Origin of the sequence: Pigmentiphaga sp. (assembly GCF_033795525.1) — a bacterium.
In the GTDB taxonomy this organism is placed as follows: domain Bacteria; phylum Pseudomonadota; class Gammaproteobacteria; order Burkholderiales; family Burkholderiaceae_B; genus Pigmentiphaga.
The window spans coordinates 1-110,952 of sequence record NZ_JARYGM010000005.1 but is presented as its reverse complement, the minus strand read 5'-3'; the positions used below and the strand labels follow the sequence as shown (position 1 = coordinate 110,952).

The window sequence follows — 110,952 nt, the reverse complement described above, 5'->3', positions numbered from 1 at the left end:
TAGACGGCGGCGCCATCGAATTGCTCGGCTTCCCGGTACCTGCGCAGGCGCGGCAGGCCCGGGGGCGCATAGGCGTGGTGCCGCAGATCGACAATCTGGATCCGGATTTCACCGTGGAAGAGAATCTGCTGGTGTTCGGCCGCTACTTCGGCCTGGCCGATGCCGAGATCCGGCGCCGCATCCCGGGCCTGCTGGAGTTCGCGTCGCTCGCGTCGAAACGCACCGCTCGCATCAACGAGCTGTCGGGCGGCATGAAGCGGCGCCTGACGCTGGCGCGGGCGTTGGTCAACGACCCGGACCTCATCGTGATGGACGAGCCCACGACCGGCCTGGATCCGCAGGCCAGGCACTTGATCTGGGAGCGCCTGAAGGCGCTGTTGGGCCGGGGCAAGACTATCCTGCTGACGACGCATTTCATGGACGAGGCCGAGCGCCTCTGCGACCGCCTCGGCCTGGTCGACCAGGGCCGGATGATCGCCGAGGGCGCGCCCCAGGACCTCATTGCGCGGCACGTGGAACCCGAGGTGGTGGAGGTCTTCGGCGAGGGGGCGTTCGCCTGGCTCGAACGGCATCGCGCGGGCATGCCGGGCCGTATCGAAGTCAGCGGCGAAACCGTTTATTGCTATACCGCCGAGCCGGGGCGCGTGCTGGATCTGCTGCGGGACGGCCGCGCGTTGCGCTATCTGCACCGTCCCGCGAACCTGGAAGACTTGTTCCTGCGCATCGCCGGCCGCGACCTGCGCGAAGGAGCCTGACATGGGCGAGCAAGCGTCCGTCATTGCCAAGCCCGGGGTCTGGGGGCCGCCTCGGCCCGGGTGGGGATGCATCCCGGTTCTTCGGCGCAACTTCCTGGTGTGGCGCAAGACGGCGCTGACCACGATCCTGGGCGACGTCATGGATCCTATGGTGGCCTTGCTGGCGCTGGGCTATGGCTTGGGCAGCCTGCTGCCCGGCGTCGGCGGCGTGCCGTACGTCACCTTCCTGGCGGCGGGTTCCATTTGCATGGGTGCGTTGTACGCCGCGACGTTCGAGGCGACCTACAGCGCGTTTTCGCGCCTGCATATCCAGCGTTCCTGGGACGCGATGCTCAATACGCCGCTGTCGCTCGACGACGTCGTCTTCGCCGAGATCCTCTGGGCCGCGGCCAAGAGCATGAAAAGCGGGCTGGCCATCCTGCTGGTGGTCGCGGTGCTGGACATCTCTCGGGCGCCCACGCTGCTGTGGATCCCGTGCGTGATCGCACTCATGGGCGTGACTTTTGCGGCGCTGGCCCTGGTCATGTCGGCCTTGGCCAAAGGCTTCGATTTCTTCATGTACTACTTCACCCTGGGCGTGACGCCCATGGTGTTCCTGTCGGGCGTATTCTTTCCCGTGTCGCAGTTGCCCGAGGCACTGGTGCACGCGGCCCGGCTGCTGCCGCTGGCGCCGGCGATCGAGCTGGTGCGGCCGCTGGTCCTGGGCCGGGTGCCCGACGACCCTTGGCCCCTGGTGCTGCAGATTGCCGCGACCGCTATCGTCGCGGTCTGGCTGGCTACCGCCCTGATGCGTCGCCGGCTGTTGGGTTGAGGAACGCAAAAGGAGGCATCCATGTCGCCATTGCAGAAAAATGAGGCTACGGACTTGGTATTGCTGCTGAGCAATGCCCCGGACGTCGAGACCGCCCGCCGTATCGGCCGCCACCTGGTGGACGCCGGATTGGCGGCGTGCGTGAACGTCGGCGCGCCGGTATGGTCCATCTACCGGTGGCAAGGCAAGGTGGATACCGCCGACGAGATTCCCTTGCTCATCAAGACCACGGTATCCCGGACGCGGGCCGTGCGGGAAGCTATAGTCGCGTTGCATCCCTACGAGGTGCCCGAAGTGGTCGCCGTGCCCATAACCGATGGATTGCCCGCCTATCTCGATTGGGTGCGGCAGGAAACACAAAACTGATGTTCACGCTTCGTCTGCCTCTGCCGTACGGTCCTCGCATTGTTCTCGGCATTCTGGCCTCGGTGTTGTGGCTGTTCGCCGCCTGGCTGCCATCCTCGGCCGCCGCGGAGGATTTCCTGCCGCCCGAGCAGGCCTTCCGCTTTTCCGCGCGGGCGGTGGCGCCCGATGCGGTGGAGTTCTCCTGGCAGATCGCGCCGGGGTACTACATGTACCGCGAGCAGTTCCGCTTCGTTGCCGAACCGGCCGAGGTGGAGCTGGGCGAGCCTCAGCTGCCCCCTGGCAGGATCAAATTCGACCAGACCTTCAACAAGGACGTGGAGACCTACCGCGACCGGGTGACGGCGCGCGTGACCATACCGAGCGGGACGGCTTTCGGCCTGACCGTGACGAGCCAGGGCTGTGCCGATGCCGGTTTGTGCTATCCCCCCATCGAGGACAAGGTCAGGATCGTGCCCGCTTCCGCGCCCGGCGGGCTGCCGCAGATAGACGGCGCGGCGGGCCGGGGCGGCCTGCGCTGGTCGGCATTAGCGGGCGCCGACGACGTCGGGCTGGCCGACATGCTGGCCGGCAGTGGCCTGCTCCAGACGGTGCTGGTGTTCTTCGGTTTGGGCGTGCTGCTGTCATTGACGCCCTGCGTGCTGCCCATGGTGCCCATCCTGTCGGCCATCGTGGTGGGCGATGCCGCGGAGAGCCGCCGGCCGCGGCTGCGGGGGTTGGGCCTGGCCACCGCCTACGTGCTGGGCATGTCGGTGGTCTATACGGCGGCCGGCCTGCTGGCGGCGCTTAGCGGAGTCAGCGTGGCGGCCAGCTTGCAGACGCCGTGGGTGCTGGCGATTTTTGCCGTGCTGCTGGCCGTGCTGGCACTGGCCATGTTCGACGTGTTCACGCTGCAGTTGCCGTCGCGCTGGCAGACCGCCTTGTCCGCGCGCATGGCCCGGCTTCCGGGTGGGCGCGCTACCGGCGCGCTTGCCATGGGCGCCGTTTCCGCCCTGATCGTCGGTCCTTGTGTCGCGGCGCCCTTGGCCGGCGCGCTGCTCTATGTCTCGCAAAGCGGGGACGTCTGGCTGGGCGGCCTGGCCTTGTTCGCGCTGGCGTGGGGCATGGGTGTGCCGCTGCTGGCCGCCGGCGCTTCCGCCGGCGCGCTGCTGCCCAAGGCCGGACCGTGGATGGATGGCGTGAAGCGGTTTTTCGGCATGCTGCTGCTGGCGGTCGCCTGGTGGATGCTGTGGCCCGTCTTGCCGGGCGGCGTGCAAATGGTGGGCTGGGCCGTGCTGGCTATCCTGACGGCAGCGTTGCTGCACGCGTTCGATGGGCTGCCGGCCGAAGCGGGCGCCGGCCGCCGCATGGTGAAGGGCGTGGGCATTCTGTTCGCGCTGGCCGGTGTGTTGCAGGCTGTGGGCGTGGCCAGCGGCGGGCGCGATCCCTGGCAGCCGCTTGCGCACCTGGCGTCGAATGCCCCGCAGGTGCCGGCCGCCGGCCCGTCGCCCGCGTCGGACGCCGGCGGCGATACGTTATGGACCCCGCCGGGCAGCGGGATTTCGCGGCCTCCTGCCGCCGGCGCCACCTTCGAACGGGTGCGCTCGGTCCAGGAGCTCGACGCGTTGCTGGCCGCGTCCGACCGCCCGGTCATGCTCGATTTCTATGCCGATTGGTGCGTGTCCTGCAAAGAAATGGAGGCCTTGACCTTTCCCCACCCCGAGGTCGCGCAGCGGCTGGCCCGGCTACGCGTGGTCCAGGCCGACGTGACCGCCAACAATGCGGACGACAAGGCGCTGCTCAAGCGCTTCAAGCTCTTCGGGCCGCCGGGTATCGTGTTTTTCGCGCCGGGCGGGCAGCAATTGCCGCGGCGTGTGATCGGCTTCCAGGGCGCGGAGCGCTTTGCGCGCACGCTCGACTCCGTGCTCGCCGCCGGAGGATAAGGCCACCTACATCAGCGTGTCGTCGGTGGACCGGCCGGCGCGCAGGCCGGCCTTGCGCGCCAGCGCCTCGGCTACGCGATAGGGGCGCGTTTCCAGGAAGCGTCGCGCGGAAAACCATATCCATAGCAGCAGGGCCAGCACGACCATGCCGACGATGATCCACCAGAACGCGCCGCGTTCGTGGACCATAGGCAGATCGTCGACGTTCATGCCGAAGATGCCGGTAATGAGCGTGAGCGGCATGAAGATCACCGTCACGACCGTCAGGATCCGCATGATTTCATTGGTGCGGTGGGCCGTGGCCGAGAAATGGAGCTGTACCGCGTTCTCCACCGACGATTCCATGCGCCGCGCATGGCTCAATACGCGGTTAACGTGCTCCATGACGTCGTTGATGCGCACCAGCAGCGCGTCGCGCCGGTGGTCGAAGGCGCCCGAACCCCAGGCATCATCGCTGCGGTCCATGGCTGCGTCGCGCAGTTCGGACAGCGCGTCGTATTGTTCTTCGCTGATGTTCTCCAGCCGGCGCAGCACGATGCGGGCGTCGAGCAGCGCCAGCCAGTTGCGGAACCTGCCATTGGGATTGAGCAGTTCGCGCTGCCAGCGATCGAGCTGGAGGGTCAGGGGCTGGCGCAGCGCGAGGTATTTATCGACCATGCCGTTGAGCAGGCGCAGCATCAATTCGGCCGGGCCGGACGGCGGCCGGCCCAGCGGGCCGATGCTGCTGAGAGAGCGTTCGCGCCGTTCCACCGGAGCGATCTCGCCCCGTTGTTCGGCCAGGCGGCGTTTCATTTCCTCGCAGGTGGTGCTGTGCCCGTGGCGGACCGAAATCAAGGCGTGTTTGAGGACGAAGAAAGAAACCGGCTGGGTGCGCAAGCTGGCCAGAAGCGGAATGCCGGTCTTGCCGTTGCCGGGGATACGGGTCTCGGACGTTGGTACGTCGGTTACGATGCGGCGGAACACCACCATCTCGTAGGTGGCGGTGTTGTCGAAGTAGGAAGGGTGGACCGGATTGATGGCGTCCTGCAGATGCAGGTCGTGCAGGTGCTCGCCGGTCAGCCGCTCGATTTCCTCGCGCCAGGCTTCGGGGTCCGGCGTGACGTCGTCCGCGTCTGCATCTATCCACAGGAAGCCCTTGCTGGCGGCCAGCGCGGCCGCATTGTCTGGACGGGGCCCTCCGTTTTCCGCGATCCAGAGGACGTCCATGGTTTCAGCTCCTCAGTTTGCGGGCCGCGTCGAGCGCGAAGTAGGTCAGGATGCCGTCGGCGCCGGCGCGCTTGAAGGCCAGCAGGGACTCCATCACGACCTTGTCTTCGTCCAGCCAGCCATTGGCGCTGGCCGCCTTGATCATCGCGTATTCTCCGCTGACCTGGTAGGCGAAGGTGGGCACGCGGAACGTGTCCTTGACCCGGCGCAGTACGTCCAGGTAGGGCATGCCGGGCTTGACCATGACCATGTCCGCGCCTTCGCGCAGGTCCAGCGCGACTTCGCGCAGGGCCTCGTCGATGTTGCCCGGGTCCATCTGGTAGGCAGCCTTGTCGGACTTGCCCAGGTTGCTGGCCGAGCCGACCGCGTCGCGGAACGGCCCGTAGAACGCACTGGCGTACTTGGCCGAGTAGGCCATGATCCGGGTATGGATGTGTCCCGCCGATTCCAGGCTGTTGCGGATGGCGCCGATACGGCCATCCATCATGTCGCTGGGCGCGACGATATCCACGCCGGCCTCGGCCTGGACCAGCGCCTGCCTGACCAGGATCTCGACGGTGGGCTCGTTCAGGACGTAGCCGGTTTCGTCGATGAGTCCGTCCTGGCCGTGGCTGGTATAGGGATCGAGCGCCACGTCGGTCAGCACGCCGAGTTCGGGCAGGCGTTTCTTGAGCTCGGCGACGACGCGCGGGACCAGTCCGTCGGGCCGGGTGGCCTCGATGCCGTCGGGCGCCTTGAGTTCCGGCGCGATCACGGGGAACAAGGCCAGCACCGGGATGCCCAGTTCGACGCATTGCTCGGCCACCGGCAGCAAGGTATCCAGGCTGTAGCGCACGACGCCCGGCAGAGACGGCACGGCTTGCCTGACCCCCTTGCCCTCGGTGACGAAGACGGGGTAGATGAAGTCGTCCGGCGACAGCCGATGCTCACGCACCAGGCGGCGGGTGAAATCGTCGCGCCGAAGCCGGCGGGGCCGTCCAGCGGGAAAGTCGGCAAATACTTCGTGTTGGCTCATTGCGGTTTCCGTCCAGTCATTGCAGCGAGGCCGAAGCACGGCTCCCGGCCCTCGCAAAATACCATCGCCCGGCCGTGGCCGTCACGGCGCGACCTGCGGCAGCAGCCAGCCCTCGATGTGTGATGCCGCTTCTTCCAGCCCGATGCGGTGGGTCGAGGAAAACGGCACGGTATACAGCGCGCCCACCGCCGCGAGCTCTTTCTTCACGGCGAACTGGGCCTTGACGCGCTGGCCGTAGGGCAGCTTGTCGGCCTTGGTCAGCAAGGCCAGCACCGGCTTGCCGGCGGGGGCGATCCAGTCGATGAGGTTGCGGTCCAGGTCGGTGACGCCCCGGCGGATGTCCACCAGCATCACCACCCCGGCCAGCGACGCGCGGTTGCGCAGGTAGCCGCCCAGCACCTGCGCCCATTGGGACCGGTCTTCCCTGGCGACCGAGGCATAGCCGTAGCCCGGCAGGTCGACCAGGTAGCCCAGGTCCCGTTCCGGTTCGAGCGGGTCCGGGATGCCGAACATGTTGATCAGCCGTGTGCGGCCAGGCGTCTTGCTGGAGAACGCCAGGCGCCTTTGCTGGGTCAGTACGTTGATGGCCGACGACTTGCCCGCGTTGGAGCGGCCGACGAAGCAGACCTCCGGCGCGCCGGGCGGGGGCAACTGGTCGAGCCGGGCGGCGGACGTCGTGAAATGGGCGCGATGAAGAATGGACACGGGGCGTCGCTGCGCGGCAAGAGTCAGGAATCCGCCATTGTAAGCCCGCGCCCTTGTCAGCCCCGGCCTTTCCGGCCGCGCTGCGTCCGCCCAGGGGCTTGCCCCGATCAGCCTATCTTCTTGAGTTCCCGCTTGAACAGCTGCTGGCGCTGCACATAGCTCTCCACGCCGGCACGGATGCGGGCCACGTCTTCGTCGGTGAGCTGCCGCACCACTTTGGCGGGCGCGCCCAGTATCAGCGACCGGTCGGGGAAGACCTTGCCTTCGGTGACGATGGCGCCGGCTCCCACCAGGCATTCCCGGCCTATGACGGCGCGGTTCAGCACGACGGCCTGGATGCCGATGAGGGAACCGTCCCCTATGGTGCAGCCGTGCAGCATGGCCTGGTGGCCCACGGTGACGTAGTCCCCCACGACGAGCTTGAGCCCTGGGTCGGTATGAAGTACCGCGCCCTCCTGGACATTGCTCGAATTGCCCACGAAGATCTCGTCGTTGTCGGCACGGATGACCGCGCCGGGCCAGACGCTGGCGTACTCGCCCAGCCGGGCCTGGCCGATCACGGTGGCTTGCTCGGCCACGTAGGCGGATGCTGGTATGCGGGGCGCCTCGGCGCCGAGCTGGTAGACAGCCATGCGAAGTCCTTCCCGAATAGTTTTCGATCGGCTACGTTGTAGTTGCTATAATAAGAGGTTTGTTAGCGCCGGAAAGTGTAAGCCTTGCACGGTGCGCTTTCCACGCAGTCGCTTTGCATAGTTGCAGTACCAAGAACTCGCAGTAGAAGAATGTTCCTCCGGCGCGAGCCGGGTCGAATGAATACAACGGGGTAGGTGGGCCCCGCGGAGACGCCTGCAGGAGAACCTCTTGCCGTATCCCGCCTCGGGGCGGAGCGGTTGGACGGCCCGATTCAAGCAGGACTGGCAGGAGGCCGGGGCATCCGTGAGTCGCGTATCCGTAGCCTGATTTTTAGGAATTTAGGTCGAGGTTTTCATGAAGCATGTGCTGTCCCTGATGCTGGTTGCGAGCGGTGCGATGTTGGGTGCGACGGTGGCCGTGCCGTCCTTGGCCGCCGACGCGCCACCCCGGCCCAAGGTCGATGCGGCCAAGGGCGAACAACTGTTCACCAATGGCGACGCGGCTCGCAACATCATCGCCTGTGCCAGCTGCCACGGACCTGGCGGCAACAGCCCCGGCGCCGCCAATCCGAAACTGGCCGGACAGCACGCTGAATACACCTACAAGCAGCTCGTCAACTTCAAGGTCAAGGAAGGCGCCAAGACCCCCGAGCGCGTCAACCCGGTCATGAACGCCAACGTCGCGGGCCTGACCGACGAGGACATGCGCAACATCGCGGCCTATCTCGGCACGCAGGCGCTCAAGCCGGCCGTCGCCCGGAACAAGGACACGGTCGAGCTCGGGCAGCGCATCTTCCGGGCCGGCATCGCTGGCAAAGGCGTGCCCGCCTGCGCCTCGTGCCACGGCCCCACGGGCACCGGCATTCCTTCGCAGTATCCGCGCGTGAGCGGCCAGTTCGCCGAATACACCGAGGCCCAGTTGGTGGCGTTCCGCAACGGCACGCGGCACAACAACGTCCCGATGGCGGAGATCGCAGGCAAGATGTCCGACGCCGAGATCAAGGCCGTGGCCGACTACATCGCCGGCTTGCGCTGATCGGCGTCCGGAACCACTGCCGACGCATGCGGTCTCTCAAGGGGCGGAGCTTCCGCCCCTTTTGCATTCCGTGGCGAGGCCGGCCGGCTTTCCGCCCAACGAGCAAGGCTCGCATTCGATCATGACGACCGTATCACCTCCCTTGTCCCGGCCGGCCTCGCGGCGCCTGGGCGCCGACCTGTTCGAACTGCTGACCTCCATGCGGTTCGCCGTGAGCCTGCTGGTTTTCATCTGCCTCGCGAGCATCGTCGGCACGGTGCTGGTACAGAACCAGCCCTCGAACAACTATGTCAACCAGTTCGGTCCGTTCTGGTATGAAGTGTTCGAGATCTTCTCGCTCTACCATGTCTACAACGCATGGTGGTTCCTGCTGATCATGGCGTTTCTGGTGGTGTCCACCAGCCTTTGCGTGATCCGCACGTCGCCCAAGATGATCCGCGACATGCGCTCGTTCCGCCAGAACGTGCGCGAGAACAGTCTCCGGGCGTTTCACCACCATGCCGAATTCGCTTCGCTGGCGGCGCCGCAGCAGGTGTCCGGCGCCGTGGCCGGTTTGCTGCGCGCGCGCGGCTACGCCGTCCGGACCAAGGCCGACGGCAGCGCCACGCTGGTCGCGGCCAAGACCGGCAGCGGCAACCGGCTGGGGTACATCCTGGCCCACAGCGCCATCGTCATCGTCTGCATCGGCGGGCTGCTCGACAGCGAACTGCCCATACGCCTGCAAATCTGGCTCGGCGGCAAGCAGCCGTTGTTCGAAAACATGGCAATCGCCGACGTGCCGCCCTCCGGGCGCCTGGGCGCCGGCAATCCCAGTTTCCGGGCCAATGTGCTGGTCCCGGAAGGCGGGCAGGCGCGCAATGCCATCGTCATGGTGGACGACGGGGCGCTGGTACAGCCGCTGCCGTTCACGCTCGAGCTCAAGAAATTCATCGTCGAATACTATTCCACCGGCATGCCGCGGCTGTTCGCGAGCGAGGTCGAAGTCACCGACTCCGCGACCGGTGAACGGTTTCCGGCCACCATCAAGGTCAACGAGCCCCTGCGCTACAAGGGGGTCACGGTCTACCAGTCGAGCTTCGACGACGGCGGCAGCACGCTGGAGCTGACCGGCTATGCGCTGCGCGGCGGGCAGACCTATACCTTCCCGGTCGAGGGCAAGGTCGGCGGCACGGCGCGGTTGGTGGCCGAGGGAGCGCCCGGCAGCGATGCGCTCAAAGACCTGAGCGTCGAGTTCAGCGGCTTCCGGCCCATCAATGTCGAGAATTTCGCGGCGGGCCGCGTAGGCGCCGCCGAGCCCAAGGCCCTGCGCGAGCATGTGGCCTCAGTATCGGGAAGTGCCGCGCGGGTGGGCCAGAACGAGGACTTCCGCAACGTCGGCCCCAGCGTGCAGTACAAACTGCGCGACGCCAGCGGGCAGGCGCACGAGTTCCACAACTACATGCTGCCGGTGGAGGTCGATGGCGTGCCGGTATTCCTCTCCGGGGTGCGCACCAATCCCGACGAGGAATTCCGCTACGTGCGCATGCCGGCCGATGCCCATCAATCGCTCCAGGAATTCATGAACCTGCGCGCCACGCTGCAGGATCCGCAAGCCCGTGCCCTGGCGGCGCGCCGCTTCGCGCAGGCCAACCGGCAGGCCGGCGGGGCGGGCGACGAGCTGACCCGTCAACTGCAGGAATCGGCCCAACGGGCGCTCGATACCTTCGCGGCCGGCGGCCTGCAGGCCATTGCGCGCTTTCTCGAAACCAACGTCGCGGCGGCCGAACAGCAGCGCGCGGCGGACGTGGTCGTCAAGCTGCTCGGCGGCGCCATGGCCGAGCTCCGGTTGGTGGCGCGCGAGCGGGCCGGCCTGCCGGCGCTTCCGACCGGCGGCGAGGAGGCGGCCCAGGCTGCCGCGTGGACCCAGGCAGCGGTTGCCGGACTGTCGGACCTGTTCCTGTATCCCGCACCGGTCGTGCTCGGTTTGAAGGATTTTCACCATGTTCAGGCCAGCGTCTTTCAATTGAGCCGGACCCCCGGTAAAAATGCGGTATACCTGGGTTGCATACTGTTGATCCTCGGCGTGTTCTCCATGTTCTACATCCGGGAACGCCGCATTTGGCTCTGGATCAAGCCGGGTCCGGGCGGCCAGGGCGCAACGACCGTGATGGCCATGACTTCCCAGCGGCGCACGCTGGACTTCAACCAGGAATTCGAGCGGCTCAAGGCGGACATCGCCGCGTTGCCGCCGCATCAGAAAGGGTAGCGACATGGAACTGACTTCATCCGCCCGCGACGGCGCCGGCCAGTCCGCCCGCCGGGGCTTCGACGGCCCGCGCCGGGTCGATTGGACCGATTTCGCGTTTGCCGTGCTGCTGGCCGGCGGGGCCGCCTTCGCGTTCCACTGGGCGGGCGGGATCATGAATTACTACGACAAGGCCATCCTGGTGGGGGCCGTGCCGGTCTTGGCCTGGCTGGGATGGCTCTGGCGGCCGCTGCGCGGCTTGATGCTCGCCGTCGCGGTCAGCGGTGGCCTCGCGCTCGCGCTTTACCAGGGCGACCTGGCCCGCGCCGAGCAAGTCTTCCTGCTCAAATACCTGCTGTCGTCGCAATCGGCCATCCTGTGGATGTGCGCGCTCTTCGTGCTGGCCACGGCGTGCTACTGGATAGGCCTGGTCGGCCGCAGCGGCACCGCGGCCTGGCTGGGGACGGCCCTGACCTGGGGAGCGGTCTTCGCCGGCCTGACGGGGCTGCTCGTCCGCTGGCACGAGAGCTACTTGCTCAGCCCCGACATCGGCTACATCCCGGTCAGCAACCTCTACGAAGTCTTCATCCTTTTCTCGCTGGTCACCGCGCTCTTCTACCTGTACTACGAACGCCGATACGACACCCGCAGCCTGGGCGGCTTCGTGCTGCTGGTCATTGCCTCGGCGGTGGCCTTCCTGCTGTGGTACACGTTCGACCGGGGTGCCCAGCAAATCCAGCCGCTGGTCCCGGCGCTGCAAAGCTGGTGGATGAAGCTGCACGTGCCGGCCAACTTCATCGGTTACGGCACGTTCTCGCTGGCGGCCATGGTGGCCTTCGCCTATCTGGTCAAGGCGCATGGCAAGACCGCGTCGTGGGTGCGGCTGGCGCCGCTGTTCGTGCTGGGCGTGCTGCTGGCGGTCGAGCCCATGGTGTTCCGCCAGAGCGGCATGCCCGCCTACTGGATGGCCTATGCCGGCATCGCGGCGCTGGTCGTGGGCGCCATCCTGCTGGGACGGCGCAGGCTGGCCGAGCGCCTGCCCTCGCTCGAAGTGCTCGATGACATCATGTATAAGGCCATCGCGGTCGGCTTCGCGTTCTTTACCGTGGCCACCGTGCTCGGGGCGCTGTGGGCGGCCGATGCCTGGGGCGCCTATTGGCAGTGGGACCCCAAGGAAACCTGGGCCCTGATCGTCTGGCTCAACTATGCCGCCTGGCTGCACATGCGGCTGATCAAGGGGCTGCGCGGCAACATGGCTGCCTACTGGGCGCTGGTCGGCCTGCTGGTCACCGGCTTTGCGTTCCTGGGTGTGAACATGTTCCTGTCGGGACTGCATTCTTACGGCGAGCTGTAAGCCGCCCCAGCCGGCGCGGCGACGCAGGCCGGGGCGGAATTTTTGGTGCCCATCCGTGTCTATTGTGGACGTGCCGCGACGGTGCAAGCGCCGTCGCCCTGATCCGGCCCAACCTGGAGACCGCCATGCTGATTCGCAGGGCTTCCGACATCGCTCCTTCCGAAATTACCCCCCAGGAAATCTATCGCGACCGGCGCCGGCTCGTGCTGCAGGCGGGATTGGCGGCCTCGGCCGCGGGATTGGCCGGGTGGTCTGGGCGCCAGGCGTTTGCGCAGACCACGGGCGTCAAGCTGCCGGCCCAGCGCAATCCGGGCTTCGTGGTGATGGACAAGCCCACATCGCAGAAGGACATCACCACCTATAACAACTTCTACGAGTTCGGCACCGACAAGGGTGATCCGTCCGACCATGCCGGGCGCTTCCGCACGTCGCCCTGGACGGTCGCGATCGAAGGCGAGGTGCGCAAGCCGCAGACCTTGTCGCTCGACGACCTGCGCAAGTTGGCGCCGCTGGAAGAGAGAATCTACCGGCTACGCTGCGTCGAAGGATGGTCCATGGTGATTCCATGGATAGGCTATTCCCTGGCGGCGCTGATCAACAAGGTCGAGCCCACCGGCAACGCCAAGTTCGTTGAGTTCGTGACGGCCGTGCAGCCCGACACCATGCCCGGCCTGCGCACCCGCGTGCTGGACTGGCCGTATGTAGAGGGGCTGCGCATGGACGAGGCCATGCATCCGCTGACCCTGCTGACCTTCGGCGTCTATGGCGAGACCCTGCCCAATCAGAACGGCGCGCCCGTAAGAGTGATCGTGCCCTGGAAGTATGGTTTCAAGTCGGGCAAGTCGCTGGTGAAGATCCGCTTCGTCGAGAAGCAGCCCGTGACGAGTTGGGTGAAGTCGGCACCGCAGGAGTACGGCTTCTATGCGAACGTGAACCCCAATGTGCCGCATCCGCGCTGGAGCCAGGCCACCGAGCGGCGCATCGGCGAAGACGGCTTGTTCTCGCCCAAGCGCAAGACCTTGATGTTCAATGGCTATGCCGACCAGGTCGCGGGCCTGTACTCGGGCATGGACCTGGCGCGCTACTACTGAACGTGGGCACCACGGCACCATTGTCCCGCCCTCCGCGCGGTACGGTTCCGCTGGCGGAACCGCGCGTGTTCGGGCTGCGCATCGCACGCTTCAAGCTCCTGCTTTTCGTGGTGGGATTGCTGCCGCTGGCGCGTTGGGTATGGCTGGGCGCCACGGGCGGGCTGACCGCCAACCCGGTCGAGTTCCTGACGCGCTCGTCAGGTACCTGGACCCTGGTTGCGCTATGGGTGACCCTGTCCATCAGCCCCTTGCGCGCCTGGCTGCGGCAGCCTGCGTTGCTGCGGGTGCGGCGCATGTGCGGCCTCTTCGCCTTTTTCTATGCCTGTCTGCACTTGACCACCTATATCTGGTGGGACCAGTGGTTCGACGTCGCCTCCATCGCCCGGGACGTGGTCCGGCGGCCCTTCATTACCGTGGGGTTTGCGGGCTTTCTTGGACTGCTTGCGCTGGCCATCACCTCCACGCGCGGTTGGATGCGCAGGCTGGGGCCGCGCTGGCAGGCGCTGCACCGGCTCGTTTATCTCGTCGGCGTGCTGGTTTTGTTGCACTATTGGTGGCAGAAAGCGGGCAAGAATGATTTTTCCGCGGTGTTTATCTACACTGTGATATTCGCGGGGTTGATGGGGTGGCGCCTGCTGCGCAGGCCGGGACCGGGGCGCCGAGGCGCCGGACCTGCCCGGCCGTAGTGCCTGGCTGGCGGTTCGCTTCAGACACCCCTTCACGACAACAACAAGAGGTGTGTCATGAACGAAGTCCAGGTCGATTCGGCCAAGCTGCAATCCGCCAAGAATCTGACCATGGTGATCTACGCTTTGTATGCGCTGTCGATCGTCATCGGCATCAGCAGCATCGTGGCCATCATCATCAACTACATCAAGAAGGGCGACGTGGCGGGCACGTGGCTGGACAGCCATTTCCGCTGGCAGATCCGTACCTTCTGGTTCGCCGTGCTGTGGGGCATCGTCGGGTGGCTCACCGTTTGGATTTTCATCGGCTGGATCGTCTGGGGCGTGGCCTTCATCTGGTTCATCTACCGCATCGTCAAGGGCTGGTTGAACCTCAACGACGGCAAATCGATGTACGTTGCCTGAGCACAAGCCGGCCGTCGGCGCCCGCGGGCGGCCGCGCGTCCCGGCCAGCTTCCCGCGGCGGTGCCTGGCGGACTGCCCGCGCCCGTCAGTCTTTCTTGGCGTTCGATGCGGCCAGGACCTGTTTCCCCACGCTCAGCACATGGCTGCGCATTTCGGCAAAGGCGCCGGCGGCATCGCCTTGCTGGATCCGCTCGAGCAGCGCATCGTGCTGGTGGCCCCGTTCTGCCGAGAACGGCAGGTTGTGATACGTGATGTGGCGGACGCGGTGGACGTGCCACATCAGGTGTTCATGGATCTCGATCAACCGTTCGTTGCCGGTTTCGAGAACCAGCAGGCGATGGAACTCGTCGTTCAGCGTGACCCAGCGCGTGGTCTGGTTCGACTCGACCGCCTTGTGCATGCGCTTGAGCAATTGCTTGAGTTTTTCCACCAGCTGGGGATTGCGGCTTTCGGCCGCTTTCTCGGCGGCCGAGGCTTCGAGCACGGCCAGAATGTCGAAGGTGCCGGCGATATCTGCCGCCTCGGGCTTGGTGACGACCGCGCCGACATGAGGAATGAGTTCGACCAGCCCTTCGCCTTCGAGAATGCGCAGTGCATCCCGCAGCGGCGTGCGCGATACGCCGAACTGTTCGCATAGCACCGGTTCGACCAAGCGTTCGCCCGGCTTCCACCGACCTTCGATCAGATCTTGTCGCAGGTGCGGGAGTATCTGCGAGGTCATTGACGCACGCGCAACACGTCGGGAAGAAGGGGATTTCATACGTCTCTTGCCAGGGGCTGCCGCCGGGAAAAGGAACTCGTCGCGGACGACACTCTAGCAAAAGTAGCCAGGGCGAGGGCGAGCATGGGCGGGATGAATGGTTCCCACGCGAAAAAATATCGTATACGATACACGAAACACGAAACCGGGAGACAACGCCAGCACGCCGTAATACGGCGGCATTCACCTTTACAGGAGTGAAAAAATGGGTTGCATCGCTAATACGAAGTCGGTTTCGCAAGTATCGAAGAGCCTGGCCGCGTTTTGCGCGGCGCTCGCCTGCCAGGGCGCTGTCGGCTCGGCATGGGCGCAGGATGCCGCCGCGGCCTATCCGGACAAGCCGGTCAAGCTCGTCGCGCCGTTCGCGGCCGGCGGGGCGCTCGACATGATCGCCCGCAGCATTGCGCAGTCCTGGTCCAAGCAGTTCGGCCAGACTTTCGTGGTCGACAATCGCGCCGGCGCCGCAGGCATCATCGGCAGTACGTATGTGGCCAATGCGGCGGCCGACGGCTACACCTTGCTGCTGGGCTCGACCACCACCCACGGCATCAATCCGTCGCTGTACAAGACCATCAGCTATAAGCCACAGGATTTCGCGCCGATTTCGCTGATCGCGACGATTCCCCATGTGCTGGTGGTCAATCCCAGCCTGGATGTGGACAATCTCCAGGACTTCCTCGCTTATGTGAAGGCGCATCCCGGCGCGACCTTCGGCTCGGCCGGCATCGGCTCGCCGCACCACCTGGTCGGGGAAATGCTCAAGACCGCCACCGGGCTCGAGATGACGCACGTTCCCTACAAAGGCTCGGCGCCGGCGCTATCCGACCTGCTGGGCGGCCAAATCTCCTTTGTTTCGGTGGAATACACCGCCGCCGCCCAATTCATCAGCTCGGGCAAGCTCAAGGCCATTGCCATCGCATCGAACGAGCGCGTGCCCGGCATCGACGTGGCCACTTACCGCGAACAAGGCCTGCCACTGGAGGTCACTGCCTGGTACGCGGTCTACGCACCGGCCAAGACGCCGCCGGCGATTGTCGAGAAACTCGCTCGCGGCGTAGCGGCGGCCGTCAAAGAGCCGGAATTCCGGAACCGGTTGGTAGCGCTCGGCGCACAGCCTGTGGGCAGCAGCTCCGCCGAGATGACCGCCTTCCAGAACAAAGAATTGGCGCTGTGGGCCAAGGCCATCAAAGACTCGGGCGCGACGGCCGAATGAGGCGCGCGCAGGCAGCAAACATAAGGAGCAAACAGATATGAGCGATCTCTCCACCCGGGGCGATGAGCGGCTCGTGTGGCCGCAAGAGGGCGTCAGCCGCGTGCCGTTCAGGATCTTCAACGATGAGAGCATCTATGCCGAAGAGCAGGACAAGGTGTTCAAAGGGCCGATCTGGAATTTCGTCGGCCTCGACATCGACGTGCCGAAGCCGGGTGACTACAAAACGACCTGGATAGGAGAGACGCCAGTCGTGCTCGTGCGCAGCGGCGATGACACCTTCACGGTATTCGTCAATCGTTGTGCGCACCGTGGCGCCACGCTGTGCATCAATGACCGCGGCAACGCCAGGCGATTCACCTGCGTCTACCACAACTGGTCCTACGATCTCGAGGGCAAGCTGCGCACCGTTGCCTTCCAGCGCGGCGTAAGGGACCAGGGCGGCATGCCGGCGGACTTCGACAAGAGCCAGCACAATCTTCGTACGCTGCGCGTCGAGGCCTTTTGCGGGCTGGTGTTTGCCACCTTCTCCGACGAGGCGCCCTCCGTGGAGGAGTTCCTCGGGCCCACCATGGCGGCGCACATGAGGCGGGTCTTCAACCGCAAGATCCGGGTGCTCGGGACCTACTCGCAGGTCATGCACAACAACTGGAAGCTGTACATGGAGAACGTCAAGGACTCCTATCACGCCAGCCTCTTGCACCTGTTCTTCACCACGTTCGGCCTGAACCGCCTGTCGATGCGCGGCGGCCTGGTCCTCGAAGCAAATGGCGGCCACCACATCAGCTTCTCGCAGATGGCGTCCGACCAGGTGGCCGGAACCGACTACGAGAGCGGCGGCATCCGCGCCCAGGACAAGGACTTCAGCCTGCACGATCCCTCGCTGCTCAAGAGCTGGCCCGAATTCGAAGACGGCATCACGCACGCGATCCAGGGCATCTTCCCCAACTTGATCGTCCAGCAGATCCAGAATTCGCTGGCCATTCGCCTGCTGGTGCCGCAGGGGCCGGAGCGCTGCGAACTGTTCTGGATACTGTTTGGCTACGAGGACGACACACCGGAGCAGGTCGAGATGCGCATCAACCAGTCCAACCTGGTGGGGCCGGCCGGACTCGTGTCGCTGGAGGACGGGGTAGTGGGAAGTTTCGTGCAGCGCACCCTGCATGGCGAACGCCAGGCCCGTGCCGTGCTGGAGATGGGCGGCCGGACCGTCGAGAACCAGGAATCGCGCGTAAGCGAAGCCTCCGTACGTGGCTTCTGGCAGTGCTATCGGCGCTACATGGATTTGTGAACCTGGAGAAGAAATTGGATCTGCAACAAGCCAAGGCCGCTATCCGAGACCTGATCGAGACGGCGGTGCATGTCATCGATGACGAGCGCTACGAGGACTGGCCAGAACTATTCGCCGAACAGTGCAGCTACCGTATCGTGACGCGCGAGGGCCTGGAGCGTGGCCACTTGATCGGTGTCATGGCATGCGGCAGCCGAGGGATGCTGCGGGATAGGGTCAACTCGCTGCGCAAGGCCAACATCTACGAGCCCCACCGCTATCGCCACCTGCTCGGGCCCACCCGCGTGCTCGATCCGCGCGACGAGGGGCCGTTGCGCGCGCGTACGGGCTTTGCCTTGGTGCGCATCATGCAGGACGGCAGAAGCGAGCTGTTTCTCTCCGGCGTCTATGAGGACAGTATCGAGCTCTCATCCGAAGGGTCGCGGTTCCTGGAGCGCCGGGTGGTGCTCGACTCGCCCAGAATCGACACCTTGATCGTCCTGCCTGTGTAAAGGCCAGGCCGCCCGCGCAGCCGGCCGCCCTGCGGGCACCGGCTGCGCATCAGCGGGCGAACAGCTCCCTGACCACGCTGCGCAGCCAGACGCGGCCCGGCTCGCGCGCGAAGCGCTCGTGCCAGAACTGGGAGACATCGTAGGGCGGCAGCCGCATGGGCGGCTCGTACATCTTGACGCCCCAGGCGTATTCGAACGTGGCGGCGAGGGTGCGCGGGATGGTGGCGATGTAGTCGGTCTGGGCGACGATCCTGCCGATCGACAGGAAATGCCCGACCCGCAAGGCTACCGCCGCGCCGACTTTCTTCGAAGCGAGGATGCCCTCCAGCACGTGGGCGTGCCCGGTGATCGACCCCGTGGAGACGACATGGCCCAGCTGCCGGAAGTTCGCCATGGTCAGCTTGCCGCGTATGGCCGGATGGTCCTGCCGGGCGATGCAGGCGTATCTGGCGGTGAAGAGGCGGTCCGACTGCAAGCCCTCCGGCTCCAGCCGCAAGTGGCCCATCGCGAGGTCCACGCCGCCATCGGCCATTGCCTCCCGCAGCGCCTTGCCCTGTAGCTGGCTGGTCCGCAGCTGCACGCCCGGGGCCAGCGCTGCCACCCGGTCCGCCAGGCCCGGCAGGAATACTTGTTCGCTGATGTCGGACATGGCGAGGGTGAAGACACGCTTTTCCGTCGCGGGCGAGAACATCGGTGTCTGCAGTGTCCCGCGGACGATGTCCAGCGCCTGGTGCACGGACTCGCTCAGGCGGTCGGCGAAAGGGGTGGGCAGCAGCCCGTGGGGCTGGCGGATGAACAGGCGGTCGCCGTAGGCGTGCCGCAAACGGGTCAGCGCGCGGCTCATCGCCGGTTGGCTCAGCCCCAGCTCCTTTCCCGCCGCGGTCAGGTTCCTGCTTCCGTAGATCGCCAGGAAGAGCTCCAGCAGGTTCAGGTCGACTTGATGCGAAAGGCGCTTGGGCATGGCAAGAGATATACCTCGTACGCATGTCAGATATCCGTTCATTTCATTTTACGGATTTCAGGCCGGTTCGTAAGATGGGCAGGTCAATGTCAGGAGACCTTATGTACCGCAGCGCCCACTACCTGCTTCAAGGCCTTGCCGACCTGGGCATCGACTACGTTTTTTCCAACCTCGGCACCGACCATGCCTCCATCATCGAGGAGCTGGCTCGCTGGCGGGACGAGGGCCGGCCCCATCCCCACTTCATGCTTTGCCCGCACGAGAACGTCGCCATCCACATGGCTGCCGGCTATGCGGCGATGACCGGCAAGGGGCAGGCGGTGATGGTGCACGTGGACGCCGGAACCGCTAACGCCGCGATGGGCATGCACAACATGTTCCGCTCCCGGCTGCCGGTCATGCTCATGGCCGGCCGCGCGCCGTACACCGTGCGCGGAGAATTGCCGGGCTCGCGCGACAACTACGTGCATTTCGTCCAGGACCCGTTCGACATCGGCAGCCTGGTGCGGCCCTACGTCAAATGGGAATACACGTTGTCGACCGGCATCAATGCGCGTGAAGTCGTCCGGCGCGGCCATTCTGTCATGCAAAGCGATCCTCCCGGCCCGGTCTACCTGACCCTGCCGCGCGAGGCCCTGGCGCAGCCCTGGGACGAAGGCGCCGTGCGGGCGTTCGGAGAAGACAAATACGGCCCCGTCGCCGCCGGGGGGACGGCCGCCGCGCGCGCTGGCCAGATCGCCGAGGCGCTGATGCGCGCCGAACGGCCGATGGCGGTGACGGCATATCTAGGCCGCAAGGCCGAGGCCGTGCAAGCGCTGGAAGAGCTAGCCTTGCTTTGCGGCATACGCGTCTACGAGTTCGCGCCCAGCTTCCTCGGCATCTCGCGCGATTCCCCGTGCTTCGGCGGTTTCGATCCCGGCAAGGCGCAGGCCGATGCCGACCTGGGGCTGCTGCTCGACGTGGACGTGCCCTGGCTGCCGAAGTACGCCGCCGAGCGGCCGGAAACACGCTGGATCCATATCGACGTCGATCCCATCAAAAAGGACTTCCCCATGTGGGGTTTCGCCACCGACGTGCGCGTGCAGGGCGATTGCGCCACCGTGTTGCGCCAGGTCACCGCCATCGTCAAGGCGCGCGCCGACCAGGCGTTCCACGACCGGGTGCGGCGGCGCCTGGACGAATACATGGCGCAAGCGCACCAGCGGAACGAGGCGCAGGCCCAGGCGGCGGCCCAAGGCGGGCAGTACGGGGCGATTGCGCCTGCCTATCTGTGCGCGCAATTGAGCGCGGCTCTTTCGCAGGAAGACGTGGTCATCAACGAGGCCATCCGCAATTCGCCGGCGGTACTGCAGCACATCCGCCGCACCCGACCCCTCACCCTGCTGGGGACGGCGGGCGGCGGGCTGGGCTACAGCGGCGGCATGGCGCTGGGCGCCAAGCTGGCCCGGCCCGGCGTACGCGTGATCCAGATCGTCGGCGATGGCGGTTTTCATTTCGGTACGCCGACGTCCGTCTACGACGTGGCCCAGCGATACCGGCTTCCGATTTTCACCATCGTGCTGGACAACGGCGGATGGCAGGCGGTGAAGGAAGCCGTGCTGCGGGTGCATCCGGACGGCGCGGCGGCGCAGGCCGGCGAGTTCCATGCGCGGCTGGAGGGCGAGTCGCGCCGTTTCGACATGATCGCGCAGGCATTCGGCGGCTACGGCGAGACCGTTGCCGACCCCGACGAGGTCCCGGCGGCGATCGCGCGCTGCCTGAAGGCGGTGGACGAAGGGCGCGCGGCCGTGCTGCACGCCCGGATCGGAAATCTATAGCAGCCGCCTGGCCCCGGAAGGCGCTTGCCTCCCGGGCTGCATGGGCGGTGCACAAGGAACGTTCGAGTCCTGTGGAGGAGACACCATGCAAGTGCGTCACACCTTGAAAATGGCGGCCTGGGCGCTGGTCCTGGCCCAAGCCGGGGCCATCGCTTCGGCGCCGGCGGCCGAGAGCCAGTATCCGGCCCGTCCCATTACCATCATCGTCGGCTATGCGGCCGGCGGCGGCAACGACGTCCTGGCCCGGATCGTTGCCGAGGAGATGTCCAAAGGGCTCAAGCAGCCGGTCATCGTCGAAAACCGGCCCGGCGTCGCCTCCATCGTCGGCGCCGCCTACGTGGCCAAGGCCAAGCCCGACGGCTACACCTTGTTCTGGGGCGCGAGCGGTCCGATATCGTTCAACCCTGCGCTCTATTCCAAGCTGCCCTACAAGGTCGAGGACTTCACGCCGGTGTCGCTGACGGCGAAGTTCCCCCTGGTGCTGGTGTCGGACGCCTCTCTGCCGATCAAGTCCGTGCCCGATCTGGTGGCCTATTCCAAGCAGCATCCGGACAAGGCCAACTACGGCTCCAGCGCCGCTTCGTTCCAGCTCGTGACCGAGCTCTTCAACGCCCGGACCGGCGCCCGTTTCTCGCACATTCCCTACAAGGGAAGCAACGAGTCCATACAGTCGGTCATGGCGGGCAACGTCACCATGGCCATCACCGATCCCGCGCCCGCCACGGTAGGGCTCCAGAGCAAGCGCATCCGGGCGCTGGCCGTCACGTCGGCGCAGCGCGCCGACTTTCTGCCCGAGGTGCCTACCATGCGCGAGTCCGGCATCGACCTCGAGGTCGAGCTGTGGGCCGGACTGCTGGCCCCGGCCGGCACGCCAGAGGCGGTGGTCGCGACGCTGCAGAAGGAAATCGAGCGCGTCGTGGCGCTGCCGCAGGTGCGAAGCAAGATGGCGGGCCTCGGCTGCGTGGCCGCGGCCACTTCGTCCAGCGATTTCCGCCGCCTCATCGAGGCCGAGGTGCCGTTCTGGACCAAGGTCGCCAAGGAAAACAACATCAAGATGGACTAGCCGGCGCGGCCGGGAGGTAAGCATGAAGATCACGCGTATCGCCGCCGTGCCGATCAAGCTGCCCGTCCAGGTCGACATTGCCGGCACCGGCAGTGTCGAACAAAGCATCCGCGCCTGCCTGGTGCGGGTCGAAACATCGACGGGGCTATGCGGCCACGGGCTGACGTCCATTACCGACGAGCAGGTGATTGCCACGGCCGTGAACGAGGTCGCAGGCCCGGCCTTGGTAGGCCAGGACGCGCTGAACCACGAGGCGCTGTGGGACCTGCTGTACTGGCGCATGTGCCCGCGCGGCCAGACAGGCTACGGCATGCATGCCGTCGCGGCACTCGATGTCGCGCTATGGGACATCAAGGGCAAGGCGCTGGGGCAGCCTGTCTGGCGGCTGCTGGGCGGTGCGCGCGCACGCGTGCCGGTCTACGCCACCTTCGGCTTCGACTTCCTGGACCGGGAGACGCTCGCCCAGGCGGCAAAGACACTCAGCGACGAGGGATACCGTCACCTCAAAATGGTCGTCGGACACCAGGCCCTGCAGCGGCGGGACCGCGGGGGACCTTCTCTGGACGAGGTCATTGCCGAAGACGAGCGGCGGGTGCGTGCCGTCCGGGACGCGGTGGGCGATAGCGCAGACCTCTACATCGATGCCAACTGCAGCCTCGATGCCTTCCATGCCGAGCGCCTGGCGACGAGGCTGTCCGATTGCCGCATCGCTTTTTTCGAAGAACCGGTTACCCAGAACGATATTCCCGCCATGGCGCGGCTGCGCCAGCGATGCGGCATCGCCGTGGCCGCCGGGCAGAACGAAGGGCTGGCCTTTCGCTTCCGCGACATGCTGCTGCGGGAAGCCGTGGATTTCCTGCAGCCCAATGTGGTGATAGGCGGCGGGTACACGCAATGCCTGCGCATTGCAGGCCTGGCCAGCGCGTTCAATGTCCCGATCACCAATGGCGGCGCCTTCCCGTTGCACAACATGCATCTGCATGCCGGCCTGGCGAACGGCGGAAAGGTCGAGTGGCACCTGCCCACGGTGGCGCTCATGCGCCGCTTGTTCGACGGCTTTCCCGAGCCGGCGGGGGGATGGCTCGCACTTCCCGAGGCACCGGGACTGGGTTTTGAACCCAGCAGCGAGACCCAGGCATTGCTGGGTGGCTGAGCGGCGCCGCCGCCACGCCGTATCCGTCCATACAAGGAGGAGACATGAGACTTGCCCATTCGATCGCGGCGGCAGCGCTATGCCTGGCCGCGGCGGCTTCCGCCATCGCGCAGGAAGCCTGGACCGAACAACCTATCCGCCTGGTCATACCGGCTTCTGCCGGCGGATCCATGGACCAGATGGCCCGCCCGCTCGCCGCCGTCATGAGCCGCCTGTCGGGGCAGACCTTCATCGTGGAGAACCGCAGCGGCGGCGCCGGCGTGCTGGCACGCGAATTCGTCGCCCATGGCCCGGCCGACGGCACCGTATTCCTGCTGGGCAGCGTGCACGAACTGACGCGCATGGCCTTGACGCCCAACCTGTCCTTCCCTCTGACCGGCCCGGATTTCGTGCCGGTGGCCAAGATCGCGACCGTGCCCAACCTGGTGGTGGTCAAGGCCGGGACCGGCGTGGACAACGTCGACGCGCTGGTGGCCAAGGCGCGGAGCTCCCCCAAGGGAATCAGCTACGGCGTCGGCAGCCTCGGCAACCTGCAGCACCTGGCGGGCATTACGTTCGCGCAAAGCATCGGCGCCCACATGGTGGCGATTCCGTACAAAGGCAGCGCACCGGCGCTCAAGGACTTGGCCGGTGGCCAGATAGACGTACTGTTCGACACGATGCCCGCTGCCTCGGCCTTCGTCCGTGAAGGCCGGCTGCGGGCATTGGCGGTGACCGCGGCCAATCGCTCGCCATTGTTTCCCGATGTGCCGACGCTCAAGGAACTGGGATTGGAGCGCATGGTCCTCGGAACCTGGTACGGCGCTTTCGCTCCAGCCAAGACGCCGGCCCGTACGATCGAAGCGGCCGCGGCACTGTTCAGCAAGGCGCTCATGGATCCGGAGATCCAGCGTATGTGGCAGGAATGGGGCAGCGAGAAACCCGTGCCGCAATCGCGGACGGCGTTCGCCGATTTCGTCCAGGCCGAGGCGCAGCGCTGGCAGGAGGCCGTGCGCCAGGCGGGCCTCAAGGTGGAGTAGGGCGGATTCCATGCTTGCACTCGCGGATTTCGAGCGCGCGGCCAGGCGCAGGCTGCCGCGCTGCATCTTCGGTTTCGCCGCGCACGGGGCGGAAGACGAACGATCGGTGCGCGCCAATGAAGAGGCGCTGGCCCGGCTGGCGCTGGTGCCGCGGGTGCTGGTCGACGTGGGTGCGCGATCGACGCGCTGCGAGCTATGGGGCCGCACCTATAGCGCGCCGTTCGGCATCGCCCCCATGGGCGGCGCCGCGCTGTTTGCCTATCGCGCCGATCAGGCCCTGGCCCAGGCCGCCGCCGACGAGAACGTTCCCTTCGTCCTGAGCGCGGCGTCGTCCGTGCCATTGGAAGACATCGCGCGCCTGGCCCCGGGGAGCTGGTACCAGGCCTACCTGGCCGGCGACCATGAACGGATAGAAGCCTTGCTGCACCGGCTCGAGCGGGCCGGCATAGGCGTCCTCGTCGTGACGGCGGACGTCCCCGTCGCGGCGAACCGCGAAAACGACCTAAGGCTAGGATTCGGGATCCCCGTGACGCCCGGCCCCAGGTTGATCGCCGACGCGCTGTCCCATCCCCGCTGGCTGGCCGGCGTCGTGCTGCGAACCTTGTTGCGCGAGGGCATGCCGCATTTCGAAAACTTCGGCGCGCGTCGGGGCGGACCCATCGTCGCCCCGCCCAGTCCCGAGTTCCGTGCCGGGCGGGACCGGTTCACCTGGGAGCACTTCCGGTTCATCCGCGACCGCTGGAAGGGCCGGCTGGTGCTCAAAGGCGTCCTGCACGAAGAAGACGCCCGGCGCGCATTGGACATGGGCGTGGACGGCCTCATGCTGTCGAACCATGGAGGCAGGCAGCTCGACGGCGCGGTATCGCCCCTGCGCATCCTGCCGCGCATGGCCAGCTTGCGCGGCCATGCCAAGCTCTTCGTGGACGGCGGATTCAGGCGCGGCACGGACGTCATCAAGGCTCTCGCCATGGGCGCCGACTTCGTCATGATCGGCCGCCCCTTCCTCTACGCCGCCGCCGTCGCCTCCCGCGCCGGCGTGCGCCAGGCAATCAGCCTGCTACGGCAAGAAACCGACCGCGACCTGGCCCTGCTGGGCCTGACGGCCCCCGACCAGATCGAGCCCTCCTGCGTCGCCTCCGATCTCCCCCACATCGCAGTTCGTTGTGGGGTGGGGGGCGCCGCAGTCTGGGGTTGGCCATAGCGTTCTGGGCTGCCGTGATTTTCGCTTTAGGCGGGGAGGCAAGGGCGCAGCTGTTCGAGCACGGCTCTCGGGATAGCCCAGTGGGCTATCCCGGTGCGAGTTCTGCGCCCGCCCCGCCTAAAGCGAAAATCACGGGTAGTCCCGGCGCAGCCGGGACCAGCCCGGTCGCTATGGCCAACCCCAGGCTGCGGCGTCCCACGCCCCGCAACGAACGTCCTTAAGAACCCAATTCCCCCCGCAATATCCGCCCACCCCCATAACTCCCCTGCACCGGCTCCAAGCCCCCCACCCGCACCCGTACCGCGCAATACTTGAACTCCGGAATCTTCCCAAACGGATCCAGCACCGGATTCGTCAGCTTATTGATCGCCGCCTCGTAATAACAGAACGGCACGAACACCGCCCCCCGCGGCGTTCCCTCATCCACGCGCGCATACAGCGACACCTCGCCCCGCCGCGACTCCAGCGTCACGATATCGCCAGGCTTCGCCCCGATATCCTCCAGGTCCAGCGGATGCACCAGCGCTACCGGATCCGGCTCCAGCGCATCCAGGACCGACGCGCGCCGCGTCATGCTGCCCGTGTGCCAGTGTTCCAGCTGCCGTCCGGTGATCAACACCATCGGATATTCGCCATCCGGCTTCTCGGCCGCCGGGATGATGTCCGCCGGCACGAAGCGCGCGCGTCCGGTCTCGGTCGGGAAACTGGCCGTGAACACGACCGGCTCGCCGGCGTCGCCCTCGGCCAGGCACGGATAGGTCACCGCGTGCTCGGCCTGCAGCCGGTCCCAGGTAATCCCGCCGATGCTGGGCATGGTGTGGCGCATCTCGTCGAACACCTCCGAGACGTCGCGGTAATGCCAGTCCAGCCCCATGCGCGCGGCCATCTGCTGGATGATCCAGAGATCCTGCCGCGCGTCTCCCGGCGGATCGAGCGCCTGCCGCCCCATCTGCACCAGGCGGTCGGTATTGGTGAAGGTGCCGGTCTTCTCCGGAAAGGCCGACGCCGGCAGGATGACGTCGGCCAGGTAGGCCGTCTCGGTCAGGAAAATGTCCTGCACCACCAGGTGGTCCAGCGCCGTCAGCGCTTCGCGCGCATGATTCGCATCGGGGTCCGACATGGCCGGGTTCTCGCCCATGATGTACATGCCGCGCACCGTGCCCGCCTTGATCGCATGCATGACCTCGACCACCGTCAAGCCGGGTTGCGGGTCCAGCGGCATACCCCAGAGCTGCTCGAACTTTTCGCGCGCCGCCGGGTTGTCCACGCGCTGGTAATCGGGATACATCATCGGGATCAGGCCGGCGTCGGAAGCGCCCTGGACGTTGTTCTGGCCGCGCAGCGGATGCAGACCGGTCCCGGGGCGGCCGATCTGCCCGGTCATCAGCGCCAGCGCGATCAGGCAACGCGCGTTGTCGGTGCCGTGCACGTGTTGCGACACGCCCATGCCCCACAGGATCATCGATGCCTTGGAGGTCGCGTACAGGCGGGCCACTTCGCGTATGGTGCCGGCATCGATGCCGCAGATCGGCGCCATGCGTTCCGGGCTGTAGCCTTCCACGTTCTTGCGCAGCTCGTCGTAGCCGATGGTGCGGCTGGCGATGAAGTCCTCGTCCACCAGTCCTTCGTGCACGATCACGTGCATCATCGCGTTGAGCAGTGCGACGTCGGTATCCGCGGTGAACTGCAGGAAGCGGTAGGCCAGCCGCGCAAGGTCCGAGCGGCGCGGGTCGGCGACGATGAGCTTGGTGCCGTTCTTCACGGCATTCTTGATCCAGCTTGCCGCCACCGGATGGTTGACGGTGGGATTGGCGCCGATCACGATCACGACCTCCGCCTTGCCCACGTCCATGACGGGATTGGACACGGCCCCCGAACCTATGCCTTCGAGCAGCGCCGCTACGGACGAAGCGTGGCACAGCCGGGTGCAGTGGTCGACGTTGTTGCTGCCGAAGCCCGTGCGCACCAGTTTCTGGAATAGATACGCTTCCTCGTTGCTGCCCTTGGCCGAGCCGAAGCCGGCCAGTGCCCGTTTCCCGTAGGTATCGCGTATGGCCCGCAGCCTGGAGCCGGCCAGGTCCAGTGCCTCTTCCCAGGTCGCTTCGCGGAAGACGTCCATGACCCGGTCTGGATCCATGACGGCGTCGCCGCGCTTGGGCGCGTCGGAACGGCGGATCAGCGGGCGGGTCAGGCGTTGGGGATGGTGCGCATAGTCGAAACCGTAGCGGCCCTTGACGCACAGGCGCTTGTGGTTGGCAGGCCCGTCGCGGCCCTCGACGTACAGAATGCGGTTGTCCTTGACGTTGTACGTGAGCTGGCAGCCCACGCCGCAATAGGGGCAGACCGAATCGACCTTCTTGTCGGGCACGGCCAGGGCGGCGTCGCGGGCGGGCATCAGCGCTCCGGTGGGGCAGGCCTGCACGCATTCGCCGCAGGCCACGCAGGTGGATGCGCCCATGGCGTCGTCCAGGTCGAACACGATCTTGGCCTGGTCCCCGCGGTAGGCCAGCCCGATGACGTCGTTGACCTGTTCGTCGCGGCAGGCGCGCAGACAGCGTGTGCACTGGATGCAGGCGTCGAGGTTGACCGCGATCGCCGGGTGGGACGAGTCGGCCGACACCGGTGTCCGGGGGGCGAAACGCGGCTTGCCCACTTCGAGCTTGCGGGCCCATAGATCAACTTCGTTATGGCGCGTATACGAGGCCTCGGGCATGTCCGACTGCAGCAGCTCGACCACCATCTTCTGCGCTTTGAGCGCGCGTTCGCTATGGGTCGTGACCTCCATTCCGTTGCGCGGCGTACGGCAGCAGGAGGGCGCCAGGACCCGCTCGCCGGCGATCTCCACCACGCATGCGCGGCAGTTGCCGGCGGGCTCGAGACCGTCGGCATAGCACAGGTGCGGGATCTCGATCCCGGCGCGCGCGGCAATCTCGAGCAGCGTCTGGTTCTCGGGCGCGCTCACCTCGCTGCCGTTGAGCTTGAAGGTGACGATGGCCGGCTCGAGGCCGAGTTCGCGGCGGTTGATGGCATTCATGTCAGGCCTCTGCTTGCTGCTGCAGCTCGTGCGGGAAATACTTGATGACGCAGTCGACCGGGTTGGGCGCGGCCTGGCCCAGTCCGCAAATGGACGCATCCCGCATGACGGCGGACAATTCCTGCAGCAGGCCGATATCCCATCGCGGTTGCTGGATGAGTTCCAGGGCCTTGGCCGTGCCCGCGCGGCAGGGCGTGCACTGGCCACAGGACTCGTCCTTGAAGAAGCGCATCATGTTGCGTGCGGCGCCGATGGCGCTGTCCTGCGTGGACAGCACCATGACGGCCGCCGAGCCGATGAAGCATCCATAGGGCTGGAGTGTGTCGAAGTCCAGCGGGATATCGTTCATCGAGGCGGGCAGGATGCCGCCCGATGCGCCGCCCGGCAGATAGGCATAGAACGCATGGCCTTCCTGCATGCCGCCGCAGTATTCGTCGATCAGCTCCTGGATCGTGATGCCTGCCGGGGCGAGATAGACACCAGGCTTGCGGACGCGCCCCGATACCGAGAACGAACGCAAGCCCTTGCGGCCGCGCCGGCCGTGCGAGGCAAACCATGCCCCGCCCAGGTCCAGGATGTCCCGTATCCAATGCAGCGTTTCGAAGTTGTGTTCCAGCGTGGGCCGGCCGAACAGGCCGACTTGCGCCACGTAGGGCGGCCGCAGCCTCGGCATGCCGCGCTTGCCCTCGATGGATTCGATCATGGCCGATTCCTCGCCGCAGATATAGGCGCCCGCGCCGCGGCGCAGCTCGATCACCGGCATGCCGGGCGCCGGCGGGTCGGCGCGGAGCTTGGCCAGCTCGGCCTCCAGCATTGCGCGGCAGCCGTGATACTCGTCGCGCAGGTAGATATAGACGGCTTGGGCTTGCACCGCCCACGCGGCGATCAGCATGCCTTCCAGGTGCCGGTGCGGGTCGCGCTCCAGGTAGTACCGGTCCTTGAATGTTCCCGGCTCGCCTTCGTCGATGTTGACCGCCATCAGGCGGGGGGCCGGCTCGGCGCGTACGGCGCGCCATTTGCGTCCGGCGGGGAAGCCTGCTCCGCCTAGCCCGCGCAGATTCGAGTCCTCGAGCGTCTGGATGACGGACTCGACGTCGCGCTGGCCGGCGACGCATTCGCGCAGCAGCCGGTAGCCGCCGCGCAAGGTATAGGCGTCGTAGTCGATATACGGGGCCGGGATGTCGCGGGTTTCGCCGTTCGCCGCTGCGGCCTGGACGGTCTCGGCAGTGGCGTGGGCGACCGGGCGCTGTCCGACGACAGCCACCGGCGCCTGCTCGCAGCGGCCCACGCATGGCGCCGGCCGCACGCTTACGCTCGGGCCCAGCAGCTGGGCCAGGCGTTCGAGCAGGGGCTGTGCTCCGGCCATTTCACAGGACAGGCTGGTGCAGACGCGGACGACAAGGGGCGCCGTTTCCGGCTCAGCTTGGCCGTCGTCGCGGACCACGTCGAAATGATGGTAGAACGACGCGACTTCGTAGACCTCGGCCTGCGCCATGCGCAACTCCTGGGCCAGCGCCGCCAGATGCCGCGTGCCGAGCCGGCCGTAGCGATCGTTGATGCGGTGCAAGTGTTCGATCAGCAGGTCGCGGCGGCGTGGCGCATCGCCCAGCAAGGCGCGCACCTCGGCGAGGGCGGCCGGATCGACGCGCCGGCCCTTGGGTTGCTTGCGGCGGCGTTCGCGCGTGGGCGGGGCTGACGCGATGGGAATGACTTTTTGTTCCATGGATTCCAGGGCCGCGGGTCGCCGTGGGCGGAAGCCGCTAATATATGTAATTCAGAACATATTCTGATCGTTGTTCTCCCACTCTAGCAAAGAAAACCAAGCGGACAAATATGTCTGTAATTGCATAATGTTCAAGATCGCCATTCATCCCGGCTGGCAGGTTCAGGGAACCCGCGCCGACGCGCCGGCCGGCCTCGACACGGCGCTGCTGCTGCGCCTGCTGGCGCGCATCCGGACCTCAGGCTCGATTGCCGCCGCGGGCCGCCTCGAAGGGCTTTCCTATCGCCACGTCTGGGGATTGCTGCGCGACGCCGAGCGGCTTTTCGGTACGCCGCTGCTCGAGAAGCAGCCGGGCCGCGGTACCAGGCTGAGCCACCTGGGGGTGGTGCTGTTGCTGGCCGAAGACCGTATCCGGGCGCGCCTGTCGCCGACGCTGGACAGCCTCGCTTCCGAGCTGCAAGCAGAAATCCGCAAGGCGGTCACGCCCGACCGGGCCCCGCTGCGCCTGTATGCCAGCCATGGTTTCGCGGTCGCGGCATTGGTCGAGTGGATCAATGCGGCCAATATGCCGGTGGAGCTGCGCTATCGGAATAGCACCGAGGCCGTGGCGGCGCTGGCGCGGCGCGAATGCGACCTCGCGGGGTTCCATGTGCCCCTGGGCCAGTTCGAGGGCGAGGCGGTGCGCCAGTACCTGCAATGGCTGGACCCCCGCGAGCATGTGCTGGTGCAGCTTGCGCTGCGGGAGCAGGGCCTGTGCGTGGCACCGGGCAATCCCAAGCGCATCGGGGCGCTGGCCGACCTGGCCCGGCCCGGCGTGCGGTTCGTCAACCGCCAGGCGGGATCGGGGACGCGCATGCTGCTCGAACTGATGCTGGCGCGCGACGGAGTGCCGCAGCAGGCCATCATGGGCTTTGACAGCACCGAGTTCACCCACGCGGCGGTGGCGGCCTACATCGCCAGCGACATGGCGGATGTCGGATTCGGCATCGAGACCGCGGCACGGCGCTTTGGACTGGACTTCGTGCCGCTGGTGACCGAGCGGTATTTTTTCGCCGTGGAACGGGCGACGCTCGAGGCCCGGCGGCTGGACGCGGTGCTCGGCATCCTGAAGTCGCCGGCCTTCGTCCAGCGCCTCGATGCGCTGCCAGGGTACCGGCCGGTCAAGACCGGCGACGTGCTGACGCTGGCCCAGGCATTCGGTATCGAGCAGGAGGGCGGTCAGCCTTCCTGAACCGGGCTTTCCGTCTTGCGCGCGCGGCTGCGGGGAGCGGTCTTGCGGGCCGTTTTGCGGGCAGTCTTCTTGGGGGGCGCCTCGGCCGGCGGGGCAGCGGCTTCGGTTCCGCCGGCAACCTGGGGAGCCGGCGCGGCGGCAGGCTCTGCTGCGGGGGCCGCAGGCTCCTGGGCCGGTGTCCCGGCCAGCCGCTCCGGCGGCGGTTCGGCCGAGGCCGGCGTCACGGCTGGCGTGTCGGTGTTCCGCGCGCGGCGCGTCGCGCCCTTGCTTGCGGCGCGGGTGCTGCGCCGCTTCTGGGGCGAAGGCTCGGCCGCGGCGGGGGCGGGCAGCTCGGGGGCGGGCGGCGGAGCCGGACGGGATGCGGACACTTCGCCACCGTTGCCGCGATACACATAGGCGCCCGATTTGTCGTCGCGCCCGAACTCCAGCAACCCCCTGGCCTGCGCGGCTTCCAGCAGGTTGCCGAAGGCGCGGAAACCGTAGTAGGACTCGTTGAAATCGGGGCGGCGGCGCTTGATGGCCTCTTTGAGCACCGAGGCCCAGATCTTGCCGCTGTCGCCGCGCTCGGCCACGAGCGCATCGAACGTTTCCACCGCCAAGGCGATGCCTCGTTCGCGCCGTGCCTCGAGCTCGTCCCTGGGCAGCTTTTCGTCGTCCTGCGGCCGCCGGCCGGCCTGCTGGGCGCTGCGCGGGTCCCGCCGGGCCGCCTGGTGCGTTTCGCGGACCAGGTCATCGTAGAAGAAGAATTCGTCGCAATTGGCGATGAGCAGGTCGGACGTCGATTGCTTGACCCCGACGCCGATCACTTGCTTGGCGTTCTCGCGCAGCTTGGATACGAGCGGCGAGAAGTCCGAGTCCCCGCTGATGATGACGAAGGTATTGACGTGCGACTTGGTGTAGCAGAGGTCGAGCGCATCGACGACCAGCCGGATGTCGGCCGAATTCTTGCCGGACTGGCGTACATGCGGAATCTCGATCAGCTCGAAGTTCGCTTCGTGCATCGCGGACTTGAAGCCCTTGTAGCGTTCCCAGTCGCAATAGGCCTTCTTGACGACGATGCTTCCCTTGAGCAGCAACCGTTCCAGCACGAGCTTGATGTCGAAGCGTTCGTACTTGGCGTCGCGCACTCCCAGGGCCACGTTCTCGAAGTCGCAGAACAGCGCCATGCTGACGTTTTCCGGGGAGGTGTTCATGGAAATGGCTCCAGTGGGGCGGCGCGGCGTGCGCCGCCTGTAAAGAACGGATGATACCGTCCTCGAGGTGCCGACGCCGGCCGGCCTGGCAGGCGGCGGTCCGCGGCTTCTTCTTATACACTCGTCTGCGCTCCCGGGCCCGCGCTTCCGACCACTTTCCCCGGGGGCATTGCCATGCCATGCTGCCTGAGCCTACTTCGCCGCCCGGCGGGACGCCCGACATCGTCTCGATATCGGGCCTTGCCAAGACCTATGCCAACGGCTTCCATGCACTCAAGGGCCTGGACCTGACGATACGCAGGGGGGAAATCTTCGCCTTGCTCGGCCCCAACGGCGCGGGCAAGACGACGCTGATCAGCATCGTCTGCGGCCTGTCGCGGCCAAGCGCCGGTACCGTGCTGGTCGACGGCTACGATATCGTGCGGGATTACCGCGCGGCCCGGTCGCGCATCGGCCTGGTGCCCCAGGAACTGGCGACCGACGCTTTCGAGACGGTCTGGGCCACGGTGAGTTTCAGCCGGGGACTGTTCGGCCACTCGCCGAAGCCGGCCTACATAGAAAGCATCCTGCGCGACCTGTCCCTGTGGGACAAGCGCAAGGCCAAGATCATGACCTTGTCGGGCGGGATGAAGCGGCGCGTGCTGATTGCCAAGGCGCTGGCACACGAGCCCCGGATCCTGTTCCTGGACGAGCCGACCGCGGGCGTGGACGTCGAGCTGCGGCGCGACATGTGGAAGATGGTGCGCCGCCTGCGGGACGACGGCATGACCATCATCCTGACGACCCACTATATCGAGGAAGCCGAGGAGATGGCCGACCGCATCGGCGTCATCAACAAAGGCGAACTCGTCCTGGTGGAAGAAAAGCATGCGTTGATGCGCAAGCTCGGAAAGAAGCAACTGACGCTGCACCTGCAGGCGCCGCTCGCGGTCGTGCCGCCGGCGCTGGCGCACTACGGGCTGGAACTGGCGGACGGCGGCCATACGCTGGTTTACACCTTCGATACCCAGGGCGAGGCAACCGGCATCGCGCCGCTGATGCGGGCCTTGAACGAGCACGGCATCGACTTCAAGGATCTCAATTCCAGCGAAAGCTCCCTGGAGGATATTTTCGTGAGTCTGGTGCGGGAGCAATCATGATGAATTTCCATGCGATCCAGGCGATCTACCGGTTCGAGATGGCGCGCACGTTCCGGACGCTGACGCAGAGCATCGCCTCGCCGGTCTTGTCCACCTCGTTGTATTTCATCGTGTTCGGCACGGCCATCGGCGCCCGCATGGGCGACATCGGGGGCGTCAGCTACGGCGCGTTCATCATCCCCGGCCTGGTCATGATGTCGCTGCTCAACGAAAGCATCTCCAACGCCTCGTTCGGCATCTACCTGCCCAAGTGGACGGGCACCATCTACGAGCTCCTGTCCGCGCCGGTGTCCCCGGTGGAAGCCGTGATCGGCTATGTCGGCGCGGCGGCGACCAAGTCCATGATGCTGGGCGTGCTGATCCTGGTGACCGCGCGCATTTTCGTGCCGTACCACATCGAGCACCCGTTCTGGATGATCGGATTCCTGGTCCTGACGGCCGTGACGTTCAGCCTGTTCGGCTTCATCATCGGACTGTGGGCCGACGACTTCCAGAAGCTGCAGATCATTCCTCTGATGGTGGTGACTCCGCTGACCTTCCTCGGCGGGGCGTTCTACTCCATCAACATGCTGCCCCCCATCTGGCAGAAGATCACGCTCGCCAATCCCGTGGTCTATCTCATCAGCGGGTTCCGCTGGAGCTTCTACGGCCAGTCCGATGTCAACGTGGTCGTCAGCCTCGGCATGACGCTCGCCTTCCTGGTGGCCTGCGTCGGCATCGTGACCTGGATATTCCGTACCGGCTACAAGATGAAAACCTAGGGCCCCCGGCGCGCCATCTCGGTGCGTGCCCGGCGTCCATGGTGCGGTCCGGCGGCGCCCGCCATGTCCGCTTCCCTGGGAGCGCGGGCACGGCGGGCGCTGGCATTCTTTATGCTTGCCCGAACTGCGTGCCCCGAATTATTGAGTCGGCCAATTATTTATCGTTAATGGCCGGGATTGCCGTAAACCCTAATTCATCCACAAATTAATTATTTGTTTAATTAATCAGGGATGGACGGACGTTTGCGGCGCCCGGACAGGCCATGGGCGGTTGGCAGTTCTTAATCGAAACCTTTGCGAGAGGTCGCTATGCGAAAGTTGTCTTTTGCGGTGTTGCTGGTGGGGGCTGTCGGCGTGGCGGGGCCGGCGGCGCAGGCGCAGGACACCATCAAGATCGGCGTCATCCAGCCTTTGACCGGGTCGGTTGCCTATAACGGCCTGACGTATGTCAATGGTGCCAAGCTGGCGGTCGAACGCCGCAACGCCGCTGGCGGCGTGCTGGGAAAGAAGATCGAGCTCATCATCGAAGACGGCCAGTGCCGTCCGGCCAATTCGGTGAACGCGGCTGAAAAGCTGATCGTGCGCGACAAGGTCGTGGCGTTGGCCGGGGCGTTCTGCAGCTCGGCGACCGCTGCTGTCATGCCCGTGGCCGAAAAGTACAAGCTGCCCCTGCTGACGGGCGTGTCGTCCAAGGCGGACCTGACGGAAAAGGGCCTCCAGTATTTCTTCCGCTCGGCGGAAACCGACCGCTTGATGTCCAAGACGTTCAGCAAGATCCTGGCGCAGAAGCTGCAGCTGAAAACGGTCGCCTACATCGGCGTCAACGATGACTGGGGCCGCGGCAGCGTGGAGGATTTCTCCAAGGACCTGAGCGCGCTTGGCGTCAAGACCGCGATGAAGGAGTACTTCGACCATGGCGCCACCGACTTCTACACCTTGCTGACCCGCTTGCGTGCAGCCAAGCCGGATGGCGTATTCGTCGCGGCCGAGACCCAGGACGGCTCCATCCTCGTCAAGCAATTCAAGGAGTTCGGCATCCAGACCAAGATCTTCGGCGTCGGGTCGTGGGCCACGGCCGACTTCATCGGCCTGACGGGAGAGGCCTCCGAAGGCATCTATGCGGCCGTTCCCTATGCCTCGACCATGCCCGGCGAGCGCAACCAGGCCTTCGTCCAGTACTACAGCCAGGCCTACAAGGAAAAGCCGGGCAAGTACGGTGCCGCGGGCTACAACGCGCTGAACATCCTGATGGAAGCCATCGCGCGTGCGGGCAATACCCAGGCCGATGCCATCCGCGACGCGCTGCGCAAGACCGACTACGCCGCGCCCAATGGCCAGTTCAGGTTCACCGAGAAGGGTGAGGGCTATGGTTTTGACGTGGTGCTGGTGCAGATACAGAACCGCGAGCCCAAGGTGGTGGCGCAAGCTCCCACGGAAAAACCTTGATGCGCTAGGCGCTTGCCCGCCACAGGAGAAACGATGGACTTGCTGCCGCAGTTCCTGGCCAACGGCTTGGTGATCGGATCGTTCTATGCGCTGTCCGCGCTCGGGCTCACGCTCATTCTGGGGCTGATGCGCGTCGTCAATTTCGCCCATGGCGAGCTGTACATGCTGGGCGGCGTCATGGGCTGGTGGGTGACGAACTCGCTCGGGCTGGATTTCCTGACCGGGCTGGCGCTGGTGGCGCTGGTCATGGGCGTGTTCGGCTGGCTGGTGGACCGGGTGTTGATCGAGCGTATCCGCGGCCAGGGCGAGGAGCCCGGCATCCTGCTCACCATAGGCTTGTCCATCTTCCTGGCCAACACGGCGCTGCTGGTGGTGGGTACGGCGCCGCTCAAGATCGAGGGGCCGGTCTCGAGCGGGCCGGTATTCCTGGGTCCCATCGTCGTTACCAAGATCCGCCTGTTCGCCGTCGCGGTGTGCGCGGTCCTGATCGTGGCGGCTTACCTGCTGATCCAGAAAACGCGGCTGGGCCGCGCCATGCGGGCCACGTTCCAGGATCCCATGGCGGCGCAACTGGCCGGCATCAAGACGGCCAATGTCTATGCGTGCACGTTCGCGCTCGGGACGATCATCGCTTCGATGGCGGGAATGCTGCTCGGATCGATCTACTCGGCGCAGGTCTCCATCGGCGGCCTGGTCAGCATGAAGGCCTTCGTGGTCGTGATCCTGGGCGGCATGGGCAGTTTTGCCGGCGCGGTCGTGGGCGGCCTGCTGCTGGGCATTGCCGAGGCGCTCTGGGGCGGCTATGTCGCTACCGGATGGGTGGACATCATCGGATTCGCCATCGTCATACTCACATTGCTGTGCCGGCCTTACGGCCTGTTCGCCAGACGCGCCGAGAGGGCCTGACCATGCATTTCGAACGCAATGCGATCCTGGTGTCGATGCTGGCCGCGGCGGTGCTGCCCCTCGTCGTCCACGACCAGTACCTGCTGCACGTCGCCATCATGGTGCTGTTCTATGCGGTGCTCGCCACCAGCCTGAACCTCATCGTCGGCTACGTGGGCGAGTTCTCGCTGGGCCATACCGCCTTTCTCGGCACGGGAGCGTACGCCGCCGCGCTGCTGTCCACCAAGCTGGGCTGGCCGCTGTGGGCGACGATTCCCGCCGCAGGGACGCTGGCGGCGATCATGGGCCTGCTCATCGGCAGCATTACCCTGCGCCTGCAGGGGCCGTTCTTCGTCATCGTGACCTTGGCGTTCGCCGAGGTGCTGCGGCTGGTCGCCGACAACTGGATCGCGTTTACCAACGGCCCCATGGGCATCGCCGGCGTGCCGCAGCCGGCGTGGCTGGCCCAGGCGGGCAACCTGGCGACCAAGCAGTTCTATTTCTACCTGGCCTGGGGCGTGCTGGGGGTTGCGCTCTATCTGGCGTTCCGCTTCGTCTATTCCAATGCGGGCCGCGCGGCGATAACCCTGCGCGAGAACCGCTACGTGGCGCAGTCCATCGGCATCCGGCCGTTCCGCTATGCCATGCTGGCCTTCGTGCTGGGCGCCTTCCTGGCCGGCATGGCCGGAGGCTTCTATGCGCACTACATTTCCTTCGTGGGGCCGGAGGTCTTCCGCTTTGCCTTCATGGTGAGCATGATCATCATGGTGTTGATCGGCGGCAAGGGGACGCTGGTCGGGCCGCTGCTGGGCGCGTTGCTGGTGACTTTCCTCGAGGAATACCTGCGCGAGGCCAAGGAACTGCGGCTGTCGCTGTTCGGCCTGGCCGTCATGGCGATCGTGCTATTCCTGCCGCGTGGCCTGATGGGGTTCCTGACCAACCGCCGGGAGGTCAGGAATGCCCCGCACGCCCCGCCGCGAACGCCCCAGGGGGCGAACCCGCCGGACTGGCGGGGCCAGGTCCGCTGTGCCCTGGGTCGGGTGGGCGTCCTTTTATCCAGTGACAGTGGCGCGCGGCGCCTTGGAAAACTGAAATGACAACCGTGCATGCAATCGGCAATGCGCCCATGCTGGACGTGCGGGGCCTATGCAAGACCTTTGGCGGGATCAAGGCGGTCAAGGACATCAGCTTCCAGGTCCGGCCAGGCGAGATCGTGGGGTTGATCGGTCCGAACGGCGCGGGCAAGACCACCTGCTTCAATCTCATCACCGGCTTTTATACGCCCACCGCCGGTCAGGTCTACGTCAAGGGCGAAAACCTTACCGGCGCCAAGCCCTACGAGATGGCGCGCAAAGGTGTCGTGCGCAGTTTCCAGAAGACCAACATCCTCAAGTCGCTGTCGGTCTTCGAGAACGTCCTCGCAGGGCACTACCTGAGCGCCCGGCAAGGCTTGCTGCGGACTTTCTTTCCCGGGCGCGCGGTGCGCGAGGCCGAGCGGGCCGCGCGGGACGACGCGGAGCGGATCGTGCACCTCATGGGACTGGGCGGGCGCATGAATGCGCCGGCCTACCTGCTCTCGTGCGGCGAGCTGCGGCTGCTGGAGGTCGGGCTGGCGCTGGCCGCCAAGCCGGACATCCTGATGCTGGACGAACCCGCGGCGGGGCTCAACAGCCAGGAAGCCAAGGAGCTGGGAAACATCCTCAAGCGGCTGCGGGGCACCCAGGTGCAGTCCATCCTGCTGGTCGAGCACAACATGGGATTGGTCATGAGCGTGTCGGACCGCGTGGTGGTGATGCATTTCGGTGAAAAACTGGCGGAAGGGCTTCCGGCGGAAGTGCAGCGCAACGCCGGGGTCATCGAAGCCTATCTGGGAGGAGGGCGGGCGGCATGAGAACCGATGCCATCGAGGGTTCGCCGTTGCTGGAACTGGACAGCGTCCATGTCGGCTACGGCCGGACCGCGGCGTTGCATGGCGTGAGCCTGCACGTGCGGCCAGGCGAAACGGTGGCGCTGATCGGCGCCAACGGCGCGGGCAAGAGCACCACGCTGCGCGCCATCTCCGGCTTGCTGAAGCCGGGCCGCGGCAGCATCCGTTTCAAGGGGCGCGACATCGGCGGCATGGCGCCCGACCGCATCGTCGGGCTGGGCATTGCCCATTGCCCGGAAGAGCGCCATGTCTGGCCGGCCATGACCGTCTACGAAAACCTGGTGCTGGGTGCGTATCTGTGCCGCGCTGCGGCAACGGTGCAGCAACGCGTGGAGAAAGTGTACGAGCGCTTCCCGCGGCTCAAGGAACGCCACCAACAGCTGGCCGGCACGCTCAGCGGCGGCGAGCAGCAGATGCTGGCGATCGGGCGGGCGCTCATGTCCGAGCCGGTACTTCTGCTGCTGGACGAGCCGAGCCTGGGGCTCAGTCCCAAGATTGCCGCCGAAGTGTTCGACGTCGTGCGCGAGATCAACCGGCAAGGGGTGACGGTACTGCTGGTCGAGCAGAACGTGCACAACGCGCTGGGCGCGGCCTCCCGCGCTTACGTGTTCGAGACCGGCAAGGTAGTGGCGGAAAGAGATGCCGCCGGCTTGCTGGAGGATCCGGAATTGCTGACCGCGTATCTGGGCGGCTAGGCCAGGGAGGAAGTGGGTAGGGAAGTGTCCTGATTCAGTACCAATGCGGAAACATTATTAATTTATCGTTTAATTATTTGGCGTGGCGGGCGTGCCGCCGTTCGCCAGAAGGCAAGGAGAAACTGTATGAATCGTCCTCTACGCGTAGGTATCGTGGGCGGCGGGATTGGAGGCGTGGCCCTGTCGCGGGCCCTGTCGCTGCGCGGTATCGAAAACCACGTGTTCGAGCGCGCGCCGGCGTTCGGCGAGGTCGGAGCGGGCGTCCAGGTGACGCCGAACGCGGTGAAGGTGCTCAAGGCGCTCGGCCTGGCCGAAGACTTGAAACGAGTGGGCTTCCTGCCCAACGCCATGGTCGGACGCAACTGGCGCTCGGGCCGGGAGCTCTTCCGCACGCCGCTCAAGAATAGCTGCCCGCAGATCTATGGCGCCGAGTTCTACCACGTCCACCGCGCCGACCTGCATGCCATTCTTTCCCGCCATCTCGAGGACGGCAAAGGCGCGACGCTGGGGGTCAATTGCGTCGGCGTGCGCAATGAAGGCGCCACCGCGGTAGCCTCGTTCGGCGATGGCAGCGAGTACGAAGCCGACGTGATCGTCGGCGCGGACGGGGTGCGCTCGGTCGTGCGGGACGCATTGTTCGGCGCGGAATCGGCGCATTTCACGGGCCACATGTGCTGGCGGGCCCTGGTGCCCGTGGACCATCATCCGCTGAAGTTCGTCAGCCCGGATGCGGCATTCTGGATGGGGCCGCACGGCCATCTCGTGACCTATTACGTGAATGGCGGCGCTGCGGTCAACATCGTGGCGGTCAACGAGTCGAAAAGCTGGGTGGAAGAATCCTGGAACGTGCGCAGCAGCCGGGAAGAACTGATGAAGGCCTACGAAGGATGGCATCCCGACATCATCGAGCTGTTCAGCCGCACCCAGGATGTCTACAAATGGGGACTGTTCGACCGCGATCCCATGCCGGAGTGGTCCCAAGGACGCATCACGCTGCTGGGCGATGCCGCGCATCCGATGCTGCCGTTCCTGTCGCAGGGCGCCGCGATGGCCATCGAGGACGGATACGTCCTGGCCACCGCGCTCGCGCACTATCGCCAGGACGTCGGGTCGGCCTTGAAAGCCTACGAGGCGGAGCGCCGTCCGCGCACCAGCCGGGTCCAGCTCGAGGCCCGCGAGCGCGGCAAGACCTATCACTTGCCGTCGCCCTGGGCCCAGTTCAAGCGCGACCTGCTGTACCGGTGGCGCGAGCTGGTCAACCCCAATGCCGTCGGCATACAGGCCAACTGGGTCTATATCTACGACGCGACCACGTGCGCACAGCGTTTCGGCCAGCAGGCGCTGGCGGCCTAACAGGCAAAAGGGAACCCCATGAAAGCAAGCTACCGCATCGGCCAGATCGTGCCGAGCTCGAATACCACCATGGAGACCGAGATCCCCGCCATGCTGCGGCTGCGCGAGCAGATCCGGCCCGAACGCTTCACTTTCCACTCGGCCCGCATGCGGATGAAGCATGTCACCAAGGAAGAGCTGGCTGCGATGGACGCCGAGTCGGACCGCTGCGCGCAAGAGCTGAGCGACGCCCGCGTCGATGTGCTGGGCTACGCCTGCCTGGTGGCCATCATGGCGATGGGCCACGGCTACCACCGCGAATCCGAGGCGCGGTTGCGGCAGCTCACGCGCGACAACGGCGGCGATGCGCCGGTGGTGACCAGCGCCGGCGCGCTGGTCGACGCCTTGCGCGTGATCGGCGCCCGGCGCATTGCCCTGGTTGCCCCCTACATGGTGCCGCTGACCAAGCTCGTGATTGGCTATATCGAGAGCGAAGGCGTCGAGGTCGCGCAGTGGCGTGCCCTCGAGATCCCCGACAACCTCGAAGTGGGACGGCACGACCCCCGCAAGCTGCCGGACATCGTTGCGTCGATGGATACGGCCGGGGTGGATGCCATCGTGCTGTCGGCCTGCGTGCAGATGCCGTCGCTGCCCGTCATTGCGCAGGTCGAGGCGCTTACCGGCAAGCCGGTGGTGACCGCCGCCGTCGCCACTACCTACGCCATGCTCAAGGCGCTGGGCCTGGAGCCCGTCGTGCCGGGCGCGGGCGCCTTGCTTTCTGGCCATTACTAAGGAGAATGCGGTGAGCAGTACCTACCTCTACGGCGCCCATGTCAAAGCCAATGGCATACGCCAGCACTACCTGCGGTTCGGCGGAAAAGGCCAGCCGCTGGTTCTGGTGCCGGGCATCACGAGCCCGGCCGTCACGTGGGCCTTCGTGGCCGAGCGGCTGGGGCGCCAGTTCGATACCTACGTGCTCGATGTGCGCGGACGCGGCCTGTCCGAAGCGGCGCCGGGCATGGACTACAGCCTGGAGGCATGCGCCGCCGACGTCGGGGCCTTCGTGCAGGCCTTGGGGCTGACCGATTATCTGCTGGTGGGACACTCGATGGGTGCGCGGATCGGCGCCATCGTTGCCGCGCATCATGCCGCGGGCCTCGCCCGCCTGGTGATGGTCGATCCGCCCGTCTCCGGGCCCGGGCGCAGGCCCTACCCCGCCAAGATCGACTGGTATGTGGATTCCATACGACTCATGCGCGACGGCAACTCGTGGGAAAAACTCAAGCCGTTTTCGCCGACCTGGACCGAAGCGCAATTGCGGCTGCGGGCCGAGTGGCTGCATACCTGCGACGAGGAAGCCATCGTCTGCGCCTACCACGCCTTCGGCACGCAGGACATGCATGCCGATCTGCCGGCGATCAAGGTCCCGGCCCTGTTGATGGTGGCGGGAAAGGGCGGCGTGATCGAACCGGCGGACATCGAGGAGATCCGGGGCCTCATGCCGCAGATCGAGGTCGCCGTGGTGCCCGAAGCCGGCCACATGATCCCCTGGGATGACGAAGAGGGATTTTTCCGAGGCTTCGGAACGTTCCTGGGCGCCCCGGTCTAGGCGGGCAGGTGGACTACTTCTACGGGAGCAAGCAATGGCTGTCAGCGATTCCGATTTGATCCAGGCGTGGACACAGGTACTGACGCTGTCGCGCCTGAAGCGCGGCGACACGGTCACCGTGCTGACCACCGAGGGCGTCACCCATCCCCAGACCTTGCGCTGCGCCATGACGGCGGCCGGCCTGCTGGGGGCGCGCGTGAACCGGCTCGACCTGTCGCCGGTCAATGGCGAAAAATCGCTTAGCCGCGATTCACTCGCCTATCTCGGCACCACACCGCTGAGCGGCAACCGGGCCGCCATTGCGGCGCTCAAGGCCAGCGACCTGGTGCTCGACCTGATGACGCTGCTCTTTTCGCCCGAGCAGCACGACATTCTCCAAGGAGGCGGCAAGATATTGCTGGCGGTCGAGCCTCCGGAGATCCTGCTCAGGATGGTGCCGACCGAGGCCGACCGCGAGCGCGTGCTGGCCTGCGCCGCGCTGCTCGAGGGCGCGCGCGAGATGCGGGTGACGTCTGCGGCGGGCACCGACCTGGTGTGCCCGCTCGGCGAATTCCCCGTGATCAAGGAGTACGGGTTCGTCGACGAGCCGGGACGCTGGGACCACTGGCCGAGCGGCTTCGCGCTGACCTGGCCGAACGAGCGCGCCACGCATGGCCGCATCGTGGTGGACAAGGGCGACATCCTGCTGCCCATGAAGTCCTACGTAAGCGACCCCATCGTCATGGAGGTGGAGGACGGCTATGTCACATCCATGACCGGCGGCCTGGATGCGGAACTGCTCAGTGACTACATGCGCTCCTTCAACGATCCGGAAGCCTATGCCATGTCGCATATCGGCTGGGGCGCGCAAAGCCGCGCGAGATGGTCCACCCTTGGCCTGTATGACCGCGAAGCCACGATAGGCATGGATGCGCGCGCCTACGCGGGCAATTTCCTGTTCTCGCTCGGCCCCAACAATGAAGTAGGCGGTTCCCGCACCACGGCCTGCCATATGGATATTCCACTGCGCGGCTGCACCGTATCGGTCGATGGACGCGAGGTCGTGCGAGCAGGGCACCTGCTGGAGGAAGTGCTCGCTGGGGAGGGGGTATGAGCGCGTCCGCCGGCGCCGGCCATGGCGAGGCCGCCGTCTACGCCCGGCAAGGGTTCGGCGCGGGCCTGGCGCCCGTCCCGCCGTTCGGCCTGCTGCTGGTTGACTTCGTCAACGGATTCGCCGACCCGGCCATGTTCGGCGGCGGCAATATTCCCGCTGCCATCGAGGCCACGCGGCCGTTGCTGGCGCTGGCGCGCGAGCGGCAGTGGCCCGTTGCGCATACGCGCATCGTCTATGCCGATGACGGCGCCGATGCCAACGTATTCTCCGCCAAGGTGCCGGGCATGCTGCGCTTGACCGAGGCTGAGCCCGCCAGCGCCATCGTGCCGCAGTTGGCGCCGCGGCCGGGCGAACTGGTCGTGCGCAAGAATGTGCCGTCGGCCTTCTTCGCCACCGACCTCGCGCCATGGCTGACGCAACGGGGCGTTCGTACCCTGGTGGTGGCCGGTTGCGTCACCAGCGGCTGCGTGCGCGCCAGTGTGGTCGACGCCATGTGCTGGGGCTTCCGGCCGGTCGTCGTTGCCGACTGCGTAGGTGACCGCGCCATCGGTCCGCACGAAGCCAGCCTGTTCGACATGGCGCAGAAATACGCCGAAGTGCTCGACTACGCGACCCTGGTCCGGCAGTTGCAAGACTGAAGGCAGGCCCCGTGCACGCGGCCGCTACGGGGCCTGCATGCCGCCGGTGACGAAGCGGGTGACCTGGTCGATGAGGCTGTCCGTATCGTCCGGATCATAAAGGCCGGGCGGCGCCATTTCTTCCATGCGATGCGTGTCCGAGAACGCATAAAGATAGGTTCCGACCATCAGCGTGACGCGCCAGTACGCGTCCAGCTCGGGCAGATTCGGCAAGGCGTTGCGCAGGGCATCGACGTATTGCCGGGTGGAGGTGCCGTAGGCATCGGTGCGCAGCTTGTAGGAGATCTGCGGCGGCTCGGTATGCAGGCGGGCCTGCAGGCGCAGGAACGAGCGGCCCTCGGGTGTGGAGCGAAAAGCCAGGGTGGGCATCAGGAAGGCCTGCACGATGTCCCGCACCTTCAGTTTCCCGGGCTTGGCGTACAGTCGCGCGAGGTTGTCCATGCGCTGCTGGGCAATGATCTGGCTGCGGCGCATGAACACGGCTTCGAACAAGCCGTACTTCGAGCCGAAGTAGTAGTTGATCAGGGCCTGCGTGACGTTGGCGCTATCGGCGATCTCCCGCAGCGTGGTTCCCGCATAGCCGAGATTGGCAAAGAGTTCTTCCGCTGCATCGAGAATATCGTCCCGTACGACGCTGGTACCCTCGGGCCGGCCCGGTCCCTTCTGGCCGGTCTTGCGCCTGGTTTTGGCGGCGGGAGTGCCCCGCCGGCCGCTGACCAATTTCATAATCGACTGTTTAATTATTTACGCGAAGCCTCAATGCTAAGGCTTTTCGATGGCTGTCGCTATGTCGGAGGCCTGCGCGCCAGGCTTAGCCCAGCGTCGATTCGAGCGACAGCAGTTGCTCGACGGTTTCCCGCACGCGTACGACGTGGTAGTGCTCGCCGTCGACCATGACCTCTGCCGCGCGTGGCCGCGTGTTGTAGTTGCTGGCCATGACCATGCCGTAGGCGCCTGCCGATTCCACCGCGAGGTAGTCGCCCTCGCGCACCGCCAGCTCGCGGTCCTTGGCCAGCCAGTCGCCGCTTTCGCAGACCGGCCCGACGACGTCGTAGCGCGCGGGGGCCGCGTCGTGGCGCGGCGTTACCGGCAATACCCCATGGTAGGCCTCGTACAGCGTCGGGCGGATCAGGTCGTTCATCGCCGCATCGACGATGAGGAAGTTCTTCGCTTCGGTCGGCTTGAGATATTCCACGCGCGTGACCAGCAGGCCCGCGTTGCCCACCAGCGAGCGCCCAGGCTCCAGCACGATCTGGCGCGACCCATAGCCGCGGGCATCGATGCGCGCGAAGACCTGGGACAGCAGGTCGGAAGGCGCCAGCGCCGTTTCGTCGGCGTAGCGGATGCCCAATCCGCCGCCCAGGTCCAGATGCTCGATGTGGATGCCCTCGGCGGCCAGCTTGTCTAGCAGGTCCAGCAGCTTGTCGAGCGCGTCGAGGAAAGGCGCGGTTTCGGTGATCTGCGAGCCGATGTGGCAATCCACCCCCACGACCGCAACGCCGGGCAGCGCTGCCGCGGTGCGGTAGGCCGCCAGGGCGTCCTCGATGGCGATCCCGAACTTGTTTTCCTTCAGGCCGGTGGAAATGTAGGGGTGCGTGCCGGGGTCGACATCGGGGTTCACGCGCAGCGACACCGGTGCCCGCTTGCCCAGGGCGTGGGCCACCTCGGAAAGGCGATGCAATTCCGGGACGGACTCGACGTTGAAGCATTTCACGCCGGCCTCGAGCGCCAGGCGCATTTCGGCGGCCTGCTTGCCCACGCCGGAGAAAACCACCTTGCCGGGATCTCCGCCCACGGCCAGCACGCGTTGCAGTTCGCCGGCCGAGACGATGTCGAAGCCGGCTCCCATGCGGGCGAACTCGCGCAGCACCGCCAGGTTGGAGTTGGCCTTCATGCCATAGCAGACCAGCACGTCGCGCGACCCTATGCCTCGGCGATAGGCGTCGTACGCGGCATGCAGTGCCGCCCGGGAATAGACGTAGAGCGGCGTGCCGAGCTGGTCGGCCAGGTGCGCGACGGACACGCCTTCGGCATGCAGGACGCCTTGGCGGTAGGCGAAGTGGGGACTGCCGACCGGGGTGGGCAGGAAAGCGGGGGAAGTCATTGGGGCAGCGGTGTGTGGGAGATGGATTCGTTGCGACGGGAGACGTCGTTGGCGTCGACGCTGGTGGGCGGGGGCGGCGCCGGTTGTGCCGGGGCAGCAGCCGGGCGCGTGGCGGGCGGGGGCGTCTGGGGCAGGTAGAGCGGGCCCTTGATGCCGCAGGCCGTCATCAGGACGGCAGCTGCCGCACCCACCGCCGCGGCGGCCAGGCGCCTGCCGCGGCCATCCGGCCGGGAAGCGTGCGTGCCGCTGGCTACAATGCCGGTATCAGCAACCAACGAAGGGTCTGGGCATGCGGCGCGCGGCGAGCGCGAGGGTTTCATGTCGGACATAGCCAAATTATGAACGAAAGCGAATTTCTTGCCCTGGCCGACGCCATTCTCGATTCCATCGAGCGCCAGGCTGACGTCTGGTTCGAGGAGCGTGACATCGACATAGAAGGGGTACGCAACGGCAACGTGCTGACCCTCGTCTTTGCCGACGGCAGCCAGGCCGTCATCAACAGCCAGGCGCCGATGCAGGAAATGTGGGTGGCGGCGCGCAGCGGTGGGTTCCATTATCGCCTGAAGGACGGCAAGTGGCTCGACACCCGCAGCGGGGAGGAGCTGTCGCAGGCATTGTCGCGTATCTGCTCCGAGCAATCCGGGGCGGATATCGTGGTCGAGCCCTTGCCGGTGCGATAACTACGGCAGATAGTTCTCCGGCAGGCCGCTGTTGCTGTTGCTGCCGCTGCGGGGGGCGCCATTGCCGTTCCCGCTGCCATTGATCAGGTTGCCCAGGCTGTCGATCAGCCTGGACATGGGATCGGTCGGCGGCGGGGGCAGGCCGACGCTGGCGACGGCCTGCCCCGGCGGGAATTCGGCAAAGTAGTAATCGCCGTTCTGCACGACGATGCCGGACGGCATGGACAGTTCCCGTTGAGGGACGTCCTTCAGCGCGCGCTGCATGAACTTGAGCCATATCGGCATGGCGGCGCCGCCGCCGGTTTCGCGTACACCCAGCGATTTGGGCTGGTCATAGCCCAGCCATGCCACGCCCACCAGTCCGGGGGTATAGCCCGCGAACCAGGCGTCCACCGAGTTGTTGGTGGTGCCCGTCTTGCCGGCGACATCCTTGCGCTTGAGCGAAAGCGCGGCCCGCGCGGTGCCCACGCGAACCACGTCGCGCAGCATGGAGTCGGTGATGAAGGCGGTGCGGGGATCGATGGTGCGCAGCGATTCATCGCCGGCCTTGGTCGGGCGGGCCTGCATCAGCACGCGGCCGGTGCTGTCGGTGACTTTCTCGATCAGGTAGGGAGTGACTCGGTACCCGCCATTGGCGAACACCGAGTAGGCCCCCGCCATCTGCAGCGGCGTGACCGAGCCGGCGCCCAGCGCCATGGTCAGGTAGGCCGGATGGCGGTTGGCGTCGAAGCCGAAGCGCGTGATGTAGTCCTGCGCGTACTGCGGCCCGATGCTCTGCAGGACGCGGATAGACACCATGTTCTTGGACTTGGCCAGGCCCTGGCGCATGCTCATGGGCGGCTCGTTCCTGCCATCGTAGTTCTTCGGCTCCCACCGCTGCGATCCGGTCGCCGAGGCTTCCAGTACGAAGGGGTCGTCGGAAACGATGGTAGCCGGGGTCAGGCCACGCTCCAGTGCGGCAGCGTAGATGAACGGCTTGAAGCTCGAGCCGGGCTGGCGCCAGGCCTGCGTGACGCGATTGAACTTGCCGCGATGGAAATCGAAGCCGCCGACCATGGCGCGGATGGCGCCGTTCTGGGGATCGGTGGACACGAACGCGGCCTGGACCTGGGGCGTCTGCAGGATCTCCCAGTCGTTCCCGGTCTTGAGGATGCGCACGATGGCGCCACGGCGGATGCGCACCGACGGTTGGGCCTTGGCCGAGAGCGCCGGCTGGACGAAGCGGAGCCCCTTGCCGGTGATGTCGATGATCTCGCCGGCGCTGCGGGCCACGCGCACGGTCTTGGGGTCGGCCGACAGCACCACCGCCGCCAGCAGCGTATCGCTGTCCGGATAGTCGTTGAGCGCATCGTCGACCGCCTCGTTGAGCTTTTCGGGGTCCTTGTCGATGCCGTTCGGCAGGTCGACGAAAGCTTCCGGTCCCCGATAGCCGTGCCGGCGCTCGTAGTCGAGCACGCCGTCGCGCAGCGCGTCGTAGGCCGCGTCCTGCATGTCGCGGTTCACGGTCGTGTAGACGTTCAGGCCGCGCGTATAGGTTTCTTCCTTGTAGATGTCGTAGACCAGCTGGCGGGCCAGCTCGGCAACGTATTCCGCGCGCACGCCGAACTCGCCGCCCATTTGCCGGACTTTGAGCTTTTCGTCCACGGCCGCGTGGTATTCCGGTTCGGTCAGGTAGCCCAGGGCCAGCATGCGCTGCAGCACATATTGCTGCCGCAGCTTGGCGCGGGTGGGATTCACCACCGGGTTGTAGCGCGAGGGGGCCTTCGGAATGCCGGCCAGCATCGCGGCTTCGGCCGCGGTGATCTCCGACAGTGGCTTGCCATAGTAGATGCGCGCTGCGGAGGCGAAACCGTAGGCGCGCTGGCCCAGGTAGATCTGGTTGATGTAGAGCTCGAGGATCTGGTCCTTGGTGAGACTCGCTTCGATCTTGAAGGTCAGCAGGATCTCGTACAGCTTGCGGGTCCAGGTCTTCTCTGAGGAAAGATAGAAGTTGCGCGCCACCTGCATGGTGATCGTGCTGGCGCCCTGGCTCTTGGAGAAATTGACGAGGTTGGTCAAGGCGGCACGCATTACGCCGGACCAGTCGATGCCGCCATGTTGGTAGAAACTGTCGTCTTCGGCCGACAAAATCGCCGATTTCAGTACATCGGGCACCTCGCGGATGCGCACGACGTTGCGACGTTCCTCGCCGAACTCGCCGATCAGGGCATTGTCCGCGGTGTAGATGCGCAGCGGCATCTTGGGGTGGTAGTCGGTCAGGGCGTCGAGATCGGGCAGGTTCGGATAGGCCAGGGCCAAGGCGAGGCCCACCAGCAGGGCGCCACAAGCGGCCAGACCGGCGAGGATGCCGACGACCTTCAGAAGAATACGGGACATGAGGAAGCTGCTTATCGTGCGAGGACGAGACCCATTATAGGAACATAGGAACGGATCGGCTTATAGACTGTTCGCCCGGCTGGGTGTTCCTGTAACAGTTGGTGTGTTCGGCACGCGGGGCGATTTCCCGCTGCGGGCGCTCTTGCGGGATAATGCAGGGTATATCGACATTTTCTTGTGGCTTCGGCCTCACGAGCTAGTGGATCAGGTCTCTTACGATTCATGCCCGGCCGCCGCCACGGGGCCGGCGGATACGGTTTTCGTGCCGCCCGTGTTCCTCGTCGGGATGATGGGCGCGGGCAAAACCACCATAGGGCGTGGCTTGGCCCGGGCGCTGTCGCGTCAATTCCTCGACGTGGACCTGGTGCTCGAGGCGCGCTGCGGCGTCCGCGTCCCGACGATTTTCGATCTCGAGGGCGAAGCCGGCTTCCGCCGGCGCGAAACTGCCGCGCTCGACGAGTGCAGCCGCATTTCGGGGGTGGTCCTGGCCACGGGCGGCGGTGCCGTCATGGCCGAGCGCAACCGCCACATGCTGAAAGAACGCGGTACCGTCATCTATTTGCGGGCCCGCGCCGAGGAACTCTACCAGCGTACCCGCCACGACCGTAACCGGCCGCTGCTGCAAACTGCCGACCCGCTGGGCCGCATCACCGAGCTGCTCCGCCTGCGGGAGCCCTTCTACGAAGAGATCGCCGATCTCGTGGTCGATACGGGCAAGGTTTCGGTGCCCAAGCTGGTCCACCGCATCCTGCCCTTGCTCGCCACTTGCAACAAGCAGGTCCGGCCTCCCACCGACCTGCCGCCTCTGGAGTGTCCATGAAAGAAGTCCGTGTCGAGACGCCGGGCGGGAGCTATCCCATACGGATTGCTCCCGGCCGCCTCGATCGCCTGGCCGAGGCCGTACCGGCGGATGCCACCACCCTGGTCCTCGTGACTAATCCCACCGTCGCCGCCCTCTATGCGGAACGGGCCGAGCGGGCGCTGGCCGAGACCGGCCGCCCGGTGCTGCGCATTGAATTGCCCGATGGCGAACAGTACAAGGATAGTCAGACCCTTAACCTGATCTTCGACGCCATGCTGGCGCAGCATTGCGACCGCAAGGCGGTGATCGTCGCGCTGGGCGGGGGCGTGGTCGGCGATATCGCCGGTTTCGCCGCCGCCGTCTACATGCGCGGCATCCGCTTCATCCAGGTGCCGACCACGCTGCTGTCGCAAGTCGATTCGTCGGTGGGGGGCAAGACCGCGGTCAACCATCCGCTGGGCAAGAACATGATAGGCGCGTTCTATCAGCCCATCGCGGTGGAAATCGATACCGACGTGCTGGGCACGCTGCCCGCCCGCGAAGTGTCCGCCGGCCTGGCCGAGGTCATCAAGTACGGCGCGATCCTGGATGCCGGATTCTTCAAATGGTGCGAGGAGCACGCCCCGCAGCTGCGCGCGCTCGAACCCCAGGCGCTGGCCGTCGCCATTGCCCGCTCGTGCGAACTCAAGGCCTACGTCGTTTCCCAGGACGAGCGGGAGACCGGGTTGCGTGCCATCCTGAACTTCGGCCATACCTTCGCGCATGCGATCGAAGCCGGACTCGGGTTCGGCGCCTGGCTGCACGGCGAGGCCGTGGGCTGCGGCATGGTGCAGGCGGCCGAGCTTTCCGTATTGGCCGCCGGATTGCCACGGGCCGATGCCGAACGCATCCACGCGCTGGTGCTGGCCATAGGCTGTCCGGTCTACGCGCCGGACCTCGGTACCGACCGCTGGCTCGACCTGATGCAAGGGGACAAGAAAACCGAGGCCGGGCAGATACGCTTCATCCTGCTGCCGCGTCTTGGGCAAGCCGTGCGCACCCCCGCCGATGCCGCGCTGGTCAGGCAAGTGCTCGACCGGACCGTTGCCAAGACCGCAGGCGAGCAACCCGCCATCCTGGCCTGATTTCTTCCCCCAGCCGGAGGAGCCCGACGTTCATGCCGCAAGTCCTCGCTCCGTACGCCGCCGACCCGTCCGCCAGCCGCGGTCGTCGTCATCCCGAGGCCCCGCCCCAGGGCCGTACCGAATTCCAGCGCGACCGCGATCGCATCATCCATTCCAATGCCTTCCGGCGCTTGGAGTACAAGACCCAGGTCTTCGTGAACCACGAAGGCGACCTGTTCCGCACCCGGCTAACCCATAGCCTGGAAGTGGCCCAGATCGCGCGGTCGGTGGCGCGCAACCTGGAATTGAACGAAGACCTGGTCGAGGCCATCTCGCTGGCGCACGACCTCGGGCATACGCCTTTCGGCCACGCCGGACAGGATGTGCTGAACGCCTGCATGCGCGAGTTCGCGCCGGATTCCGGCGGCTTCGAGCACAATCTGCAAAGCCTGCGGGTGGTGGACGAGCTGGAAGAGCGCTACGGCGAATTCGACGGCCTGAACCTGTGCTTCGAGACGCGCGAAGGCATACTTAAGCATTGTTCCCTGACACGCGCCGCCCGGCTCGGCGACGTGGGCGAACGTTTCCTGAACCGGACGCAGCCGTCGCTCGAGGCCCAGCTGACCAACCTGTCGGACGAAATCGCCTATAACAACCACGATATCGACGACGGCTTGCGTTCCGGGCTGGTGACCCTGGAGCAGATGCGGCAGGTGGGCATTTTCGATCGCCACTATGCCGAAGTCGTCCAGCGCTACCCGGACCTGCCCGAGCGCCGAGCCATTACCGAAACCGTCCGGCGCATGATCAATACGCTGATCATCGACCTGACGGAAACCACTGCCGCGCGGATTGCCGAGCACAGGCCAGCTTCCATCGACGACGTGCGCCGCGCGCCGGCCCTGGTCGGTTTCAGCGCCGCGATCAAGGCCGAGGCCGACGAGCTCAAGCTGTTCCTGCGCGACAACCTCTACCGCCACTACCGTGTGCTGCGCATGACCACCAAGGCCAAGCGCATCCTGCGCGATCTGTTCATCGCCTTCCTGGACGACCCGCGGCTATTGCCGCCGCAATACCAGGCCAGGGCCAACGTGGACCAGGCGCGGGCGATCGCCGACTACATTGCCGGGATGACGGATCGGTACGCCATCAAGGAGCACAAGCGGCTGTTTCTGGTCAGCGACGAGTAGGGGCTGCGCCGGGCCGAGGCCCTTGCCGGATCCGGTTGATCGGCAAGGGCCGCGCTCCTGCCCGGAGTTGCGCTCCAGGCAGGGGTGCTTACAGCGTCACCTCGGTCGGCAGCAGGACCTCGAAGGTGATGCCTTCTTCCGACAAGCCTGTGGTGCCGCGCTGGGAGCTGAAGTACAGGCGGGTACCGTCGGGCGAGACGGCCGGACCGGTGATCTCGCTGTTGTCGTGCCCGACCAGGCGCATGACGGCTTGCGACGTGCCGTTTTCGCGCAGCACGCCGATCTCCAGGTTGCCGCCGTCCTCGGCCACCAGCATTTCACCGAACGAGGTGATGGTGATGTTGTCGGGGCGGTCGATGCTGTGCGTCTCGGGCGTGCCCTGCGTGCCGTCGAAGATCACTTCCAAGGTGCGGTGGGCGACATCGTAGGCCCAGATCCGCGAGTTGCTGGACGTGACGAAAAATACGATGCCGTTGAAGAACCAGATGCCTTCGGCTTTCTGGAAGTAGTTGCCCGGTGGCAGGATGCCGCCCGCGCGCAGCGTGTCGCGTATGCTTTTCTGCCCCTGGTCGGGGAAGGCGGCGGGCTCCCAGGTGACCGACACCGGAGGCTTGCCCAGGCCGACGATATCCGCGTAGGCCGCATCGGAGGCGTTGGCGTCCCGGGGTAGCGCATCGATGCGGAGCACCTGCAATTGGCCGGACTCGAACTTGACCGGCCGGTCGGCGCCCGCCGGCCAGTCGGTCGAGTCGCAGACGTAGCGATACACCCGTCCGCCGCCGGCATCCTCGGTCATGTAGAGCATGCGATTGACCGGATCCACGCAGACCGCTTCGTGCGCGAACTTGCCCAGGGCCGGCCAGGCGCGTGGCGGCGCGGCGTCCGACCAGGGCCGGTAGGGGTCGCATTCCCAGACCATGCCGGCGATCTGCTGGGTCAGCTCGAATTCCTCGCAGGACATCCAGGTGTTCCAGGGCGTGGGGCCGCCGGCGCAATTGCCCGAGGTGCCTTTCAGGATGGGGTAGGCATCGACCACATTGCCGTCCTTGTCGAACTTCAGGGCGCTGACGCCGCCCAGCGGGGCCGTCATCTCGGCATTGCTCACGTAGATCCAGCCGCCATCTTCGGTGGCATAGCAGGCGCCGCCGTCGGGCGCCGCATGCCAGAGAAAGCTGCTGCCGGCCACGGGCGCCTGCCCGCTGTGCGCCACGATGCGCGAGCGAAAGCCCTTGGGCAGCATGACGCCGTTGGCGTCGGCAGGCTGGAGTTCGGAGAACTGTGCAAAGGGGTTGAACGGCTCGGGTCCGGCGGGAGGCTCCGGGTCGACGGGAGGGAGCGGGTCCGTCGGGTCCGTGGGGTCGGCCGGATCGTCGCCATCGCCGCCACAGGCGGCCAGGAAGCCGGTCAAGCCGACGGCGCCTGCGGTGCGGAAGGTTTTCAGGAGAAAGTCCCGGCGAAGCGGAAAGTCCAGCGGTACAAGGGGGTAGGCGTCTTGGGTCATTTTTGTAGGTGTGGAAGTTACGGGTGCGCTCGTAATGAGCGCCGCCATGGTCCACGCCAGCCATGACAGCGCGGTGACGAATGCCGCGGCGCCTCTGCCATGTTGCCGAAACGGCAACGCCGCTCCCGCAAAAAGGTATGCCGTACGCGCGCAAACTGGCACAGCCCCTGCATGGAGAGCCTACGGCCCGGAACCGGCCCGGCACGCACCACTATCGGGCGCCTGCCGTAGCGCGGGGATCCTTCGGGCCCTCGTTCAGCTAAGGAAGCCTTACCATGCAAATCGTTCGTCCGTCGACCATCGTGGCGGGCCTGCTCGCCGCGATGTGCGCGCTGCCGGCCGCGGCCCAGGCCCCCACCAAGATCAAGTTCATGCTGGACTGGAAGATTCAAGGCGTGCATGCCTGGTTCTACTGGGCCAAGGACAAGGGCTACTTCAAGGAAGAAAACCTCGACGTGACCATCGACCAGGGCGACGGATCGGCGGCGGCCGTGACCCGTGTGATGTCAGGCGGCTACCAGGCCGCGGTGGGCGATGTGAACGCGATCATCCAGAACGCCGCGACCAAGCCCGGGGAGGCGCCCGTGATGGTCTATATGATCTACAGCCAGGCGCCGTTTGCGTTGATCACCAAGGCCGACGGACCGATCAAGTCGCTCAAGGACGTGGAAGGGAAGACGCTGGGTTCGCCCGCCGGCGCCGCGGCGCTCAAGGTATTCACCGCGCTTGCCAAGAACAATGGCATAGACGAGAAGAAGGTGAACTGGACCAACATGGCGCCCAACCTGCAAGAGCAAATGCTGCTGCGCGGCCAGGTCGATGCCTCGGCCGTGTTCGCCGCCACCAGCTATATGAACCTGGTGGCGCAGCAGGTGGATCCCGACAAGGACATCCGCTGGATCTTCTACAACGACAACGGGTTGGATCTGTACAGCAACGGCGTATTGGTATCGGCCAAGCTGCGGGCCGAGCAGCCGCAGGCGGTGCGAGGCCTGGTGAAGGCGGTCAATCGGGCGATGAAAGAATGCATTGCCGCGGCCGACCCCTGCATCGACAACCTGGCGCGCAACGAACCGCTGATCGACAAGAGCATCGAGAAGCGGCGCATGCTGTACGTGCTCAAGAATTCCATTCTGACCCAGGAAGTCGGCGAGATCGGCCTGGGCGACGTGAAGGACGAGCGCATGAGCCGGGCAATCGCGCAGATCGCCGACAGCTACGGTTTGTCGCGCCGCCCCGAGCCTGCCGAAGTGTTCGATCGCGGCTTCCTGCCTCCCAAGGCCGAGCGCACGGCCAAGCTGCCGCTATGACGGGGATCGACGCGTTGGGCGGCGCCTGGATGATCCGCAATGCCGTGCTGCCGGGCCGCGAAGGCCGGTGGCGGCTGGCGGTGTCGGAAGGACGTATCGCCGAGGTGGTGCCGGATGGGGACGGCGGCGGGTATCGCGACGCGTGGGATGCTGACGGGCGCCTGCTGTCGCCGGCGTTCGTCGACCCGCATGTGCACGTGGACAAGTCGCTGACCAGCGACCGGGTCCCGGATGCCGTGGCGGCGGTGGATCTGGAATCGGCCATCCGCGCGGTACGGCGACTGAAGTCTGAGTTCACGGAAGACGACGTCGCCACGCGCGCCGTGACCTCGCTCGAAATGGGGCTGGTCCACGGTACGACCGTCGCGCGGACGCATTGCGAGGCCGACCGCCACGTCGGCTTGCGCGCGATAGCGGGTGTGCAAGCCGCCGCGAAGTCGCTGGCGGGCCGCGTGGATGTGCAGCTTATTGCGTTTCCGCAGGAAGGCTGGTTCGAGACGGCGGGTTCGATCGAGGACGGTGCCGCGCCTTTCATCGAACAGGCATTGCAAGCCGGCGTGCGCATCGTCGGGGGAAACGTCAACAAAGCCTTGTGGCCCTCGGATCCGGAGCGCCAGGTGGACGAGAGCTTCGCGCTGGCGGCCCGCTATGACTGCGATATCGACTATCACCTCGACAACTGGGACAGCCCGGCGTCCTTTACGCTGCCCTACGTCGCGCGCAAGACGCTGGAGCAGGGCTGGCAGGGGCGCGTGGCTGTGTCGCACATTGCGTCGCTGGCTTGCGTCGGTGACGCCGAGGCTACCGACACCATCGATGCGGTCAAGCAAGCGGATGTGAACGTGTGCGTGCTGCCCACGCGGATCCGCCTGACGCGCGTCATGGAGCTGATGGAAGCGGGCGTCAACGTGGCGTGCGGGACGGACAACATGCGCGATCCCTTCGTGCGCTATGGCGATGCGGATCCGCTCAAGGCTTTGCTGCTGCTGGCCCAGCTCACGCACCAGCTGCACAACGCCGGACTGGAGCGGCTCTGGCGCACCATGACGGACAACGCGGCGCGCATGTTGCGGCTGCCGGATTATGGCCTGGCCGCCGGCTGTGCGGCGGACCTGGTGTTGTTCGATGCCGGTTCCGTGCCCGAGGCGATACTGCTGCAGGCCCCGCGGCTGGCGGTATTCAAGCGGGGCGTGCAGGTGGCCGGGCGGCTCCGCATGGCCTGACCCGCCCCGGGCTCAGGCTTCCTGCGGCCCCAGCGTCTGCTGGATGTGCTGGGCAAAGGCGTGGGCGATCACCGGCAATTGCCGGTGCCGCAAGCTGGCCAGGACGAGCTTGCCGCGGGGGAAATGCCGGTCTTCGATTTGCCGGGTCACCAGCGCGCCGCCATCGGTGACCGCGCCGATGGCGATCTGGAAAGAAATGGCGTGCTGGTAGTAGAGGCATCCGCGCAGGAACTCGAACGAATTGCTTTCCACCATGGGACGCAGCTTGACCGAGCTGCGCATCATGAAACGTTCGAGCAGCTGGCGGCCGCCGATGTCGCGGTCGGGCAGCACCACGGGATAATCGGCGCAGTCGCGCAGGTACAACTGGGGCCGTCCCGCGAGCGGGTGGCTGTGGTGCATGAGTGCGACCAGCGGTTGGTCGAAGTGCGCGATGGTCTCGAGGTCTGCCTCAGGCGGCAGGTTGAAGACCAGGGCGAGGTCGACGTCGAACGCGCGCAGCGCTTCCAGCGCCTGCAGGTGGTCGCCGATGATCACTTCGAAGGCCACCAGGGGGTGCGCCCTGCGGAACGACGCTACGGCGCCCGGCATGTATGCGGGAGCCAACGCCTGGCTCGCGACGATTCTCACGGTGCCCCGGCGCCTGCCCTTCAGTTCCTCGATTTGGGACCGCACGCTGTCCAGTTCCGCATTGCGGCTGCGGATATAGCTGACGAAGAGTTCGCCCGCGGCGGTCAGCCGCATTCCGCGCGGCAGGCGCTCGAAAATCGGCGTGCCCAGCTCTTCCTCCAGGTCCTGGATGCGCCGGTTGACGGCCGAAGGCGCGACGTGCAGCCGTTCGGCCGCCTGTCGTATGGAACCGACGCGGGCGACTTCATCGACGTAGCGCAGAAAACGAAGATGATTCATGGCGGGAATCTCGCAAGAAGGCAATGGCAGTCCGGATGCACCGCATCGTGGCCTCGCCGTCCGCAACGGGGCATGGTGTCCCGTATTGGTGCGGCGGCTCGCCGTGTGGCACCACCGCGTAGCCCGTCGCGCTGCGTGGGCGGCCGGCCTGCGCAGCGTGGGCGTGCAGGCGGGACAGGTGCAATACACGGGCGGCGAGGGTGACGTTGCCGATACGGCAACGATTAGTCCGCAAAATAGCATTGAATTGAATCACGAAAAAGGGCTGTCCAGGTACGGTCATTGCATTGAAGAAGGCGTGTCCGGGCGTTTCCGGGCCGCTTTAGCAAAAGACCATGGATATTCCCCACTCTTCGCACTGTTCTTTCGGGCCTTCCCCAGACAACGTCTGGACGCGGCGAGACGATTGCCTGAGCCTGGTGCGCCCTGTGCGTCCTTCCCGGCCCGTGCGGCTGCCTGCCGACGGCGAGGCGCTGGAGATCGACCTTGCGCGGTCGGCATTGGTCGTGATCGACATGCAGAACGATTTCTGCCATCCGCGCGGCTGGTTCGGCCAGAAGGGCGTGGACGTGGCCCCCATGCGGGCGCCCATTCCCGCCATCGCCTCGCTGTTGCCCGCGTGGCGGGCTGCGGGCGGCAAGGTGGTCTGGCTCAATTGGGGCGTGCGGCCGGACCGGCTCAACCTGAACCCCACGATTCTTTTCAAGGGCAAGCGCAGCGCCGACGGCGTCGGCTATGCCGAGCGCTCGCCGGAAGATCTCGGCCCCAGCGTGGTGCCGGGCGAATGGGGGGCCCGGGTCGTCGATGAACTGCCGACCGCCGACGGCGATGTGACGGTCTACAAACACCGCCTCAGCGGCTTCTGGGACAACGAACTGGACAGCCTGCTGCGCCAGCAGGGCATCACGACGCTGCTGTACGCAGGCGTCAACACCGATCGCTGCGTGTTCTCGACTCTGCAAGATGCCGGCTTCCTCGGCTACGACAACATCTTGCTGGCCGATGCCTGCGGCACCTGCTCTCCCGACTACGTCAGCCAGGCCATTCATTTCCTGGTGCGGCAATTACACGGTTTCGTCGCATCGGCCGGCGACCTGACCTCTGCTTTGGCCGGTCTGGCCGCGCCGGCGGTGCAACCGCCTTCCTCTACTTCCTACTAGGAGCCGTTTCATGATCGCTCGTTTCAAGAGGCTTGTCCTGTCCGCCTCCAGCGCCGCCGCGCTGGGCCTGTGCCTGTCGATGCTGCCCGCCGCGGCATCGGCGCAGATTCCCATCAAGATGACCTTGAACTGGAAATACGAGGGCGCGCAGGCGTGGTTCTTCCTTGCCCAGGAGCGCGGCTATTTCAAGGCCGAGGGGCTGGACGTCCAGATCGACCAGGGAGAAGGCTCGGCCGCAGGTATTCCCAAGGTTGCGGCCGGTACGTATACCGCCGCGTTCGGCGACATGAACGCCCTGATCGATCTTGCCGGCCGCCGCCCGGCAGACGCGCCGGTGGGCGTGTTCATGCTCTACAACGTCGCGCCGTTCGCGGTCGCGGTCAAGAAGGACAGCCCCATCAAGGAGCCCAAGGACTTCGAGGGCAGGACCCTGGGGGGCGCGGCCAACGACGGCGCGCTCAAGTTGTTCCCGACGCTGGCGAAGATCGCCGGCGTGGACCGCTCTAAGGTGAAGATCAGCAACATGGCGCCCAATCTGCGCGAGCAGATGCTGCTGCGCAACCAGGTCGACGGCGTGTTCGGCTATGTCAATACCATCTGGTTCGCCGCCAAGCTCAGCGGCATGAATCCCGAGCTGGACATGCGCTTCATCAAGTATGCCGACTATGGGCTGGACCTCTACTCCAACACCGTCATGTTCTCGCGCAAGTTCGTCAAGGAGCATCCCGAGGCAGTCAAGGGCTTCCTGCGTGCCCTGAACAAGGCCATCAAGGACGTGGTCGCGGATCCCGACGCCGGCATCGCGGCGGTGCTCAAGCGCGAACCGCTGCTCAAGCGCGACCTGGAGAAGGAAAAGCTGCTGGCAACCCTCAAGCGCGACATGAGCCATCCGGAAATCGCCCGCATCGGCCTGGGCGACGTGGATGACGCGCGCTTGAAGCGGGCCATCGGCCTGGTGGTGGAGGCCAACCAGCTGGAAAGCACCCCCGACGCGTCGCTGGTGTTCGATCGCAGCTTCCTGCCGCCGCGCGAAGAACGGCTGTCGCATTTCTGAACCGCGAGCTTCGCGGCCGGACCCCCATCGTATCGATCGAGAGACACATAAATGGAATTGCAGCTCAAAGACAAGGTGGCCGTCATTACCGGTCCCGCCAAGGGCATGGGCCGGGCGATTACGCTCGCCTTCGCCCGCGAAGGGTGCGCACTGGTGCTGGCGGGCCGGGACGTGGCCGCCATCGAGCCGGTCGCCGCAGAAGCGCAAGCGCTCGGCGCGCGCACCAGGATCGTCCGATGTGACCTGACCGATGCCGCACAGACCGAGGCGCTGGGGCGGGAAGCCGAGCAGGCGTTCGGCCGCGTCGACATCCTGGTCAACGTGGCCGGCGGCTCGGGCCCCATCGGCAAGACCGGCTGGGAAACCACCGCCGAGGAGTTCGACGACATTGTCGGCCTGAACATGAAGGGCTGCTTCAACACCATGCATGCGGTGCTGCCCGGCATGATCGCGCGGCGCTACGGCAAGATCGTCAACGTCGGCGGCACCTTCGGCATGCGCGGCCGCGCCGGCCGCATGGCCTATTCGGCTTCCAAGTGGGGGCTGCGCGGCATCACCAAGAGCTTCGCGCTGGAAGCCGGCCCGCACAATATCAACGTCAACTGCGTGGCGCCGGGCATGGTCGACGGCCCGCGCTTCCGCGAAAAGGTGTGCGCCGACATGGCCCGCCGGCTGGGTATCTCGCTGGAAGAGGCGATGTCCCGCCATGCCGCCGACTACGCCCTGCGCCGCGTGTCCACCGATGAAGACGTCGCCGCGGCCTGCCTGTTCCTGGCCAGCGATGTCTCGCGCCAGATCACCGGCGTCGACCTTCCGGTCGACGGCGGCTGGGCCGCGCTTTGAGGAGATCGCAATGAGTAAAGTCGATCTCGTCATCCGCGGCGGCAAAGTCGTATCGCCCGACCGCATCGTCGAAGCCTCGGTCGCTATCGATGGCGGCGTCATCGTCGCCGTCGGCCACGACGACCTGATGCCGGCCGCGCGCGAAGAGCTTCGTGCCGACGGACTGTTCCTGCTGCCCGGGGCCATCGACAGCCACGTACACTTTCGCGACCCCGGTTATCCGCACAAGGAAACCTGGAAAACCGGTTCGGCCGCGGCGGCCTGCGGCGGCGTGACCACGGTGTTCGAGATGCCGAACACCAATCCGCCCACCGGTACCGTAGAAGCCTTGCGCATCAAGCAGCAGGCCGCCGGATCGTCCTACGTGGACTACGGCATCCACGGCTTGCTGGGCGACGATACGATCGACCGCCTGGAAGAATTGCTCGAGGCCGGCGTGACCAGCTTCAAGGCCTTCGTCGGCAATACCTTCGGCAATCTGCCGGCCCCGACCGACGGTGCCCTGCTGGAAGGCTTCGAGAAACTGGCCCCGCTGGGCATCCGCACTGTCGTGCACGCCGAGAATTCCTCCATCATGGCCCGCCGCCAGCAGCGCATGGAGGCCGCCGGCCGCATCGATCCGCTGGCACATCTCGCGTCGCGCCCGGCGGTGTGCGAGGTGGAGGCCATCGGCCGGGTCCTGACCCTGGCCGAGTGGACCGGTGCGCGCGTGCATATCGCGCACCACAGTTCGCGTGATTCGCTGTTCCTGCTGCGCGAAGCCAAGCGGCGGGGCGTGGACGTGACCGTGGAGACTTGCCCGCAGTACCTGCTGCTGAACACGGGCGACATGACGCGGCTGGGGGGCATTCTGCGCCTCAATCCCCCCATACGCGAAGCGCATCACAACCAGCCGTTGTGGGATGCGCTCCTGGAGGGCGTCATCGACATGATCGCCACCGACCATGCTCCCCACGCGCCCGAAGAAAAGACCCGCGCCAACATCTGGGAATGCGATTGCGGCTTCCCTGGGGTGGAAACCCAGATGCCGCTGATGCTGACCGAGATCAACCGCGAACGCGCCACCTTGATGGACTATGTGCGCTGGAGCTCGGTCAATCCCGCCAAGGCCTGGGGCCTGTATGGCACCAAGGGCGTGATCGCGGCCGGCGCGCATGCCGACATCGCCGTCGTGGACATGGACCGGCAGGGCGTGCTGGCCGAAGGCAAGCTGCACAGCCTCAGCAAGATCTCGCCGTGGAACGGCCGGGTCGTGCAAGGTTGCCCGCTGCATACGCTGGTGCGCGGCCGCTTCGTCATGCGGGACGGCAGACTGGTCGAGGACGCCGCCGGATGGGGCCGCTCGGTCAAGGCCGTGCAGCAGATGCCGGCGCCCCGGCCCCGCAATGTCGATACCTATACGGCAAACATCCTCGAGACGCCGCCCGGCGTTCCGTCGACCGCCGAACCCCGTAGGGAGGCCGCGCAATGACCGCATCGCTGACAACTGGCGAACCGCGCCAACGCGTGGGCGTCTATCGCATCGCCTGCCGCGGCCCCGGCGACCTGTCCGGTGTCCAGGCGCTGGTGGATGCAGGCGAACTGGATCCGCGCCACGTCGTTGCCGTGATGGGCAAGACCGAAGGGAACGGCTGCGTCAACGACCACACGCGCGAGTACGCCGCCATGGCGTGGTGCCATTTCCTGGCGCCGTTCCTGGAGTGCACGCCGGGCGACGTCGAATCCCGCGTCGCGCTGGTCATGTCGGGCGGGACGGAGGGCGTGCTCTCGCCCCACTTTACGGTCTTTACACGGGACTGGACGCAAGCGTCCGAGGCGCCCCCGGAAGGCAAGCGGCTGGTGGTGGGCATCGCCAAGACGCGCGACTTCGCCCCCGAGGAAATCGGCCGCGCGCCGCAGATAGACGCCACGGCCGAAGCCGTCCGTGAGGCGATGGCCGACGCCGGCATCGCCGCGGCCGACGATGTGCACTTCGTGCAGGTCAAGTGCCCGCTGCTGACCTCGACCAAGGTCGACGAGGCTTTGTCGCGATCCGCGGATACCGTCACGCGCGACACCTACGAGTCCATGGGGTATTCGCGTGGCGCCTCGGCGCTGGGCGTGGCCGTCGCGCTGGGCGAGGCGGCACGCGCCCGCATCGGCGACGCTGCCGTCCTGGCCGACTGGTCCTTGTACTCGACCCGCGCCTCGGTGTCGGCAGGTATCGAGCTGGAAGGGAACGTCGTAATCGTGCTGGGCGAGGCAAGCGGGAGCCTCTCGCCGTACCGCATCGCCCACACCATGATGCGCGACGCGGTGGACGCCGCCAGCGTACGCGCCATGCTGCGCGATGCCTTCGGGCTGGATCCGGACTGCGACGGCGAGGAACTGGGCCATCGCCTGGTCAACCTGCTGGCGAAGGCCGAGGCCAGTCCCGACGGGCGCGTGCGCGGCGAGCGCCACACCATGCTCAACGACTCCGACATCAATGCCACCCGCCACGCCCGCGCGGCGGTGGGCGGGGTGCTGGCATCGATCGCCGGCCACACCGCCCTGTACGTATCGGGCGGCGCCGAACACCAGGGGGTGCCGGGCGGCGGACCCGTCGCGGCCATCCTGCGCGCCGAACCCACCCCTTCCTTGTCCAGGGAATGACTATGAGCCAACCCTTTATCGAACTGGCGGACGTGACGCTGCGCTACGGCGGCGGCACGCTGGCGCTGGACCATACGGACCTGAAGATCGACCAGGGCGACTTCGTCGCGCTGGTCGGCCCCAGCGGCTGCGGTAAATCGACCATCCTCAAGCTGGTGGCCGGCCTGCTGACTCCCAGTTCCGGCGGTGTCATCGTGGGCGGGCGGGAAGTGGGCGCCAAGGGCGCCGGACCGGTCGACCCCCATACGCCCCGCGTACGCATCGGCCTGGCATTCCAGAATCCGACCATGCTGCCGTGGCTGACCATACGCGAAAACGTCATGATCCCGCTCAAGATCGTCCAGCCGTTCCGCGCCGACTACGCGCGCAAGAAACGCGGCGAGTACGCGGACCGGGCCGAGGCCTTGCTCGAGCAGGTGGGGCTCAAGGGGTTCGGCGACAAGCGGCCGTGGCAGTTGTCGGGCGGCATGCTGCAGCGTGCCTCCCTGTGCCGCGCGCTGGTCCACGATCCGCAGTTGCTGCTGCTGGACGAGCCCTTCGGCGCGCTCGACCAGTTCACCCGCGAAGAGCTGTGGGCCATCATGCAGGACTTGTGGATCGCCAAGCGGCCCACCGTGCTGCTGGTTACCCACGATCTGCGCGAATCGGCCTACCTGGCCAATCGCATCTGCGTGATGAGCGCCCGGCCCGGCCGCATTCTGGAAGACCGGGAAGTGGAATTCGCGCGCCCGCGCACGCTGGAGGCCAGCTACGCGCCGGCCTTCGCCACCTTGGTCCAGGAGTTGCGCATGCGCATCGCGCATGCCCGCACCAACAGCGATACCGCGCCGGCCTCGGCCCAGGCGCCTGCCAGGAGAGTCGCATGAGCGATGAGAAGAAACCGTTGCTTTCGCCCCAGGCCAAGCGCTATACGCTATCGGCGCTGGCGCTGATCGGGTTTTTCCTGCTGTGGGAAGGGATATGCCTGGCGACCGGTGTGTCCGACCTGGTGCTGCCGCGTCCGAGCCAGATCGCCGCCGTGCTGATCGAGAAAATGCCGCTGCTGTGGCCCCATACGGTGCAGACGCTCTACACCACGGTAACGGGCTTCGTGCTCGGCGTCCTGGTGGGCATCGTCCTGGGCGTGGTGATCGGCTCGTCGCGGCTGGCCTATGACGTGGCCTACCCGCTGCTGGTCGGCTTCTCCAGCATTCCCAAAGTGGCCGTCGTACCGATCTTCGTCGTCTGGTTCGGTGCGGGCACCATGCCGGCCATCCTGACCTCGCTCGTGATCAGCATCTTCCCCGTCGTGGTGAACGTGGCCACCGGGCTGGCCAATACCGAGCCCGAACTGGAAGACGTGCTCAAAGTGCTGGGCGCGAGCAAGCGCGACGTGCTGTGGAACGTGGGCCTGCCGCGCGCGCTGCCTTATCTTTTCGCCTCGCTGAAGATCGCGATTACACTGTCGTTCGTCGGGACCGTGCTGTCCGAGACGGTGGCCGCCAACAAGGGAATCGGCAACGTCATGATGATCGCCAGCGGCAATTTCGACGTGCCCCTGGTGTTCGCCGGGCTGTTCATCCTGGCGGTGCTGGGCGTCGCGTTGTACGCGATCTCCGCCCTGATCGAGGTGCGGTTGACGGGCTGGGCGCAGCGCAAGAACGACATGGCAATGGCATGACGCGCCGGCGGCCGGTACTCCCGGCCGCTCGCGCCTGGGATTTTCTCGATGGATAACAAAAGCGTTTCACTGGCCAAGGTCGCCGTCTTCTGCGGCTCGAATTTCGGATTCTCCGACGAGTACGCGCAGGCGGCGCGCCGGCTGGGCGCCGAAATCGCGGCCCGTGGCCTGACCCTGGTCTACGGCGGCACCCACAAGGGTTTGATGGGCATCATGGCCGATACCGTCCTGCAGGCCGGCGGCCGGGCGGTGGGCATCATCAATCAGCGCCTGTACGACCGCGGCCACCTGCACCCGGGCCTGAGCGCGCACGAGATCGTGGTCGACATGCGTGCCCGCAAGGCCCGGATGGCCGACCTGGCCGATGCGTTCATCGCCTTGCCGGGCGGCCTGGGTACCTTCGAGGAGTTGTTCGAGGCCGCCACGCTCACGCAGCTGGGCGACCATTCCAAGGCCTGTGGCGCGCTGAACGTGCGCGGGTTCTACGAACCCATGCGGGCGATGCTGGATCATGCGGTGCAGGAGGGCTTCCTCAAGCCCCAGCACCGCGACATGATCGTCATCGACGCCGATCCCGGCGGCCTGCTCGACGGGCTGGCGGCCTGGACCGCGCCCACCGTGACCAAGTGGTTGGGCGATCCCGAGCCAGCGGCTTGAGTCGCCGGCTATGCGCGGCGGGCGATGGCCCGGGCGCGCCCAATGTTTGTTTACACTGACATTCCCGCCGAGCGGGACATCCGGCCTTTTTCTTTTGCAGACCACCATGACAAGAATCCGCATACGCGCCGCCGAGTACACCTTCGTCGCCGAAACGCATCCCGATGCGCCCGAGACGGTCGCGGCCTTCATGAAGCTGCTGCCCTACAAACAGAAGATCATCCACGTGCGGTGGAGCGGCGAAGGCTGCTGGATTCCGCTGGGCGACTTCAAGCTCGGCGTCGGCTTCGAGAACCACACCAGCCACCCCTCGGTGGGCGACATCCTGTTCTATCCCGGCGGCTACAGCGAGACGGAAATCATCATGGCCTACGGCAGCTGCATGTTCGCCAGCAAGATGGGCCAGCTGGCCGGCAATCATTTCCTGACCATCGTCGAGGGCAAGGAGAACCTGCGCGCGCTGGGCACGAAGGTACTGTGGGAAGGGGCACAGGACATCGTGTTCGAGAAAGTGGAATAGTCCACCCGCTTCGGCGTTCCTTCGCCAGCGCCTGCTCAGGCCCGTCTTTCAAAGAGCGTCGCCAGCCAGTCGATGAACACGCGCACGCGCGGGGAGAGCTGGCGATGCGCGCGCGGCACTGCGCGCCGCCGGCCGGGTGATCAGCGCCGATTACCGCACCGAATATACCTATCACGCGCAGATGGAGCCGCTCGCGGCGGTGGCCGCGGTCGATGCGGACGGCAAGGGCGCCGAGGTCTGGCTGGGCACCCAGAGCCAGACCATCTCCATCGGGGTCGCCGCACACGTGCTGCAAACGACGCCTGACCGTATCCGGTGTCATGCCATGCAGATGGGCGGCGGATTCGGCCGGCGCACCTTCTTCGCACGCGATCTGCTGCGCGATGCGCTGCTGCTCTCTAAGCAGGTCAGGCGGCCGGTCAAGCTGATGTGGACCAGAGAGGACGATGTCAAGAATGGCTGGTTCCGGCCTGCCTCGGCGCATCGGCTCGAGGCGGCCCTGGACCGCAACGGCGATGTGGTGGCTTGGCGCCATCGGGTCGTCAGCGCGTCGATCCTGGCCTTCTCCATGCCGGATCGCTGGCCGGCCGCCAAGAACCGGGACTTCCTGGTCATGGAAGGCGCGGAAAGCGCGGATTACGCAATACCGGACTTCCTTGCCGAGTATGTCGCCGCCGGCCGCCGTGCCCGCGTTGCGGCGTGGCGCGGTATCGGCTGGGGTCCGAACATGTTTGCGCGCGAGGGTTTCATCGACGAACTCGCCGCCGCCGCGAATACCGATCCCGTGAGCTTTCGCCGCCGCTTGTTGAAGAACAGCGAACGTGGGAAGCGGGTGCTGGATGCCGTCGTCGCCATGTCGAAATTCGGCGCGCCACCTCAGGGGCGCGCGCATGGACTGTCGTTTGCGGGCTATAAGGCCAGCTGCAAACCTAGCGGCGGTCCGGCCCGGCAGAGTCGCCGGGCGGGCGCTACTTTATTTGAGGAACAGCTTGTAGGCTGGATTCTCCGACTCGTCCCAATGCCGATACCCCAGTTCCGCCAGGAAGGTCGCGAATTCCTTCTTGTCTGACGGCGGCACTTGCAGGCCCACCAGGATCTGGCCATAGTCGCCACCCTGGTTGCGGTAGTGGAACAGGCTGATGTTCCAGTTGGGCGACATCGAGTCCAGGAAGCGCATCAAGGCACCGGGCCGCTCGGGAAATTCGAAGCGGTACAGCAGCTCGTGGTTGGTCGTCGGCGCCCGCCCGCCTATCATATGCCGCAGATGGGTCTTGGCGAGTTCGTCGTGGGTCAGGTCGATGGCGGTGAAGCCATGGCGCCGGAAGTTGCCGGCGATCTTCGGTGACTCGCTTGCCGAGGCGATCTGCAGGCCGACGAACACGTGCGCTTTTTCCGAGTCGGCCATGCGGTAGTTGAACTCGGTCACGTTGCGATTGCCCACCAGCTCGCAGAAGCGGCGGAAGCTGCCGCGTTCTTCCGGTATGGTCACGGCGAATACCGCTTCGCGCGCCTCGCCCACTTCGGCCCGGTCGGCTACGAAGCGCAGGCGATCGAAATTGATATTGGCGCCGCAGGCCACGGCCACCACGGTCTTGCCCTTCCAGCGGTGCTGGGCGACGTATTTCTTGAGGCCCGCCAGCGCCAGCGCCCCGGCTGGCTCCAGCACGCTGCGGGTTTCTTCGAACACATCCTTGATCGCGGCGCAGATGGCATCCGTGTCGACGACGACGAAATCGTCCACGTATTTGCGCACGAGCCGGTAGGTCTCCTCGCCCACGAGCTTGACGGCGGTGCCGTCGGAGAACAGGCCGACGTCGGACAGCGTGACCCGGCGCCCCTTGCTCACGCTCTGGACCATGGCGTCGGAGTCTTCGGTCTGCACGCCGATGATGCGGATATCGGGACGCAGCTGCTTGACATAGGCCGCTACTCCGGCAATCAGCCCGCCGCCGCCGATCGCCAGGAAGATGGCGTCGATCGGGCCGGGGTGCTGGCGCAGGATTTCCATGCCTATGGTGCCCTGGCCGGCGATGACGTCAGGATCGTCGAAGGGGTGGACGAAGGTGAGCTTTTCCTTGGCTTCCAGCGTCTTGGCGTAATTGTAGGAGTCGGTGAAGCTTTCGCCGTGCAGCACGACTTCGGCGTTGCGGGCCCGGACCGCATCCACCTTGAGCTGGGGCGTGGTGACCGGCATCACGATGACCGCCCGGCAGCCCATGCGCTGGGCCGCCAGGGCCACGCCCTGCGCGTGGTTGCCGGCCGATGCGGCGATGACGCCGCGCTCCAGTGCCTTGGGCGGCAGGTTCGCCATTTTGTTATAGGCGCCCCGCAGCTTGAAGCTGAAGACGGGCTGCGTGTCTTCCCGTTTGAGCAGCACCGTGTTCGCAATTCGCGCCGAGATCTGCGGAGCGGCCTCGAGTGCGGACTCGATGGCGACGTCATAGACTTTGGCGGTGAGAATGCGTTTGAGATAGTCGGTGGCCATGATGCTGCGTCAGGGGTTGGTGGGGAAAAACGTAACTCTGTAGTTTGACACAGATGTCCGCACGGCGTTTTCGCAGCGGGGCAGGGCATCGACGCCGCCGGCCGGGTGCGGGGCGCAGCCAGGCAGCGGGGCGCATTCGGAGCCGCCGGTGTCGGCCTGGCCGGCGGGGAAGCAAGGACGCATCTGTTTGAGCGCGGCAGTTGGGACAGTCCGGGGGACTGTCCCCGCGCGAGTTATGCGTCCGCCCCGCCGGCCAGGCCGACACCGGGAAGTCCCGGCAACGCCGGGACCGGCTTCGCTGCGCCCCGCTGCCTGGCTGCGCCCCGCACCCGGCCGGCGGCGTCGATTACACTCCCGGCCATGCATCAATGGCTGACCTCCTCCGTCGACTGGTTACTCCACGCGCTGGCACTGCCGGAAGTGGGGCTCCCGACCGTTTTCGTGGTCAGCCTGCTCTCGGCCACCCTCCTTCCCATGGGGTCCGAGCCCGCCGTGTTCGGCTACATCAAGCTGGCGCCCCAGATGTTCTGGGTCGCGATCCTGGTCGCGACGGCCGGCAACACCGTGGGCGGGATGATCAGTTATTGGATGGGCGTGTTCGCCAAGCGGGCCTTCGAGCGTATCAAGGCGCGGCACGAGGCCCGGCATGCTCATGACCATCCCCATGCCGGCGCCCCTCCCCATGCCGATGAAGCGGCGCATGCGCCCAGCCGGCGGGACCGGTGGCACGCCTATGCTCACGCCTGGATAGAGCGCTACGGCGCCAAGACGCTGCTGCTTTCGTGGGTGCCATTGGTGGGGGACCCGCTGTGCGCGGTGGCGGGATGGCTGCGGCTGGATTTCCGGGCGTGCATGATCTATATGGCCATAGGCAAGTTCGGCCGCTACGTCACGATGACGGCCGCGCTGCTGTGGATATTTCCCAATCACTGAGCATGGGTGTCGATAGATGAGCAAGACACGGGTCTACGGACTGAACAACTGCGATACCTGCCGCAAGGCGCGCAAATGGCTGGTCGCCCAGGGGCACGAGGCGGAGTTCATCGACTACCGGGAGCACCCGGTCGGCCGGGACACGCTGCGTGATTGGGCGGCGCAGGTGGGCGGCTGGGAAAAACTGGTGAATCGCTCCTCGACGACCTGGCGCAGCCTGCCGCCCGACCGCAAGGAGCCGGCCGATGAAGGGCAGTGGCTGGCGTTGGTCGCCGAGCATCCGACGCTGGTCAAGCGGCCGGTGCTGGTGACGCCGGACGGGACGGTCAGCGTCGGCTTCTCGGAAGCGGGCTGGACGCAGCGCCTGGGAGGCTGAACGAAGGCTGGCCCGGCGGACGGAATCGCTGTCCGTTGGGCGGTGTTCCCGGCAGATATGACCCTTTTGGCGGGTCGGGAAAAGGGCGGTAGGGCAACGGGAGGCTGGGCTGATCGGCTAGAATGGCTGGCTACCCTCGGGATGAAGTACACCCCCCACTATGAACGCCCCTTTGCCCATTACCATCGCCTCCGCACAGGCCCCCGCACGCTTGCGCGAGATTCCCTATAACTACACGTCGTTTTCCGATCGGGAAATCGTGCAGCGGCTCCTGGGGTCGCAAGCCTGGGACATGCTGTGCGATCTGCGGGGCGAACGCCGCACCGGCCGGTCGGCGCGCATGCTCTACGAGGTGCTGGGCGACATCTGGGTGGTTCGCCGTAATCCCTATCTCCAGGACGACCTGCTCGACAATCCCCGCCGCCGCGGCCTGCTGATCGAGGCACTGCACCACCGCCTGCGCGAAATCGAGCGCCGGCGCGAGCCGGACGACGCCGAGCGCGATGGCAAGGTCGGGCGGTTGCTGGACATGGCCCGCAGCGCCGTCCGCGCCTTCGAGCAGGAATTCCACGAAACCGCGGAGCTGCGCCGGCGCGTCGTGAAGGTCCTGGGCCGCAGCACCGCCCGCGACAACATCAAGTTCGACGGTCTCTCGCGGGTCTCCCACGTGACCGACGCGACCGACTGGCGGGTCGAGTTCCCGTTCGTCGTGCTCACGCCCGACAGCGAAGAGGAAATCGCCGCGCTGGTGCGCGGCTGCATCGAGCTCGGCCTGACCATCATCCCGCGCGGCGGCGGTACCGGCTATACCGGCGGCGCCGTGCCGTTGACGTGGAAGTCCGCGGTCATCAATACCGAGAAGCTCGAGACCTTGAGCGAGGTCGCCGTCGGCCCGCTGCCGGGCGTGGATAGGGAAGTCGCCACCATCTTCACCGGGGCAGGCGTCGTCACCAAGCGCGTGGCCGACGCGGCCGACCGGGCCGGGTTCGTGTTCGCGGTCGACCCCACCTCGGCCGAGGCCTCCTGCGTGGGCGGCAACGTGGCCATGAACGCCGGCGGCAAGAAGGCCGTCCTCTGGGGCACCGCCCTGGACAACCTGGCCTGGTGGCGCATGGTGGACCCGGACGGCAATTGGCTGGAAGTCACGCGTCTGGACCACAACCTCGGCAAGATCCATGACGCGCCGGTGGCGCGCTTCGAGCTGAAGTGGTTCGACGGCGCCGGCCGGCCGGGCGAGCGCCTGTTGCGCAGCGAAGTCCTCGAAATCAATGGCAGCGTGTTCCGCAAGCAAGGCCTGGGCAAGGACGTGACCGACAAGTTCCTGGCAGGCCTGCCCGGCGTGCAGAAGGAAGGAACCGACGGCCTCATCACGTCGGCGCGCTGGGTGCTGCACCGCATGCCCAAGCACGTCCGCACCGTCTGCATGGAGTTCTTCGGCCAGGCCCGCGATGCGATCCCGTCCATCGTCGAGATCAAGAATTACCTGGACGGGGAAGGACGCGCGCGCGGGGCGATCCTGGCAGGGCTGGAGCACCTGGACGAACGCTATCTGCGCGCGGTCGGCTACGCCACCAAAAGCAAGCGCGGCACCCTGCCCAAGATGGTGCTGATCGGCGACATCGTCGGCGACGACGAGGACGCCGTGGCGGTTGCCGCCAGCGAGGTCGTGCGCCTGGCCAATACCCGGCACGGCGAAGGATTCGTCGCCATCAGCGCCGAGGCCCGCAAGAAGTTCTGGCTCGACCGCTCCCGTACGGCGGCCATCGCGCGCCATACCAACGCCTTCAAGATCAACGAAGACGTGGTCATCCCCCTGCCGCGCATGGGCGAATATACCGACGAGATCGAGCGCATCAACATCGAGCTGTCGACCCGCAACAAGCTCAGGCTGATCGATCGGCTGGTGGAGTTCTTCGACGGCGAGCTGCCGGTGGGCAAGAGCGAGGACGCCGAGGGCGAGAAGCTCTCGCGCGAGGAAATCCTCGGTGACCGCCCGGTCCAGGCACTCGAGCTGCTGGAAGCGGTGCGGGAGCGCTGGAATTGGATCCTGCGCAGCATGGACCTGCCCTTGGCCGATACGCTGGGCGAGTTTTCCCGCATCGGCCTGGCGCAGTTGCTGCCGGCGCTGCAGGAGCGCCTGCAGACGCAGCCCCATGCGCGAGTCTTCGACGTGGTGCAGGATCGCACGGTACGGGTGTCCTGGAAGACCGAGCTCAAGACTCCGCTGTCCCGCATCTTTTCGGGTGCCGCCTGTGCGCCCATCCTGGCAAAGGTGCAGGAAATCCACGACCGCGTCCTGAAGGGCCGCGTATTCGTGGCCTTGCACATGCATGCCGGCGACGGCAATGTCCACACCAACATTCCCGTCAACTCCGACAACTACGAGATGCTGCAGGAGGCCAACGAAGCCGTCGCGCGCATCATGGATGTCGCACGGCGGCTCGATGGCGTCATATCGGGCGAGCACGGCATCGGCATCACCAAGTACGAATTCCTGTCCGAGGCCGAACTGGCGCCGTTCCAGGACTACAAGCGGCGCATCGATCCGAACAACCGCTTCAACGCCGGCAAGCTCATGCCCGGCGGCGACCTGCGGCATGCGTACACGCCGAGCTTCAACCTGCTGGGGCACGAGTCCCTCATCATGCAGCAGAGCGACATCGGCGCCATTTCACATGCCATCAAGGATTGCCTGCGCTGCGGCAAGTGCAAGCCGGTGTGCGCCACGCACGTGCCCCGTGCGAACCTGCTTTATTCGCCGCGCAACAAGATCCTGGCGACGTCGCTGCTGATCGAGGCCTTCCTGTACGAAGAACAGACGCGGCGCGGCATCAGCATCAAGCACTGGGAAGAGTTCGAGGACGTGGCCGACCACTGCACGGTCTGCCACAAGTGCGAGAAGCCCTGTCCGGTCGATATCGATTTCGGCGACGTGTCCATGAACATGCGCAGCCTGCTGCGCCGCATGGGCCGCAAGTCCTTCAATCCCGGGACCGCGGCGGCCATGTTCTTCCTGAACGCCAAGGATCCGCGCACCATCAACGCCACGCGCAAGGCCATGGTCGAGGTCGGCTACAAGGCGCAGCGCCTGGCCAACGACGTTCTTGCGAAGTTCGCGCGCAAGCAGACCGAACATCCGCCCGCCACGGTCGGCAAGCCGCCGCTGCGCGAACAGGTCGTGCACTTCGTCAACAAGAAGATGCCCGGCAACTTGCCCAAGCAGAGCGCCCGCAAGCTGCTGGACATCGAGGACGCGAAGTACATCCCCATCATCCGCGATCCCCGCTCGACCTCGGCCGATACTGAAGCGGTGTTCTACTTCGCCGGTTGCGGCTCCGAGCGCCTGTTCTCGCAAGTGGGCCTGGCGACCCAGGCCATGCTCTGGCATGCCGGCGTCCAGACCGTGCTGCCGCCCGGCTACCTGTGCTGCGGCTACCCGCAGCGCGGCAACGGCATGGAGGACAAGGCGCAGAAGATCATCACCGACAACCGGGTGCTATTTCACCGGATGGCGAATACGCTCAATTATCTCGACATCAAGACGGTCGTCGTCAGTTGCGGAACCTGCTACGATCAGCTCGCCGGCTACGAATTCGAAAAGATCTTCCCGGGCTGCCGATTGATCGACATTCACGAATATCTGCTCGAAAAGGGCATCAAGCTCGACGGTGTGACCGGCACGCGGTACATGTACCACGACCCCTGCCATACGCCCATGAAGCTGCAGGATCCGATGAAAACGGTCCGGGCCCTGGTAGGCGAAGGCGTGGACAAGAGCGACCGCTGTTGCGGAGAGTCGGGCACGCTCGCGGTCACCCGCCCCGACATTTCTACGCAAGTGCGCTTCCGCAAGGAAGAAGAGTTGCGCAAGGGAGCCGGCAAGCTGCGCGCCGACGGTTTCAACGGCGAGGTCAAGGTGCTGACCTCCTGCCCGTCGTGCCTGCAGGGGCTGAGTCGTTACAACGATGATGCGAACCTCGACGCCGACTACATCGTGGTCGAGATCGCCCGTCATGTGCTGGGGCAGCAATGGATGGAGGACTACGTCAGGCGCGCCAACGACGGGGGCATCGAACGGGTGCTGCTGTAGGCCCGCAGCCGCCCGCGCCCGGGCGAGCCCGCTTGCGAGGGCGTCCATGACAGAAAACCCGTTGCTGCCGTTGTCGCCCGAACCCATCGACGACGCCCTGCTGGAAGATTTCCGGATCGCTCAGCCGCTGGAAATCATGAACCTGCTCGGCCGCATGGCGGAGCAGGCCGAGATCGTCGCCCTGGGCACGGAAGACGGCATATCGGTGTTGTCCGCCATTGCCGAGGTGGATCGGGCCAAGCGGCTGCTGTGGCTCTTCGGCACCGAAGGGGACGCCCGCCTGCAGCGCCTGATCGACTCCCATCATGTCGTCGCGGTCGGCTACCTCGACCATGTCAAGATCCAGTTCCGCGTGTTGAACCTCCAATGGCTTCCCTATAGCCAAGGGCTGCGCCCCGCCTGCCTGCTGCCCATGGAGCTCTACCGTTTCCAGCGGCGCATGCACTTTCGCGTAAGGCCCATGCAGAGCCCGCCTGCCACGGTCCGGCTCGAGCACGGGCGAGCCTCGCGGCCGATGGAACTGGTGGTGATCGATATCAGCATGACCGGCATCGGGCTGGCGCTCCCGCCCGGCAGCCCCATGATCGCAGTCGGTACCCGGCTTCCGCGGGCCGTCATTGCGCTGGACACCCGTACCCGTCTGGTGGCCGACCTGAAAGTCATGCACGTCACGCCACGGCGCGAGCCCAGGCAAGGCCATCACATGGGCTGCACGCTGAACGGCCTGGATGCGCAGGGCCTGCGGGATCTGCAGCGCTTCATCAGCCAGGCGCAATTGCGCCAGGGCAATACTGCCTAGATCCGGAGTTTTGCACCATGATATTGGCTACCGCCTGCCCCCTGTGCGCATCCGTCGACGCCCCCGCGCTCTGGCGGGACGGCCGGCTGCGCGTCATCGCCGTCGACGACGCCGATTATCCCGGCTACATCCGCGTCATCTGGCACACCCACGCTGCGGAAATGACCGATCTCGACGAGGCCGACAGGCTGCACGTGATGCAAGTGGTGCTGGAAGTCGAGTCCGTCATGCGCGATCACCTCCGGCCGGACAAGATCAACCTCGCGGCGCTGGGCAACATGGTGCCCCACTTGCACTGGCATATCATCCCGCGCTGGCAGGGCGACCGCCATTTCCCCGACGCCATATGGGCCGCGCCCCGGGTGGTGCGGGGACATGAGCCGGAAGCGTTCACGCTCATGCTGGGCACGGCCACGCAGCGGGTGCCGGAATTCCACCGCCGCCTGCAAGAGCGGCTATCCTTGCGCTTCCTCGCCGGCTAGCGTGTTTCCGGCGGGTGCGTGCGGCACGCTACAGCAGGTCGCAGCGCACCGTTATCGGCAGCTTGCACAGGGCGTCCATCAGGGCGGGGTCGGCTGGGTTGCCGATGTCGGTCAGCACGTAGCCGATCGGCCCCTTGGTCTGCAGCAGTTGGCTGACGATATTGATCTTGCGCTCGGCAAAGACGGCGTTGAGCGTGGCCAGCGCACCGGGTTCGTTGCGGTGCACGTGCACGATGCGGGCCGTGCCGGACAGTTCCTGGTGCGGCAGCTCGGGGAAGTTGACGGCGCCTTTGGTGGTGCCGTTCGACAGGAAACGCGCGAGTTTCGCCGCCACTTCCTTGCCGATGTTTTCCTGCGATTCGACCGTGCTGCCGCCGATGTGGGGCGTCAGGATCACGTTGGGCAGGCCGATGAGCGGACTCTTGAGCGGTTCGTCCACGCTCTTGGGTTCGACCGGGAAAACATCCAGAGCGGCGCCGCGCAGCAGGCCGGCGTCGAGCGCGGCGCGCAAGGCGTCGATGTCCACCACCGTGCCGCGGGAGGCGTTGATCAGGATGGCACCCCGCTTCATCTGCGAGAGCGTGGCTTCGTTGATGATGTTCTGGGTCGAGCGGCCGCCCGGAACGTGCAGCGTGACCACATCGGATTCGGCGAGCAGGGCCGAGAGGTCGGGGTAGGCCTTGGCGTTGCCCAGCGGCAGCTTGGCCTCGACGTCATGGAAAATGACCCGCATGCCGAGCGCCTCGGCCAGGATGCCCACTTGCGAGCCGATGTTGCCGTAGCCGATGATGCCCAGTGTCTTGCCGCGCGCCTCGTAGGCGCCTGTCGCGCTCTTGTCCCAGTGCCCCTGGTGCACGCGCAGGTTCTTTTCCGGAATGCGCCGCAGCAGCAGGATGGCTTCGGCCAGCACGAGTTCCGCCACCGAACGGGTATTGGAGAACGGCGCATTGAAGACCGGGACCCCCTGCTCCATGGCCGTGGCCAGGTCGACCTGGTTGGTGCCGATGCAGAAGCAGCCGATCACGCGCAGGTCGGGCAGGCCTTCGAGAATGCGGGCGTCCAGATGGGTACGCGAGCGAATCCCGACCGCGGTGGCACCCTGCAGGGCGTCGCGCAGGGCGTCGGCGGGCAGGGCGCTGGCATGGGTGGTGATGTCGGTGAAACCGGCGGCGGAGAAGACCTCGACCGCGCTGGGATGGATGTTTTCGAGCAGGACGATTTTCGCCATGAGTACGGCTCCAGCTGAGGGGCGGCGCGAGCGGCGCTACGGTCGCGCAAGGGCGACGCGGATGCATCCTATCTTAACGCCATGGCGCCGCCGCGGCGGGAGAGACCTCACTGACGAGTACGGTTCGCCCGTTGGGCGAGGACCTGGCGCAGAGGACTGAGTCCGGCGTGTGCGGACTAGCTCGACAACGCGCGCTCGGCCACCACCCGCGATTCCGGAAACCGCAGCATGAAGGTGCTGCCTTGTCCCAGTTCGCTGGCAATGTCGAGCTCGGCCTCGTGGCGCATCGCAATGTGCTTGGTAATGGCCAGGCCCAGGCCGGTGCCGCCCGATTCGCGCGAACGGCCGCGATCCACGCGGTAGAACCGCTCGGTCAGGCGCGGCAAGTGGTGGGCGGCGATGCCTATGCCGGTGTCCTTGACCGCATACCGGGCGCTGCCGTCGGCTTCCCGTCCCCAGGTCACGGTGATGTGGCCGCCCTCGGGCGTATAGCGGACCGCGTTGACCAGCAGGTTGGAGATGGCCGACGAGATTTCCGTCCCGGTGCCCAGGATGTCGAGCGTCGCGTCGATCTCGCTGGAAAACTCGTGGCGCCCGGAGGACAGGGCGCGCGCCTGGCTCAGCGCGGTTTCGATCAAGGCCGGCATGTTGACCGGTTGTGGGTCGGTCGTGGGCGAGGACTCGAGGGTGGACAGTGTCAGCAGGTCGGCCACGATGGCCTGCATGCGCTGGGCCTGGTCGTGCATCAGCTTCAGGTATTGCTCGCGCTGGTCCTCGCTGAGCGCCTCGGCCGGCATGTCGCGCAGCGTTTCCAGGAAGCCGGACAGTACGGTCAGCGGTGTGCGTAGTTCGTGCGAGACGTTGGCGACGAAATCGCGCCGCGTGGTTTCAAGCTTCTCGATCTGCGTGACGTCGCGCGTCAGCAGCATGCGCTGGTGCTTGTTGTAGGAGATGAGCTGGGCCATGAGCAGGCGCTCGCCGCCGCCGGGGCTGCGCAGCAGCACCGGGGCGGGCCAGTCGTCTTGCCGCGCGTAGTTGACGAATTCCGGCGAGCGCACCAGGTTCAGCAGGCTCTGGCCGCGGTCGGCGGGCAGGCGCAGGCCGAGATGTTGCCGGGCGATGCGGTTGCACCAGTCGATATGGAATTCCTGGTCCAGCGTGACCAGGCCGTCGGGCAGGGCCTGCGCCGCGGCCAGGAAGCCCTGCACGTTGCCTTCCAGCAGGGAGAGCTGGCGCTCCTGGTTGCGCAGGTGCCGGTAGATGCGGGCCAGCGCCTCATCCCAAAGCCCCGCCGACGGCGGCGGCGGGCGCTGCAGGTCGCGAGTCCAGCGTATGACCCGGGACAGCTGCCACAGGTGCCAGAAGAGCAGGAGACCCAGGCCGAAGCTGAATACGGCCCAACTGAAATTGCCCGTGATCGGGCGAGAAAGGGTGGCGAGCCCGGCCCACACGAGGACGGCGATGAGGTTGCGTATCCAGAGCATGAAACGAATTGTCGCATTGCCTGGCGGCGCAAGCGATGCGGTCCTTGAGTGATGGGCGCCCCGCCGGCCGGGTCAGTTCGCGTTGCCGCCTGCCGTGGCCGGATGGGCGGTAAACCGGTAGCCGCTGCCCCGTACGGTCTCGACGTGCGCATCGTGCCTGCTGGGCTCGAGCGCCTTGCGCAGCCGGCGGATGTGGACGTCGACCGTGCGTTCTTCGACGAAGACGTGGTCGCCCCATACTTGATCGAGCAGCTGCGACCGCGAGAACACGCGCTCGGGATGCGTCATGAAGAAGTGCAGCAGGCGGAATTCGGTGGGGCCGATGTTCAGCGACATGCCGTTGCCATTGAGCCGGTGGGTGACCGGATCCAGCCGCAGTCCCGCGACGTCGATCACGTCGTCGGTCAGCTGCGGCGCCCGCCGCCGAAGCACGGCCTTGATGCGGGCCATCAGCTCCTTGGGGGAGAACGGCTTGGTGATGTAGTCGTCGGCGCCGGCTTCCAGCCCGTCCACCTTGTCCTGTTCCGCACCCTTGGCGGTCAGCATGATGATGGGCACGCCCTTGGTACGTTCCTCGGCGCGCAGCTTGCGGGCCAGGGAAACGCCGGAGGCGCCGGGCAGCATCCAGTCGAGCAGGATCAGGTCGGGCAATTCGGCGCGGATCAGCGTCTGGGCCTGTTCGGCATCGGTGGCGCGCAGGACCTTGTGGCCCGCGAAGGACAGGTTGACCGAAACGAGTTCCTGGATGGCCGGTTCGTCTTCAACGACTAAAATGGTGCTGGACATGGGTTATGCCGGTTGGGTTGCTGGAGCATGTCCATAGTATGGCGGTATTGTTTCAGGTATGTGACATGCGTAGGGCCGGCCCGCCGGCGTCCACGCGTAGGCTGCCCGCGCGGGCGCCCCCCATCGGCTACCATGGAGCCTTCGTGCGAGAACATTATGGCTGGCCTGGATAAAACTACCCCCGCTCCCACCAATATCGTCGTGCACCGGCAATCGAGGGTGCTCGAAATTTCCTTCGACGACGGCAAGACCTTCCGGCTGCCGTTCGAACTGCTGCGCGTCTACAGTCCTTCGGCCGAGGTGCGCGGTCACGGGCCCGGGCAGGAAACCTTGCAGGTGGGCAAGCGGGACGTGGACATCGTCGGGCTCGATCCGGTCGGCAACTATGCGGTGCAGCCGCGTTTTTCCGACGGCCACTCCACCGGCATTTATTCCTGGGACATTCTTTACGCCCTCGGCCGCGACCAGGACCAGCTGTGGGCGCAGTACCTCGCCGCGCTGGAAGCGGCCGGCGCATCGCGCGATCCCGAGCCCGAGGGCGGGCTGGCCGCAACCGAAATACGCCGTGAAGGTAAGAAATGAACGATAAGCCCTACTCTTCCGATTCCGAGCACGAGGCCACGCACCCGGGGACCACCCACTTCGGTTTCCAGCAGGTAGCCGAGGCCGAGAAGGCGCGCAAGGTGGCCGAGGTGTTCCATTCGGTGGCCTCGCGCTACGACGTCATGAACGACTTGATGTCGGGCGGGCTGCATCGCGCCTGGAAGGCCTTTACCGTGGCCCGGGCCGGCGTGCGTCCCGGCATGAAGGTGCTCGACATCGCGGGCGGCACGGGCGACCTGGCCAAGGCCTTCGCGCGGCGCGCCGGGCCGACGGGCGAAGTGTGGTTGACCGACATCAACGATTCCATGCTGCGCGTAGGCCGCGACCGCCTGCTCGATGCCGGCCTGCTGGTGCCGACCGCGGTCTGCGATGCCGAGAAGCTGCCCTTTCCCAATGGCTATTTCGACCGGGTCACCGTGGCGTTCGGGCTGCGGAACATGACGCACAAGGACCGCGCCCTGGCGGAAATGACGCGCGTGCTGCGCCCCGGCGGCAAATTGCTGGTGCTGGAGTTTTCGCGTGTCGCCAAGCCGCTGCGCGGCGCCTACGACTGGTATTCGTTCAACATCCTGCCTTGGCTCGGCCGCAAGGTCGCCAAGGACGAGGCCAGCTACCGCTACCTGGCCGAATCCATCCGCATGCACCCTGACCAGCCGACACTGGCCGGCATGCTGGAACAGGCCGGGCTGGCGCGGGTCCAATACTTCAACCTCACGGCCGGCGTGGTGGCCCTGCACGAGGGCGTGCGCCTGTAGGGTTCCCACTTGTTTCAAATTCCCATGCGAATCGGAACCCTCCGACTGGCGATTTGCGCCGTAGTCCGTTAAATTTCAGCTTATTGTCAGGAAAGGCGCCCGCGGCGGATCGTCTGCGGGGGCGGTACGGAGCCGGACGCCTTTTACCCCTGACATGAACGGCGGACACCCGGCCGGCGCTGCGGCGCCGGCGCGGGCAGGTACCACCGCCACGACATTGATTACAGGAGAATCCATACAATGTCTCGACGACTGTTTTCCCGGATCCTTCCGGCACTGGTCATCGCCATTTCGACGGTGGCCATGCTGGGCGTTTCTCACGATGCGCTGGCCAAGCGCATAGGGGGCGGCGGCAGCATCGGCCGCCAGTCCAGCAATATCACGCAGCGGCAGGCCGTGCCGCCCACGCGCAATCCGCAGCAGAACCAGCAGGCGGCGCCTTCGCAGGCGGCGCCGGCCGCTGGGGCCGCAGCCGGCGCGACCGCCGCGCGCAGCGGCATGTCGCGTTGGCTGGGACCGATCGCGGGCATCGCCGCGGGCCTGGGCCTGGCTGCACTGTTGTCGCACTTCGGCCTGGGAGCCGCGGCGGCTGAATTCCTTGCCAGCCTGTTGCTGATCGCGCTGCTGGTGTTCGCGGTCATGTTCATCATCCGGCGCCTGCGCGGCGGCGGCCAGCAGCCGGCCCTGCAGGGTGCCGGCAACAGCCGCTTCCAGCAGCATGACCGCCCGGCCGCGCCCATGGCGCGCGAGTCGGTGGCACCGGTTTCCGCTGCGCCCGCGGCGGCGCCCGCGGCGGCGCCCGCGGCGGCCGTCGAACCGGCGCAGGGCGAGTGGGGCATTCCCAGCGATTTCGATACCGTGAACTTCCTGCGGCATGCCAAGAACTACTTCGTCAAGCTGCAAGGCGTCTGGGATCGCGGCGATGTCGACGAGCTGCGCAACCTGGTCACCGACGACCTGCTGGCGGAACTGAGCCAGCAGATCGGGCAGCGCGAAGGTCAGAACGTGACCGAAGTGGTGCTGCTGAACGCCGAATTGCTGGGCATCGAGACCGTCTCCGATGGCCACCTGGCCAGCGTCCGCTTCTCCGGCATGCTGCGCGAGGCGCCGGGCACCGAGGCTTTCCGCTTCGAGGAGGTCTGGAACCTGTTCAAGCCCAACGATGGCGGCTGGCTGCTGGCCGGCGTGCAGCAGATGCCTCAGCCGCAGTGACGCCTCTTCGCGGCAACCGGTAAACTTGCGGGGTTGAGCCCCGTGGAGCGCCCGTCCTCGGACGGGCGCTTTTCATTGTGGGCGGCCGGTTCGCCGGTTACCCCGTACCCCGGTTTTCCGCTTCGAGCCTATGCCCGTGTCCCTGAATCCTTCCACCGCCGCCGTACGGGTGCTAGATACGCTGTTGCTGCGCGAGCCCTGGGCCCGCGAGCGGCTGCGCCCGCATGCGGGCAAGACGGCCTGCCTGGTTGCCGGTGGCGTCCGCCTCTCTTTGACCATCACGCAGCACGGCATGCTGGAAGTGGCCGCGCCCGAGGCCGTGCCCGATGTGACCCTGACCGTGGACGGCGGCCGGCTGGCCGAGCTTTTTTCCGATGATGCCGCCCGGCGTATGGGGGCGGTCCGGATCGAGGGCGACGCGGCCCTGGCTCACGTGGCGGGCGACCTGGCGCGGGATCTGCGCTGGGATGTGGAAGAAGACCTGGCCCGCATCGTGGGCGACATTCCCGCGGCGCGGCTGGTCGCGACGGCGCGAGGCGTGCTGCACGGGGTGCGCGAGGGCGCCTGGAGGCTGGCCGAGAACGTGGCCGAGTACCTGACCGAGGAGACCCAGGCCGTGGCGCCTGCGCACGCTTTGCAGGCCTGGGGCGCGGACGTGCGCCGCTTGCGGGACGACGCCGAGCGGGCGGCCAAGCGCGTGGAGCACCTGCGCGCCCGCCTGGCCCGGCTCGACGCCTCCCTGGGCGCGGGGAGCTGAACCCATGTTCACGTTCCTGCGCCTGATCCGCATCATGTTCGTCAGCTTCCGCTACGGGCTGGACGAACTGGTGGTGTCCGGCATCCAGCATCCGCTGACCGAACGGCTGCGCCGGGTGGTGCGCCTGGGGCGCAAGCTCGATGCGCCACGGGGCGAGCGATTGCGCCTTGCCCTCGAAACCCTGGGCCCCATCTTCGTCAAGTTCGGGCAGGTGCTGTCTACGCGGCGCGACCTGATTCCGGCCGACATCGCCGACGAGCTGGCGCGCCTGCAGGATAGGGTGCCGCCGTTTCCTTCCGACGTGGCCATCGAATGCATACGCCGGGAGCTGGGCCGGCACCCGGACGAGCTTTTCGCCAGCTTCGAGCGCGAACCGGTGGCCTCGGCCTCGATTGCGCAAGTGCATTTCGCGGTGCTGCCCGATGGGCGCGACGTCGCGGTCAAGGTGCTGCGGCCCAATATGGCGCCTGTCATCGACAAGGACCTGCGCCTGTTGCGGGCGGCCGCGACGCTGATCGAAAGAATCTCCGCCGATGGGCGGCGGCTGCGGCCGCGCGAGGTAGTGGCGGAGTTCGACAAGTACCTGCATGACGAACTGGACCTGTTGCGCGAGGCTTCCAACTGCAGCCAGCTGCGCCGCAACTTCGCGCCGGACGGCCCGCGCGGCGACCTGCTGATCGTGCCCGAGGTGATGTGGGACTACTGTTCGTCGTCCGTCTTCACCATGGAACGCATGCGCGGCATCCCGGTCAGCCATGCCGACCGGCTGGTCGAGGCCGGCGTGGACCTCAAGAAGCTGGCGCGCGATGGCGTGGAGATCTGCTTCACGCAGATGTTCACCGACGGGTTCTTCCACGCCGACATGCATCCCGGCAACATCTACGTATCGGACGACCCGCGCACGCTGGGGCGCTATATCGCGCTCGACTTCGGCATCGTCGGGTCGCTGTCCGAGTTCGACAAGAACTACCTGGCGCAGAACTTCCTGGCCTTTTTTCGGCGCGACTACCGGCAGGTGGCCCGCCTGCACATCGAGTCGGGATGGGTGCCGCCGAGTACGCGGGAAGAAGAGCTCGAGGGCGCCATACGGGCATGCTGCGAGCCGTACTTCGACCGCCCGCTTGCCGAAATCTCGCTGGGCCAGGTGCTATTGCGCCTGTTCCAGACTTCGCGCCGCTTCAATGTCGAGATCCAGCCTCAGCTGGTGCTGTTGCAGAAGACGCTGCTCAACATCGAAGGCCTGGGCCGGGAACTCGATCCCTCGCTGGACCTCTGGAAGACCGCCAAGCCCTACCTCGAGCGCTGGATGAACGAGCGTGTGGGGTGGGCGGCCTTGCGCAATGGCATCCGGCGCGAGTCCCAGCAATGGGCGCAGATGCTGCCTGAGCTGCCGCGCCTGGTGCACCAGCAGCTGGCCCGGCGCGACCATTCGGCCGACACCTTGGCCGAGCTGCAGCGCCTGCGCCTCGCGCAGCAGCAAACCAATCGCCTGATGGCCGCGATCGCCGGCGTACTTGCGGTAGGCGTGGCCGTGGCACTCTGGGCCGTGTCCAGGTAGCGCCTGGCACCGGCCGCGGCGTTACGCGCGACCGGCAGCCTCCGGCGCCAGCAGGCCGGCGACCAGGCCACGCGCATAGGGGGCGAGCGCATCGAAGTCCCGGGCGCACAGCATGAGCCGCCGCTCCGCCCACGGTTCGTCGAGCCTGATGGCAACCACCCCTTCGCATGGGCCGCAGGCGGCGGCCTCGGGCACGATGCCCAGGCCAACGCCGCGCGCGACCATGCGGACCAGCGCATCCAAGCCGCCGGCCCGCACGCGGATGCGCAGCCTGCGTCCCGCCCGTAGCGCATGGTCTTCCAGATGCAGTGCCAGTGCGCTGTCCTGCGCCAATCCCACATAGTCGTAGTCCAGCGTCCCGGTGAAACGTACCGGCCGGCCGGTGGCCAGAGGGTGGCCGGCCGGCGCGACGAGCACCAGCGGGTCGGGGCGGAATGGCGCATGGGCAAGCCCGGCCAGGTCGACCGCGTCCGACACGATACCCAGATCTGCCGCGCCCTCCCGGACGGCGTGGGCGATGCGGTGGCTGGGGTGTTCCTGCAGTTCGACGTCCACTTCCGGGTGCCGCACCAGGAAGTCCGCCAGCGGCTCGGGCAGGTGTACCGACATGCCGGCCGTATTGCACCATAGACGCACCTGGCCGCGCAGGCCGCGGGCATAGTGGCCAAGGTCGTCCTGCATGCGTTCGGCGTATTGCAGCAGCCGTGCGTGACGGGCCAGCGCCTGGCCCGCCGGGGTCGGGATGACGCCGCGCCGTCCCCGCTCGAGCAGTGCCGTGCCGAGCGTGGCCTCCAACTGGCGCAAGCGCGCGCTGCCGGATGCCAGCGACAGGTGGGCGCGTTCTGAGCCCGCCGTGATGCTGCCGGCGGCGACCACATGCAGGAAAAGGCGCAGATCCGTCAGGTCGAACCGCATGGCGCTCATGGTTATGGAATTTCCGAAGGCTGGCTCTGTGGATTACCCATTTTCAGGGTCCGGGCCATGGGGCAGCATGCGCCCATGGATACCTTTTCCCAAGTTTATTCCGCCCTGGGCGGAAGCCTGATTCTTCTTGTCCTGGGGACATTCTTCGTGGCCGGCGCGGTCAAGGGCGTCATCGGCCTGGGGCTGCCCACGGTCGCCATGGGCCTGTTGGGGCTGGCTATGGCTCCTCCGCAGGCTGCCGCCTTGCTCGTCGTACCTTCGATGGTGACCAACGTCTGGCAATTGGCCGCCGGCGGCCGCTTTTTGGCGCTGATGAGGCGTCTCTGGCCGCTGCTGGCGGCGATAGTCGCCGGAACCTGGGCCACGGCGGCGTTGGCCGGGACGGGGTCCCAGCCGTGGGCCGTTCGCGCGCTCGGGGTGGCGCTGGTGCTCTACGCCGTCTCTGGCTTGTTCGCGTTCACCTTGCACGTTCCGCCGCCGCGGGAGCGGCTCCTGGGTGCGCTGGCCGGGGCCGCGACAGGCGCTGTCACCGCGGTGACCGGCGTGTTCGTCATCCCGGCCGTTCCCTATCTGCAGGCGCTGGGGCTGGCCAAGGACGAACTGGTGCAGGCGCTGGGCATGGCCTTTACGGTCTCTACCCTGGCGCTGGCCGCCGCGCTGGCGCGCGACGGGGCGCTTGGCCACCGGGAAATGGCGGCTTCCCTGGTGGCGCTGGTCCCCGCCATGGCGGGGATGTGGGCCGGTCAGTACTGGCGCCACCGCATCAGTCCGGCCGCGTTTCGGCGCGGCTTCTTCTCCGGACTCGGACTGCTCGGCTTGTATCTCTGTCTTTGACGCCTGCGTGGTCCGGGCGCCGCAAGCGCCGATCTGCCTGGGCTTTCCGGCATCCCTGTGCGATACTCCCGCGGTTTTGGCTTTCCGTCCGGGGTGGGCGCGGCATCATGGTGTTCTGGTTCGTCTTGCTCTACCTGCTGGTTTCCGTCGCCATCGGCGTCGTCGCCGCTCGCCGGGTGTCCAATTCCACCGACTACGCGATTGCCGGGCGCTCGCTCCCGCTGTTCATCGTCGTGGCCACGACGTTTGCTACCTGGTTCGGTTCCGAAGCGGTCCTGGGCGTGTCGGCGGTGTTCGTCCAGGAGGGCCTGGGCGGCGTCGTGGAGGACCCCTTCGGCGCGTCGATGTGCCTGGTGCTGGTCGGCTTGTTTTTCGCTGCGCGGCTGTACCGGCACAACCTGCTGACGCTGGGCGACTACTACCGCGAACGCTACGGCCCGCTGGTCGAGGTCATCATGAGCGTAGCCATCATCATTTCGTACCTGGGCTGGGTCGCGGCCCAGATCAAGGCGCTGGGGCTGGTGTTCCACATGCTGGATCCCAACGTGTTCTCGCAGACCGGCGGCATGATCATCGGCACGCTGATCGTAATGACCTACACCTTGTTCGGGGGCATGTGGTCGGTGGCCTTGACCGATTTCTTCCAGATGATCGTCATCGTCGCGGGGCTGTTCACGATTGCATACTTCGCCACCGACCTGGCCGGCGGAGTGGGGGCCGTGGTGCACGAAGCCACCAGCCGCAACCTGCTCGACTTCCTTCCTCCCGCCACCCCCCACGATATTCTGTTCTTTCTCGGCGCCCTGGTGACCATGATGCTCGGATCCATTCCGCAGCAGGACGTTTACCAGCGCGTCATGTCGTCCAAGGACGTGAAGACCGCCCGGCGCGGGCCGGTCATCGGGGGGCTGCTCTATTTGCTGTTCGCTTGCATCCCGATGTATATCGGCGTGGCGGCGTTCGGCGTCATGCCCGATACGGTGGCGACGCTGATGCAGGACGATCCGCAGAAAATCCTGCCGGCCTTCATCCTGGAGCGCATGCCGACCCTGGCCCAGGTGTTTTTCTTCGGGGCGCTGCTGTCCGCCATCATGTCCACCGCGTCGGCCACGCTGCTGGCGCCGTCCACCACCTTTGCCGAAAACATCCTGCGCCATTGGCTCCCCGGCATGTCGGACAAGACTTTCCTGCGCGCCATGCGGCTATCGGTCCTCGTGTTCGGGGCGTGCGTGCTCGCCTTCGCGCTGGGTTCGTCGAGCAGCATCTACGAGATGGTGGCAGGCGCCTATACGGTCACGCTGGTCGGAGCGTTCGTGCCGCTGCTCATGGGCCTCTACTGGCGGCGGGCCACGACGCAGGGCGCGTTGCTGTCGTCGGTAGCGGGCGTGGCGGCCTGGCTGCTGGTGAGGGCTTTTGCCGGCGAGGATTTTCCGCCACAATTGGCTGGACTGCTGGCGGGATTCGCCGGCATGTGGGCCGGCAGCCTGCTCCCGCAGGTGGTGCGGGCCCGCAACCGGCCCGCGCTGCATCCGGCCGTGTAGAAGCGGTTACAGGGCTACTCGGATGGGCGCCGGGCCGGGCCATGGAAGGGAAAGTGTCATGCGGGGGTAAGACTCCACGTGTATTGTTCGCCGACCTTCCGGCGCCTTGGTACGCACAAGCTGCCGGCTTCGACACAAGGGCCCATCATGCTGTACCCGGAACTATTCAAATCCCTCGAGTCCGTGCGCTGGGACATGGGGAAGGACGTGCCGTGGGATCAGTTCGACGCCAGTCTGCTGACCGACGAGCAGGCGCATACCATCAAGATGAACGCGATTACCGAGTGGTCGGCGCTGCCGGCCACCGAGATGTTCCTGCGCGACAACCGCGAAGACAGCGACTTCGCTGCGTTCATGTCGATCTGGTTCTATGAAGAGCAGAAGCATTCGCTGGTGCTGCAGGAGTACCTGCAGCGTTTCCGCCCCGACCTGGTCCCGACCGAAGACGAGCTGCACAACGTCCGATTCGAATTCGACGCCGCGCCGGCGCTCGAGACCCTGACCCTGCATTTCTGCGGCGAGATCCGGTTGAACCACTGGTATCGCCGCGCGGCGCAATGGCATACGGAACCCGTCATCAAGGCGATCTACAAGCTGATCGCCCAGGACGAGGCGCGCCATGCTGGCGCCTACCTGCGCTATATGAAGCGGGCCTTGACCGATCGCGGCAAGGAACTGGCCGACCAGGCGCGGGCCGCGTTCGCCAAGATCGGGGTCTTGATGGCTTCCGCCCGGCGTACCTCGCAGGCGCTGCATCCTACCAACCTGCACGTCAACAAGGAGCTCTACCCCAAGGACACGGTGCAGTCGCGGCTGCCCGAGCCCGGGTGGCTGGAGCGCTGGCTCGACGACCAGATCCAGTTCGACCTCGAATGGGAGGGCAAGGTCGCCGAGCGCATCCTGCACAACATGTCGATGCTGCTCGGTCGCAGTTTCGCCACCGTGCAGGACCTGAACCGCTACCGGAAGGAACTGGCCGCCGGGTAACGGCGGCCCATCCCTTACGCATGGGTCCGGCCGGCGCGCGGGCCTAGCCGAGGCGTACCGGGACGAAGATCTTGGCATCGCCGCGCTGGACCAGCAAGGCCACGGTCTTGCCGGCCTTGTCGAGCAGGGCACGCACCTGCTCCACGTTCTGCACCGGGACTCCGTTCAACGACAGCAGCAGGTCTCCGGGCTCGATGCCGGCCTGTTCCGCCGGTCCGCCGACTTGTTCTATCACCAGGCCGGCATCGCCGCCCGCCGCCCGCTGTTCCTGGGGCGTGAGCGGCCGCAGCGCCAAGCCGAGCCGGCCGTTCCCGGCGTCACCCGGGGCGCCTGCCTGCGCGGTTGCATCGGCCTTCGCGCTGCCCAGCCTGGCGACGACTTCGCGCGGGCTGCCATTGCGCCAGACCTCGAGCCTGACCTCCTGGCCGGGGCTGGCCAGGCTTACCACCGCGGGCAGGTCGCCCGATGCCACGACGGGTTTGCCGTCTATCTTGCGGATGATGTCGCCCGATTGCAGCCCGGCCTTGTCCGCGGGACTGCCTTTTTCGACGTTGGCGACCAGAGCCCCGGTGGGGGAGTCCAGCTTGAACGAATCGGCCAATGCCTGGTTCACGTCCTGGATCGTGACGCCCAGGCGGGCATGCCGGACCTCCCCATGCGCCAGGATCTGGTCCTTCACCTTGGCCGCGACATCGATAGGGATGGCGAAGGACAGGCCCTGGTAGCCGCCAGTCTGGCTGTAGATCTGGGAGTTGATGCCGACCACCTCGCCCCGCGCATTGAACAGCGGCCCGCCGGAGTTGCCGGGATTGACGGCGACGTCGGTCTGGATGAACGGTACCGAGCCATCGTTGGGCAACGAGCGTCCCTTGGCGCTGACGACGCCCGCCGTGACGGTGCTCTCCAGGCCATAGGGTGAGCCGATGGCCAGCACCCATTCGCCGACGCGCAGGCTGTTAGGGTTGCCGATGGTCACGACGGGCAGGTTGCCGGCATCGATCTTCAGCACCGCTACGTCGGTCTGCGGATCGGAGCCCAGGACCTTGGCCCGGAATTCGCGCCGGTCGGTCAGCTTGACCGTAACTTCTTTGGCGCCCTTGACCACGTGGGCGTTGGTGAGGATGACGCCGTCGGGGCTGACGATGAAGCCGGAGCCCTGGCCGCGGACCGGGACGCTCTGCGAGCCGCCGCCCGGATAACCGGGAAAGCCGCGAAAGAACTGCGCGAACGGATCGTCTTCGTCGTTGGCGACCTGGGTGGTGCCTGTGACGCTGATGTTGACCACGGCCGGCCCGTAGCGCTCGGTGATCTGCGAAAAGTCGGGCGGGGTGACCGCGCCGACGGGGGCCGCAGCCGGCACGCTGGCGGCCGGGGCAGGCACGGCTTGCGGCGCGGCCACGCGTTGGAAGGCGGTGGCGCCCGCCGCGCCGAATACGCCCGCGGCTGCCAGCGCCACGGCCAGGTGCGAAGCGGAGAACTTGCGGGTGTTCATGGTGGACTCCTGTGCCATGTGATGAGACATGGCGTCATGGTGGAGTCCGATTCTTAAGCCATCCTTAAGTCGCCGGATGGGGAAAGCGTACGCGCGCGCGCAGGCCTCCCAGCGGCGCGTCGAGCAGTTCGACCGAGGCGCCGTGGCGTTGCGCGATGGCGCGCACGATGGCCAGGCCCAGGCCGCTGCCCGGCGTATCCGCCGCCTGGACCCGGTAGAAGCGATCGAAGACGCGGCCGCGCTCGGACGGCGGAATGCCGGGACCATTGTCGTCCACATCCAGCGTGGTCCCTTGTGCATCGGCGGTCAGCCGCACGTCCACGCGGCCGGATTCGGGGGCGTACTTGACGGCGTTGTCGAGCAGGTTGCGCACCAGCAGGACCAGGGCCTCTTCCTGGCCCGATACGAGGGCGCTGCCGGCGCCTTCCATGCCGACGTCTATGCCGCGCGCGCGTGCCTGGGGCAGCACGTCGGCCAGCGCGGTGCGTACCACGTCGGCAAGGTCCAGCGTGGCCAGCGCGGTGCCCTGTGCTTCCTGGCGGGCCAGCGACAACAATTGATCGACCAGGCGCCCGGCGCGATCGATGCCGGCCGCGAGGCGGGAGACGGCGAGCTCGCGCGCATGCGGCCCGTCGGCCCGCTGCAGCGACTGCAATTGCAGTTTCAGCGCCGCCAGCGGCGAACGTAGTTCGTGCGCGGCATCCCCCACGAATTGTTTCTGCGCGGCAAAGGCCCGGCGTACCCGGTCCAGCAGCAGGTTCAATTCGTGCACCAGCGGGCGGACTTCGTCCGGCAGGCCCGCTTCGCTGACCGGCGACAAATCGTCGGCCTGGCGCGAGGCAACCTGGCGGCGGGCGCGGTCCACGGGGGCCAGCGAGCGGCTTACCACCCACCAGACCAGCAGCATGAGCAGCGGCGCCATGGCGGCGACCGGGCCTATGGTCCGCAGCGCGAGGGACCGGGCCATGGACTTGCGTACGCGCACGTCCTGCGCGACCTGGATGATCTGCAGCGGTGCCTGGAGCGAATACATGCGATAGGTGACGCCTTCCGCCTCTACCGTCGAGAAGCCCAGCACGATGCGCTCGGGCAGGACCAGCTGAGGCGTGGAGCGGAACAGGCGCACGCCGTCCGGCGTCCAGATCTGGATGATCAAGTCGCGGGCCGCCGGGTCCTCGAGCAGGCCGCCCTCGGCGCCCATGCTCGAGAGCGGGTTGCCGCTGGCAAGCGACTGCGCGATGCGCTGCAGCTGGTAGTCGAAGATCTCGTCGGTCTGGACCAGCGCCCCGCGATAGGCGATCGCGCCCTGGACCAGCGCGGCCAGGAATATCGCCGCCAGCAGGAATGCCAGCAGGCGGCCGCGCAGCGAATGGCCGGCAGGCAGTTTCATGATTTGGGGATGACGTAGCCGACCCCGCGCACGGTCTGGATGAATTGCGCGCCCAGCTTCTTGCGCAGGCCGTGGATATAGACCTCGACCGCGTTGCTGCTGATGTCGTCTTTCCAGCTGTAGAGTTTTTCCTCCAGCTGGGCCCGGGAAAGAATGAGTCCAGGGCGTGCAAGCAGCGGTTCAAGGACCGCCCATTCTTTGGCGGTAAGCGTGACCGGCTCGCCGTGTATGGTGGCGGTCCGCGTCGCCGGGTCGAGCACCAAGCCGCCGTGTTCGTACAGGGGCTCGGCGCGCCCGGCGCTGCGCCGGATCAACGCCCGGATGCGGGCGAGGACCTCGTCGACGTCATAGGGCTTGACCACGTAGTCGTCCGCTCCGGCGTCCAGCCCTGCGATGCGCTGCTCCACGGCATCGCGCGCGGTGGCGATGATGACCGGCATGCGGGCCTTGCGCGCCCGCAATTCGCGCAGCACCGACAGGCCGTCCCCATCGGGCAGGCCCAGGTCCAGCAGCACCAGGTCGTACGGCTCGGTGCGCAATGCGGTGTCGGCGCTCTTGGCATTCTTGACCCAGTCGACCGCATAGTGTTCGGCGCGCAGCACGTCCAGCACGCTTTCTCCTATCATCGGGTCGTCTTCAACCAGCAGCAGTCGCATGGGGTCTTCCTCGTCCGGCAGGTCCTGGCAATCCGTGCGCACAGTGTATCGTCCCGCGCTTTGCGCCGACGGGGACGGCATGCGGGAAGGACTCTACAATGGAGGGCCCCGCCATTCATGCCGCCGCCCACCGTGCCTGCCCGTTTCGAGTCCAAGATCCTCAGTCCCGAGCAATGCCTTGCCGCACGCGTGGCCTGGCCGCGTCCGCTGGTCTTTACCAACGGCGTATTCGATATCCTGCACCGCGGACATGTGACCTACCTCGATGCTGCCGCGCAGCTGGGCGCGATGCTGGTCGTGGCCGTGAACACCGACGCTTCGGCCCGGCGCCTGGGCAAGGGACCCGACCGTCCGCTCAACGGCCAGGACGACCGTGCGGCGCTGCTGGCGGCGCTGGCCTCGGTGGATGTCGTGACCTGGTTCGACGAGGACACCCCCCTGGCGCTGATCGGCCAGCTGCGCCCCGACCTGATCGTCAAGGGCGGGGACTACGACATGGACAAGCTGCCCGAGACCGCACTGGTGCGCAGTTGGGGAGGCGATGCGGTCGCGATCGATTTCGAGCACGATCGATCCACCACGCGCCTGGTCGAGCGCATCCGCGCCCGTTGAGCGGTCCGGCGCACTGCGCATCGGCTTTTTTCTACTGGCAGTCGCGCACCGTTTGGCGCGCGAAGGTCGCGCGGGCACCGTCCAGCACCTCGCGCCCGGATGCCGCGACGCCTTGCAGGCGCAGCCAATTCCTACCGCCCTGCGCCGAGCGCGGGACTACCTTGGCTTGAGCCACGCCGCGCGCCTGCAAATCGCCGGCATGTTTCTTCGCCCCGTTTTCGGTGCTGAAGACGCCCAGCGAAATTGCATACTGCATGGGCCCGCCATCCTGGATCACGAAGAAGTCGTTGACGCCGCGCTTGCCCAGTTGCGCGGCTGCCGCCTGCGCCGCGGCGGCATTGGGCAGCGGCGGCACGATGACCATCCATCCCTGCTTACCGGGTTCGCGCCGCGCTTCCTGCCGCGCGCCGGGTAGATGTTCGCCCGCCCACTTGCGGGCGCCGGGCAGTTCGGCGTCGCTGAACACGCCCCATTCCAGGCAGATGGGCGCTGCTGCGGCGGCCGGCGGGCCGGCAGGGGCGGACGCCATGCCGTCCACCGAAGCTGAGCGGCCATCGGCCGGTTCCTGGGCTGGGGGCTGGGCGGCAGGCGCTTGCGCAGTTGGCGGGGCCTCGATCACCGGTGCGGCTTGCGCGGCTGGAGCCGGTGCCGGCGCGGGTGGCACGGCAGCCGTGGTGGTGGATTCCGCCTTGGCCGGCAGCGGGGGAACGCGTAGGGTGTCGGGCCGGATCTCGGTGCGTAGCCGGGCCGGCTCGCGGCCCCGTTCCGAAAGCGGCTGGCCGAACCAGCCGCGATCCAGGGCGAAAAGCGCCAGGTTGGCCAAGAGCAATACGACGAACAGGCTGCGCATGGAAAGGTCAGGGGGAAGCAGGAAGGGAGTCCGGCTCGGCGAGGCAGGCCAGGCCATCGAGCACGGGATTATCGACGACCTGGACCGGGCGCGTCGAGCCGGACGCCTGCATCAGCTGTCCGACTTCGTCGCCGATGGCGGTCCAGGCGCCGCCGCTGGCCACCAAGACGGGTTCCTGGCGGTAGCGTTCCCTCGCGGCCAGCCACTGGCGCACGACCGCACCGGCCTGGGCCGCGGCGATCCCCGACATGATGGCGTCATCGGTATTGTCGGGGAACGGCGCGATGCGGCCGCTGGCGCGGGGCAGGCCGGCCGTGCCGGTCGCCAGCGACCGCCGCATCAGTTCGCGGCCGGGAAGGATCAAGCCGCCGATGAACCGGCCGGAGGTATCCAGGGTATCGACGGTGGTGGCGGTGCCGAAGTGGGCCACGACGTGTACCGGTGCATGGGCACCCGGCGCAGCCTGCCGGCGCCAGCCGTTCCAGACGCCGACCAGGCTCAGCCACCGGTCGGCCCCCAGGCGCTCCGGATGCCGATAGCCGTTGCTGACGCCCAGCAGCCGCCTGCTGGCGCGGACCCATTGCACGGGGCAGCCGATCGCTTCCAGCACACCGGCAATGACTTGTTCCGCGTGCGGCCCCGCGACGTTGGAGCCCAGTGCGCGATGCGGCCGCAGGCCGGCCGCTTGCAGCCACTGCGGCAAGGCCTGGGCCAGTTCCTCGTGCCGGAAGGCCGTCTGCAGCGCGGCGCGCGGCGCGGCCTGGCCGGGATAGGCGCCGTCTTCGCGCCAGCCGAATTTCACGCGGGTATTGCCCGCATCGATCAGCAATGTGCTCATGGGCTGCCTTGCGCGGTTTGCCGAACCGAAATGTCGCCCACCATGACGGGGCGTAATGCCCCGTCCGCCTCCACCAGCAGCTTGCCGTCCGCGTCCACGCCCCGGGCGGTGCCTTCGAACAGCGTGCGTCCTTCGTCGAGCACGCGCACCGGCTGGCCGTACAGGGCGTCCCAGCGCGCGTAGCGTTCCTGGAAAGAGCCGAAACCGTCGCGCCCATATTGCTCGATGGCGGCATGCCAGGACCGAGCCACCGCGGCCGCCAGCTGTACAGGGTCGTGGTGACTGCCGGTCTGCGTCCAATCGGCGATCTCCCGGCCCAGCGCCCGCGAGAGCGCCGCGGCGCCGCGCAGGTTCAGGCCTATGCCCAGGACCAGGCCGGTGCGGCCGCGGGCCGGAACGGCTACCGTCTCGACCAGGATGCCGGCCAGTTTGGCGCCGTTCCATTGCACGTCGTTGGGCCATTTCAGGGCCAGCGCCCCGTCGGCATGACTCCCCAGCAGGCCGCTCAGCGCTTCGCAAGCGGCCAGCCCGGCGACCAGCGAAAGCGGGGGCAGGCGTGCGGGCGGGATGAAGACCTCCCAGCCGCACGAGAACAGCAGCGCGTTGCCGGGCTGGGTATGCCATGGGCGTCCGGCCCGTCCGCGTCCCGCTGTCTGCGCATGAGTGCCCATCAGCACGGGGCCGGACCCGCCCCGCCGCAGGTATTGCTGCAGATCGGCATTGGTGGACGGCGTGGTATCCAGCCAGGACACGTTCCAGCCCGGCAACACGCGCCCGAGGCCGTCCGCCAGGGCAGCGGGCGGGGCGAGCGGGACGGCGGAGGAAGTGGTGCGCGATGAAGCCATGGGAGTCGGTCGGGTCGCGCGTCCTTGCGCGCAAACGCGCAATTGTAGGCAGAGCCGGAGGTTTTCGCAGCCCGGGGGCGCAAAACGCATAAACTTAGGGAATGTCGCTTACGTTTTACCTCTGCCGCCCATGAGCGCCGACGGGTCGTCCGCCGCTTCCGGGCAGGTCGTTCGACGCGGCGCGCCGCTGACGCGCCTGGCTTTGTCCATAGTCGTGCTGCTGGTCGTCTATGCCAGCCTGTACCCGTTCACAGGCTGGGTAGGGGTCGGCGTACCGGCCTTCGCGTACCTGAGCGCGCCATGGCCCCAGTACTGGGTCGGGTCCGAAATCATCGCCAACGTCGCGGCCTACCTGCCGGTGGGGGCATTGTTCGTATGGGCCGTCTACCCGGCCTGCCGCGGCCTGCTCGCGGTGGTGATCGCGGTCGTGTTCTGCGGGCTGCTGTCCGGCACGATGGAGGCATTGCAGACCTACCTGCCCAACCGCATTGCCTCCAACGTCGACCTGGCCGCCAATGCAGCCGGCGCGCTGCTGGGCGCACTGGCCGGCACCGCCACGGCGTCCCGCCTCATCGGCGATGGCGCGCTGGCGCGTTGGCGCCAGCGGTGGTTCACGCACCAGGCCGGTCCAGCCTTGATCCTGGCGGCGCTCTGGGTGTTCATGCAGATTCCGCGCCAGCCCATGCTGTTTGGGACCGGCGAGTTGTGGCTGCTGCTGGGCGACTGGGCAGCGGTGCCGTCCGAGCTGCTGGGTCAGCTGTGGTCCCCTACACCGGCTCAACGCATTACTGCCGAGCAGTTCTGCACCGGCGCCGCCGTCGTAGGGGTGGCCATGCTGTTGTTGCACGTGGCGCGTCCCGTGCCGGCGCGCGGTATTCTTCCCGGTGCGCTGGTGGTCTGCGCGCTGCTGGTCAAGATCGCGTTTCAGCCGCTGGCCGTGCCGGCGCAGGCCCCGGGTGCCTGGATCACCGCCGGCGCGGCCGTCGGCTCCATTGCAGGCGTGCTTCTGGCTACCGGCTTTGCCTATCTGAAGCCGGGGTGGCAACGCGGGCTGGGCATCCTGGCGCTCTGTTTGCAGCTGGGCATCGTCAATCTGTTCCCGTCCGACCAGTATTTCGATACGACCACGGCCATGGCACGCACCGGCTGGCTGCACCTGGAGTCGCTCACCCTGGGCCTGTCGGTGATCTGGCCGTTGGCGGCGCTGTTTTTCCTGGCCCGGAGGCGGTCCGCCTGACCCTCCGGCAACACGACTTCCGTATTTGCGAGCTGGTATGGATTCCTACTACAAACACCACGTTTTCTTTTGCTTGAATGAGCGCGGGCCCGATGCGCCCCGCCCCTGTTGCGCGCGGCAAGGCGCGCAGGCCATGCAGGACTATGCCAAGCAGCGCATCAAGCAGCTGGGGCTGTCGGGCAAGGGCGAGGTCCGGATCAACAAGGCGGGCTGCCTGGACCGGTGCGAAGAGGGGCCGGTCCTGGTCGTCTATCCCGAGGGCGTCTGGTACACCTACGTCGACCAGAGCGACATCGACGAGATCATCGACGCGCACCTCGTACGGGGCGAGCGCGTCGAGCGGCTGATGATCTGAGGACGCGTCATGGCGACTTCCACGGAGCATCTCGTATTCGAAGGCGAAGCGGGCACCATCGACTGCGCGTTCGATCTGCCGGAGGGCGGGCTCGAGGCGGCGCGCGGATGGGCGCTGGTGCTGCATCCGCATCCGCTGTTCGGCGGCACCCGCGAAAACAAGGTCGTGACGACCATGGCGCGGGCCTGCACGCAGCAGGGGCTGGCGGTAGTGCGGCCCAATTTCCGCGGCGTGGGCAAATCCGCCGGCGAGTTTGACAATGCCGCCGGCGAAACCACCGACATGCTGGCCGTAGTGGACCAGTTCCGCGCCAAGTACCCCGCATTGGCCCAAGGCCGCTTCGTGCTGGGCGGGTTTTCCTTCGGCAGTGCCGTGGCCAGTCACGTCTACGCCGGCTGCGGCCCGGACAGCGAGCGCGGGCTGGCCGTCGCAGGGCTGGTATTGCTCGGCACGGCGGCCAGCCGTTTTTCGATCGCCGCCGTGCCGGAGGACACGCTGGTCATCCACGGCGAGGTGGACGATACGGTGCCGCTGGGCGCCGTCATGGATTGGGCTCGCCCGCAAAGCCTGCCCGTGACCGTCATCCCGGGCGCGGGACATTTCTTCCACGGCAATCTGGTAGTGGTCAAGCGGCTGGTGCTGGCTTACCTGGAACGGGTGCTGGCCTGACCGCAGGATTCCTTGCCAGCTGTAGCATTCCGTTGCAGCCGGTGCCGGGGGGAACGGTCGAGGTGCCTATAATCACGCTTTCCACCCCGCATCGCGGGGCGCGCGCCTCGCGGCTCCATCGGCTACGCAGGGCGTGTCGGCCCCTCTTGCACGACAATCCTCCCACATGAAACTGCGCTTCTTCTCGTTTGGTCCGGGACGTCGGGTTGCTTTGGCCACCATGGCCTCGGCTTGCCTGGTCGCGTTCCCGGCCGCCATGCCCGCTTCCGCCCTTGCCGCCGCCGCGCCGCCCGCCACGACTTCTTCCGCTGCACCCTCGGCGCCGCCCATGTCGACGGTGGGCCTGCTGTCGTCCGTGCCGGCTCCTGCCATCGCGGCGCGCTCCTGGGTCACCATCGACGTGACCAGCGACCAGATCTTGGCCGAGGACCGTGCCGACGAACGCGTCGAACCGGCGTCGTTGACCAAGGTCATGTCGGCCTACCTGGTATTCAATGCGCTCAAGGAAAAGCGCCTGACGCTGTCGCAGACCGTCAACGTGTCGGAGAAGGCTTGGCGCACGGGCGGCTCGCGCATGTTCATCGAGCCGCGCAAGCCCGTGACCGTGGAAGAGCTGATCCGCGGCATGATCACGCAGTCCGGCAACGACGCCACGGTGGCGTTGGCCGAAGCCGTGGCCGGCAGCGAAGACGCATTTGTCGCGTTGATGAATCAGGAGGCCGCACGCCTGGGGCTCAAGAACACGCACTTCACCAATTCCACCGGCCTGCCCGACCCGCAGCACGTGACCACCGTGCGCGACCTGGCCCTGCTGGCCAAGCGCCTGATCCAGGACCACCCCGACTACTACGGCTACTACAAGGAACGCGAGTTCACCTACAACAAGATCACGCAGCCCAACCGCAACCGGCTGCTGTGGGTGGATCCGTCGGTGGACGGTATGAAGACCGGCCATACCGAGGCCGCCGGCTATTGCCTGATCGCATCGGCCATGCGTGGCGACCGCCGCATTCTGACGGTGCTCGTGGGAACGGCGAGCGAGAACGCCCGCGCTCAGGAGAGCCTGAAGCTCTTGAACTGGAGCTTCCAGAACTTCGACACGGTGCGGGTCTATGACGCCAAGCAGGCCGTGGTCGAACCCACGGTCTGGAAGGGCAGCGCCAGCAAAGTGAAGCTCGGTTCGCCCGCCGCCATCTGGGTCACCGTGCCCCGTGGACAGGCCGGCAACGTCAAGTCCACCATCGAGCGTACCGATCCGCTCGTCGCGCCGCTGCAGGCCGGACAGCCGGTGGGAACGCTTAAACTGACGCTCAACGACAAGCCGATACGCGAAGTGCCGCTGACGGTTCTCGAGTCGGTGGAGGTGGCCGGCATCTTCGGCCGCGCGTTCGATGCGGTACGTCTCTGGTTCCAGTGAGGCAAGCACGGGACCGGCGTCCTGGCCGCGAGGCTCGCGGCCAGGAACCCAAATACGAGGGAATCGACCATGATTGCAGGCATCACGGGTGATCCGCTGGTCTATCTGAACGGCGACTTCACGCCGCTTTCGCAAGCCAAGATATCGGTGCTCGATCGTGGCTTCATCTTTGGCGATGGCGTCTACGAGGTCGTCCCCGTCTACGCCCGCAAGCCTTTCCGCATGGCGCAGCATCTGGAAAGGCTTGCGCGCAGCCTGGCGGCCATCAGGATTCCGAATCCGCACGGCGCCGCGGAATGGCAGGACCTGGTGCAGCAGTTGATCGACACCTCGGGCGCCGACGACCAATTCGTCTATCTGCAAGTCACGCGCGGGGTTGCCAAGCGCGATCACGCGTTCCCGGAACATGTGGTTCCCACCGTGTTCGGCATGACCAGTCCCTTCGCCCGGCCGTCCGCGGTCCAGCGCGAGAACGGCGTGCAGGCGGTGAGCATGCCGGACGAGCGCTGGCTGCACTGCGAGATCAAGTCCGTTTCGCTGCTGGGCAACGTGCTGGCGCGGCAATTCGCGGTTGACCGCGGCGCGCAGGAAGTGGTGATGTTCCGCGACGGGTTTCTGTCCGAAGGCTCGTCCAGCAATATCTGGGTGGTCAAGGACGGCCGCCTGCTGGCGCCGCTGAAGAATCACCTGATCCTCGAGGGCATCCGCTACGGATTCATCGAAGAAATGGCCGCGGCCCGCGGGATAGCGTTCGACATGCGGCCTATCGCCCAGTCCGAGGTCGCAGCGGCCGACGAGCTCATGTTGTCGTCGGCTACCAAGGAAATCCTGCCCATCGTGTCGCTGGATGGCAGGCCCGTGGGCAACGGCCGGCCGGGGCCGGTGTACGCGCGGCTTCGCCAGGGTTACGATGAGGCGATAGCAGCACTCTGAGGCCCATCATGGCAGACGTTCCCCAAACCCCCGACACCCGGGCTTCGCTTATCGAGTATCCGTCGGACTTCCCTATCAAGGTCATGGGCGCGCATCATCCCGAGTTCGCCCAAGTGCTGACCGAGGTGGTGATGCGCCACGACCCGGACTTCGATCCCGCCACGGTCGAGATGCGGCCCAGCTCCGGCGGCAACTACCTCGGCCTGACGTTCATCGTCCGGGCCACCTCGCGCACCCAGCTGGACGCCTTATACCGCGAGCTGACCTCGCATCCCATGGTCAAGTTCGTTCTTTGAAGCGGCGAGGGCAATGCTGATCCGTTGGCTGCCTCGGCCCGCCGGCTACCAGGAAACCTGGGAGGCGATGAAGGCGTTCACGGCCGGGCGCGGACCCGACACCCAGGACGAGATCTGGCTGGTCGAGCATGATCCGGTGTTCACGCTGGGCTTGGCCGGCAAGACCGAGCACGTGCTCGCGCCCCGCGATGTGCCGGTGGTCAAGAGCGACCGCGGCGGGCAGGTGACCTATCACGGCCCTGGGCAGGTCGTGGCCTATGTGCTGCTGGACCTGAAGCGCGCGGGGTACTTCGTCAAGGAATACGTGGCGCGCGTGGAGCAGGCGGTGATCGACCTGCTGAGCGAGCTGGGGCTGCCCGATGCCCGGCGCAAGGCCGGCGCGCCGGGCGTCTATGTGGATTGGCCGCGGCACCCGGATGCGCCGGCCCGGGAAGCCTCCGGCGAGCTGGCCAAGATCTCCGCGCTGGGCATCAAGGTCCACCGGGGCTGCACTTATCACGGCGTGGCGTTGAACGTGGCGATGGACCTCTCGCCTTTCAGCTGGATCAACCCCTGCGGCTACGTGGGATTGCGCACCGTGGACCTGGCGTCCTGCGGCATTTCGATCGGACTGGAAGCAGCGGGCGACCGGCTGGCCCATGCCCTGCAGCGGGCGCTGGCAACCGGGGCGCCGGCAGGGGCTTTGGCGGCCACGGCGCCAGCGGCAGTAGAATAAGGGTCTTTACTAATCTCAGCCCCCGGTTCTACCCCGGCCACGCTGAATGGGAATTTGTCGATGAGCTCTGTGCCCGAATCTTCCGCCCTGGGCGGCAATGCCGAAACCCCCGCAGCGGCGCCGGCCTACGATCCGCTGAAAAAGCAGAAGTCCGAATCCAAGGTTGCGCGCATCCCGATCAAGGTCGTGCAGGCGGAGCGGCTCAAGAAGCCCGAGTGGATACGCGTGAAAGCCGCCTCGCCCGGCTCGCGCTTCTACGACATCAAGCGCATCCTGCGGGAACACAAGCTGCATACCGTGTGCGAGGAAGCCTCGTGTCCGAACATCGGCGAGTGCTTCGGCAAGGGCACCGCGACGTTCATGATCATGGGCGACAAGTGCACCCGCCGCTGCCCGTTCTGTGATGTGGGGCATGGCCGCCCCGATCCGCTCGATCCCGACGAACCGCTCAACCTGGCCCGTACCATTGCCGCGCTGAAGCTGAATTACGTCGTGATCACCTCGGTGGACCGCGATGACCTGCGCGACGGCGGCGCCGCGCATTTCGTCGAATGCATCGCCAAGACGCGCGAGCTCTCGCCCTCGACCCGCATCGAGATCCTGGTGCCGGATTTCCGTGGACGGCTGGATCGCGCGCTGGCCATCCTGAACGCCGGCCCGCCGGACGTCATGAACCACAACCTGGAAACCGTACCGCGCCTGTACAAGCAGGCCCGTCCGGGCTCGAACTACGAACACTCGCTCAAGCTGCTGGCCGAGTTCAAGGCGCTGCATCCGGACGTGCCCACCAAGTCGGGCCTGATGCTCGGCCTGGGCGAGACCGACGACGAGATCCTGCAAGTCATGCGCGACATGCGCGCGCACAACGTCGACATGATCACGATCGGCCAGTACCTGCAGCCTTCCGAGCACCACCTGCCGGTGCTGCGCTACGTCCATCCCGATACCTTCGCGATGTTCGAGCGCGAGGCCTACGCCATGGGCTTTACGCACGCGGCAGTCGGCGCCATGGTGCGTTCGTCGTACCACGCCGACCAGCAGGCGCACGCCGCCGGCGTGGCCTGACCGTTCGGGTTCAGTCGTAGCGGGAGGCGCTCCAGGGCGTCTCCGGCGTATCCGAGCGCATCTCCCGGCCGTTCACGTGCCCGGAGAACCGCCGCACCCCGTCGGCGGTGTGCAGCTGGAAGCGGATGCGGTCGCCCTCGAGGCTGGCTTCCATCAGCGGGATCGAATGCTCGCCCGGCAGGACCGCAACGCCCTGTATGCGCTGGAATTGCTGCCACAGCCGCAGTACCAGGCGATCACCGCGAGGGGTTTCCACCTGCCACAGCCCGGCTACCGGTGCGGGAACGATCCATTGGAAGATGTCCCGGCCCTGCACCACGTCGTGCCGGTCGGGAATCCAGTCTTCCATGTGGAAGGCGTGCGACACGATGCGGGTGCCAGGCGCCAGGGTCTCGAGCAGCCGCGGCCGCAGCCGCATGTTGATCTCGGGAAACAAATACATGGTCAGCACGGTCGCGGCCGACAGGTCGGTGTCGAACAGGTCCTGCTGGCGGAACTCCAGTCGGTCCGCGACGCCCGCGCGGCGTGCGTTGGCGGTGGCCTCGGCGACGCGCGCCGGATCGAGATCCACGCCCAGGGACCGTGCACCGCGCGTGCGGGCGGCGGCGATGGAGATGCGGCCATCGCCCGAGCCCAGGTCGATCAGGTAATCGTCCTTGTCGACCTGGCCCAGTTCCAGCATGCGCTCCACGACCGCGGGCGGCGTAGTGATGAACGGCACGTCCAGGCGCGGCCGCTCGGAAGCCTGGGCGGGGGACAGGCAGGCGGCCAGCGCGGCGGCGCAGGTCATGATCCAGCGTCGATACAGCATCGGGAACTCCATGTAGTGACCAGCGCGCAGCATAGCCGCTACGGAGCCGCGCTGCCTAGCGCCGGGTCAGGTGCCGCCCCGGCCGCCCGCGTGGCGGGGCGCGGCGCGATACCCCAGCGCCGCTATGCCCGCACTTCCCGCCGCTGGAACACCATGTAGGCCGCGGTGAACAGCAGGATGACGGCTGCAATCAGCCCGATCAGCTGGGGCCAGATGATGGCCAGGCTTTGCGAGAGCGGCAGCGGCGAGCCTATGACGGCGCCCTGCAGCTGGCTCAGGAAGACCGGGCCCAGCGTGCGGGTCGAGGGGACCAGCAGCGCCAGCACCCCTTCGCCGAAGAGCTGCGACGGCGACAGGCGTTCCAGCGCCTGCTGCCACTGCAGCGTTTCGATGCCGGGTTGCCCCAGCATGAGCGCGACCGGATCGGGCGGAGCGATGGCCTGCGCCAGCGCGCCGGCCAGCATGGGCCACAGCAGCGTCAGGAACAGCCAGAGCCCGAGGCTGACCAGTGCCGAAGTGGCCGCGGAGCGGAACACGATGGAGCACAGCATCGCGACTGCCAGCCATACGCCGGCATAGGCCAGGGTCAGCAGCAGGAACAGCAGCGAACGGGCGATTTCTTCGCCGCCTGGCGGCACGCCGAGCAGGGTCAGGCCCGCGCCCATCACCAGCAGCCACAGCGCGAGCAGCGAAATGGCCAAGGTCGCCAGTCCCGCCAGGAACTTGCCCATGAGCAGCGCATCGCGGTAGATGGGCTGCGAGAGCAGGCGGCTCATGGTGCGGCGCGAGTATTCCCCGTTGACCGCATCGAAGCCGAGGCCGATGGCCACCAGCGGGACCAGGAATCCCAGCAGCGCCGAGAACGACGGCATGGGTTCCTGGGCCGTGGTGAACAGGCGCAGGAAGATATAGGGATCGCTCGCAGTGGTGCTGCGTATCTGCTGGAACACCCCATAGAGCGCGGCGGCCGCGGTCAGGATGATGAGCCATTCCAGCACCCGCATGCGGCCGCTGCGCAGGTGGTCGGCCAGTTCCTTGAGCAGGACTACGCTCATGCCCTGTACGGGCGATCCTTCACGCTGCATGACGTCGTTCCCCTTGAGCCATGGAGTGGAAGAAGCGGTTGTAGATCGTATCCAGACTGAGCGGCTCGTCGTCCAGGCGCAGCAGTTCGGCGCCGGCGCCCGCGAGCGCGCGCGCGATGTCGGGCCGTACATCGCGCTCGGCATGCAGCCGGAAGCGCTGGCCGTCCTGCGTCTCGACCGAAACCACGCCGTCTATGCCGCGCAGCAACGGGGCGAGATCGCTGCCGCGCGCTTCCACCAGGATCGCGCTGCGCCCGCCCAGTACCTGGCGTGCCAGCTCGGGTACCGAGCCCATCAAGGCGATGCGGCCTTTGTTGAACAGCGCGACCCTGTCGCAGATGCGCTGCATGTGGTCCAGCAGGTGCGAGGACAGCAGCACCGTGACCCCGTCGCGGCGCAGGCTGTCGATCAGCCCGAGGAAGTCCTCGGCCGCCTGCGGGTCCAGCCCCGAGGTGGGTTCGTCCAGGATGGCGATGCGGGCGCGCTTGAGCACGATCTCGGCCAGGCCCAGGCGCTGGCGCATGCCGCGCGAAAAGCCGGACACGCGGCGGTCGGCCTCGCCTGCGAGCCCCACGCGTTCGAGTGCCGCGGCGATGCGCGCCTCGCGCTCGCCGGCCGGGATCTCCATGAGCTTGGCGGTGTAGGCCAGGTTCTCCCGCGCCGACAGGTAGTCGTAGAAGCCGACCGCATCGGGCATGTAGCCCACTTCGCGCTTGACGGCCAGGGGCGAGCGCCGCGGATCGCGGCCCAGCACGGACACCGAGCCGGAGTCGGCCTCGGTCAGGCCCAGCAGCATCAGGATGGTGGTGGTCTTGCCCGCGCCGTTGGGCCCCAGCAGGCCGAAGACCTCGCCCTGTGCGACCGAGAACGTCACGCCGTCGACCGCGACACGGCCTTTGTAGCGTTTGGTCAGGCCTTGTGCCTGGATGACGTCCGTACTCATCGCCGTCCGAACCTCGCGACCGCGCCGACCAGGACCAGGACGGCGATGGCGATGATGACCAGGCCCACGATGCCCCACAGGCCCGACGTCTGCACCGTGACGCGGAATTCGCCGGAGGTGTTTTCGCCGCCGCCCGAGGCCCGGACGGTCGTCATGTAGTCGCCCACCAGCGAACGGTCCGACGGCGTGATGCGTGCCTGCACTTCGGCTTCCTTGCCGGCTTCGATCTGGGCCACGGTGCTCGGTTCGAATTCCACTTTCCAGCCCGAGGGCGCGCTGGCGGACAGCTCCACGTTCTGCGCCGGCGCCGAGCCATCGTTGCGTACGACGATGGGTACTGTCTCGGTCTGGCCCGCGCGGGCGGTCGCGCTCATGATGCCGTCACGGCCGGAGATGCGCAGTTCCGGATGGCCCACGATCTCCAGGCCCAGCTTGGTGCTGGCCGAGGCGCCTTCGGCGCTGGCATGCACGACGACCGGATAACTGCCGGCCTGGACCGACGAAGGCGGCTTGACGCTCAGCTTCAGCTCCTTGGATTCGCCGGCCTTGATCGGCACCGATGTCAATTCCTGCGTCCCATAGCTTTCGGTGAAAGTGGGTTCGAAGAATTGGGGCGTCTCGGCCGTGAGGTTGACCAGCAGGTCGCGGCCGCTATCGTTGCGGACGCTGAACTGGTAGTCGAAAGTGGTACGCGCGCCGCCGCGCAGCGCGGGCAGCTTGGACTCGATGCTCAGTTGGGCCGGGAGCTCGTCGGCCAGCGTCACATCGACGGGAAGCTCGATGTGCTTGCCCGGCGCTTCGGCCACCACGCGGACGCGATAGTTCCGGGCTTCCACCTGCGCAGGAAGCTCGACGCGCAACTGCAGCGGCACGCTGGCGTCGGTCGCCGGCATGGCCGCAGCGACCGGCTTGCCGCCGCCGAGCAGCGTTACTTTCCAGCCGGCGGGCACGTCTTCCACGCGCAGCGTGACGCGGGCCGGGGGTTCGTCCCGGTTATGCAGCGTCAGCGGCAGCGTCGTGGTGGCGCCGGCCTGCAGGGTCAGGGAAGGGTAGTCGGTAACCAGGTAGATGCCGGCCTGGGCGGCGGCCCGGGCAAGGGGGGCACAGGCGAGGGCGATGAACAGCGACAGGATCAGGACGCGAATCTTAGGCATGGCTTTTTCGTTGGTCAATGAATGCGGAAAGATTCGGCCAGGCGCAGTGCGTGGAGTACGCCTGGACCAACCAGGAATGGCTCCGTGCGAAAAGACAGTTATGGACGCATAGAGTTTCGTGCCGGGTAATGCTGGGTGTGTGCGAGTCCGTTCGGGCCCGGGCGGCGTAGGTCGCCGCCAGGCACCAAAGGTTGCCACACATCATCTAACAGCCCCCTGAACGGCGGCCGGTGGGCCGCGTCGTTCCTTGGGGGAGACAGGCTCGGGGCAAAACACTAGCCGAGGCAAGCCCGGTTGGCTATCAGGGGAGGCCCGTGTTCGTGCGGGCGGAAGGAGGGGAAGGAAAGACCCGTGCGGACGGAACCGCCGGGCCGGCATTCGGGCCGGCCCGGCGGCAGGCTGGCGCCCGGCATTACTCCATCTTGATCCCGCGCGATTCGATCAGCTCCCGGCCGGTCCTGATTTCCGACGCCAGGTAATCGCGCAGTTCAGCGGGGGATCCGCCGATGGGTTCGGCGCCGATCGAGGCCAGGGTCTCTTGCACCTTGGGCGTCTTGAGCGCATCGCGCATGGCCTTGTTCAGCTTGTCGATGACGGCCTGCGGCGTGCCGGCCGGCGCAAAGGCCGCGAACCAGGGCGTCAGCTCGTAGCCGGGCAGGCCGGCCTCGGCCACCGTCGGGACGTTGGGCAGCGCGGCCGAGCGCTTCTTGGTCGTGACGGCGATGGCCGTGAGCTTGCCTGCGTCGATGTGCGGCTTGGCGGAGGTTACGCTGTCGAACATGTAGTCCACCTGGCCGCCCAGCAGGTCGGCGATCGCCGGGCCGCTGCCCTTGTAGGGCACGTGCAGCATCTGCACCCCGGCCGTCTTGACGAACAGTTCGCCCGCCAAGTGGATGGACGTGCCGACACCGGCGGAGGCGAAGGTGTATTTGCCGGGATGCGCCTTGGCCTGGGCGATCACTTCCTGCACCGTCTTGGCCTGGATCCGCTGCGGATTGGCGACCAGCACGTTGGGCACTACCGCCAGCAACGAAATGGGCGAGAAGTCCTTGACCGGGTCGTAGGCCATGTCCGGGTACAAGGCCGGGTTCACCGCCATGCCGTTGGCCACGATCATGATGGTATAGCCATCCGGCTTGGCGCGCGCCACCGCCGTGGCGCCAATGTTGCCGCCTGCGCCGGGGCGGTTCTCGACCACGAACGGCTGGCCCAGGTCCTGGCCCATGGCCTCGCCCAGCGTCCTGGCGATGTTGTCCATGGCGCCGCCCGGCGGGAAGGGCACGATCCAGCGGATAGGGCGGTTGGGATAGGTGTCCTTCGCGCTGGCCGCCAACGGCGCGGCGACGAAGCTGGCGGCGAGCGCCAGGGCAGTCAGTTTGAAGCGGGTTTTCATCGTTGTCTCCGATATGGGGTTCTGGTTCCTGCCGCCCGGGGATGGCCTTGCGGGCGGGGACCGTGGGCCGGGCCTGCGCGATGCTCAGTGGATCGCGGACGGGTGCTTGGCCAGTGGCGTAACGTGGATGTCCATGTAGGGGAACAGCGGCAGCGACGACAGCATGGCGTGCAGTTCGTCGTTGTCGGTCACATCGAAAATGCTGTAGTTGGCGTATTCGCCGACGACCCGGTAGATCTGGGCCCATTTCCCCTGCCGTTGCAGGTCCTGCGAATAGGCTTTTTCAGCGGCCTTGAGGGCGTCCGCCTCTTCTTTGGAAACGGAAGGCGGAATGCGGACGTCCATGCGAACGAGAAAGAGCATGCGGATCTCCTTGTCAGCGGTCGCGGCGGTAGCGCCGCAGTTTTTCTTCGTCGAGCGCCACGCCCAGCCCGGGGCCGGTCGGCAGCGTCATCGAAAACTCTCCGTAGGCCGGCCGGGACTGGACGACATCGTCGACCAGCAGCAAGGGCCCGAACAGTTCGGTGCCCCACTCCAGCCGGGGCAAGGTGGCAAAAGCATGGGCGGCGGCCACCGTGCCTATGCTGCCTTCGAGCATGGTCCCGCCGTATAGCGCCAGGCCAGCCGCGTCGCCCACGGCGGCGGTGCGCAGCACCTCGTAGAGGCCTCCGGACTTGGCGATCTTCAGCGCCAGTACGTCGGCGGCGCCTTCGCGTGCAATGTCCATGGCGTCTTCCGGCCCGCGCACCGCCTCGTCCGCCATGATGGGAACGACGAAGCGGGCGGCCAGCCTGGCCATGCCGGCACGATGGGCGCGCGGCAGCGGCTGCTCGATCAGGTCCACGCCGGCCGCCTCGAGCTGCGCGATGCCCGTGGCCGCCTGGGATTCGCTCCAGGCCTGGTTCACGTCCACCGTGACGCGCGCGCGATTGCCCAGGGCCCGCTTGATGGCGCACACGTGGTCCACGTCCTCGGCCACCGCGCGCCGGCCGATTTTGAGCTTGAAGGTGTCGTGGCGCCGCGTGGCCAGCAGGGACTCCGCTTCTTCGATGTCGCGGCCGGTATCGCCGCTAGCCAGGGTCCACAGGACCGGCACGCTGTCGCGCACCGCCCCGCCCAGCAGGGTCGAGACGGAAACACCCAGCCGCTTGCCTTGCGCATCCAGCAGCGCGGTTTCGAGCGCCGACTTGGCGAACGTATTGCCGCGCGCCACTTTGTTCATGCGCTGCACCGCGGCCAGCACGTTGGTGGCGTCCAGCCCGGCCAGCGCCGGCGCGAGATACGTATCGATGGCCAGCTTGATGCCTTCGGGGCTTTCTTCGCCGTAGCTCAATCCGCCTATCGTCGTCGCCTCGCCCAGGCCTTCGATGCCATCCGAACAGCGCAGCCGGACGATGACGAGGGTCTGCACGTTCATGACCGTCATCGCCAGCTGGTGCGCCCGGATCGTGGGCAGGTCGACCAGGATGGCTTCTATGGATTCAATGCGGGGAGAAACCATACTTTTCCAGTTATAGATAATGCTGAGACTTAGTATGGATCTCGATTTTTAGGGCGTCCAAGACTATATTTGTCTCTTCCCATACCCTGGAGGTATCGATGGACCTGAGGCAGCTTCGTTATTTCCAGACCGTTGCGCAGGAAATGAACGTCACCCGGGCAGCGGAAAAGCTGCACATGGCGCAGCCCCCGCTCAGCCGCCAGATCCGCGCGTTGGAAGAGGAGCTGGGGGTGCCGCTGTTCGAGCGGGCCGGACGCTCGCTGCGCCTGACCGAAGCGGGGCGGTTCCTGCTCGAGCACTCGCTCCAGCTGACGTCCAGGCTGCAGGAGATCATCGAGGCAACCCGCCGGATCGGCTTGCAGGGGCGCCGCTGGTTCGGCATCGGGTTCGTGCCGTCCACGCTCTATGGTTTCGTGCCGGAACTGATACGGCGGCTGCGCAGCGCAGACCAGCACGTGGAGGTCGGCCTGTCCGAATTGACGACCCTGCAGCAGCTCGACGCGCTGAAGGCCGGCCGTATCGACATCGGCTTCGGGCGCATCCTGTTCGATGATCCGGCCATCGAACGCCAGGTATTGATGGCAGAACCGCTCGCCGCGGTAGTGCCCCGGGCGCATCCGCTCGCTTCCAGGGCGGGCCGCAAGGGCGTGGGCGCCGCCGAACTGGCGGACCAGCCGTTCATCCTGTATCCGGCCCGGCCACGGCCGAGCTATGCGGACCATGTGCTCGGGCTGTTCCGCGCCGCCGGCCACGCCCTGAGCGTCATCCAGGATGCCAACGAATTACAGACCGCCATCGGCCTGGTTGCCGCGGGGTTGGGCGTGACCGTCGTCCCGGCTTCGGTGCAGCGCTTGCTGCGCGACGACATTGCCTACCTGCCGTTGGCCACTTCCGGCTTTACCTCCCCTGTCATCGTCAGCTATCGCAAGGATGATCGCTCGCCCTTCCTGCTGCGGGCCAAGGCGCTGGCGGACGAACTGGCGGCACAGGCGCTGCAGGTCCCGCAGTCCTGACCGCCGGACGCAACGGCGCCGTCAAATGCCTTGCAGGCTGATGCTGCCCTTGGCGGCGGACCGCGTGCCGGGCAGGGGCCGGTTGCTGGAGGCGTGGTAGGTGAAGACCACCGAGAACTTCACCTCGTCGGTTGCGTTGCGGTCGGCGGCGTGCAGGGTATTGCAGTGGAAGAACATGGCATCGCCCGTGTGGAGTTCGGGCACGATGGCACGTTCGATGAAGGGGCGGTTGGCCGGCAGGTCGTCGCGAAAGAATTTGCGCGCATCGAAACGCGAGGCGTCGAATTGCTCGCGATGCGAGCCCGGGACAAGATGCAGCGCGCCGTTGCGGTCGAATTCGTCGCCCAGGGCCAGCCATACCGACACCATGTCGTCGCGCTCGAACGACCAGTAGCGAAAGTCGCGGTGCCACCCCGTCAAGGTGCCGTAGCGGGGATGCTTGGTCATGATGCAGTTGTGATGGGCCAGCGACAGTTTGGCCGGTTCGCCGAAATACGAAGCCATCCAGTCGCGTATGGGTTCGGAGGTGGCGTATTGCCGGTAGGCTTCGTCGCGCGACCAGGCGTCCAGCAGGCGCCGCACCGTTCGTCCGCCCTCGGCGTCGCGTGACGCGGGGGCGCCCGGGTAGCCGAGATCTGCTTCGTATTCGAGCGGTTCGATGTGGGCGGTGAGCTGGGCGCGGGCGATCTGCAGGAGCGCCGCGCAGGTGGAGGGGTCGACGAAGTTGCGCACTATCACCAGGCCGTCTCGGCGCAGTGCCGCGATCTGGTCGTCGCGAGGCAGGCTAGCCATGCTGCTGAACTAGAGGGGAACAGGGTGACTAGGATACGCCTAATTGTGGGAATCGCGTGTGAGGGGGAGTTCTTAACACGGCCGGTTTGTTGGCGAGGGCCGGTACGGCCAAGCGGAGCACAGCGAAGCCGGTCCCGGCGGGGGCCGGGACTTCCCGGAGCCGGTGAGACGGACGGGGCGGGCGTGAACTCGCGCGGGGACGGACCCAGGGCGCCGCGGATCCGGCTTTGCCGGTCCGCCAGCGCCGCCCCCTTGAGGGGGAGCGGCCGAAGGCCGCCAGGGGGTGGGTCACACCTACTCTACGGTGATCTTGTTGGCCTTGGCCAGGTCGACCCAGCGCCGGGTTTCGCCCTGGATGAATCGGGCGAAGTCGGCGGGGGAGCTGCCTACGGTGTCCAGGCCGAGTTTGTTGAGCTTGGCGCGGGTGTCGGGGTCGTTGACGGCTTGCCTGACTTCCTTGGCCAGCCGGTCGACGATGGCGGGTGGGGTGCCCTTGGGGAGGAAGAAGCCGTTCCACTCCAGGACTTCGAAGTCCTTGAAGCCGCTTTCGGCGATGGTGGGCGTGTCGGGTAGCGCTGTCATGCGCTTGGCCGAGGTGACGGCCAGTGCCTTGAGCCGGCCGGATTGGACGTACGAGAGGCCGGAGGCGGCGTTGGCGAAGTAGGCGTTTACTTGACCACCCATGACGTCGGCCAGTGCCGGCGCGCCGCCTTTGTAGGGTACGTGCAGCATGTCCAGGCGGGCCTGGTTCTTCAGCAATTCGCCCACCAGGTGGGCAGGACTGCCGGCTCCGTACGAGGCGTAGCTGACTTTGCCGGGGTGCTTGCGTGCGTAGTCGAGGAACTCCTTGAAGCTGCGATAGGGCGCGTCGGGATGCACCACGAGGATGTTGGGGACGGTGACCGCGAGCGATACCGGTATCAGGTCGGTGTCGGGGTCGAACGGCATCTTGCGCAGTGCCGGGTTGACTGCATAGGTGGACGCGTCGTAGAGCACCGTATAGCCGTCCGGGGCGGCCTGGACCACGGCTTGCGCGCCTATCATGCCGCTTGCGCCGGGGCGGTTGTCGACCACGACCTGGGTTTTCAGGGATGCGCCCAGTGCCTGGGCGATGACGCGCGCGGCATTGTCGGCGCCGCCGCCAGGCGAGTAGGGCACGACGACGCGGATGGGGCGGTTGGGATAGTCCTGGGCGTGAGCGGGCAGCACGACGGCCGAGGCAAAGGTGGCGATCAGGCCGCTGGCGGCCGCGCGGGCGAGCGAAAGCATGGCGTCTCCGTACGGGAATCTTGTTGGTTGTCGGGTCCGGCTGGCGGGCGCCCGCCGGGCACACCGGTGCGCCGCGTCCTGCCCGGCACCTTCCGGCTTCCTCCCCCTAGCAGGCCGTTGAAAAAGTGGGCATCGAACGCATCAGGGACGCTGTTTTCGAAGAAACGAGTGGCCCAGACGCGTC

104 protein-coding genes and 1 pseudogene (1 of these 105 only partly in view) are annotated in these 110,952 nt (G+C 66.6%); 70 read left to right on the top strand and 35 right to left on the bottom strand.

Going from position 1 to position 110,952, the window contains the following annotated elements; all coding sequences use genetic code 11:
* The 4 genes in view from QHC78_RS14785 to dsbD are tightly spaced (at most 21 nt apart) and all read left to right on the top strand, a layout consistent with a single transcriptional unit that may run on beyond the window.
* A protein-coding gene (locus QHC78_RS14785) for an ATP-binding cassette domain-containing protein (RefSeq protein WP_319745824.1) crosses the window boundary here: on the top strand, positions 1 to 755 show its 3' portion. 217 nt of this gene lie to the left of the window's left edge; the window shows 755 of its 972 coding nt (coding positions 218-972); the start codon falls outside the window, past its left edge; its stop codon occupies positions 753 to 755.
* Between the two features lies 1 nt (position 756).
* On the top strand, positions 757 to 1,566 hold the full coding sequence (locus tag QHC78_RS14780; protein ID WP_319745822.1) for an ABC transporter permease: 810 nt from the start codon (positions 757 to 759) through the stop codon (positions 1,564 to 1,566).
* A 21-nt stretch (positions 1,567 to 1,587) separates the two neighbouring features.
* On the top strand, positions 1,588 to 1,932 hold the full coding sequence (gene cutA / locus QHC78_RS14775) for a divalent-cation tolerance protein CutA (protein ID WP_319745820.1): 345 nt from the start codon (positions 1,588 to 1,590) through the stop codon (positions 1,930 to 1,932).
* Positions 1,932 to 3,851, top strand: a complete 1,920-nt coding sequence (gene dsbD, locus QHC78_RS14770) for a protein-disulfide reductase DsbD (protein ID WP_319745818.1) — start codon at positions 1,932 to 1,934, stop codon at positions 3,849 to 3,851. The genes cutA and dsbD overlap by 1 nt, the downstream gene beginning before the upstream one ends.
* A 6-nt stretch (positions 3,852 to 3,857) precedes the next feature.
* Here dsbD and QHC78_RS14765 read toward each other — a convergent pair whose 3' ends face one another.
* The 4 genes from QHC78_RS14765 to QHC78_RS14750 all read right to left on the bottom strand — a co-directional run bounded on the left by QHC78_RS14765 (position 3,858) and on the right by QHC78_RS14750 (position 7,409).
* Positions 3,858 to 5,057: a magnesium transporter CorA family protein gene (locus QHC78_RS14765; RefSeq protein WP_319745816.1), complete on the bottom strand. Its 1,200-nt coding sequence runs from the start codon at positions 5,055 to 5,057 to the stop codon at positions 3,858 to 3,860.
* A 4-nt stretch (positions 5,058 to 5,061) separates the two neighbouring features.
* Positions 5,062 to 6,072, bottom strand: coding sequence for a porphobilinogen synthase (gene hemB, locus QHC78_RS14760; protein WP_319745814.1), 1,011 nt, complete (start codon positions 6,070 to 6,072; stop codon positions 5,062 to 5,064).
* Between the two features lie 81 nt (positions 6,073 to 6,153).
* Positions 6,154 to 6,777: a ribosome biogenesis GTP-binding protein YihA/YsxC gene (gene yihA, locus QHC78_RS14755; RefSeq protein ID WP_319745812.1), complete on the bottom strand. Its 624-nt coding sequence runs from the start codon at positions 6,775 to 6,777 to the stop codon at positions 6,154 to 6,156.
* Between the two features lie 107 nt (positions 6,778 to 6,884).
* A complete protein-coding gene (locus QHC78_RS14750) occupies positions 6,885 to 7,409 on the bottom strand; it encodes a gamma carbonic anhydrase family protein (RefSeq protein WP_319745810.1) in 525 nt (174 codons plus the stop codon).
* Positions 7,410 to 7,764: 355 nt separating this feature from the next.
* Here QHC78_RS14750 and QHC78_RS14745 point away from each other — a divergent pair, with 355 nt between their 5' ends.
* The 6 genes from QHC78_RS14745 to QHC78_RS14720 all read left to right on the top strand — a co-directional run bounded on the left by QHC78_RS14745 (position 7,765) and on the right by QHC78_RS14720 (position 14,205).
* The gene (locus QHC78_RS14745) at positions 7,765 to 8,445 is read left to right on the top strand and encodes a c-type cytochrome (protein WP_319745808.1); all 681 of its coding nucleotides are present in this window, start codon (positions 7,765 to 7,767) and stop codon (positions 8,443 to 8,445) included.
* A gap of 118 nt (positions 8,446 to 8,563) precedes the next feature.
* Positions 8,564 to 10,690 (top strand): cytochrome c biogenesis protein ResB, encoded by a 2,127-nt coding sequence (locus QHC78_RS14740; protein WP_413816470.1) that lies wholly within the window; start codon positions 8,564 to 8,566, stop codon positions 10,688 to 10,690.
* Between the two features lie 4 nt (positions 10,691 to 10,694).
* Positions 10,695 to 12,023 carry a c-type cytochrome biogenesis protein CcsB gene (gene ccsB, locus QHC78_RS14735; RefSeq protein ID WP_319745804.1) on the top strand — a complete coding sequence of 443 codons (1,329 nt, stop codon included), beginning with the start codon at positions 10,695 to 10,697 and terminating at the stop codon, positions 12,021 to 12,023.
* A 125-nt stretch (positions 12,024 to 12,148) separates the two neighbouring features.
* Entirely contained in the window at positions 12,149 to 13,114 is a 966-nt protein-coding gene (gene msrP, locus QHC78_RS14730; protein WP_319745802.1) for a protein-methionine-sulfoxide reductase catalytic subunit MsrP, read from the top strand.
* Positions 13,115 to 13,179: 65 nt separating this feature from the next.
* Positions 13,180 to 13,800, top strand: coding sequence for a protein-methionine-sulfoxide reductase heme-binding subunit MsrQ (gene msrQ / locus QHC78_RS14725; protein WP_319745801.1), 621 nt, complete (start codon positions 13,180 to 13,182; stop codon positions 13,798 to 13,800).
* A gap of 57 nt (positions 13,801 to 13,857) precedes the next feature.
* Positions 13,858 to 14,205 carry a DUF4870 family protein gene (locus tag QHC78_RS14720; protein ID WP_319745799.1) on the top strand — a complete coding sequence of 116 codons (348 nt, stop codon included), beginning with the start codon at positions 13,858 to 13,860 and terminating at the stop codon, positions 14,203 to 14,205.
* Positions 14,206 to 14,290: 85 nt separating this feature from the next.
* Here the strand turns inward: QHC78_RS14720 and QHC78_RS14715 are convergent, their stop codons facing one another.
* Positions 14,291 to 14,965, bottom strand: a complete 675-nt coding sequence (locus QHC78_RS14715; protein WP_319745798.1) for a GntR family transcriptional regulator — start codon at positions 14,963 to 14,965, stop codon at positions 14,291 to 14,293.
* 205 nt (positions 14,966 to 15,170) lie between these two features.
* Between QHC78_RS14715 and QHC78_RS14710 the strand changes: the two genes are divergently transcribed.
* From QHC78_RS14710 to QHC78_RS14700, 3 genes are read left to right on the top strand one after another with little or no spacing between them, the layout of a single operon-like run.
* Positions 15,171 to 16,178, top strand: coding sequence for a Bug family tripartite tricarboxylate transporter substrate binding protein (locus QHC78_RS14710; RefSeq protein WP_319745796.1), 1,008 nt, complete (start codon positions 15,171 to 15,173; stop codon positions 16,176 to 16,178).
* Between the two features lie 37 nt (positions 16,179 to 16,215).
* On the top strand, positions 16,216 to 17,466 hold the full coding sequence (locus QHC78_RS14705) for an aromatic ring-hydroxylating oxygenase subunit alpha (RefSeq protein ID WP_319745795.1): 1,251 nt from the start codon (positions 16,216 to 16,218) through the stop codon (positions 17,464 to 17,466).
* A gap of 14 nt (positions 17,467 to 17,480) precedes the next feature.
* On the top strand, positions 17,481 to 17,957 hold the full coding sequence (locus tag QHC78_RS14700; protein WP_319745794.1) for an aromatic-ring-hydroxylating dioxygenase subunit beta: 477 nt from the start codon (positions 17,481 to 17,483) through the stop codon (positions 17,955 to 17,957).
* A 49-nt stretch (positions 17,958 to 18,006) separates the two neighbouring features.
* Here the strand turns inward: QHC78_RS14700 and QHC78_RS14695 are convergent, their stop codons facing one another.
* Complete coding sequence (locus QHC78_RS14695) at positions 18,007 to 18,918, bottom strand: LysR family transcriptional regulator (protein WP_319745792.1); 912 nt, start codon at positions 18,916 to 18,918, stop codon at positions 18,007 to 18,009.
* A gap of 101 nt (positions 18,919 to 19,019) precedes the next feature.
* Between QHC78_RS14695 and QHC78_RS14690 the strand changes: the two genes are divergently transcribed.
* The 5 genes from QHC78_RS14690 (at position 19,020) to QHC78_RS14670 (ending at position 25,171) form a co-directional block, all read left to right on the top strand.
* Complete coding sequence (locus tag QHC78_RS14690; protein WP_319745790.1) at positions 19,020 to 20,735, top strand: thiamine pyrophosphate-requiring protein; 1,716 nt, start codon at positions 19,020 to 19,022, stop codon at positions 20,733 to 20,735.
* 85 nt (positions 20,736 to 20,820) lie between these two features.
* A complete protein-coding gene (locus QHC78_RS14685; RefSeq protein ID WP_319745788.1) occupies positions 20,821 to 21,798 on the top strand; it encodes a Bug family tripartite tricarboxylate transporter substrate binding protein in 978 nt (325 codons plus the stop codon).
* Positions 21,799 to 21,820: 22 nt separating this feature from the next.
* Entirely contained in the window at positions 21,821 to 22,951 is a 1,131-nt protein-coding gene (locus tag QHC78_RS14680) for a mandelate racemase/muconate lactonizing enzyme family protein (protein WP_319745786.1), read from the top strand.
* A 44-nt stretch (positions 22,952 to 22,995) separates the two neighbouring features.
* Positions 22,996 to 23,970, top strand: a complete 975-nt coding sequence (locus QHC78_RS14675) for a tripartite tricarboxylate transporter substrate binding protein (RefSeq protein ID WP_319745784.1) — start codon at positions 22,996 to 22,998, stop codon at positions 23,968 to 23,970.
* 10 nt (positions 23,971 to 23,980) lie between these two features.
* A complete protein-coding gene (locus QHC78_RS14670; protein ID WP_319745782.1) occupies positions 23,981 to 25,171 on the top strand; it encodes an alpha-hydroxy acid oxidase in 1,191 nt (396 codons plus the stop codon).
* Positions 25,172 to 25,388: 217 nt separating this feature from the next.
* Here the strand turns inward: QHC78_RS14670 and fdhF are convergent, their stop codons facing one another.
* Together fdhF and QHC78_RS14660 are read right to left on the bottom strand one after the other, a co-directional pair.
* Positions 25,389 to 28,205 (bottom strand): formate dehydrogenase subunit alpha, encoded by a 2,817-nt coding sequence (gene fdhF / locus QHC78_RS14665; RefSeq protein WP_319745780.1) that lies wholly within the window; start codon positions 28,203 to 28,205, stop codon positions 25,389 to 25,391.
* Position 28,206: 1 nt separating this feature from the next.
* The gene (locus QHC78_RS14660) at positions 28,207 to 29,928 is read right to left on the bottom strand and encodes an NADH-ubiquinone oxidoreductase-F iron-sulfur binding region domain-containing protein (protein WP_319745778.1); all 1,722 of its coding nucleotides are present in this window, start codon (positions 29,926 to 29,928) and stop codon (positions 28,207 to 28,209) included.
* Between the two features lie 127 nt (positions 29,929 to 30,055).
* Here QHC78_RS14660 and QHC78_RS14655 point away from each other — a divergent pair, with 127 nt between their 5' ends.
* Positions 30,056 to 31,159 (top strand): substrate-binding domain-containing protein, encoded by a 1,104-nt coding sequence (locus tag QHC78_RS14655; RefSeq protein WP_319745777.1) that lies wholly within the window; start codon positions 30,056 to 30,058, stop codon positions 31,157 to 31,159.
* On the opposite strand, the gene QHC78_RS14650 is transcribed toward QHC78_RS14655, so the two are convergent.
* Complete coding sequence (locus QHC78_RS14650) at positions 31,147 to 32,352, bottom strand: NYN domain-containing protein (RefSeq protein WP_319745775.1); 1,206 nt, start codon at positions 32,350 to 32,352, stop codon at positions 31,147 to 31,149. The genes QHC78_RS14655 and QHC78_RS14650 overlap by 13 nt on opposite strands.
* Before the next feature lie 179 nt (positions 32,353 to 32,531).
* Here QHC78_RS14650 and QHC78_RS14645 point away from each other — a divergent pair, with 179 nt between their 5' ends.
* From QHC78_RS14645 to QHC78_RS14590, 12 genes are all read left to right on the top strand, one after another.
* Positions 32,532 to 33,491 carry an ABC transporter ATP-binding protein gene (locus QHC78_RS14645; RefSeq protein WP_319745774.1) on the top strand — a complete coding sequence of 320 codons (960 nt, stop codon included), beginning with the start codon at positions 32,532 to 32,534 and terminating at the stop codon, positions 33,489 to 33,491.
* The gene (locus tag QHC78_RS14640; protein WP_319745922.1) at positions 33,491 to 34,252 is read left to right on the top strand and encodes an ABC transporter permease; all 762 of its coding nucleotides are present in this window, start codon (positions 33,491 to 33,493) and stop codon (positions 34,250 to 34,252) included. The genes QHC78_RS14645 and QHC78_RS14640 overlap by 1 nt, the downstream gene beginning before the upstream one ends.
* Positions 34,253 to 34,561: 309 nt before the next feature.
* Positions 34,562 to 35,698 carry an ABC transporter substrate-binding protein gene (locus QHC78_RS14635; protein ID WP_319745772.1) on the top strand — a complete coding sequence of 379 codons (1,137 nt, stop codon included), beginning with the start codon at positions 34,562 to 34,564 and terminating at the stop codon, positions 35,696 to 35,698.
* Positions 35,699 to 35,731: 33 nt separating this feature from the next.
* Positions 35,732 to 36,604 (top strand): branched-chain amino acid ABC transporter permease, encoded by an 873-nt coding sequence (locus QHC78_RS14630; RefSeq protein WP_319745771.1) that lies wholly within the window; start codon positions 35,732 to 35,734, stop codon positions 36,602 to 36,604.
* A gap of 2 nt (positions 36,605 to 36,606) precedes the next feature.
* A complete protein-coding gene (locus QHC78_RS14625; RefSeq protein ID WP_319745769.1) occupies positions 36,607 to 37,680 on the top strand; it encodes a branched-chain amino acid ABC transporter permease in 1,074 nt (357 codons plus the stop codon).
* A complete protein-coding gene (locus QHC78_RS14620) occupies positions 37,677 to 38,474 on the top strand; it encodes an ABC transporter ATP-binding protein (protein WP_319745768.1) in 798 nt (265 codons plus the stop codon). The genes QHC78_RS14625 and QHC78_RS14620 overlap by 4 nt, the downstream gene beginning before the upstream one ends.
* Positions 38,471 to 39,205: an ABC transporter ATP-binding protein gene (locus QHC78_RS14615; RefSeq protein ID WP_319745767.1), complete on the top strand. Its 735-nt coding sequence runs from the start codon at positions 38,471 to 38,473 to the stop codon at positions 39,203 to 39,205. The genes QHC78_RS14620 and QHC78_RS14615 overlap by 4 nt, the downstream gene beginning before the upstream one ends.
* A 126-nt stretch (positions 39,206 to 39,331) precedes the next feature.
* Positions 39,332 to 40,558 carry an FAD-dependent monooxygenase gene (locus QHC78_RS14610; RefSeq protein ID WP_319745765.1) on the top strand — a complete coding sequence of 409 codons (1,227 nt, stop codon included), beginning with the start codon at positions 39,332 to 39,334 and terminating at the stop codon, positions 40,556 to 40,558.
* A gap of 18 nt (positions 40,559 to 40,576) precedes the next feature.
* Entirely contained in the window at positions 40,577 to 41,329 is a 753-nt protein-coding gene (locus tag QHC78_RS14605) for a maleate cis-trans isomerase family protein (protein ID WP_319745764.1), read from the top strand.
* 10 nt (positions 41,330 to 41,339) lie between these two features.
* Positions 41,340 to 42,146: an alpha/beta fold hydrolase gene (locus QHC78_RS14600; protein ID WP_319745762.1), complete on the top strand. Its 807-nt coding sequence runs from the start codon at positions 41,340 to 41,342 to the stop codon at positions 42,144 to 42,146.
* Positions 42,147 to 42,180: 34 nt separating this feature from the next.
* Entirely contained in the window at positions 42,181 to 43,239 is a 1,059-nt protein-coding gene (locus QHC78_RS14595; protein WP_319745760.1) for a 2,5-dihydroxypyridine 5,6-dioxygenase NicX family protein, read from the top strand.
* The gene (locus QHC78_RS14590; RefSeq protein WP_319745758.1) at positions 43,236 to 43,877 is read left to right on the top strand and encodes an isochorismatase family protein; all 642 of its coding nucleotides are present in this window, start codon (positions 43,236 to 43,238) and stop codon (positions 43,875 to 43,877) included. Before QHC78_RS14595 ends, QHC78_RS14590 begins: the two co-directional genes overlap by 4 nt.
* A 24-nt stretch (positions 43,878 to 43,901) precedes the next feature.
* Here the strand turns inward: QHC78_RS14590 and QHC78_RS14585 are convergent, their stop codons facing one another.
* The 3 genes from QHC78_RS14585 to lptM all read right to left on the bottom strand — a co-directional run bounded on the left by QHC78_RS14585 (position 43,902) and on the right by lptM (position 46,256).
* Positions 43,902 to 44,603 carry a TetR/AcrR family transcriptional regulator gene (locus tag QHC78_RS14585; protein ID WP_319745756.1) on the bottom strand — a complete coding sequence of 234 codons (702 nt, stop codon included), beginning with the start codon at positions 44,601 to 44,603 and terminating at the stop codon, positions 43,902 to 43,904.
* 85 nt (positions 44,604 to 44,688) lie between these two features.
* Positions 44,689 to 45,981, bottom strand: coding sequence for a diaminopimelate decarboxylase (gene lysA / locus QHC78_RS14580; protein ID WP_319745754.1), 1,293 nt, complete (start codon positions 45,979 to 45,981; stop codon positions 44,689 to 44,691).
* The gene (lptM, locus tag QHC78_RS14575) at positions 45,978 to 46,256 is read right to left on the bottom strand and encodes an LPS translocon maturation chaperone LptM (protein ID WP_319745752.1); all 279 of its coding nucleotides are present in this window, start codon (positions 46,254 to 46,256) and stop codon (positions 45,978 to 45,980) included. Before lptM ends, lysA begins: the two co-directional genes overlap by 4 nt.
* A 63-nt stretch (positions 46,257 to 46,319) precedes the next feature.
* Between lptM and cyaY the strand changes: the two genes are divergently transcribed.
* Positions 46,320 to 46,661, top strand: a complete 342-nt coding sequence (gene cyaY / locus QHC78_RS14570; RefSeq protein WP_319745750.1) for an iron donor protein CyaY — start codon at positions 46,320 to 46,322, stop codon at positions 46,659 to 46,661.
* Here the strand turns inward: cyaY and QHC78_RS14565 are convergent, their stop codons facing one another.
* Positions 46,662 to 49,037, bottom strand: coding sequence for a penicillin-binding protein 1A (locus QHC78_RS14565; protein WP_319745748.1), 2,376 nt, complete (start codon positions 49,035 to 49,037; stop codon positions 46,662 to 46,664).
* Between the two features lie 286 nt (positions 49,038 to 49,323).
* Here QHC78_RS14565 and QHC78_RS14560 point away from each other — a divergent pair, with 286 nt between their 5' ends.
* Genes QHC78_RS14560 through QHC78_RS14550 form a run of 3 tightly spaced genes read left to right on the top strand, consistent with a single transcriptional unit; the run spans position 49,324 to position 52,132 of the window.
* Positions 49,324 to 49,857 carry a shikimate kinase gene (locus tag QHC78_RS14560; RefSeq protein ID WP_319745920.1) on the top strand — a complete coding sequence of 178 codons (534 nt, stop codon included), beginning with the start codon at positions 49,324 to 49,326 and terminating at the stop codon, positions 49,855 to 49,857.
* Positions 49,854 to 50,963 carry a 3-dehydroquinate synthase gene (gene aroB / locus QHC78_RS14555; protein ID WP_319745746.1) on the top strand — a complete coding sequence of 370 codons (1,110 nt, stop codon included), beginning with the start codon at positions 49,854 to 49,856 and terminating at the stop codon, positions 50,961 to 50,963. Before QHC78_RS14560 ends, aroB begins: the two co-directional genes overlap by 4 nt.
* A 32-nt stretch (positions 50,964 to 50,995) precedes the next feature.
* Positions 50,996 to 52,132 (top strand): deoxyguanosinetriphosphate triphosphohydrolase, encoded by a 1,137-nt coding sequence (locus QHC78_RS14550; RefSeq protein WP_319745745.1) that lies wholly within the window; start codon positions 50,996 to 50,998, stop codon positions 52,130 to 52,132.
* Between the two features lie 88 nt (positions 52,133 to 52,220).
* Here QHC78_RS14550 and QHC78_RS14545 read toward each other — a convergent pair whose 3' ends face one another.
* Entirely contained in the window at positions 52,221 to 53,633 is a 1,413-nt protein-coding gene (locus tag QHC78_RS14545) for an alkaline phosphatase PhoX (protein ID WP_319745743.1), read from the bottom strand.
* A 275-nt stretch (positions 53,634 to 53,908) separates the two neighbouring features.
* On the opposite strand from QHC78_RS14545, the gene QHC78_RS14540 reads away from it, so the two are divergent.
* Both QHC78_RS14540 and QHC78_RS14535 read left to right on the top strand, forming a co-directional pair.
* Complete coding sequence (locus tag QHC78_RS14540) at positions 53,909 to 54,943, top strand: ABC transporter substrate-binding protein (RefSeq protein ID WP_319745741.1); 1,035 nt, start codon at positions 53,909 to 53,911, stop codon at positions 54,941 to 54,943.
* Positions 54,940 to 56,166 (top strand): amidohydrolase family protein, encoded by a 1,227-nt coding sequence (locus QHC78_RS14535; protein ID WP_319745739.1) that lies wholly within the window; start codon positions 54,940 to 54,942, stop codon positions 56,164 to 56,166. Before QHC78_RS14540 ends, QHC78_RS14535 begins: the two co-directional genes overlap by 4 nt.
* 12 nt (positions 56,167 to 56,178) lie before the next feature.
* Here the strand turns inward: QHC78_RS14535 and QHC78_RS14530 are convergent, their stop codons facing one another.
* Positions 56,179 to 57,075, bottom strand: coding sequence for a LysR family transcriptional regulator (locus QHC78_RS14530; protein ID WP_319745737.1), 897 nt, complete (start codon positions 57,073 to 57,075; stop codon positions 56,179 to 56,181).
* A gap of 335 nt (positions 57,076 to 57,410) precedes the next feature.
* Here QHC78_RS14530 and QHC78_RS14525 point away from each other — a divergent pair, with 335 nt between their 5' ends.
* The 10 genes and pseudogenes from QHC78_RS14525 to QHC78_RS14480 form a co-directional block, all read left to right on the top strand.
* Positions 57,411 to 58,235 (top strand): cysteine hydrolase family protein, encoded by an 825-nt coding sequence (locus tag QHC78_RS14525; RefSeq protein ID WP_319745735.1) that lies wholly within the window; start codon positions 57,411 to 57,413, stop codon positions 58,233 to 58,235.
* A 10-nt stretch (positions 58,236 to 58,245) separates the two neighbouring features.
* Positions 58,246 to 59,289 (top strand): ABC transporter substrate-binding protein, encoded by a 1,044-nt coding sequence (locus QHC78_RS14520; RefSeq protein ID WP_319745733.1) that lies wholly within the window; start codon positions 58,246 to 58,248, stop codon positions 59,287 to 59,289.
* A 51-nt stretch (positions 59,290 to 59,340) separates the two neighbouring features.
* The gene (locus tag QHC78_RS14515; RefSeq protein WP_319745731.1) at positions 59,341 to 60,132 is read left to right on the top strand and encodes an SDR family NAD(P)-dependent oxidoreductase; all 792 of its coding nucleotides are present in this window, start codon (positions 59,341 to 59,343) and stop codon (positions 60,130 to 60,132) included.
* 10 nt (positions 60,133 to 60,142) lie between these two features.
* Entirely contained in the window at positions 60,143 to 61,603 is a 1,461-nt protein-coding gene (gene allB / locus QHC78_RS14510; RefSeq protein ID WP_319745729.1) for an allantoinase AllB, read from the top strand.
* Positions 61,600 to 62,766 (top strand): cyanuric acid amidohydrolase, encoded by a 1,167-nt coding sequence (atzD, locus tag QHC78_RS14505; RefSeq protein ID WP_319745727.1) that lies wholly within the window; start codon positions 61,600 to 61,602, stop codon positions 62,764 to 62,766. Before allB ends, atzD begins: the two co-directional genes overlap by 4 nt.
* Positions 62,767 to 62,768: 2 nt before the next feature.
* Positions 62,769 to 63,632 carry an ABC transporter ATP-binding protein gene (locus QHC78_RS14500; protein ID WP_319745725.1) on the top strand — a complete coding sequence of 288 codons (864 nt, stop codon included), beginning with the start codon at positions 62,769 to 62,771 and terminating at the stop codon, positions 63,630 to 63,632.
* Positions 63,629 to 64,426: an ABC transporter permease gene (locus QHC78_RS14495; RefSeq protein ID WP_319745723.1), complete on the top strand. Its 798-nt coding sequence runs from the start codon at positions 63,629 to 63,631 to the stop codon at positions 64,424 to 64,426. Before QHC78_RS14500 ends, QHC78_RS14495 begins: the two co-directional genes overlap by 4 nt.
* Before the next feature lie 48 nt (positions 64,427 to 64,474).
* Positions 64,475 to 65,083 (top strand): LOG family protein, encoded by a 609-nt coding sequence (locus tag QHC78_RS14490; RefSeq protein ID WP_319745721.1) that lies wholly within the window; start codon positions 64,475 to 64,477, stop codon positions 65,081 to 65,083.
* Between the two features lie 106 nt (positions 65,084 to 65,189).
* Complete coding sequence (locus tag QHC78_RS14485; RefSeq protein ID WP_319745719.1) at positions 65,190 to 65,603, top strand: DUF3830 family protein; 414 nt, start codon at positions 65,190 to 65,192, stop codon at positions 65,601 to 65,603.
* Between the two features lie 106 nt (positions 65,604 to 65,709).
* Positions 65,710 to 66,672, top strand: a pseudogene (locus tag QHC78_RS14480) (molybdopterin cofactor-binding domain-containing protein); the annotation flags it as partial.
* Here the strand turns inward: QHC78_RS14480 and ilvA are convergent.
* Positions 66,577 to 68,088 carry a threonine ammonia-lyase, biosynthetic gene (gene ilvA, locus QHC78_RS14475; RefSeq protein WP_319745717.1) on the bottom strand — a complete coding sequence of 504 codons (1,512 nt, stop codon included), beginning with the start codon at positions 68,086 to 68,088 and terminating at the stop codon, positions 66,577 to 66,579. The pseudogene QHC78_RS14480 and the gene ilvA overlap by 96 nt on opposite strands.
* A 360-nt stretch (positions 68,089 to 68,448) precedes the next feature.
* On the opposite strand from ilvA, the gene QHC78_RS14470 reads away from it, so the two are divergent.
* The 5 genes from QHC78_RS14470 to QHC78_RS14450 all read left to right on the top strand — a co-directional run bounded on the left by QHC78_RS14470 (position 68,449) and on the right by QHC78_RS14450 (position 74,768).
* Positions 68,449 to 69,021, top strand: a complete 573-nt coding sequence (locus QHC78_RS14470; RefSeq protein ID WP_319745715.1) for a YqaA family protein — start codon at positions 68,449 to 68,451, stop codon at positions 69,019 to 69,021.
* Positions 69,022 to 69,037: 16 nt separating this feature from the next.
* A complete protein-coding gene (locus tag QHC78_RS14465) occupies positions 69,038 to 69,397 on the top strand; it encodes an arsenate reductase (protein WP_319745713.1) in 360 nt (119 codons plus the stop codon).
* A gap of 160 nt (positions 69,398 to 69,557) precedes the next feature.
* Positions 69,558 to 73,487: an FAD/FMN-binding oxidoreductase gene (locus QHC78_RS14460; RefSeq protein ID WP_319745711.1), complete on the top strand. Its 3,930-nt coding sequence runs from the start codon at positions 69,558 to 69,560 to the stop codon at positions 73,485 to 73,487.
* Positions 73,488 to 73,533: 46 nt separating this feature from the next.
* Positions 73,534 to 74,286 (top strand): flagellar brake protein, encoded by a 753-nt coding sequence (locus QHC78_RS14455; protein WP_319745709.1) that lies wholly within the window; start codon positions 73,534 to 73,536, stop codon positions 74,284 to 74,286.
* Between the two features lie 17 nt (positions 74,287 to 74,303).
* Positions 74,304 to 74,768 carry an HIT family protein gene (locus QHC78_RS14450; RefSeq protein ID WP_319745707.1) on the top strand — a complete coding sequence of 155 codons (465 nt, stop codon included), beginning with the start codon at positions 74,304 to 74,306 and terminating at the stop codon, positions 74,766 to 74,768.
* Between the two features lie 28 nt (positions 74,769 to 74,796).
* Here the strand turns inward: QHC78_RS14450 and serA are convergent, their stop codons facing one another.
* The 3 genes from serA to phoB all read right to left on the bottom strand — a co-directional run bounded on the left by serA (position 74,797) and on the right by phoB (position 78,266).
* A complete protein-coding gene (gene serA, locus QHC78_RS14445) occupies positions 74,797 to 75,996 on the bottom strand; it encodes a phosphoglycerate dehydrogenase (protein WP_319745705.1) in 1,200 nt (399 codons plus the stop codon).
* Between the two features lie 176 nt (positions 75,997 to 76,172).
* On the bottom strand, positions 76,173 to 77,480 hold the full coding sequence (phoR, locus tag QHC78_RS14440; protein WP_319745703.1) for a phosphate regulon sensor histidine kinase PhoR: 1,308 nt from the start codon (positions 77,478 to 77,480) through the stop codon (positions 76,173 to 76,175).
* Between the two features lie 72 nt (positions 77,481 to 77,552).
* Positions 77,553 to 78,266 (bottom strand): phosphate regulon transcriptional regulator PhoB, encoded by a 714-nt coding sequence (gene phoB, locus QHC78_RS14435; RefSeq protein WP_319745702.1) that lies wholly within the window; start codon positions 78,264 to 78,266, stop codon positions 77,553 to 77,555.
* Between the two features lie 156 nt (positions 78,267 to 78,422).
* Here phoB and QHC78_RS14430 point away from each other — a divergent pair, with 156 nt between their 5' ends.
* The 5 genes from QHC78_RS14430 (at position 78,423) to ubiB (ending at position 83,151) form a co-directional block, all read left to right on the top strand.
* A complete protein-coding gene (locus QHC78_RS14430) occupies positions 78,423 to 78,848 on the top strand; it encodes a gamma-butyrobetaine hydroxylase family protein (RefSeq protein WP_319745700.1) in 426 nt (141 codons plus the stop codon).
* Positions 78,845 to 79,624 carry a bifunctional demethylmenaquinone methyltransferase/2-methoxy-6-polyprenyl-1,4-benzoquinol methylase UbiE gene (gene ubiE, locus QHC78_RS14425; protein ID WP_319745698.1) on the top strand — a complete coding sequence of 260 codons (780 nt, stop codon included), beginning with the start codon at positions 78,845 to 78,847 and terminating at the stop codon, positions 79,622 to 79,624. Before QHC78_RS14430 ends, ubiE begins: the two co-directional genes overlap by 4 nt.
* 240 nt (positions 79,625 to 79,864) lie before the next feature.
* The gene (locus QHC78_RS14420; protein WP_319745696.1) at positions 79,865 to 80,836 is read left to right on the top strand and encodes a Tim44 domain-containing protein; all 972 of its coding nucleotides are present in this window, start codon (positions 79,865 to 79,867) and stop codon (positions 80,834 to 80,836) included.
* A gap of 130 nt (positions 80,837 to 80,966) precedes the next feature.
* The gene (locus QHC78_RS14415) at positions 80,967 to 81,593 is read left to right on the top strand and encodes a ubiquinone biosynthesis accessory factor UbiJ (RefSeq protein WP_413816469.1); all 627 of its coding nucleotides are present in this window, start codon (positions 80,967 to 80,969) and stop codon (positions 81,591 to 81,593) included.
* Positions 81,594 to 81,597: 4 nt separating this feature from the next.
* Positions 81,598 to 83,151 (top strand): ubiquinone biosynthesis regulatory protein kinase UbiB, encoded by a 1,554-nt coding sequence (ubiB, locus tag QHC78_RS14410; protein ID WP_319745692.1) that lies wholly within the window; start codon positions 81,598 to 81,600, stop codon positions 83,149 to 83,151.
* A gap of 21 nt (positions 83,152 to 83,172) precedes the next feature.
* Here the strand turns inward: ubiB and QHC78_RS14405 are convergent, their stop codons facing one another.
* On the bottom strand, positions 83,173 to 84,066 hold the full coding sequence (locus QHC78_RS14405) for a LysR substrate-binding domain-containing protein (RefSeq protein WP_319745918.1): 894 nt from the start codon (positions 84,064 to 84,066) through the stop codon (positions 83,173 to 83,175).
* Positions 84,067 to 84,150: 84 nt separating this feature from the next.
* Here QHC78_RS14405 and QHC78_RS14400 point away from each other — a divergent pair, with 84 nt between their 5' ends.
* From QHC78_RS14400 to QHC78_RS14390, 3 genes are all read left to right on the top strand, one after another.
* The gene (locus tag QHC78_RS14400; protein WP_319745690.1) at positions 84,151 to 84,909 is read left to right on the top strand and encodes a sulfite exporter TauE/SafE family protein; all 759 of its coding nucleotides are present in this window, start codon (positions 84,151 to 84,153) and stop codon (positions 84,907 to 84,909) included.
* A 107-nt stretch (positions 84,910 to 85,016) separates the two neighbouring features.
* Positions 85,017 to 86,450, top strand: a complete 1,434-nt coding sequence (locus QHC78_RS14395; RefSeq protein WP_319745688.1) for a high affinity choline transporter 1 — start codon at positions 85,017 to 85,019, stop codon at positions 86,448 to 86,450.
* A gap of 147 nt (positions 86,451 to 86,597) precedes the next feature.
* The gene (locus QHC78_RS14390) at positions 86,598 to 87,437 is read left to right on the top strand and encodes a ferritin family protein (RefSeq protein ID WP_319745687.1); all 840 of its coding nucleotides are present in this window, start codon (positions 86,598 to 86,600) and stop codon (positions 87,435 to 87,437) included.
* Positions 87,438 to 87,480: 43 nt separating this feature from the next.
* Here the strand turns inward: QHC78_RS14390 and QHC78_RS14385 are convergent, their stop codons facing one another.
* The 3 genes from QHC78_RS14385 to QHC78_RS14375 all read right to left on the bottom strand — a co-directional run bounded on the left by QHC78_RS14385 (position 87,481) and on the right by QHC78_RS14375 (position 90,975).
* A complete protein-coding gene (locus QHC78_RS14385) occupies positions 87,481 to 88,929 on the bottom strand; it encodes a DegQ family serine endoprotease (RefSeq protein WP_319745685.1) in 1,449 nt (482 codons plus the stop codon).
* A 64-nt stretch (positions 88,930 to 88,993) separates the two neighbouring features.
* On the bottom strand, positions 88,994 to 90,319 hold the full coding sequence (locus QHC78_RS14380; RefSeq protein WP_319745683.1) for an ATP-binding protein: 1,326 nt from the start codon (positions 90,317 to 90,319) through the stop codon (positions 88,994 to 88,996).
* Positions 90,316 to 90,975: a response regulator gene (locus tag QHC78_RS14375; RefSeq protein ID WP_319745681.1), complete on the bottom strand. Its 660-nt coding sequence runs from the start codon at positions 90,973 to 90,975 to the stop codon at positions 90,316 to 90,318. Before QHC78_RS14375 ends, QHC78_RS14380 begins: the two co-directional genes overlap by 4 nt.
* Positions 90,976 to 91,092: 117 nt before the next feature.
* Between QHC78_RS14375 and rfaE2 the strand changes: the two genes are divergently transcribed.
* A complete protein-coding gene (gene rfaE2 / locus QHC78_RS14370) occupies positions 91,093 to 91,587 on the top strand; it encodes a D-glycero-beta-D-manno-heptose 1-phosphate adenylyltransferase (RefSeq protein ID WP_319745679.1) in 495 nt (164 codons plus the stop codon).
* 31 nt (positions 91,588 to 91,618) lie between these two features.
* Here rfaE2 and QHC78_RS14365 read toward each other — a convergent pair whose 3' ends face one another.
* The 3 genes from QHC78_RS14365 to QHC78_RS14355 are packed head-to-tail and all read right to left on the bottom strand — an operon-like array spanning position 91,619 to position 94,120.
* Positions 91,619 to 92,437, bottom strand: a complete 819-nt coding sequence (locus QHC78_RS14365; RefSeq protein WP_319745678.1) for a hypothetical protein — start codon at positions 92,435 to 92,437, stop codon at positions 91,619 to 91,621.
* Between the two features lie 7 nt (positions 92,438 to 92,444).
* Positions 92,445 to 93,275 carry a type III pantothenate kinase gene (locus QHC78_RS14360; protein WP_319745675.1) on the bottom strand — a complete coding sequence of 277 codons (831 nt, stop codon included), beginning with the start codon at positions 93,273 to 93,275 and terminating at the stop codon, positions 92,445 to 92,447.
* On the bottom strand, positions 93,272 to 94,120 hold the full coding sequence (locus tag QHC78_RS14355) for a biotin--[acetyl-CoA-carboxylase] ligase (RefSeq protein WP_319745673.1): 849 nt from the start codon (positions 94,118 to 94,120) through the stop codon (positions 93,272 to 93,274). The genes QHC78_RS14360 and QHC78_RS14355 overlap by 4 nt, the downstream gene beginning before the upstream one ends.
* A 130-nt stretch (positions 94,121 to 94,250) precedes the next feature.
* Here QHC78_RS14355 and QHC78_RS14350 point away from each other — a divergent pair, with 130 nt between their 5' ends.
* The 8 genes from QHC78_RS14350 to lipA all read left to right on the top strand — a co-directional run bounded on the left by QHC78_RS14350 (position 94,251) and on the right by lipA (position 100,807).
* Complete coding sequence (locus QHC78_RS14350; protein ID WP_319745671.1) at positions 94,251 to 95,357, top strand: VanZ family protein; 1,107 nt, start codon at positions 94,251 to 94,253, stop codon at positions 95,355 to 95,357.
* 37 nt (positions 95,358 to 95,394) lie between these two features.
* A complete protein-coding gene (locus tag QHC78_RS14345; protein WP_319745669.1) occupies positions 95,395 to 95,712 on the top strand; it encodes a (2Fe-2S) ferredoxin domain-containing protein in 318 nt (105 codons plus the stop codon).
* Between the two features lie 9 nt (positions 95,713 to 95,721).
* A complete protein-coding gene (locus QHC78_RS14340) occupies positions 95,722 to 96,381 on the top strand; it encodes an alpha/beta hydrolase (protein ID WP_319745667.1) in 660 nt (219 codons plus the stop codon).
* Between the two features lie 166 nt (positions 96,382 to 96,547).
* Positions 96,548 to 97,798 carry a D-alanyl-D-alanine carboxypeptidase family protein gene (locus QHC78_RS14335; RefSeq protein ID WP_319745666.1) on the top strand — a complete coding sequence of 417 codons (1,251 nt, stop codon included), beginning with the start codon at positions 96,548 to 96,550 and terminating at the stop codon, positions 97,796 to 97,798.
* Between the two features lie 69 nt (positions 97,799 to 97,867).
* Positions 97,868 to 98,731, top strand: a complete 864-nt coding sequence (locus QHC78_RS14330) for a D-amino acid aminotransferase (protein ID WP_319745664.1) — start codon at positions 97,868 to 97,870, stop codon at positions 98,729 to 98,731.
* 8 nt (positions 98,732 to 98,739) lie between these two features.
* On the top strand, positions 98,740 to 99,027 hold the full coding sequence (locus QHC78_RS14325; RefSeq protein ID WP_319745662.1) for a DUF493 family protein: 288 nt from the start codon (positions 98,740 to 98,742) through the stop codon (positions 99,025 to 99,027).
* 16 nt (positions 99,028 to 99,043) lie between these two features.
* A complete protein-coding gene (gene lipB, locus QHC78_RS14320) occupies positions 99,044 to 99,742 on the top strand; it encodes a lipoyl(octanoyl) transferase LipB (RefSeq protein ID WP_319745916.1) in 699 nt (232 codons plus the stop codon).
* 60 nt (positions 99,743 to 99,802) lie between these two features.
* The gene (gene lipA, locus QHC78_RS14315) at positions 99,803 to 100,807 is read left to right on the top strand and encodes a lipoyl synthase (protein ID WP_319745661.1); all 1,005 of its coding nucleotides are present in this window, start codon (positions 99,803 to 99,805) and stop codon (positions 100,805 to 100,807) included.
* 10 nt (positions 100,808 to 100,817) lie between these two features.
* Here the strand turns inward: lipA and QHC78_RS14310 are convergent, their stop codons facing one another.
* The 7 genes from QHC78_RS14310 to QHC78_RS14280 form a co-directional block, all read right to left on the bottom strand.
* Positions 100,818 to 101,618 (bottom strand): SAM-dependent methyltransferase, encoded by an 801-nt coding sequence (locus QHC78_RS14310; RefSeq protein WP_319745659.1) that lies wholly within the window; start codon positions 101,616 to 101,618, stop codon positions 100,818 to 100,820.
* Positions 101,619 to 101,740: 122 nt separating this feature from the next.
* Positions 101,741 to 102,703 (bottom strand): ABC transporter permease, encoded by a 963-nt coding sequence (locus QHC78_RS14305; protein ID WP_319745657.1) that lies wholly within the window; start codon positions 102,701 to 102,703, stop codon positions 101,741 to 101,743.
* Positions 102,693 to 103,646 carry an ABC transporter ATP-binding protein gene (locus tag QHC78_RS14300; RefSeq protein ID WP_319745655.1) on the bottom strand — a complete coding sequence of 318 codons (954 nt, stop codon included), beginning with the start codon at positions 103,644 to 103,646 and terminating at the stop codon, positions 102,693 to 102,695. Before QHC78_RS14300 ends, QHC78_RS14305 begins: the two co-directional genes overlap by 11 nt.
* Entirely contained in the window at positions 103,643 to 104,800 is a 1,158-nt protein-coding gene (locus QHC78_RS14295; RefSeq protein ID WP_319745653.1) for a COG1470 family protein, read from the bottom strand. The genes QHC78_RS14300 and QHC78_RS14295 overlap by 4 nt, the downstream gene beginning before the upstream one ends.
* Positions 104,801 to 105,212: 412 nt before the next feature.
* The gene (locus QHC78_RS14290) at positions 105,213 to 106,193 is read right to left on the bottom strand and encodes a Bug family tripartite tricarboxylate transporter substrate binding protein (RefSeq protein WP_319745651.1); all 981 of its coding nucleotides are present in this window, start codon (positions 106,191 to 106,193) and stop codon (positions 105,213 to 105,215) included.
* A gap of 84 nt (positions 106,194 to 106,277) precedes the next feature.
* Complete coding sequence (catC, locus tag QHC78_RS14285) at positions 106,278 to 106,556, bottom strand: muconolactone Delta-isomerase (protein WP_319745649.1); 279 nt, start codon at positions 106,554 to 106,556, stop codon at positions 106,278 to 106,280.
* Between the two features lie 13 nt (positions 106,557 to 106,569).
* Entirely contained in the window at positions 106,570 to 107,694 is a 1,125-nt protein-coding gene (locus QHC78_RS14280; protein ID WP_319745647.1) for a muconate/chloromuconate family cycloisomerase, read from the bottom strand.
* Positions 107,695 to 107,792: 98 nt separating this feature from the next.
* On the opposite strand from QHC78_RS14280, the gene QHC78_RS14275 reads away from it, so the two are divergent.
* The gene (locus QHC78_RS14275; protein ID WP_319745645.1) at positions 107,793 to 108,707 is read left to right on the top strand and encodes a LysR family transcriptional regulator; all 915 of its coding nucleotides are present in this window, start codon (positions 107,793 to 107,795) and stop codon (positions 108,705 to 108,707) included.
* 21 nt (positions 108,708 to 108,728) lie between these two features.
* On the opposite strand, the gene QHC78_RS14270 is transcribed toward QHC78_RS14275, so the two are convergent.
* Positions 108,729 to 109,499, bottom strand: a complete 771-nt coding sequence (locus QHC78_RS14270; protein WP_319745643.1) for a phytanoyl-CoA dioxygenase family protein — start codon at positions 109,497 to 109,499, stop codon at positions 108,729 to 108,731.
* A 294-nt stretch (positions 109,500 to 109,793) separates the two neighbouring features.
* On the bottom strand, positions 109,794 to 110,768 hold the full coding sequence (locus QHC78_RS14265; protein ID WP_319745641.1) for a Bug family tripartite tricarboxylate transporter substrate binding protein: 975 nt from the start codon (positions 110,766 to 110,768) through the stop codon (positions 109,794 to 109,796).
* Between the last annotated feature and the right edge of the window lie 184 nt (positions 110,769 to 110,952).

Excerpts from the sequence above, each read along its gene's own strand:
- QHC78_RS14355 (WP_319745673.1), bottom strand. The coding sequence starts at position 94,120 with ATGGCTTCATCGCGCACCACTTCCTCCGCCGTCCCGCTCGCCCCGCCC.
- QHC78_RS14265 (WP_319745641.1), bottom strand. The coding sequence starts at position 110,768 with ATGCTTTCGCTCGCCCGCGCGGCCGCCAGCGGCCTGATCGCCACCTTT.
- QHC78_RS14560 (WP_319745920.1), top strand. The coding sequence starts at position 49,324 with ATGATGGGCGCGGGCAAAACCACCATAGGGCGTGGCTTGGCCCGGGCG.
- QHC78_RS14765 (WP_319745816.1), bottom strand. The coding sequence starts at position 5,057 with ATGGACGTCCTCTGGATCGCGGAAAACGGAGGGCCCCGTCCAGACAAT.
- QHC78_RS14650 (WP_319745775.1), bottom strand. The coding sequence starts at position 32,352 with ATGAACACCTCCCCGGAAAACGTCAGCATGGCGCTGTTCTGCGACTTC.
- QHC78_RS14640 (WP_319745922.1), top strand. The coding sequence starts at position 33,491 with ATGAATTTCCATGCGATCCAGGCGATCTACCGGTTCGAGATGGCGCGC.
- phoB (WP_319745702.1), bottom strand. The coding sequence starts at position 78,266 with ATGTCCAGCACCATTTTAGTCGTTGAAGACGAACCGGCCATCCAGGAA.
- QHC78_RS14390 (WP_319745687.1), top strand. The coding sequence starts at position 86,598 with ATGCTGTACCCGGAACTATTCAAATCCCTCGAGTCCGTGCGCTGGGAC.
- ubiE (WP_319745698.1), top strand. The coding sequence starts at position 78,845 with ATGAACGATAAGCCCTACTCTTCCGATTCCGAGCACGAGGCCACGCAC.
- QHC78_RS14550 (WP_319745745.1), top strand. The coding sequence starts at position 50,996 with ATGCCGCAAGTCCTCGCTCCGTACGCCGCCGACCCGTCCGCCAGCCGC.
- QHC78_RS14300 (WP_319745655.1), bottom strand. The coding sequence starts at position 103,646 with ATGAGTACGGACGTCATCCAGGCACAAGGCCTGACCAAACGCTACAAA.
- QHC78_RS14710 (WP_319745796.1), top strand. The coding sequence starts at position 15,171 with ATGGGTTGCATCGCTAATACGAAGTCGGTTTCGCAAGTATCGAAGAGC.
- QHC78_RS14540 (WP_319745741.1), top strand. The coding sequence starts at position 53,909 with ATGCAAATCGTTCGTCCGTCGACCATCGTGGCGGGCCTGCTCGCCGCG.
- QHC78_RS14350 (WP_319745671.1), top strand. The coding sequence starts at position 94,251 with ATGAGCGCCGACGGGTCGTCCGCCGCTTCCGGGCAGGTCGTTCGACGC.
- QHC78_RS14520 (WP_319745733.1), top strand. The coding sequence starts at position 58,246 with ATGATCGCTCGTTTCAAGAGGCTTGTCCTGTCCGCCTCCAGCGCCGCC.
- QHC78_RS14675 (WP_319745784.1), top strand. The coding sequence starts at position 22,996 with ATGAGACTTGCCCATTCGATCGCGGCGGCAGCGCTATGCCTGGCCGCG.
- lysA (WP_319745754.1), bottom strand. The coding sequence starts at position 45,981 with ATGACTTCCCCCGCTTTCCTGCCCACCCCGGTCGGCAGTCCCCACTTC.
- QHC78_RS14420 (WP_319745696.1), top strand. The coding sequence starts at position 79,865 with ATGTCTCGACGACTGTTTTCCCGGATCCTTCCGGCACTGGTCATCGCC.
- allB (WP_319745729.1), top strand. The coding sequence starts at position 60,143 with ATGAGTAAAGTCGATCTCGTCATCCGCGGCGGCAAAGTCGTATCGCCC.
- QHC78_RS14605 (WP_319745764.1), top strand. The coding sequence starts at position 40,577 with ATGAAAGCAAGCTACCGCATCGGCCAGATCGTGCCGAGCTCGAATACC.
- QHC78_RS14430 (WP_319745700.1), top strand. The coding sequence starts at position 78,423 with ATGGCTGGCCTGGATAAAACTACCCCCGCTCCCACCAATATCGTCGTG.
- QHC78_RS14275 (WP_319745645.1), top strand. The coding sequence starts at position 107,793 with ATGGACCTGAGGCAGCTTCGTTATTTCCAGACCGTTGCGCAGGAAATG.
- hemB (WP_319745814.1), bottom strand. The coding sequence starts at position 6,072 with ATGAGCCAACACGAAGTATTTGCCGACTTTCCCGCTGGACGGCCCCGC.
- QHC78_RS14500 (WP_319745725.1), top strand. The coding sequence starts at position 62,769 with ATGAGCCAACCCTTTATCGAACTGGCGGACGTGACGCTGCGCTACGGC.
- QHC78_RS14375 (WP_319745681.1), bottom strand. The coding sequence starts at position 90,975 with ATGCGACTGCTGCTGGTTGAAGACGACCCGATGATAGGAGAAAGCGTG.
- fdhF (WP_319745780.1), bottom strand. The coding sequence starts at position 28,205 with ATGAATGCCATCAACCGCCGCGAACTCGGCCTCGAGCCGGCCATCGTC.
- ubiB (WP_319745692.1), top strand. The coding sequence starts at position 81,598 with ATGTTCACGTTCCTGCGCCTGATCCGCATCATGTTCGTCAGCTTCCGC.
- QHC78_RS14415 (WP_413816469.1), top strand. The coding sequence starts at position 80,967 with ATGCCCGTGTCCCTGAATCCTTCCACCGCCGCCGTACGGGTGCTAGAT.
- QHC78_RS14705 (WP_319745795.1), top strand. The coding sequence starts at position 16,216 with ATGAGCGATCTCTCCACCCGGGGCGATGAGCGGCTCGTGTGGCCGCAA.
- dsbD (WP_319745818.1), top strand. The coding sequence starts at position 1,932 with ATGTTCACGCTTCGTCTGCCTCTGCCGTACGGTCCTCGCATTGTTCTC.
- ccsB (WP_319745804.1), top strand. The coding sequence starts at position 10,695 with ATGGAACTGACTTCATCCGCCCGCGACGGCGCCGGCCAGTCCGCCCGC.
- QHC78_RS14535 (WP_319745739.1), top strand. The coding sequence starts at position 54,940 with ATGACGGGGATCGACGCGTTGGGCGGCGCCTGGATGATCCGCAATGCC.
- QHC78_RS14405 (WP_319745918.1), bottom strand. The coding sequence starts at position 84,066 with ATGCGGTTCGACCTGACGGATCTGCGCCTTTTCCTGCATGTGGTCGCC.
- QHC78_RS14305 (WP_319745657.1), bottom strand. The coding sequence starts at position 102,703 with ATGCAGCGTGAAGGATCGCCCGTACAGGGCATGAGCGTAGTCCTGCTC.
- QHC78_RS14690 (WP_319745790.1), top strand. The coding sequence starts at position 19,020 with ATGTACCGCAGCGCCCACTACCTGCTTCAAGGCCTTGCCGACCTGGGC.
- ilvA (WP_319745717.1), bottom strand. The coding sequence starts at position 68,088 with ATGGCCACCGACTATCTCAAACGCATTCTCACCGCCAAAGTCTATGAC.
- QHC78_RS14290 (WP_319745651.1), bottom strand. The coding sequence starts at position 106,193 with ATGAAAACCCGCTTCAAACTGACTGCCCTGGCGCTCGCCGCCAGCTTC.
- QHC78_RS14395 (WP_319745688.1), top strand. The coding sequence starts at position 85,017 with ATGGTGTTCTGGTTCGTCTTGCTCTACCTGCTGGTTTCCGTCGCCATC.
- rfaE2 (WP_319745679.1), top strand. The coding sequence starts at position 91,093 with ATGCCGCCGCCCACCGTGCCTGCCCGTTTCGAGTCCAAGATCCTCAGT.
- QHC78_RS14345 (WP_319745669.1), top strand. The coding sequence starts at position 95,395 with ATGGATTCCTACTACAAACACCACGTTTTCTTTTGCTTGAATGAGCGC.
- QHC78_RS14465 (WP_319745713.1), top strand. The coding sequence starts at position 69,038 with ATGAGCAAGACACGGGTCTACGGACTGAACAACTGCGATACCTGCCGC.
- QHC78_RS14625 (WP_319745769.1), top strand. The coding sequence starts at position 36,607 with ATGCATTTCGAACGCAATGCGATCCTGGTGTCGATGCTGGCCGCGGCG.
- QHC78_RS14545 (WP_319745743.1), bottom strand. The coding sequence starts at position 53,633 with ATGACCCAAGACGCCTACCCCCTTGTACCGCTGGACTTTCCGCTTCGC.
- QHC78_RS14385 (WP_319745685.1), bottom strand. The coding sequence starts at position 88,929 with ATGAACACCCGCAAGTTCTCCGCTTCGCACCTGGCCGTGGCGCTGGCA.
- QHC78_RS14310 (WP_319745659.1), bottom strand. The coding sequence starts at position 101,618 with ATGCTGTATCGACGCTGGATCATGACCTGCGCCGCCGCGCTGGCCGCC.
- QHC78_RS14490 (WP_319745721.1), top strand. The coding sequence starts at position 64,475 with ATGGATAACAAAAGCGTTTCACTGGCCAAGGTCGCCGTCTTCTGCGGC.
- QHC78_RS14365 (WP_319745678.1), bottom strand. The coding sequence starts at position 92,437 with ATGCGCAGCCTGTTCGTCGTATTGCTCTTGGCCAACCTGGCGCTTTTC.
- QHC78_RS14630 (WP_319745771.1), top strand. The coding sequence starts at position 35,732 with ATGGACTTGCTGCCGCAGTTCCTGGCCAACGGCTTGGTGATCGGATCG.
- QHC78_RS14585 (WP_319745756.1), bottom strand. The coding sequence starts at position 44,603 with ATGAAATTGGTCAGCGGCCGGCGGGGCACTCCCGCCGCCAAAACCAGG.
- QHC78_RS14595 (WP_319745760.1), top strand. The coding sequence starts at position 42,181 with ATGGCTGTCAGCGATTCCGATTTGATCCAGGCGTGGACACAGGTACTG.
- cyaY (WP_319745750.1), top strand. The coding sequence starts at position 46,320 with ATGAACGAAAGCGAATTTCTTGCCCTGGCCGACGCCATTCTCGATTCC.
- QHC78_RS14720 (WP_319745799.1), top strand. The coding sequence starts at position 13,858 with ATGAACGAAGTCCAGGTCGATTCGGCCAAGCTGCAATCCGCCAAGAAT.
- QHC78_RS14330 (WP_319745664.1), top strand. The coding sequence starts at position 97,868 with ATGATTGCAGGCATCACGGGTGATCCGCTGGTCTATCTGAACGGCGAC.
- QHC78_RS14380 (WP_319745683.1), bottom strand. The coding sequence starts at position 90,319 with ATGAAACTGCCTGCCGGCCATTCGCTGCGCGGCCGCCTGCTGGCATTC.
- QHC78_RS14530 (WP_319745737.1), bottom strand. The coding sequence starts at position 57,075 with ATGAATCATCTTCGTTTTCTGCGCTACGTCGATGAAGTCGCCCGCGTC.
- QHC78_RS14685 (WP_319745788.1), top strand. The coding sequence starts at position 20,821 with ATGCAAGTGCGTCACACCTTGAAAATGGCGGCCTGGGCGCTGGTCCTG.
- phoR (WP_319745703.1), bottom strand. The coding sequence starts at position 77,480 with ATGCTCTGGATACGCAACCTCATCGCCGTCCTCGTGTGGGCCGGGCTC.
- QHC78_RS14680 (WP_319745786.1), top strand. The coding sequence starts at position 21,821 with ATGAAGATCACGCGTATCGCCGCCGTGCCGATCAAGCTGCCCGTCCAG.
- QHC78_RS14715 (WP_319745798.1), bottom strand. The coding sequence starts at position 14,965 with ATGAAATCCCCTTCTTCCCGACGTGTTGCGCGTGCGTCAATGACCTCG.
- catC (WP_319745649.1), bottom strand. The coding sequence starts at position 106,556 with ATGCTCTTTCTCGTTCGCATGGACGTCCGCATTCCGCCTTCCGTTTCC.
- QHC78_RS14470 (WP_319745715.1), top strand. The coding sequence starts at position 68,449 with ATGCATCAATGGCTGACCTCCTCCGTCGACTGGTTACTCCACGCGCTG.
- QHC78_RS14360 (WP_319745675.1), bottom strand. The coding sequence starts at position 93,275 with ATGAGCACATTGCTGATCGATGCGGGCAATACCCGCGTGAAATTCGGC.
- QHC78_RS14610 (WP_319745765.1), top strand. The coding sequence starts at position 39,332 with ATGAATCGTCCTCTACGCGTAGGTATCGTGGGCGGCGGGATTGGAGGC.
- QHC78_RS14565 (WP_319745748.1), bottom strand. The coding sequence starts at position 49,037 with ATGTCCCGTATTCTTCTGAAGGTCGTCGGCATCCTCGCCGGTCTGGCC.
- aroB (WP_319745746.1), top strand. The coding sequence starts at position 49,854 with ATGAAAGAAGTCCGTGTCGAGACGCCGGGCGGGAGCTATCCCATACGG.
- QHC78_RS14515 (WP_319745731.1), top strand. The coding sequence starts at position 59,341 with ATGGAATTGCAGCTCAAAGACAAGGTGGCCGTCATTACCGGTCCCGCC.
- QHC78_RS14525 (WP_319745735.1), top strand. The coding sequence starts at position 57,411 with ATGGATATTCCCCACTCTTCGCACTGTTCTTTCGGGCCTTCCCCAGAC.
- QHC78_RS14400 (WP_319745690.1), top strand. The coding sequence starts at position 84,151 with ATGGATACCTTTTCCCAAGTTTATTCCGCCCTGGGCGGAAGCCTGATT.
- QHC78_RS14645 (WP_319745774.1), top strand. The coding sequence starts at position 32,532 with ATGCTGCCTGAGCCTACTTCGCCGCCCGGCGGGACGCCCGACATCGTC.
- QHC78_RS14750 (WP_319745810.1), bottom strand. The coding sequence starts at position 7,409 with ATGGCTGTCTACCAGCTCGGCGCCGAGGCGCCCCGCATACCAGCATCC.
- QHC78_RS14295 (WP_319745653.1), bottom strand. The coding sequence starts at position 104,800 with ATGCCTAAGATTCGCGTCCTGATCCTGTCGCTGTTCATCGCCCTCGCC.
- QHC78_RS14335 (WP_319745666.1), top strand. The coding sequence starts at position 96,548 with ATGAAACTGCGCTTCTTCTCGTTTGGTCCGGGACGTCGGGTTGCTTTG.
- cutA (WP_319745820.1), top strand. The coding sequence starts at position 1,588 with ATGTCGCCATTGCAGAAAAATGAGGCTACGGACTTGGTATTGCTGCTG.
- QHC78_RS14340 (WP_319745667.1), top strand. The coding sequence starts at position 95,722 with ATGGCGACTTCCACGGAGCATCTCGTATTCGAAGGCGAAGCGGGCACC.
- QHC78_RS14495 (WP_319745723.1), top strand. The coding sequence starts at position 63,629 with ATGAGCGATGAGAAGAAACCGTTGCTTTCGCCCCAGGCCAAGCGCTAT.
- QHC78_RS14780 (WP_319745822.1), top strand. The coding sequence starts at position 757 with ATGGGCGAGCAAGCGTCCGTCATTGCCAAGCCCGGGGTCTGGGGGCCG.
- QHC78_RS14670 (WP_319745782.1), top strand. The coding sequence starts at position 23,981 with ATGCTTGCACTCGCGGATTTCGAGCGCGCGGCCAGGCGCAGGCTGCCG.
- QHC78_RS14455 (WP_319745709.1), top strand. The coding sequence starts at position 73,534 with ATGACAGAAAACCCGTTGCTGCCGTTGTCGCCCGAACCCATCGACGAC.
- QHC78_RS14450 (WP_319745707.1), top strand. The coding sequence starts at position 74,304 with ATGATATTGGCTACCGCCTGCCCCCTGTGCGCATCCGTCGACGCCCCC.
- QHC78_RS14695 (WP_319745792.1), bottom strand. The coding sequence starts at position 18,918 with ATGCCCAAGCGCCTTTCGCATCAAGTCGACCTGAACCTGCTGGAGCTC.
- QHC78_RS14270 (WP_319745643.1), bottom strand. The coding sequence starts at position 109,499 with ATGGCTAGCCTGCCTCGCGACGACCAGATCGCGGCACTGCGCCGAGAC.
- lipA (WP_319745661.1), top strand. The coding sequence starts at position 99,803 with ATGAGCTCTGTGCCCGAATCTTCCGCCCTGGGCGGCAATGCCGAAACC.
- QHC78_RS14655 (WP_319745777.1), top strand. The coding sequence starts at position 30,056 with ATGTTCAAGATCGCCATTCATCCCGGCTGGCAGGTTCAGGGAACCCGC.
- QHC78_RS14635 (WP_319745772.1), top strand. The coding sequence starts at position 34,562 with ATGCGAAAGTTGTCTTTTGCGGTGTTGCTGGTGGGGGCTGTCGGCGTG.
- QHC78_RS14280 (WP_319745647.1), bottom strand. The coding sequence starts at position 107,694 with ATGGTTTCTCCCCGCATTGAATCCATAGAAGCCATCCTGGTCGACCTG.
- QHC78_RS14590 (WP_319745758.1), top strand. The coding sequence starts at position 43,236 with ATGAGCGCGTCCGCCGGCGCCGGCCATGGCGAGGCCGCCGTCTACGCC.
- msrP (WP_319745802.1), top strand. The coding sequence starts at position 12,149 with ATGCTGATTCGCAGGGCTTCCGACATCGCTCCTTCCGAAATTACCCCC.
- QHC78_RS14660 (WP_319745778.1), bottom strand. The coding sequence starts at position 29,928 with ATGGAACAAAAAGTCATTCCCATCGCGTCAGCCCCGCCCACGCGCGAA.
- QHC78_RS14460 (WP_319745711.1), top strand. The coding sequence starts at position 69,558 with ATGAACGCCCCTTTGCCCATTACCATCGCCTCCGCACAGGCCCCCGCA.
- QHC78_RS14325 (WP_319745662.1), top strand. The coding sequence starts at position 98,740 with ATGGCAGACGTTCCCCAAACCCCCGACACCCGGGCTTCGCTTATCGAG.
- atzD (WP_319745727.1), top strand. The coding sequence starts at position 61,600 with ATGACCGCATCGCTGACAACTGGCGAACCGCGCCAACGCGTGGGCGTC.
- QHC78_RS14620 (WP_319745768.1), top strand. The coding sequence starts at position 37,677 with ATGACAACCGTGCATGCAATCGGCAATGCGCCCATGCTGGACGTGCGG.
- QHC78_RS14745 (WP_319745808.1), top strand. The coding sequence starts at position 7,765 with ATGAAGCATGTGCTGTCCCTGATGCTGGTTGCGAGCGGTGCGATGTTG.
- QHC78_RS14485 (WP_319745719.1), top strand. The coding sequence starts at position 65,190 with ATGACAAGAATCCGCATACGCGCCGCCGAGTACACCTTCGTCGCCGAA.
- serA (WP_319745705.1), bottom strand. The coding sequence starts at position 75,996 with ATGGCGAAAATCGTCCTGCTCGAAAACATCCATCCCAGCGCGGTCGAG.
- QHC78_RS14615 (WP_319745767.1), top strand. The coding sequence starts at position 38,471 with ATGAGAACCGATGCCATCGAGGGTTCGCCGTTGCTGGAACTGGACAGC.